This window comes from Novosphingobium pentaromativorans US6-1, assembly GCF_000767465.1.
Taxonomy (GTDB): Bacteria; Pseudomonadota; Alphaproteobacteria; order Sphingomonadales; family Sphingomonadaceae; genus Novosphingobium; species Novosphingobium pentaromativorans.
On the sequence record NZ_CP009291.1, the window covers coordinates 1,773,621 to 1,888,963 of the forward strand.

The 115,343-nt window shown below is 62.6% G+C and carries 110 protein-coding genes and 1 tRNA gene (2 of these 111 cut by a window edge); 55 read left to right on the plus strand and 56 right to left on the minus strand.

From position 1 onward, the window contains the following. Nucleotides 1-495, plus strand: the 3' portion of a protein-coding gene (locus JI59_RS08150; protein ID WP_007013245.1) for an SDR family NAD(P)-dependent oxidoreductase. 435 nt of this gene lie to the left of the window's left edge; 495 of the gene's 930 nt are visible here — the last part of the coding sequence; its start codon lies beyond the left edge, outside the window; its stop codon occupies nt 493-495. 20 nt (nt 496-515) lie between these two features. Here the strand turns inward: JI59_RS08150 and JI59_RS08155 are convergent, their stop codons facing one another. Then, nucleotides 516-1,436, minus strand: a complete 921-nt coding sequence (locus JI59_RS08155; RefSeq protein WP_081473972.1) for a tyrosine-protein phosphatase — start codon at nt 1,434-1,436, stop codon at nt 516-518. Between JI59_RS08155 and JI59_RS08160 the strand changes: the two genes are divergently transcribed. Next, nucleotides 1,338-1,700 (plus strand): limonene-1,2-epoxide hydrolase family protein, encoded by a 363-nt coding sequence (locus JI59_RS08160; RefSeq protein WP_007013243.1) that lies wholly within the window; start codon nt 1,338-1,340, stop codon nt 1,698-1,700. The two genes, JI59_RS08155 and JI59_RS08160, sit on opposite strands and share 99 nt — an antisense overlap. A gap of 464 nt (nt 1,701-2,164) precedes the next feature. Further along, complete coding sequence (locus tag JI59_RS08170) at nt 2,165-3,574, plus strand: aromatic ring-hydroxylating oxygenase subunit alpha (RefSeq protein ID WP_007013242.1); 1,410 nt, start codon at nt 2,165-2,167, stop codon at nt 3,572-3,574. A 286-nt stretch (nt 3,575-3,860) separates the two neighbouring features. Here the strand turns inward: JI59_RS08170 and JI59_RS08175 are convergent, their stop codons facing one another. From JI59_RS08175 to JI59_RS08190, 4 genes are all read right to left on the minus strand, one after another. Further along, complete coding sequence (locus JI59_RS08175; RefSeq protein WP_007013241.1) at nt 3,861-4,247, minus strand: VOC family protein; 387 nt, start codon at nt 4,245-4,247, stop codon at nt 3,861-3,863. A gap of 83 nt (nt 4,248-4,330) precedes the next feature. Then, the gene (locus JI59_RS08180) at nt 4,331-5,929 is read right to left on the minus strand and encodes an MFS transporter (protein ID WP_038575811.1); all 1,599 of its coding nucleotides are present in this window, start codon (nt 5,927-5,929) and stop codon (nt 4,331-4,333) included. 176 nt (nt 5,930-6,105) lie between these two features. Beyond that, nucleotides 6,106-7,239, minus strand: coding sequence for a phosphotransferase family protein (locus tag JI59_RS08185; protein ID WP_007013239.1), 1,134 nt, complete (start codon nt 7,237-7,239; stop codon nt 6,106-6,108). A 323-nt stretch (nt 7,240-7,562) separates the two neighbouring features. After that, nucleotides 7,563-8,456 (minus strand): crotonase/enoyl-CoA hydratase family protein, encoded by an 894-nt coding sequence (locus tag JI59_RS08190; protein ID WP_007013238.1) that lies wholly within the window; start codon nt 8,454-8,456, stop codon nt 7,563-7,565. 268 nt (nt 8,457-8,724) lie between these two features. Here JI59_RS08190 and JI59_RS08195 point away from each other — a divergent pair, with 268 nt between their 5' ends. After that, nucleotides 8,725-9,495, plus strand: a complete 771-nt coding sequence (locus JI59_RS08195; protein ID WP_007013237.1) for a thioesterase family protein — start codon at nt 8,725-8,727, stop codon at nt 9,493-9,495. A 61-nt stretch (nt 9,496-9,556) separates the two neighbouring features. On the opposite strand, the gene JI59_RS08200 is transcribed toward JI59_RS08195, so the two are convergent. The 8 genes from JI59_RS08200 to JI59_RS08240 all read right to left on the minus strand — a co-directional run bounded on the left by JI59_RS08200 (nt 9,557) and on the right by JI59_RS08240 (nt 19,278). After that, the gene (locus JI59_RS08200; protein ID WP_038577326.1) at nt 9,557-10,474 is read right to left on the minus strand and encodes an NADP-dependent oxidoreductase; all 918 of its coding nucleotides are present in this window, start codon (nt 10,472-10,474) and stop codon (nt 9,557-9,559) included. A 252-nt stretch (nt 10,475-10,726) separates the two neighbouring features. After that, nucleotides 10,727-11,626, minus strand: coding sequence for a phytanoyl-CoA dioxygenase family protein (locus tag JI59_RS25610; protein WP_007013235.1), 900 nt, complete (start codon nt 11,624-11,626; stop codon nt 10,727-10,729). A gap of 130 nt (nt 11,627-11,756) precedes the next feature. After that, nucleotides 11,757-12,968, minus strand: a complete 1,212-nt coding sequence (locus tag JI59_RS08210) for a CaiB/BaiF CoA transferase family protein (protein WP_038575814.1) — start codon at nt 12,966-12,968, stop codon at nt 11,757-11,759. Nucleotides 12,969-13,182: 214 nt separating this feature from the next. Then, a complete protein-coding gene (locus tag JI59_RS08220) occupies nt 13,183-14,076 on the minus strand; it encodes a thioesterase family protein (RefSeq protein ID WP_203226092.1) in 894 nt (297 codons plus the stop codon). Then, complete coding sequence (locus JI59_RS08225) at nt 14,076-15,743, minus strand: FAD-binding protein (RefSeq protein WP_007013232.1); 1,668 nt, start codon at nt 15,741-15,743, stop codon at nt 14,076-14,078. Before JI59_RS08225 ends, JI59_RS08220 begins: the two co-directional genes overlap by 1 nt. A 121-nt stretch (nt 15,744-15,864) precedes the next feature. Next, nucleotides 15,865-16,917, minus strand: coding sequence for a phosphotransferase (locus JI59_RS08230; protein ID WP_007013231.1), 1,053 nt, complete (start codon nt 16,915-16,917; stop codon nt 15,865-15,867). Between the two features lie 65 nt (nt 16,918-16,982). Next, a complete protein-coding gene (locus JI59_RS08235) occupies nt 16,983-18,236 on the minus strand; it encodes an MFS transporter (RefSeq protein ID WP_007013230.1) in 1,254 nt (417 codons plus the stop codon). A 286-nt stretch (nt 18,237-18,522) separates the two neighbouring features. Then, nucleotides 18,523-19,278 (minus strand): HpcH/HpaI aldolase family protein, encoded by a 756-nt coding sequence (locus tag JI59_RS08240; RefSeq protein WP_007013228.1) that lies wholly within the window; start codon nt 19,276-19,278, stop codon nt 18,523-18,525. Nucleotides 19,279-19,532: 254 nt separating this feature from the next. Here JI59_RS08240 and JI59_RS25615 point away from each other — a divergent pair, with 254 nt between their 5' ends. The 3 genes from JI59_RS25615 to JI59_RS08255 all read left to right on the plus strand — a co-directional run bounded on the left by JI59_RS25615 (nt 19,533) and on the right by JI59_RS08255 (nt 21,479). Then, the gene (locus JI59_RS25615) at nt 19,533-20,168 is read left to right on the plus strand and encodes a TetR/AcrR family transcriptional regulator (RefSeq protein ID WP_052117862.1); all 636 of its coding nucleotides are present in this window, start codon (nt 19,533-19,535) and stop codon (nt 20,166-20,168) included. A 1-nt stretch (nt 20,169) separates the two neighbouring features. Further along, nucleotides 20,170-21,075 (plus strand): oxygenase MpaB family protein, encoded by a 906-nt coding sequence (locus JI59_RS08250; RefSeq protein ID WP_038575823.1) that lies wholly within the window; start codon nt 20,170-20,172, stop codon nt 21,073-21,075. 68 nt (nt 21,076-21,143) lie between these two features. After that, nucleotides 21,144-21,479, plus strand: a complete 336-nt coding sequence (locus JI59_RS08255) for a DUF4286 family protein (RefSeq protein WP_007013225.1) — start codon at nt 21,144-21,146, stop codon at nt 21,477-21,479. Between the two features lie 16 nt (nt 21,480-21,495). Here the strand turns inward: JI59_RS08255 and JI59_RS08260 are convergent, their stop codons facing one another. After that, entirely contained in the window at nt 21,496-21,693 is a 198-nt protein-coding gene (locus JI59_RS08260; RefSeq protein ID WP_007013224.1) for a hypothetical protein, read from the minus strand. A gap of 220 nt (nt 21,694-21,913) precedes the next feature. On the opposite strand from JI59_RS08260, the gene JI59_RS08265 reads away from it, so the two are divergent. Both JI59_RS08265 and JI59_RS08270 read left to right on the plus strand, forming a co-directional pair. Then, a complete protein-coding gene (locus tag JI59_RS08265) occupies nt 21,914-23,080 on the plus strand; it encodes an amidohydrolase family protein (protein ID WP_007013222.1) in 1,167 nt (388 codons plus the stop codon). A gap of 210 nt (nt 23,081-23,290) precedes the next feature. Next, entirely contained in the window at nt 23,291-24,451 is a 1,161-nt protein-coding gene (locus tag JI59_RS08270) for an amidohydrolase family protein (RefSeq protein WP_052117863.1), read from the plus strand. Nucleotides 24,452-24,542: 91 nt separating this feature from the next. Here JI59_RS08270 and JI59_RS08275 read toward each other — a convergent pair whose 3' ends face one another. Further along, entirely contained in the window at nt 24,543-25,646 is a 1,104-nt protein-coding gene (locus JI59_RS08275) for an SDR family oxidoreductase (protein WP_007013220.1), read from the minus strand. A gap of 312 nt (nt 25,647-25,958) precedes the next feature. After that, nucleotides 25,959-27,623, minus strand: a complete 1,665-nt coding sequence (locus JI59_RS08280) for an FAD-dependent oxidoreductase (protein WP_038577348.1) — start codon at nt 27,621-27,623, stop codon at nt 25,959-25,961. Nucleotides 27,624-27,889: 266 nt separating this feature from the next. Here JI59_RS08280 and JI59_RS08290 point away from each other — a divergent pair, with 266 nt between their 5' ends. Then, nucleotides 27,890-28,771, plus strand: a complete 882-nt coding sequence (locus JI59_RS08290; protein ID WP_007013218.1) for an SMP-30/gluconolactonase/LRE family protein — start codon at nt 27,890-27,892, stop codon at nt 28,769-28,771. 208 nt (nt 28,772-28,979) lie between these two features. Then, a complete protein-coding gene (locus tag JI59_RS08295) occupies nt 28,980-29,375 on the plus strand; it encodes an MAPEG family protein (RefSeq protein WP_007013216.1) in 396 nt (131 codons plus the stop codon). Nucleotides 29,376-29,397: 22 nt separating this feature from the next. On the opposite strand, the gene JI59_RS08300 is transcribed toward JI59_RS08295, so the two are convergent. The 11 genes from JI59_RS08300 to JI59_RS08350 are packed head-to-tail and all read right to left on the minus strand — an operon-like array spanning nt 29,398 to nt 40,166. After that, nucleotides 29,398-30,198, minus strand: coding sequence for a DUF2889 domain-containing protein (locus JI59_RS08300; RefSeq protein ID WP_081473970.1), 801 nt, complete (start codon nt 30,196-30,198; stop codon nt 29,398-29,400). Nucleotides 30,199-30,216: 18 nt separating this feature from the next. Then, nucleotides 30,217-31,278: a phosphotransferase gene (locus tag JI59_RS08305; RefSeq protein WP_007013213.1), complete on the minus strand. Its 1,062-nt coding sequence runs from the start codon at nt 31,276-31,278 to the stop codon at nt 30,217-30,219. Continuing rightward, the gene (locus JI59_RS08310) at nt 31,275-32,450 is read right to left on the minus strand and encodes an acyl-CoA dehydrogenase family protein (protein ID WP_038575828.1); all 1,176 of its coding nucleotides are present in this window, start codon (nt 32,448-32,450) and stop codon (nt 31,275-31,277) included. Before JI59_RS08310 ends, JI59_RS08305 begins: the two co-directional genes overlap by 4 nt. Then, on the minus strand, nt 32,447-33,085 hold the full coding sequence (locus tag JI59_RS08315) for a 3-oxoacid CoA-transferase subunit B (protein ID WP_038575830.1): 639 nt from the start codon (nt 33,083-33,085) through the stop codon (nt 32,447-32,449). The genes JI59_RS08310 and JI59_RS08315 overlap by 4 nt, the downstream gene beginning before the upstream one ends. Beyond that, nucleotides 33,082-33,783: a CoA transferase subunit A gene (locus JI59_RS08320; RefSeq protein ID WP_007013210.1), complete on the minus strand. Its 702-nt coding sequence runs from the start codon at nt 33,781-33,783 to the stop codon at nt 33,082-33,084. The genes JI59_RS08315 and JI59_RS08320 overlap by 4 nt, the downstream gene beginning before the upstream one ends. 9 nt (nt 33,784-33,792) lie before the next feature. Beyond that, a complete protein-coding gene (locus tag JI59_RS08325) occupies nt 33,793-34,533 on the minus strand; it encodes an SDR family NAD(P)-dependent oxidoreductase (protein ID WP_007013209.1) in 741 nt (246 codons plus the stop codon). Nucleotides 34,534-34,575: 42 nt separating this feature from the next. Next, nucleotides 34,576-35,733: an acyl-CoA dehydrogenase family protein gene (locus JI59_RS08330; protein WP_007013208.1), complete on the minus strand. Its 1,158-nt coding sequence runs from the start codon at nt 35,731-35,733 to the stop codon at nt 34,576-34,578. A gap of 3 nt (nt 35,734-35,736) precedes the next feature. Further along, entirely contained in the window at nt 35,737-36,942 is a 1,206-nt protein-coding gene (locus tag JI59_RS08335) for an acetyl-CoA acetyltransferase (protein WP_007013207.1), read from the minus strand. After that, nucleotides 36,935-38,392 (minus strand): hydroxymethylglutaryl-CoA synthase family protein, encoded by a 1,458-nt coding sequence (locus JI59_RS08340; RefSeq protein WP_007013206.1) that lies wholly within the window; start codon nt 38,390-38,392, stop codon nt 36,935-36,937. Before JI59_RS08340 ends, JI59_RS08335 begins: the two co-directional genes overlap by 8 nt. Further along, a complete protein-coding gene (locus JI59_RS08345) occupies nt 38,392-39,252 on the minus strand; it encodes a MaoC family dehydratase (protein WP_007013205.1) in 861 nt (286 codons plus the stop codon). Before JI59_RS08345 ends, JI59_RS08340 begins: the two co-directional genes overlap by 1 nt. 2 nt (nt 39,253-39,254) lie before the next feature. Next, the gene (locus JI59_RS08350; protein WP_007013204.1) at nt 39,255-40,166 is read right to left on the minus strand and encodes an SDR family NAD(P)-dependent oxidoreductase; all 912 of its coding nucleotides are present in this window, start codon (nt 40,164-40,166) and stop codon (nt 39,255-39,257) included. A 98-nt stretch (nt 40,167-40,264) separates the two neighbouring features. On the opposite strand from JI59_RS08350, the gene JI59_RS08355 reads away from it, so the two are divergent. Beyond that, on the plus strand, nt 40,265-41,026 hold the full coding sequence (locus JI59_RS08355; protein ID WP_007013203.1) for an IclR family transcriptional regulator: 762 nt from the start codon (nt 40,265-40,267) through the stop codon (nt 41,024-41,026). Nucleotides 41,027-41,061: 35 nt separating this feature from the next. Here the strand turns inward: JI59_RS08355 and JI59_RS08360 are convergent, their stop codons facing one another. From JI59_RS08360 to JI59_RS08370, 3 genes are all read right to left on the minus strand, one after another. Beyond that, nucleotides 41,062-41,979 carry an SMP-30/gluconolactonase/LRE family protein gene (locus JI59_RS08360; protein ID WP_007013202.1) on the minus strand — a complete coding sequence of 306 codons (918 nt, stop codon included), beginning with the start codon at nt 41,977-41,979 and terminating at the stop codon, nt 41,062-41,064. Between the two features lie 62 nt (nt 41,980-42,041). Further along, the gene (locus JI59_RS08365; protein WP_038575833.1) at nt 42,042-43,127 is read right to left on the minus strand and encodes a Zn-dependent alcohol dehydrogenase; all 1,086 of its coding nucleotides are present in this window, start codon (nt 43,125-43,127) and stop codon (nt 42,042-42,044) included. A gap of 269 nt (nt 43,128-43,396) precedes the next feature. After that, nucleotides 43,397-44,281, minus strand: a complete 885-nt coding sequence (locus JI59_RS08370) for a LysR family transcriptional regulator (protein WP_038575835.1) — start codon at nt 44,279-44,281, stop codon at nt 43,397-43,399. Nucleotides 44,282-44,372: 91 nt separating this feature from the next. On the opposite strand from JI59_RS08370, the gene JI59_RS08375 reads away from it, so the two are divergent. The 12 genes from JI59_RS08375 to JI59_RS08435 all read left to right on the plus strand — a co-directional run bounded on the left by JI59_RS08375 (nt 44,373) and on the right by JI59_RS08435 (nt 55,693). Beyond that, nucleotides 44,373-45,872, plus strand: coding sequence for a CoA-acylating methylmalonate-semialdehyde dehydrogenase (locus tag JI59_RS08375; RefSeq protein WP_007013199.1), 1,500 nt, complete (start codon nt 44,373-44,375; stop codon nt 45,870-45,872). Nucleotides 45,873-45,891: 19 nt separating this feature from the next. Next, nucleotides 45,892-46,209, plus strand: coding sequence for a 2Fe-2S iron-sulfur cluster-binding protein (locus JI59_RS08380; RefSeq protein ID WP_007013198.1), 318 nt, complete (start codon nt 45,892-45,894; stop codon nt 46,207-46,209). Between the two features lie 269 nt (nt 46,210-46,478). Next, nucleotides 46,479-47,384, plus strand: coding sequence for a LysR substrate-binding domain-containing protein (locus tag JI59_RS08385; protein ID WP_053226591.1), 906 nt, complete (start codon nt 46,479-46,481; stop codon nt 47,382-47,384). Nucleotides 47,385-47,687: 303 nt separating this feature from the next. Beyond that, complete coding sequence (locus JI59_RS08395; protein WP_007013194.1) at nt 47,688-48,698, plus strand: thiamine pyrophosphate-dependent dehydrogenase E1 component subunit alpha; 1,011 nt, start codon at nt 47,688-47,690, stop codon at nt 48,696-48,698. Then, nucleotides 48,698-49,714, plus strand: coding sequence for an alpha-ketoacid dehydrogenase subunit beta (locus JI59_RS08400; RefSeq protein ID WP_038575840.1), 1,017 nt, complete (start codon nt 48,698-48,700; stop codon nt 49,712-49,714). Before JI59_RS08395 ends, JI59_RS08400 begins: the two co-directional genes overlap by 1 nt. A gap of 18 nt (nt 49,715-49,732) precedes the next feature. Further along, entirely contained in the window at nt 49,733-49,963 is a 231-nt protein-coding gene (locus JI59_RS08405) for a biotin/lipoyl-containing protein (protein ID WP_038575842.1), read from the plus strand. A gap of 177 nt (nt 49,964-50,140) precedes the next feature. Then, on the plus strand, nt 50,141-50,578 hold the full coding sequence (locus JI59_RS08410; protein WP_007013191.1) for a Zn-ribbon domain-containing OB-fold protein: 438 nt from the start codon (nt 50,141-50,143) through the stop codon (nt 50,576-50,578). After that, nucleotides 50,575-51,759, plus strand: coding sequence for a thiolase family protein (locus JI59_RS08415; protein ID WP_038575843.1), 1,185 nt, complete (start codon nt 50,575-50,577; stop codon nt 51,757-51,759). Before JI59_RS08410 ends, JI59_RS08415 begins: the two co-directional genes overlap by 4 nt. Before the next feature lie 13 nt (nt 51,760-51,772). Then, a complete protein-coding gene (locus JI59_RS08420; RefSeq protein WP_007013189.1) occupies nt 51,773-52,576 on the plus strand; it encodes an enoyl-CoA hydratase/isomerase family protein in 804 nt (267 codons plus the stop codon). After that, on the plus strand, nt 52,573-54,225 hold the full coding sequence (locus tag JI59_RS08425) for a class I adenylate-forming enzyme family protein (protein ID WP_007013188.1): 1,653 nt from the start codon (nt 52,573-52,575) through the stop codon (nt 54,223-54,225). Before JI59_RS08420 ends, JI59_RS08425 begins: the two co-directional genes overlap by 4 nt. 54 nt (nt 54,226-54,279) lie before the next feature. Continuing rightward, a complete protein-coding gene (locus JI59_RS08430; protein WP_007013187.1) occupies nt 54,280-55,125 on the plus strand; it encodes an isocitrate lyase/PEP mutase family protein in 846 nt (281 codons plus the stop codon). 142 nt (nt 55,126-55,267) lie between these two features. Beyond that, nucleotides 55,268-55,693 (plus strand): cupin domain-containing protein, encoded by a 426-nt coding sequence (locus JI59_RS08435; RefSeq protein ID WP_007013185.1) that lies wholly within the window; start codon nt 55,268-55,270, stop codon nt 55,691-55,693. Nucleotides 55,694-55,886: 193 nt separating this feature from the next. Here JI59_RS08435 and JI59_RS08440 read toward each other — a convergent pair whose 3' ends face one another. Continuing rightward, on the minus strand, nt 55,887-57,191 hold the full coding sequence (locus JI59_RS08440; protein ID WP_238532523.1) for a cytochrome P450: 1,305 nt from the start codon (nt 57,189-57,191) through the stop codon (nt 55,887-55,889). Between the two features lie 193 nt (nt 57,192-57,384). After that, nucleotides 57,385-58,020: a cupin domain-containing protein gene (locus tag JI59_RS25620; protein ID WP_174888130.1), complete on the minus strand. Its 636-nt coding sequence runs from the start codon at nt 58,018-58,020 to the stop codon at nt 57,385-57,387. A 338-nt stretch (nt 58,021-58,358) separates the two neighbouring features. On the opposite strand from JI59_RS25620, the gene JI59_RS08450 reads away from it, so the two are divergent. Then, nucleotides 58,359-58,739 carry a VOC family protein gene (locus JI59_RS08450; protein WP_238532522.1) on the plus strand — a complete coding sequence of 127 codons (381 nt, stop codon included), beginning with the start codon at nt 58,359-58,361 and terminating at the stop codon, nt 58,737-58,739. A 149-nt stretch (nt 58,740-58,888) separates the two neighbouring features. On the opposite strand, the gene JI59_RS08455 is transcribed toward JI59_RS08450, so the two are convergent. Beyond that, nucleotides 58,889-60,097: a CaiB/BaiF CoA transferase family protein gene (locus tag JI59_RS08455; protein WP_007013180.1), complete on the minus strand. Its 1,209-nt coding sequence runs from the start codon at nt 60,095-60,097 to the stop codon at nt 58,889-58,891. 342 nt (nt 60,098-60,439) lie between these two features. Here JI59_RS08455 and JI59_RS08460 point away from each other — a divergent pair, with 342 nt between their 5' ends. The 7 genes from JI59_RS08460 (at nt 60,440) to JI59_RS08490 (ending at nt 69,068) form a co-directional block, all read left to right on the plus strand. Further along, the gene (locus JI59_RS08460) at nt 60,440-61,849 is read left to right on the plus strand and encodes an aromatic ring-hydroxylating oxygenase subunit alpha (protein ID WP_238532521.1); all 1,410 of its coding nucleotides are present in this window, start codon (nt 60,440-60,442) and stop codon (nt 61,847-61,849) included. Nucleotides 61,850-61,916: 67 nt separating this feature from the next. Next, a complete protein-coding gene (locus JI59_RS08465) occupies nt 61,917-62,117 on the plus strand; it encodes a rubredoxin (protein ID WP_007013177.1) in 201 nt (66 codons plus the stop codon). 32 nt (nt 62,118-62,149) lie between these two features. Further along, entirely contained in the window at nt 62,150-63,448 is a 1,299-nt protein-coding gene (locus tag JI59_RS08470; RefSeq protein ID WP_007013176.1) for a cytochrome P450, read from the plus strand. A gap of 25 nt (nt 63,449-63,473) precedes the next feature. Beyond that, nucleotides 63,474-64,670 carry an amidohydrolase family protein gene (locus JI59_RS08475; RefSeq protein WP_038577362.1) on the plus strand — a complete coding sequence of 399 codons (1,197 nt, stop codon included), beginning with the start codon at nt 63,474-63,476 and terminating at the stop codon, nt 64,668-64,670. Between the two features lie 136 nt (nt 64,671-64,806). Next, nucleotides 64,807-66,117: a cytochrome P450 gene (locus JI59_RS08480; RefSeq protein WP_007013174.1), complete on the plus strand. Its 1,311-nt coding sequence runs from the start codon at nt 64,807-64,809 to the stop codon at nt 66,115-66,117. Nucleotides 66,118-66,330: 213 nt separating this feature from the next. Further along, entirely contained in the window at nt 66,331-67,575 is a 1,245-nt protein-coding gene (locus tag JI59_RS08485; protein WP_007013172.1) for a cytochrome P450, read from the plus strand. Continuing rightward, nucleotides 67,575-69,068: a flavin-containing monooxygenase gene (locus JI59_RS08490; RefSeq protein ID WP_174888129.1), complete on the plus strand. Its 1,494-nt coding sequence runs from the start codon at nt 67,575-67,577 to the stop codon at nt 69,066-69,068. Before JI59_RS08485 ends, JI59_RS08490 begins: the two co-directional genes overlap by 1 nt. Nucleotides 69,069-69,166: 98 nt before the next feature. Here the strand turns inward: JI59_RS08490 and JI59_RS08495 are convergent, their stop codons facing one another. Next, nucleotides 69,167-70,423 carry a spinster family MFS transporter gene (locus tag JI59_RS08495; protein ID WP_007013170.1) on the minus strand — a complete coding sequence of 419 codons (1,257 nt, stop codon included), beginning with the start codon at nt 70,421-70,423 and terminating at the stop codon, nt 69,167-69,169. 327 nt (nt 70,424-70,750) lie between these two features. On the opposite strand from JI59_RS08495, the gene JI59_RS08500 reads away from it, so the two are divergent. Next, nucleotides 70,751-72,499, plus strand: coding sequence for an N-acyl-D-amino-acid deacylase family protein (locus tag JI59_RS08500; protein WP_052117866.1), 1,749 nt, complete (start codon nt 70,751-70,753; stop codon nt 72,497-72,499). 217 nt (nt 72,500-72,716) lie between these two features. Here the strand turns inward: JI59_RS08500 and JI59_RS25625 are convergent, their stop codons facing one another. After that, the gene (locus JI59_RS25625) at nt 72,717-73,421 is read right to left on the minus strand and encodes a TetR/AcrR family transcriptional regulator (protein WP_160289727.1); all 705 of its coding nucleotides are present in this window, start codon (nt 73,419-73,421) and stop codon (nt 72,717-72,719) included. Between the two features lie 314 nt (nt 73,422-73,735). On the opposite strand from JI59_RS25625, the gene JI59_RS08510 reads away from it, so the two are divergent. Further along, the gene (locus JI59_RS08510; protein WP_007013168.1) at nt 73,736-76,078 is read left to right on the plus strand and encodes a TonB-dependent receptor; all 2,343 of its coding nucleotides are present in this window, start codon (nt 73,736-73,738) and stop codon (nt 76,076-76,078) included. Between the two features lie 68 nt (nt 76,079-76,146). Here the strand turns inward: JI59_RS08510 and JI59_RS08515 are convergent, their stop codons facing one another. The 7 genes from JI59_RS08515 to JI59_RS08545 all read right to left on the minus strand — a co-directional run bounded on the left by JI59_RS08515 (nt 76,147) and on the right by JI59_RS08545 (nt 84,194). Continuing rightward, on the minus strand, nt 76,147-76,719 hold the full coding sequence (locus tag JI59_RS08515) for a response regulator transcription factor (RefSeq protein ID WP_239000605.1): 573 nt from the start codon (nt 76,717-76,719) through the stop codon (nt 76,147-76,149). Nucleotides 76,720-77,028: 309 nt separating this feature from the next. After that, a complete protein-coding gene (locus tag JI59_RS08520; protein ID WP_007013166.1) occupies nt 77,029-77,628 on the minus strand; it encodes a Pycsar system effector family protein in 600 nt (199 codons plus the stop codon). 17 nt (nt 77,629-77,645) lie between these two features. Further along, nucleotides 77,646-79,001, minus strand: coding sequence for an NADP-specific glutamate dehydrogenase (gene gdhA / locus JI59_RS08525; RefSeq protein ID WP_007013165.1), 1,356 nt, complete (start codon nt 78,999-79,001; stop codon nt 77,646-77,648). Nucleotides 79,002-79,209: 208 nt separating this feature from the next. Then, nucleotides 79,210-79,434: a hypothetical protein gene (locus JI59_RS08530; protein WP_007013164.1), complete on the minus strand. Its 225-nt coding sequence runs from the start codon at nt 79,432-79,434 to the stop codon at nt 79,210-79,212. 144 nt (nt 79,435-79,578) lie between these two features. Then, nucleotides 79,579-80,850 (minus strand): spinster family MFS transporter, encoded by a 1,272-nt coding sequence (locus JI59_RS08535; protein WP_007013163.1) that lies wholly within the window; start codon nt 80,848-80,850, stop codon nt 79,579-79,581. A 1-nt stretch (nt 80,851) separates the two neighbouring features. Next, nucleotides 80,852-81,724: an alpha/beta fold hydrolase gene (locus tag JI59_RS08540; RefSeq protein WP_007013162.1), complete on the minus strand. Its 873-nt coding sequence runs from the start codon at nt 81,722-81,724 to the stop codon at nt 80,852-80,854. Between the two features lie 103 nt (nt 81,725-81,827). Beyond that, complete coding sequence (locus JI59_RS08545) at nt 81,828-84,194, minus strand: TonB-dependent receptor (RefSeq protein WP_038575849.1); 2,367 nt, start codon at nt 84,192-84,194, stop codon at nt 81,828-81,830. A gap of 111 nt (nt 84,195-84,305) precedes the next feature. On the opposite strand from JI59_RS08545, the gene JI59_RS08550 reads away from it, so the two are divergent. Then, nucleotides 84,306-84,944: a TetR/AcrR family transcriptional regulator gene (locus JI59_RS08550; protein ID WP_007013160.1), complete on the plus strand. Its 639-nt coding sequence runs from the start codon at nt 84,306-84,308 to the stop codon at nt 84,942-84,944. A 172-nt stretch (nt 84,945-85,116) separates the two neighbouring features. After that, entirely contained in the window at nt 85,117-85,809 is a 693-nt protein-coding gene (locus JI59_RS08555) for a L,D-transpeptidase family protein (RefSeq protein WP_007013159.1), read from the plus strand. A 3-nt stretch (nt 85,810-85,812) separates the two neighbouring features. On the opposite strand, the gene tilS is transcribed toward JI59_RS08555, so the two are convergent. The 5 genes from tilS to JI59_RS26175 all read right to left on the minus strand — a co-directional run bounded on the left by tilS (nt 85,813) and on the right by JI59_RS26175 (nt 91,853). Beyond that, nucleotides 85,813-86,826 carry a tRNA lysidine(34) synthetase TilS gene (tilS, locus tag JI59_RS08560; protein ID WP_007013158.1) on the minus strand — a complete coding sequence of 338 codons (1,014 nt, stop codon included), beginning with the start codon at nt 86,824-86,826 and terminating at the stop codon, nt 85,813-85,815. Beyond that, nucleotides 86,807-87,769 (minus strand): tetratricopeptide repeat protein, encoded by a 963-nt coding sequence (locus JI59_RS08565; protein ID WP_007013157.1) that lies wholly within the window; start codon nt 87,767-87,769, stop codon nt 86,807-86,809. Before JI59_RS08565 ends, tilS begins: the two co-directional genes overlap by 20 nt. 194 nt (nt 87,770-87,963) lie before the next feature. Further along, a complete protein-coding gene (locus JI59_RS08570; protein ID WP_007013156.1) occupies nt 87,964-89,160 on the minus strand; it encodes a helix-turn-helix domain-containing protein in 1,197 nt (398 codons plus the stop codon). A gap of 160 nt (nt 89,161-89,320) precedes the next feature. Then, entirely contained in the window at nt 89,321-91,597 is a 2,277-nt protein-coding gene (gene ptsP / locus JI59_RS08575) for a phosphoenolpyruvate--protein phosphotransferase (RefSeq protein ID WP_007013155.1), read from the minus strand. Nucleotides 91,598-91,697: 100 nt separating this feature from the next. Continuing rightward, entirely contained in the window at nt 91,698-91,853 is a 156-nt protein-coding gene (locus tag JI59_RS26175; RefSeq protein ID WP_007013154.1) for a YdcH family protein, read from the minus strand. Between the two features lie 223 nt (nt 91,854-92,076). Between JI59_RS26175 and JI59_RS08580 the strand changes: the two genes are divergently transcribed. The 4 genes from JI59_RS08580 (at nt 92,077) to nadA (ending at nt 94,983) form a co-directional block, all read left to right on the plus strand. Further along, a complete protein-coding gene (locus tag JI59_RS08580; RefSeq protein ID WP_173364724.1) occupies nt 92,077-92,274 on the plus strand; it encodes a YdcH family protein in 198 nt (65 codons plus the stop codon). A gap of 148 nt (nt 92,275-92,422) precedes the next feature. Then, on the plus strand, nt 92,423-92,887 hold the full coding sequence (locus JI59_RS08585; protein ID WP_007013152.1) for a DUF1465 family protein: 465 nt from the start codon (nt 92,423-92,425) through the stop codon (nt 92,885-92,887). 60 nt (nt 92,888-92,947) lie between these two features. Beyond that, nucleotides 92,948-93,826: an MBL fold metallo-hydrolase gene (locus JI59_RS08590; RefSeq protein WP_007013151.1), complete on the plus strand. Its 879-nt coding sequence runs from the start codon at nt 92,948-92,950 to the stop codon at nt 93,824-93,826. A gap of 170 nt (nt 93,827-93,996) precedes the next feature. Beyond that, nucleotides 93,997-94,983 carry a quinolinate synthase NadA gene (nadA, locus tag JI59_RS08595; protein WP_007013150.1) on the plus strand — a complete coding sequence of 329 codons (987 nt, stop codon included), beginning with the start codon at nt 93,997-93,999 and terminating at the stop codon, nt 94,981-94,983. 142 nt (nt 94,984-95,125) lie between these two features. Here the strand turns inward: nadA and metW are convergent, their stop codons facing one another. Beyond that, complete coding sequence (metW, locus tag JI59_RS08600; RefSeq protein WP_038575851.1) at nt 95,126-95,719, minus strand: methionine biosynthesis protein MetW; 594 nt, start codon at nt 95,717-95,719, stop codon at nt 95,126-95,128. Between the two features lie 8 nt (nt 95,720-95,727). Continuing rightward, the gene (metX, locus tag JI59_RS08605) at nt 95,728-96,831 is read right to left on the minus strand and encodes a homoserine O-acetyltransferase MetX (protein ID WP_239000606.1); all 1,104 of its coding nucleotides are present in this window, start codon (nt 96,829-96,831) and stop codon (nt 95,728-95,730) included. A gap of 104 nt (nt 96,832-96,935) precedes the next feature. Here metX and hisC point away from each other — a divergent pair, with 104 nt between their 5' ends. From hisC to JI59_RS08620, 3 genes are all read left to right on the plus strand, one after another. Continuing rightward, complete coding sequence (gene hisC, locus JI59_RS08610; RefSeq protein ID WP_038575854.1) at nt 96,936-98,048, plus strand: histidinol-phosphate transaminase; 1,113 nt, start codon at nt 96,936-96,938, stop codon at nt 98,046-98,048. Continuing rightward, on the plus strand, nt 98,045-98,971 hold the full coding sequence (locus tag JI59_RS08615; protein ID WP_007013146.1) for a prephenate/arogenate dehydrogenase family protein: 927 nt from the start codon (nt 98,045-98,047) through the stop codon (nt 98,969-98,971). Before hisC ends, JI59_RS08615 begins: the two co-directional genes overlap by 4 nt. Nucleotides 98,972-99,041: 70 nt before the next feature. Further along, entirely contained in the window at nt 99,042-99,821 is a 780-nt protein-coding gene (locus JI59_RS08620; RefSeq protein ID WP_007013145.1) for a transglutaminase-like domain-containing protein, read from the plus strand. A 91-nt stretch (nt 99,822-99,912) separates the two neighbouring features. On the opposite strand, the gene JI59_RS08625 is transcribed toward JI59_RS08620, so the two are convergent. Genes JI59_RS08625 through ftsE form a run of 4 tightly spaced genes read right to left on the minus strand, consistent with a single transcriptional unit; the run spans nt 99,913 to nt 102,785 of the window. Further along, entirely contained in the window at nt 99,913-100,608 is a 696-nt protein-coding gene (locus JI59_RS08625; RefSeq protein ID WP_007013144.1) for a lysophospholipid acyltransferase family protein, read from the minus strand. Further along, nucleotides 100,608-101,138, minus strand: coding sequence for a YdcF family protein (locus tag JI59_RS08630; protein ID WP_007013143.1), 531 nt, complete (start codon nt 101,136-101,138; stop codon nt 100,608-100,610). The genes JI59_RS08625 and JI59_RS08630 overlap by 1 nt, the downstream gene beginning before the upstream one ends. A gap of 10 nt (nt 101,139-101,148) precedes the next feature. Further along, a complete protein-coding gene (locus JI59_RS08635) occupies nt 101,149-102,036 on the minus strand; it encodes a cell division protein FtsX (RefSeq protein ID WP_052117960.1) in 888 nt (295 codons plus the stop codon). A gap of 35 nt (nt 102,037-102,071) precedes the next feature. After that, entirely contained in the window at nt 102,072-102,785 is a 714-nt protein-coding gene (ftsE, locus tag JI59_RS08640) for a cell division ATP-binding protein FtsE (protein ID WP_007013141.1), read from the minus strand. 149 nt (nt 102,786-102,934) lie between these two features. Between ftsE and JI59_RS08645 the strand changes: the two genes are divergently transcribed. From JI59_RS08645 to JI59_RS08655, 3 genes are all read left to right on the plus strand, one after another. After that, nucleotides 102,935-103,798: an MJ0042-type zinc finger domain-containing protein gene (locus JI59_RS08645; protein ID WP_007013140.1), complete on the plus strand. Its 864-nt coding sequence runs from the start codon at nt 102,935-102,937 to the stop codon at nt 103,796-103,798. Between the two features lie 141 nt (nt 103,799-103,939). After that, nucleotides 103,940-104,026 (plus strand) — tRNA-Leu (locus JI59_RS08650). Nucleotides 104,027-104,456: 430 nt separating this feature from the next. Next, complete coding sequence (locus JI59_RS08655; protein WP_007013139.1) at nt 104,457-105,032, plus strand: hypothetical protein; 576 nt, start codon at nt 104,457-104,459, stop codon at nt 105,030-105,032. A 269-nt stretch (nt 105,033-105,301) separates the two neighbouring features. On the opposite strand, the gene JI59_RS08660 is transcribed toward JI59_RS08655, so the two are convergent. Together JI59_RS08660 and JI59_RS08665 are read right to left on the minus strand one after the other, a co-directional pair. Next, nucleotides 105,302-106,147 carry an NTP transferase domain-containing protein gene (locus tag JI59_RS08660; protein WP_007013138.1) on the minus strand — a complete coding sequence of 282 codons (846 nt, stop codon included), beginning with the start codon at nt 106,145-106,147 and terminating at the stop codon, nt 105,302-105,304. Between the two features lie 70 nt (nt 106,148-106,217). Then, nucleotides 106,218-107,516: a DUF3422 domain-containing protein gene (locus JI59_RS08665; protein ID WP_007013137.1), complete on the minus strand. Its 1,299-nt coding sequence runs from the start codon at nt 107,514-107,516 to the stop codon at nt 106,218-106,220. A gap of 255 nt (nt 107,517-107,771) precedes the next feature. Here JI59_RS08665 and JI59_RS08670 point away from each other — a divergent pair, with 255 nt between their 5' ends. Further along, complete coding sequence (locus JI59_RS08670; RefSeq protein ID WP_007013136.1) at nt 107,772-107,960, plus strand: hypothetical protein; 189 nt, start codon at nt 107,772-107,774, stop codon at nt 107,958-107,960. A gap of 67 nt (nt 107,961-108,027) precedes the next feature. On the opposite strand, the gene JI59_RS08675 is transcribed toward JI59_RS08670, so the two are convergent. Beyond that, on the minus strand, nt 108,028-108,546 hold the full coding sequence (locus JI59_RS08675) for a cytochrome b (protein WP_007013135.1): 519 nt from the start codon (nt 108,544-108,546) through the stop codon (nt 108,028-108,030). A gap of 243 nt (nt 108,547-108,789) precedes the next feature. Here JI59_RS08675 and JI59_RS08680 point away from each other — a divergent pair, with 243 nt between their 5' ends. From JI59_RS08680 to JI59_RS08715, 8 genes are all read left to right on the plus strand, one after another. Then, on the plus strand, nt 108,790-110,259 hold the full coding sequence (locus tag JI59_RS08680; RefSeq protein ID WP_007013134.1) for a helicase HerA domain-containing protein: 1,470 nt from the start codon (nt 108,790-108,792) through the stop codon (nt 110,257-110,259). 12 nt (nt 110,260-110,271) lie between these two features. Beyond that, nucleotides 110,272-110,475 carry a DUF4169 family protein gene (locus JI59_RS08685; protein ID WP_007013132.1) on the plus strand — a complete coding sequence of 68 codons (204 nt, stop codon included), beginning with the start codon at nt 110,272-110,274 and terminating at the stop codon, nt 110,473-110,475. Beyond that, entirely contained in the window at nt 110,475-110,678 is a 204-nt protein-coding gene (locus tag JI59_RS08690) for a hypothetical protein (protein WP_007013133.1), read from the plus strand. Before JI59_RS08685 ends, JI59_RS08690 begins: the two co-directional genes overlap by 1 nt. 264 nt (nt 110,679-110,942) lie before the next feature. Next, entirely contained in the window at nt 110,943-112,106 is a 1,164-nt protein-coding gene (locus JI59_RS08695; protein WP_007013130.1) for an aminotransferase class I/II-fold pyridoxal phosphate-dependent enzyme, read from the plus strand. Further along, a complete protein-coding gene (locus JI59_RS08700; RefSeq protein WP_007013131.1) occupies nt 112,103-112,723 on the plus strand; it encodes an alpha/beta fold hydrolase in 621 nt (206 codons plus the stop codon). Before JI59_RS08695 ends, JI59_RS08700 begins: the two co-directional genes overlap by 4 nt. Further along, on the plus strand, nt 112,720-113,475 hold the full coding sequence (locus tag JI59_RS08705) for a methyltransferase domain-containing protein (protein WP_007013129.1): 756 nt from the start codon (nt 112,720-112,722) through the stop codon (nt 113,473-113,475). The genes JI59_RS08700 and JI59_RS08705 overlap by 4 nt, the downstream gene beginning before the upstream one ends. Nucleotides 113,476-113,482: 7 nt before the next feature. Then, entirely contained in the window at nt 113,483-114,118 is a 636-nt protein-coding gene (bioD, locus tag JI59_RS08710) for a dethiobiotin synthase (RefSeq protein ID WP_007013128.1), read from the plus strand. Further along, on the plus strand, nt 114,115-115,343 hold the 5' portion of the coding sequence (locus JI59_RS08715; protein WP_007013127.1) for an adenosylmethionine--8-amino-7-oxononanoate transaminase. The gene runs 25 nt beyond the window's last position; the window shows 1,229 of its 1,254 coding nt (coding positions 1-1,229); it begins with the start codon at nt 114,115-114,117; the stop codon falls past the right edge of the window. The genes bioD and JI59_RS08715 overlap by 4 nt, the downstream gene beginning before the upstream one ends.

Genomic DNA, 115,343 nt, shown 5'->3' on the forward strand with positions numbered 1-115,343 from the left:
ACGGGCGAGCCGGTCAAGGCTTCGGTGGTGAACACATCGTCAGCTTCGGGCCTCTATTCTGCCTTCGGTCAGAGCAATTATGCCGCTGCCAAGGCCGGTGTCGCCTCGCTGACGCTGGTGGCCGCGCGCGAACTGGCTCGCAGCGGCGTGCGCGTCAATGCGATTGCGCCGGTGGCGACCACGCGACTTACCGAATCGGTCATGCCCGAAGCATCGCGAGCGCGCTGGGATCCCTCCCTCGTTTCGCCCATGGTCGTCTATCTGCTCTCAGATGCGGCCGGCGACATTTCGGGCCGGGTGTTCGAGGTCGGCGGTGACGGCGTGGTAGCCGTCGACATGCATCGTCCGATTGCCGGGATGCGCGCCGCGGACGGCAAGTGGACGGCTAAGCGGCTGGAGCCGGTGGTGCCCGGCCTGGTCGACCAACTGGCGCCGCAGATGGATTCCGCCTCTGCCAGCCAGTTCCTGCGCGGGGCGCCCCTCGAAGGCGAGTGACACGCATGGCGATGAGGGCGTCAGAAGACCCGTCGGCGCGGCTCCAAAAGGTGCTCGCGAATGGCGGCTATCGCGCCCTCGTCAAGCCCCAGAGTATCTCGCAGATATCGCTCCGGGGTGCCCGATCGCTCTGCCAGCTCGGCGAACATGCTCTCGATATATTCCGGTCGGGCGGCGAGGAGCGGCGCCATGGCACGTCGGCGTTCTTCCGAAATGTCCGGCCAGCTCCCAAGATGCGGAGAGTTGGTGATGTCGAAGTGTGCAGTGGCCGCATAATCGGCAGCGATCCGATCGCGTTCGACCCCCAGAACGGCCAGGATCAGTGCGGCCGCTACACCGGTTCGATCCTTGCCCACGGCGCAGTGGAACAAGACCGGCATGTCCCCGCAAGCAAGAGCCTGAAACAATCGGGTATAGGCTTCCGCTTGCTCGTAAGGCAGCCGGCGGTAAAGGCTGTTCATCCCCGTGCGGCTCATTTCTTCCGTCAGCGCGGGATCGCTCACCCGATCGCCGACGGCAGACGTCGACTGATTGTGATCGCGAAACCAGTAACGGGTGCAGCCCATAGCTTCCCACGGGGTGGGATGCGCGGCCCGTTCCCTGTTGTGACGCAGATCGACGATCGTATGGATTCCCAGGGCCCGAACGGTCTCGAGCATTGCACCGGACAGCCCGGAAAGAGCCGCAGAACGGTAGATGCAGCCTTTGCGAACCTGCATGCCATCAAAGGCAGGGTGGCCACCCAGGTCCCGCAGATTGGCGACGCGGGCAAGTTGATCGAACATGGAGCAGCCCTGTGAAAGCGATGGAAATGTCGATGACGCACTTGATGGAGATTTAACTTGAATCCAATCGAAACTGTAGCCCGTCTGGTCGAGGGCTGGGAAAAGCTGGATCTGGAAATCATTGCCGAGTGTTTTTCGGACGATGCGGTATGGCATAACATGCCGTACCCGCCCTACAAGGGCCGAGAGGCAATCATGGGCATGATTGCGCGCTTCCTCGGCGATGTCGAGACACTGGAATTCATCGTGCATCACTCGGGGGAACTGGCTCCGGGGATCGTCGTCAACGAACGAACGGACAGCTTTACGATGAAGGACGGACGCAAGGTCGACTTGCCGGTCATGGGCATCTTCGAAGTGTCCGACGGAAAGATCCGGCACTGGCGCGACTATTTCGACGGTGTGACGATGACCGGCTGACCTTCGGGAAAGTCGCGCCCACGAGGCTCCGGCACGTCACGCACCCCCTTCGCCCAATGCACGAAAGACCGTCCAGCCAAAGCGCTCGTGACTTTATCGCAGCGCTTTCTAGCCTTCAGATCGGCAGCACCAGTGATATCGTTCAATACACCGGTAATATAAGTAGGCCGGCGACAGAGAAACAACGGGGCCAGCCACGAACGCGCCCATCCTGAAGCTGTCGATCCATACCGCAACCGAAGCGCACAAATGATCCGATGATCCCGGGAAAGTCCAGAAAAACAGCCGGTTTTTCCGCCTGGATCTTCTGCTCGGACAACCGGGGAACCTGATCCTGCGGCGCATTCCCGAACTTCCGAGCCATGCATGAAACATGGTATACTCAAGGCGCCCTCGCCTTGTGCGGGACCAGCCAATGCTATAGGAAATCGGAAAGCGTAAAACAGCCTCATTGGAGAGACGGCGTGCTAAAATCCAATAACGGCGGTCTGCGAGAAGTTCCCTTCAGGATCGACGATCCCGAAATGATCCCGACCGCCCGCTACCATGACGAGGAATTCTATCAGGCCGAGCTTGACCATCTCTGGCCGCGCGTCTGGCAGATGGCTTGCCGACTCGAGCAGATTCCCAATGTCGGCGACTGGGTGGAATACTCGAATGTCGGCAAGTCCGTGATCGTCGTTCGCACGAAGGATGGCATCAGGGCATTTCACAATCATTGCCGACACCGCGGCGTCCCGGTCGCCGGCGGCGATGGCAAGAGCCACGGGAACTGCGCGAAGACGGGCTTCATCTGCCCTTTCCACGGCTGGCGCTACAACATGGAAGGCAAGAACACCTTCGTTTACGCCTCGCACATGTTCAGCGACGAGGTCCTCAATCCCGATGCGCTGAACCTCATTCCCTGCAGGGCCGAGATTTGGGGCGGCGCCGTCTTCATCAACCATGATGAAGACGCACCGAGCTTCCGCGAAACCATGGGTCCTCTTGCCGACCGCATGGAAGAACAGGGACTGAGCGAGCTGCGTGCCGAATGGTGGTACGGAACCGTGCTGCCGGCCAACTGGAAGCTGGCGATGGAAGCCTTCCAGGAAAGCTATCACGTCCTTCGCACGCATCCCCAGTTGCACCACGCTGCACCGGACTACTGGAATTCGCGCTTCGGCAAGAACACGGGCGGCCTTGGCGCGACCGAGGGCCGCGGCACCACGGTACGCGACATGATCAAGTCGCTGGTGGACAACTACGAATCGCTCAGCACCGGCATGGCCGGGCTCGTGCACCAGAAGGAGGTCGATATCGGCCGTTCGCTTCAGGATATCGAGCTGCCGGAAGGACCGGAAGAGGCAATCGGCGCCTGGTTCCATCGCTTCCGGGCGGAGCTGACCGAGCAGTTGCGGGCCAGGGGAGAAGACATCCCCGACCTGAACGAGACAGCCGAAAGACACGCGCCCAATGCGCTGGACTTCATCTTCCCGCATTATTTCCTGCTTTTCCCGCTGACCACCGCGACGGCCTATCGCATCCGTCCGCTTGGGCCTGAGAGCTGCTACTACGAGATCTGGTCCCTGACCCATTATCCCAAGGGCGAGGAGCCTGAGCCGTTGATGGCACCGATCGACTTGCCGCACGACAGCAAGGATTTCCCGCTCATCCCGCAGCAGGACTACGCCAACATCCCGCTGCAGCAGGCTGGCACGCATTCGACCGGTTTCGAATATATGCGCCTCGCAAAGGACGTAGAAGGGCTGATCAGCAACTATCAGCGGGTGATCGACGGATATCTCGCCGGTGTCGCGGATGACAAGCTAGCCGCTGCGACCCGCAAGCTGTCCGGCAATTTCGACGGGCCGATTCTGGACCTCGAACTGTAATCCGATCGAGACGAACGACGGGCAGGCCGTGTCCGCCCGTCGAACCGTCCACCTCCTGCAGCAGAAGAGAAGCCGTCGACATGTCGGCGGCTCGCTCCAGAGAGCGTTGGAGGAAAATGGAAGGGGCAGCTTTGACAAGCGCTGCCTTCTTCTGCCCCGCATTCACGAAGAAACGGGGACGAGCAATGGCTCGCCCCCGTTTGGAATCGGACGCCCGACCAGGCGCTGGAATCTCCCGGCTCGGCCGGGCACTCCTTGTCCCGCCGGCAATCCGGTCAATCGTCGCCTATTCGCCCTTCGCCGGCATCCGATGCAGCGCGCACAGCTTGTTTCCGGCCGGATCGAGAAGATAGGCCAGATAGAGATTGCTGTCGGCGCGCAGCCCCGGAGGATCTTCGCAAGCCGTGCCGCCAGCGGCCAGCCCAGCCTTGTGCCATGCCTCGACCTGCTCGGGTGACGATGCGGCAAAGCCGATCGTTCCGCCGTTCGCCCCGCTCGCAGGCTCGCCATTGATCGGGCTGGTCAACGCCAGCACGCCGCTTTGGCCGGCGAAGAATATCCTGCCCTTGGGGTCCGTGAAGGGCTGCGGCCCACCCAGGACCTCGAAAAGCGCACTATAGAACTTCTTCGACGCGTCGAGATCGTTCGCGCCGATCATGATGTGACTGAACATGAGACAATTTCTCCTTCTGCACATGAACGATTTCTCCTGCCACATACGTCGAAGCGACAGGCGTCCTCATTCGGACTACTCACTTACGCAGTCGGTTCGCCATAAGCTCGCGCCCGGGCCAGCCGAATTGCATCGCTTTGCCCAGTCAACTGCCGCGCGGCCAGCACCAGGCACAGCAAACAGAATGGCGCGAGCGCATAGACACTCATGATCGCGCCGCCCAGCGAACCGGACAGTTCGCTGATCTTACCCAGCATGTATGGTCCAAAGGCAAGCGAGACGAGCAATATCGTCAGCGCGAAGGCGGCGGCGGCGGTCCCGCGCATGCGTACAAGCACGAGTTCCTGCACCAGCACGGCCGCACTTGCAGCAAACAGGGACCCGAACAGCGACTGGATCAGGAACACCCACAGGAACAGGGTCTGATCGGACGTTGTAAACATGAGATAGATGAACGGAGCCTTCCCCACCAGAACGACAATGCCGATCCAGAGCGGCGCGCGCTGATCGAACTTGCGCCACCAGTCGACGAGAAAGCCGCCGGTCATCGCTCCCACGCCTGCAGTGACTGCGACGCTGAGCCCCATGTACAGACCTGCATCCGCTGGCGGCATTTCCAGCACGCGAATGGCATAGGGAACCGCCCAGAAGCCAATGGACAGGCTGATGCAGGCCAGCATCGTGAAGCCAGCGAGCGCCAGCACGAAAACGGGATCGCCATAGGTCAGATAGAACAGCGGTCTGTCGCGGATCTTGAGCACCGTGATCCACGAGACCAGCGCGTAAAGCCCGATCCCGAAGCCGATCCATTGCGCGGAGTCTCCGGTCCAGATCGTCAATCCGGTGCAAAGGCCCGCAAGTAACGCCAGCCAGGCGAGGTTCTTCAAGAGTGCGACCGAACCGCCTTCGCGCGAGATCGCCCACAAGGTCAGCGGTGGGACTGAGGCCGAGAATTCGCGCAACAGGAGATCGCCGAGCCTGCCCTTTTCCAGATTGGGCCGCTGCGGTTCGCGCAAGCGGCTAACCAGGATGGCCAGAATGACACCAGGTGCGCCGACCAGAAGCATGGCCGCGCGCCAGCCGCTGATTTCGCAGGCCCCACCAATCGGGACGCTGCCGCACACATCGCTCCAGTTCTGGACCATCCAGCCGCCAATATAGAGCCCAAGACCGCCGCCAAGGCTCGTGCCGGTGAGATAGACAGCCAGCGCGCGGCCGCGGCTCTTTCGCGGGAAGTACTGCGAGATCAGGGAATGGCTGCTGGGGTTCGCCGTTGCCTCTCCCAGTCCAAGTCCGATGCGACTGAGCGCAAGCGTCCCGAAGCTCCACGCCACGCCCGCGAACATCGTCATGATGGACCAGAAGGACAGCCCGGCCGCCATCAGCCGGGTACGGGGAAGAAGATCTGACAGGCGACCGATCGGAAAGCCGAAAAGTGCGAAAAGGACCGAGAAGGACGTGCCGTAAAGGAAGCCCAACTCGCCATCGGTAAGACCCATCTCGCCTTTTATGTCTTCGGCGACCGCGGCGATGATCGTCCGGTCCACGTAGCAGAGCACCGAGACGAGAAACAGGAGGAACAGGGCATAGCGCGCCTGCGGCAACCGCTTCTCCGTGTCGCCCGGCAAGATAGACGGTTCAGCGACTATCGCAGGGGCCGGGACAGTCCGGGTCTGATCCATACATGTTTCACCTTTTTTCCGACCTGAAAGCTATCGATCGGCTTTCGGCAGGGCATCCGTCTCTCGCTTCGGCGGGCATGGAATTATCGTTTTCACCCGTTCACCCGACGCTTACCTTCCCTATGGGATCCGGGCCGCGCACCCGCCCCTTGCGAGCCGCGGCCAGACCAGGGCGATCAGCCGCCCGCCGCAGGCGCGGGCCAGCCCAGCATGTCGGCAACCAGCCGGTTCAGGAAAGTGTCGGTCAGTTCCGGCCCGTCCTCGCTGGTATCGCGGTCCAGCGACATCTTGGCGCCGAGACAGCTCATCTTGAATGCCGCGAACTGCAGATACCAGTCCAGGTCTGCGGCGCTCTTGCCGCTCACCTCTTCCCACAGCGCAATCGTCTCGTCGCGCGTCCCCATACCTTCGAGCGTCGGCACGCCGATCGCCGTCGTGCGCATGTCTTCGGAGACCAGCCACCACGCAAGATCGTGCAACGCTCCGCCCAGGGAGCACTGTTCCCAATCCATGACCGCGACAACGCGATAATCCGCACCCATCATCATGTTGCCAAGCCGCGCGTCGCCCCAGACGATGCCCTCGGGCCGGTTCTCGGGCAGATTCGCCTTGAGGTGCTCGAGCACCCGATGATGCCAGGGCAAGGGCTGGCGCGATTCCACCCAGGTCACATAGCGTTCCCAGCGGTCGATTTCCTGATCGAAGCCAGTCCCCGGCGCGCCGGTGGACAGGAATGGCGCGTCGGAAACTGCCACTTTCTGAATGCCTGCGAGTTGCCGCACCGTATCTTCCCATAGAACACGCCGTTCGGAAGGCTTCGCTTCGAACAGCCACCCGGCCTGCGCATAGCTGGGCGAGGAAATCGGTACGCGTCCTTCGCATTTTTCCATGATGAAGAAAGGCGCGCCCAGCAGTGCCGTATCCTTATGCAGCCAGAGGGGTTCCGCCACGCGCACGTGACCGCTTTCATTCATCAACCGCATGATCTCGAACTGCTCGATGAACATGTCATCCTGGTAGACATGCATCGAACTGGGCTTGACCCGGACCACCAGACCTCGGCTCCGTTCGGCGCCGGCTTCGTTCCAGACGGCATCGAACAGGATCGTCTCGTGCGACATGCCGGCACCCTTGGGATAGGCGAGGTTCTCGATCCTGAGCCCGTCCGCCTCGGGCATCTTCTCCGAGAGCCACTGACGCAGGTTGGCCGCCAATTCGCCGAGATCGCGAACATTGGGAGCCACGATGGAATCGTCGCCCGTCTTGAAGGTGGTTACGCCGCTCGCCGCGGCCGTTGCCTTGTCCTGCATGTCCTGTCCTTTTCGCCGGTCTATCCGCCGGCACGTTGATGCTGAAGCGTTCGCCGAATGTCCGCCTCGATTGAATTCCCCGGTCCTGCCGGATTTCGCGAGACCACCCGCGCAAGTCCGCTCATTCATGTCACCTTTGTATCCCCCCGCCTTCACGGTCAGGAAGCGGCGCCGTATTCAGGCCGGTGAACGGTTCTTGCTGGCCAGCGCGGCCACTTGATGCCTCGGTCAACCATGATCCACATCGTGTCAAATATTAAAGGGTTCACTGAAGATATCATGGCCATGCGATTACGGCAGACTCGCAAGCCACCGCGCCCTGTTCAGCCAAACTCCGGCGACGTCCACCAGGGAAAGTAGTCCGGCATGTCCTTCGACACCTTGTCGGGGAACGAAGCCGCGCGCTTTTCCAGGAAGGCATCGACGCCTTCCTTGACGTCGGCCGTCTGTCCGCGCGTATAGACGCCGCGGCTTTCAATCCTGTGCGCTTCCATCGGACTGCTGTAACCTAGGCCGCGCCACATCATCTGGCGGGTCAGGGCCATCGCCACCGGCGCACCCTCGGCCATTTCAGCGGCCAGCTTCCGGGCAGAGGGCAGAAGATCGTCAGGGGCATGGACCGAACGCACCAGCCCGCCTGCCAGCGCTTCCTGCGCATCAAACACCCGGCCCGTTGCACACCATTCCATGGCCTGGCTGATGCCTACAAGGCGCGGCAGGAAATAGGAGGAAGTACCCTCTGGCACGATCCCGCGGCGAACAAAGGGAAAACCGATCTTGGCATTCTCCGATACCAGCCGCACGTCCATCGCCAACGTCATGGTGATACCTGCCCCGACTGCTGCCCCGTTGATCGCCCCGATCACGGGCTTGAGCAGATCATGGATCCGCATCGAGACCCTTCCGGCATGATCGCGAACGGCCTCATGGCCATAATCCACGGTGCCGTCCGGCCTGATCGGCGAGCCCAACGCCGCCTTGTCGGGGCGGTTTTCGAAATCGAATGTCGCGCTGCCTCCGGACAGGTCCGCTCCGGCGCAGAATCCCCGCCCCGCGCCGGTGACGATGATCGCGCGGACGTCATCGTCGGAATCCGCCCGGTCGAAAGCGGCCAGCAATTCGGTGGCCATCTTAGCATTGAAAGCGTTGAGCTTGTCCGGACGATTCAGCGTGATCGTCAGGATGCTGTTCTCAATATCAGTTAATATCGTTTCCATTGCCCCTCCTTTGTATTCAGCGTTCGACCGGCAACGACCTATAGGGCTGCGGGGCCTGTCTCAAGCATCATTGTGTGCAATTCGCTCCCGTCACTAGAACAGGTACTGGTTACCCTTGCTGGCACGCGCGCCATGATGCATGTAGCGCGCCGGCGACGCGAGTTCCCTCAAGCCGCCATCCCGTTAACCGCCATCCCGTTTCCGCAGACTTCACGATTGCGTGGTGGAACGGCCTCTCTTTCAATCCATGTTATAGACGGAAGGTGGAATGACACAATCGACGGTGCAGCCGTTTTATCATCGTCAGGGCGACAGGTTCGTACCGACGGGCCGCGGGGTCAGTCCATGGGATCCCAATTCTCAAACCGGCATAGCTCTCGCCGGTCTCGCCGCCCATGTGCTGGAAGGAGTCCCGAGCCTTGGCCCGATGCATCCGGCACGCACGACCATCGACATCCTTGGTGCGGTTCCGATGGCGCCGATCGACGTCAGCAGCCGCGTCATTCGTGAAGGCAAGCGTCTGCAGTTGGCCGAGATCGAACTGGTCGTCGACGGCGTTCCCCGCGTTCGGGCAACTGCCATGCGGACGCGGATAGAGGAATCGCCTCGCCTGGAACATCCGCTTACCCGCCCCTTCCCCACGGACATAGAGAAGCACACCTCACCGCTGGGCCTGTGGGCCGAAGTGTGCTGGTGTGGCGACGCGCCGACAAAGCCTGGCCCCGGCGCGCGCTGGATCAGGCTCAACGCCCAGGTCGCGCCCGAAATCCCGCTTTCCCCTTATGCCATGGCCTGCATCATCGCGGACTATGGCACAGCGACGGGGCGGCTCCTCCCCCGGGAGGAATGGACCATGGCCAATACCGAGATCACCTTGCATCTCACGCGCTTCCCGCGCGGGGATTGGCTGCTCATCGACAGCGCCAGCGAGAGCAGCGGGAACGGCATCGGCATTGTCCAGAGCCGGCTCGGCGATCGCGATGGGATGTTCGGCATCGCCCAGCAGACGTTGTTTCTTCAACGGCGCAAGCAAGACTGAACGGTTTCATCGGTATGCCCTTCCCCGCCGGCTGCGCTGGGACAGGGCCCATCGCGCTCAGTCAGGGTTCGAGGACAACCTTGCCCGAGAGACCTCCCCGCTCGATCAAATGATGCGCGAATGGAGCGCTTTCCAGCGGCAACCGGCAGGCGATGGGCACCGACAAGTCTCCTTGCGCGACCAGCTGCACCAGATCCGCCAGTCGTGAAGGATCGGGGCGGACGACCATCATTTCGGGCGGGCCGGCAAGGCCTTGCATGGGGATCGGTGTGGTCGCCGCTGTCCCGATCCGGCCAGCCCCGGACAATCGCTCGCAGATGCGCGCGACCGCCGCCCCGCCAACCGTATCGCAGACATGGTCGAAGTGCGGGATCTCGGCGGACGGATCGATCGGTTCGAGCTCGAAGACTTTGACGGCGCCCAAAGCGCGTGCCTCATCCTCCCGTCCGGCTCGCACGGCAGCAACAACACGGGCCCCTAGCGCCAGCGCCGCATGCACCGCGAAGCGCCCGACCGCGCCCGTCGCCCCGGTGATGAGCACGGTTTCGCCAGGCGACGGCCGAAGATGATCCTCAATCAACTGATAGCCCGTCAACCCGGCCGTCGGCAGCGCGGCTGCCACCGCGAGATCCATCGTTTCGGGGATCGGCACGAAATCGGAGGCGGGCAATCGCGCAAACTCCGCATAGCCGCCCTTGCTGCCCATCGACAGCATGGCTACGCCCCGGCGCCCCGGCAGCAGTTCCACGCCTTCTCCTGTCGCCGCGATGGTCCCTGCGACGTCGTATCCGACCACATGGGGAAACGTGAGCGGCGCCACATCGCGAAACATGCCCTGCCGCCACTTGGTATCGGCCGGGTTCACAGCCGCTGCGCCTACCCGCAGAATTATCTCTCCCGGCCCCGCAACAGGACATTCCATCTCGGCCTGATGCAAGACCTCCGGCGGTCCGTATTCGGCGAATTGCACCACGCGCATCGCAGTCTCTCCCATTGGCGCGCTTGTTCGGGGCACTACGCTTTCGGCCCCGCGCTGCCATGCTTCATGCTGCCGTAACCACGCCAGCGCGTCGGACACGGATTCCTCCAGGGGTCGGGGATTCCGCTGCAACTCCCGGTGCGCCTTGCCGTTGCCCAATTCGCAAAACACGCCGGAAAGATGAACGGCGTCGGCGCTTGCCATGTCGTCCCGCCGCAGATGAAGCCCGGCCCCGCGCCAACGCGCCTGCAGTTACCAGTCGAGTGTCCTTGGCAAGGGTTCGTAACCGTTGACATGGCCGAAAAAGATACCGTCCACCCGATAGCCCAGCATTCGCAGCAGGGTTTCCGACGCACGCTGGATCACTAGCGGGTTAAGCGACAGGAACCAGTTTTCCTGCGTGCGGTAGATTGGTGAAACGTACCAGCCGAACACCCCCGCGCGGCGCTGGTCGGTGGTGCGATTGCAGCCGGTCTTGTGCCACACACGCCCTTCCATGACGCACATCGTTCCTGCCTTGGCGACCAACGGCACCAGCGAAGCGTCGTCCTTGCCCTCGACTGCAGGGCGATTGAGAAGGTGACTACCCGGCGCCACCATGGTGCCACCGTTCTCTTCGGTGAAATCGTCCAGACACCAGAATACATTGGCGCCCTGCGGGACCTCCGGCCAGGGCTGCGGCACGAACAGCTGATCGGAGTGCATTATCATGCCCCCATGCCCGGGTCCGGCGATGTTCGCTGACATGCTGGAAAGCAGGAAGTTCGGACCGAGCAGATGGGTCAGAATGTCGACCGAAGCGGGATGTTCGGCAAGGTCGGCGAACAGCGGGCTACGGTTGAGCAGTCCCCAGATGCGCTGGTTCGATTCATCGAAATCGGCGCCTCGGCGCCGCTCCGGGCTTCCATATGTCAGGTCCTCTTCGGCCGCCCGATAAAGAGCGCTGCGCGTGCGCTCCAACTGATCGGGCGAAAGGGCATCGGCGATGAGGCACAGGCCGGTGTCCTGCAGGTCGCGCTTTGCCTGCTCCAGATCCTGCGTCGGGGCTCGAGGCGCAAGGGGCCGAAACACGCCGTTTGGGTTCGTGTCGTCCAGCTTTGCGCCTGCGGCGCCGTCCTGCCGGGTCGCTGTCGCGACGGTCTCAAGTGACATGATCCTCTCTCCGTTCAACTACGCTGGCCAAGCAATTTCATCGCCACATAGATGCGGCACTCTCTATTTTCCGGGCGCCCGCGCGGACGGTACCCCTGGATCGAGTCCCGCCCCGCTGGCCAGCCAGGGCCTAGATGGCGCCGTTCCGGCGAAGCGCTTCGATATCCTCACTGGACTTGTCCAGCACGGCTTGCAGAACTTCGTCGGTATGCTGACCCACATCTGGCGAAATCCGAGGCGTGGGTATCGGCGTACCCGACATGCGCATCGGATTGGCAATGATGGGCACCGGACCCGCGCGCGGGTGCTCGATCTCGATGACCACGCCGCGATGCTTCACTTGCGGCTCTTCAAGGGCTTCGGCCATCGTGTTGATCGGCGCGCACATGATCCCGGCTGCCTGCAACTTTTCAAACCAGTAATGCCGCGGGTGGGCCGAAAGAGACTCGTTGATCCCGGCATTGATGATGTCGCGATTGCTGACGCGCAGGGGCCGCGTGGCGAATTCAGGCGCGTCGGCCCATTCGGGACGATCGATGACCTTGGCCAGCGCCTTGAACTGGTTGTCTGCACCCGCCGAAAGGATCAGGTCGCCATCGGAACAGGTGAACTGGCCGGCCGGGTCGTTACCCGGCGTCGACGAACCCGCACGCATGGGGACAATTCCGCTCACAAGGTAGCCCTGCATGATGCTGGTGAAGGCCGAAATCGTGCTGTCCAGCAGGGCAATGTCGATATGCTGCCCTTCTCCGCCGTTTATCTCCCGGTGGCGCAACGCAGCCAGGATCGCGACGGTCGCGTACATGCCCGCGATGAAGTCCGAAATCGGCACACCTACCTTCTGCGGCGCGCCATCGGCTTCTCCCGTCACGCTCATCAGTCCGCAGGTCGCCTGGAACAGGCTGTCCAGTCCAGGGCGGTGACAATCGGGTCCGCTTTGCCCGAAGCCGGTGACCGAGCAGTAGATGAGGTGCGGATTGACATCCTTGAGCGTGTTGTAATCGAGGCCGAAGCGCTTCAGGTCGCCGACCTTGTAGTTCTCGACCAGGATATCGCACTCACGCGCCAGGTCGCGAATCAATTGCGCGCCGTCAGGATTGGCGATGTTGACCGTGACCGATTTCTTGTTGCGATTGGAGGAGATGTAATAAGGGGAATCGTCGTCCTCGCCCTCGCGGTTCTTCAGAAAGGGGGGGCCGTAGGAGCGCATGTCGTCGCCCTTGCCCGGTCGCTCCACCTTGATGACCTCAGCCCCCAGATCGCCCAGCAATTGCGTGCACCAGGGCGCCGCAAGATAGCGGCCCAGATCGAGAACGCGCAGTCCTTCCAACGGTTGTTTCATTATAATTTGCCTTCTTGTTCAACTATCTTCCTGGCTTGCGTCGCCCGATAAGCGACGCAAGGCGTCAGTCTCTCCCGCCAGTCCCCCTGCAATGTCGCATTACGGATCATCGTCATGCCGGCATTTGGCGACTGCCTGCCTCGTGCGATTGCAATCCGAATATCCAGCGCTGCGCGCGTGGTCAACGCCGCGGTGACGGGCGAGCTTTCCAACATCATTGCACCCCTCTCAGGGTGTCTACGAAAATGGTCTGGTGCCCCCAACCAATCATGCCCTCCCTGTCGCCAAGGCGCAGATTGGCCAATCCCACGCCGTTGCCGGCACTTTCGCTGCTGGCATCGAGCAGAAGCCATTCGTCACGAGGCAGGCGGGTCAGGTGGAGCGAAATGTCTATATTGGCCAGCGACCACTCCTTGCGCGAAAGCAGCGAAGCGGTGCCGGTTCCGAAGTCCGCCGACATGGCGGCCCGCTCGAACATGGTCGCGCTGTGCCCCTCCACGACATCGACCAACATCCGCAGCCACCGCATGCCCGGACCAGGCCTGTGCAAATTCCCCTGCAACCGATATCCGTCCGAATGAGGAGATGGCTCCAGGGGACGCTCGGATTCCGGAAAATCGACCGTGCAAGGCACTGACACATCGGGCGTATGGGTCTTTCGAACCCGCAGCAGGGACGCCTTGGCCCTGGCACGCCCCTCCGCCTGCAATTCCAGTTCCAGCATCTGAATGCGCCGCCCCGGTCGCACGACCCGCACTTCAGGCCGAAGCGGCACCATCGGGACCTTGCCGAGAATATCGATCTGCAATCGTGCAGGATGCATGCCCTCCCCGCCAGGCATGGATTCCAGCACATGCGCCGCGAGTCCCGCCAAAGCGATACCGTTCTGCGCATCGCGGCTCCACGGACTGGTGCCGATGCCGCTGGGGACGTATTCGTCGTCGATCAGGGAATAGAAGTAGTTGATTCCTGCATCGCCGGAATCGCTCTCGATCGCCTGCTCCACGTCAGACCCGACACCGGTTTCTTGCCCGCCGCTGCCGCTCCATCCGATACCGCTCGTCCCCCCGGAACAGACAGCATCGTTCGCCTGCCAGCCGTCACGCATCATGCGTGTGCGTCGTTCGCACCCATCGCATGGCGCGCAGCGAGATAGCCAAATGTACATGTGCCGGCGATGCTCGCCCCGGCGCCCGGATAAGTGCGCCCGAAGATAGGCGCGGCGCAGTTTCCTGCGGCGTAGAGACCGGGAATTGGCGTTCCCTGCCCATCGACGACGCGTGCATGACGGTCCACCACCAATCCCCCGACCGTCCCGACGTCGCCGGGAAAGACTTCGATCGCGTAGAAGGGCGCCTTTTCTATCGTGCCCAGGCACGGATTCGGCTTGACCGAAGGATCGCCGAAAACCTTGTCGTAGCTGTTGGCGCCGCGTTGGAAATCCTCGTCGACCCCGGTTCTGGCAAAGCCGTTGAAACGATCCACGCCCTGTTTGAGGCCATTGGCATCGATGCCGCATTGCCGCGCAAGATCCTCAAGGGTCTCCGCCTTTTTCATGTATCCCGATGCGATCAACGCGTCCGGCGTCTTTCCGGGGAGCATGATCCCCCAGGGATATCGACTGCGATGCCTACTATCGAGAACAACCCACGCAGGAACCGCACCCGCAGCGTACATGTTGAGCCCGTTCTGCATGTAGGAGCCCGATTCATCACTGAATCGCCTGCCCTGCCTGTCGACCATGATGCAGTGCGGCTTGGCCAGGTCATTCAGGTGGAAGACCTTGGAGCCGTCAGGGTTTCGTGAAGAGACCAGCCAGATCGCATTGCCGTCGAAGTAGCTTTGGGCACCCTTTTCCATAGCCATCGCGATCGGCCCGCCGAGGTCACCCGCATTGGTGTGCGACCAGTCGTCGTGCGTCGGCTTGGGCATGTATTCGTCACGCATGTCCTGATTTCGCGCAAACCCGCCGCTGCAGATCAGGACGCCGCGGCTCGCTCGAATGCGAGTCTGCTTGCCGCCGATCTGGGCTATAACGCCCATGACCCGTTCGCCTTCCTTGACCAGATCGACGACCGGCGCTTCGGTGCGCAGATCGATGCCCCGGGTGGCGTAGATCAGCTTCAGCATCCGACCTTGCAGGGCCGCTCCCATGGATACGAGTCGGGCACCGCGAATTTTCATCCAGGCGACATAGGCCGATAGCTTGACCCCCGCCATGAACCCGCGAAACGTCCGGCGGATCAACGCAAGGTCGCGCGGTCCGGGCCAGGTAACCGGCAAGGGGAAATTGCCGACACGAAGCTTGTCCGCCTTGTCGCCCAGTTCGCGCAGATCGAAATTGTCGGCGATCACGGACCGCCCCCTCGCGCAACCGCCGGGCAATTCGTCGTGATAGTCCGACCATCCTTCGCAACGCTTGAGGGGAATGCCCTTGCGAAGCATGAAGTTCACAACCTGGGGTGCGGTGTCGAGAAACGCCTCGCGCCGTTCCGCGGCCAGTGGCGTGGGATCGTTCGGGGTCAACGCATCGAGATAGGCCGCGCCTGCATCACGCGAGTCTTCCACGCCATCGCCCGCCTGAAGCGGATTGTTGGGAACCCACAATATGCCGCCCGACATTCCGGTCGATCCACCGAATTTGTCCGTGCTCTCCAGGAGCAATACCTTTTCGCTGGATTCGGCCGCCGCCAGTGCCGCAACCATGCCGCCGCCGCCGCTGCCCACCACGATGAAGTCGAACTGCTCGTCCCAACCGCTCTCAGCCAATTTCATCCTCCGCCAGATTTGGTATTTCCGATTGTCTTGACGCTCGCATGGCCCAATTTGCGCTCATGCGTCCATAACGCGTTCTGAAGGCATTACCAGACTGAAACCGGGAGGAACAGCCGGAGCGTCAAACTCCGAGCATTCGAAAGCTGTCATGCCGCGCAACAGCATGGCTGAGGCGATGGCAGAATGCGTCAATGATCTTCCGATCGACCGTCCGCGTGATTGCCCACAGGAAATACCCATAGACCACGCTCATGCGATATTCCGCCCACGCTTCCTCATCGTCGGGTACTTCGCTTCCCAGTCTTCTGGCTGTCTCCAGATAATGGCGAAGCAGCGTCCGCTCTTCCTGTTCAGCCACTGCGACCGGCAGCGTCGCATTGATGTGATAGGCCACGTCCAGCGACCAACCGCCGCGCTGAACCAGCTCAAAGTCGATCAGGCCGGCCCCAGCGGCAATTTCGAACAGGTTGCCGGCATGGCAATCGCCGTGGATCAGGAAAGGTCGCCGCTTCTCGTCCACCGCATTCAGCGCCTTGAGAGCGGCCATCAATCGATGCGCGTCGCGCTGCGCTTCGGGAATGCCCACGCTGCGCTCATCCGCAAGCAGGCCTTGCAACAGTTCGACCGGCACGACATTCGCAATCCAGTCAATGTTGCGTCCCGTCCAGGCGAGATCTTCTACCGGCCCCAGAGTGAGATAGCTGGCATGCAGCGTCGCCAGTTGTTCCAGACTGCGAGCGGTGCGTGTTGCATCGAATGGTTCGAGAGCCGAGCAGAAATGCGCCCCCTGGGCTTTCAGATCGCGCATGTACCGAATGCCGAAGTCGGTCTGGTCATCGTAGGGCATCGCGACGGGCTCCGGGTGCCGGAATGCAACCCTTCCCGCCAGATCTCTGTAGAAACGCGTTTCGCGCATTCCGGCGACGCCGGGCTTCTCGTCCGGCCGGTCGAGATATCCTTTCAGGCAGAGCGCCTCGGACTGACCGTTTTCGAAACCGACGCGGAAACGAACGATGGTTGCCTTGATCGTCTGGTTGATCTGAACGGGATCGACCAACTCGACCTGGGCGACACGTGCGCCGCTCGCCACAGGGGCAAGAATTTCACTCAACCAGTCGGCATCGAGCGCTCCCTCAAGCGTACGCGGGATCGAAAGCGCGGTCTTCTCCAGCATTCAGTATGTCCTTTCCGTCATCCCGCAGCGGCGAGATCCTCTGCTTTGCAACAGGACCGCAGGAGTCAGTCCGCGCTTGCCAGTCTGGCTGCCAGCAGTTGGTCATCGGCAACCTCGGGCTGCGCTCGCCCGCCTGTAAAGTAGAAACACAGCGCCCCCCCGATCGTGGCCAACGCTGCAATGTAGAGGAATGTGTCGTAGCTTTCGGTACCAGCAAGGGTCATGCTCATGACCACTGAGCCGATGGCACTGGCAAGGCCGGATCCGACCATCAGCAGGCTGAAAATGAAGCTGTAGTGCGCAAGGGCAAAGCGACGCGAAGTCAGATAGGCCGCCACATCGGTCTCCGCGCCCTGCGCCAGGCCAATAACCGCGATCGATCCTGCGAGTACGGCGAAAGCGTCGGCGCCCGAAGCGATCGCCACATAAGCGAAAGCAGGCGGGCCAAGGGCAAAAACCGCAACGACATGGGGAGAAATCTTGTCCAGAGCAAAACCGCACAGGAAGCGACCGACAACGACACACAGCGCATAGACCGAAACGAGCGCTGCCGATTGACTGAGGGGAATTCCGTTCTCCGCCAGCATCAGGCTCATCTGTCCGTAAACCAGAGTCTGCGGGATATTGCAGAAGAACATGCCGCCCAGCAGTAGCAGGAAGACGCGGTTGCCGAACATGCCGCGCAGTTCCGCCCAATGCATCTTCGGGCCGGCGACGACCTTGGCGTGCCCGTGTCCACGGGACTTGCCCATCAGCAGGATCGCAGCCAATCCACCACACAAGGACACCAGCGCCATCAACTGGTAGGCCGTTCGCCAGCCCGCGGTTTCGATCACCGATCCGAAGATCGGCGCCGCGATCGCTCCAACCAGCGGCGTACAGCTCAAGAGACAGGACAGGGCCAGCCCGCGCGCGCTGTCGAAACGCTCCACTACCACGCGGGTGAAGACCATCGTCGTCGTCAATATGCCGACTGTGCCCTTCACCAGGGTCAGCGCGTAGAATTGCCAGATCTCGCCGTTCATCAGACTGAACGCGAAATAGCATGCCGGAACTACCGCGTAGCCGATCATGGCCGCCTTGCGCGGTCCGTAGCGATCGGCAATGCGCCCCGCGATCGGCATGGCCACGAGACCGACGATACCGAAGGAGCCGACCAGCGCGAATTGCGCCTTGCTCCACCCGAATTCGGCAATCATGGCGGGACCGAAGAGATTGAGGATGTACTGGTTGATCGCCATGCCGAAGGCGAGCCCCAGGGCCGAGCCAAGCAGGTTCGGCCAGTGCAGCCGAAACTCGCGGAAATATGCAGAACCCATTTCCGTCACCTCACTCGACGAAGCAAGGCGGTCACAGGCGCCGCAAGATCATCGAATATGGCGCCGCAGCGACGGCATGGCACATCCAGCTCGGTCAATAAAGGCATCACGTCTCCTCGGGATCTCCGCGCCCGGACTCATCGCCGGGCTTCGGATCTAGCGGTGGTCTAGACACCGATCGGCGTCCAGACAATGACCGTTGGCCGGACCCACCGCGTCACCGGCAATACGGAAGGGTGGGACATGGCCCCGACTATGACCCGTTCCGAAAACGGCGACCGGTCGTTCACGCCTCCGGCTTCTCCACCCACTGCCGGAAAGTCGCGACATCGGCTGCAGCGCCCCGCCGAAGATGGCCAACGTCGCTTCCGGCTGCAAGGAAGCGAACGCCCCGCCCCATCAGTTCCTTGGCATTGGGAAGCCCCAAGGTGCCGCAGCCGGGGATCTTGCCATGCCGCTCACACGCGGCGACGACCTCGTCAATGGCCTTGAATACGGGCTCCTCCATAGTGGTGGACAGACCCAGGCCCAACGCCAGAGCGAGGTCCATCGATCCGACGAAAAGTCCGTCGACGCCGGGAGTCGCGGCGATGGCATCCACATTCTGAAGGCCTTCGGCCGTTTCGATCATCACGAAGCAAAGCGGATCTTCGGCGTCCCTGCCACCTCCAGCGTAGTAATTGCGCACCGGCCCGTAAGAGCGATTGCCGGCAGGGGGATAACGAACGGCCTGTGCAGCGATCTTCGCCTGCTCGGCAGTGGACACCATGGGCACTATCACGCCGGCCGCTCCGAGATCGAGCGCCCGCATGATAAGCCGCGCATCGGTCCAGCCTACCCGCACGAATCCGCCCGTTTCACCAAGTTCCAACGCCTGCAGGGCGCCGGCGAGATTATCCCAGGTTATGCCTCCGTGCTGCGTATCCAGGATGACCCAATCGTAGCCGGCCTTGCCCACGACCTCGACCGAAATCGAGTTGCCGAGCGCCACCCAGGCCCCCAGCGTCGTTTGCGCTTCGCACTTGCTGCGGATACCCGCCATCTTGTTCTCCCATGAATTCTACAGCCAAGCCGGCGGCGCTGAATGGCCAGGAGCAGCTTCGAGAGCGGCCGATCCTCCACGCCTTCGCATTCGAGGCGCTATTCCATCCGCCGATTCCAATCAAGCGACCTCCGGTAATCGGTATTGGCGCACCCAATTGCAGGACGCGAACGACCTACGCCAGAAAGTCCCAATCGGCAACACTGCAAACACTTTATGGACATTGTGTCCATTTTTCGATAACCGTGTCGGAAATGACGAACCCATCCGCCACTGCAGAACCCGTATCGCTGCGCAAGGCCCAGCGCAGATTCACGCGCTCCCTGATCCTTGACGCGGCGCGCGAAGTCTTCAGCGCCCGCGGCTTCCGCGCCGCGACGCTTGAGGAAGTGGCAGCGGCAGCAGGCACTCGGCGTTCGACGATCTACACGCACTTCAGCGATAAGGACGACATACTGGCCGCGATCGCCGACGAGTGGAACGAGGCCGCGCGCGACGTCGTTGCGAAACTGCCTGGCCCCTGCCCCGACAGGGCCCAAATCGACGCATGGCTGCTGGACGTGGTCGAATTCATCGAACGCGAACGCACCCCCAGCATATTGCTCAGCCAGCTGGGTAACGCAGTCGGGGCGCCGAAAGCCCTAAGCGGCACCGGAGAGGTGCTGATCGAAGGACTGGCGGCCAGCGTTCCGGCTTTCGAAGATGCCGCGTTACCGGGCGAGGCCGGCGGCGTGGCACGCGCCCATGTGATGATACTGCTGCGAGAGATGGGGTTCGCGGCCATGCACTGCACCGATCCCGCCAATCGCGACTTCGGTCGCCATTTGCTCGTGGCCGTAGGGGATCTGTTCGAACGATTCTTGAAAGATCATGCCGCAAGGAATGGATGAAATGAGTAAGCAGAAGAGGCTCTGGATGGGCAAACCCGATCCTTACGCGCGCCTCCGCGAAATCGAAAGACTCGATCTGGACGAGGACTACGTGGAGATCGCCCACCTGTTCTTCGCGGATTTTTCATCCGCCATGTTCAGTACCGGGGCCGCCGAATTCATGTTCACGTTCGCGGCACCGAAAATCTCGCGCGTGCTTTACGCAAGCGGGGAAATCGAAAAGCGGCTCGATAAGCGGATCGTGGATACGGGCCTGTTCACGGCCATCAATTTCATGCACGGGTTCGAGGGCAAGGGGAAGGAAGCTGCCGACCGCGTGCGCGAGATGCACAGCCGCTATCGCATTGCTGGCGACGAATTCGTGGCGACAGCTTGCGACGAAATCGTGGTGGCGCTCAGATCGGCCGAACTTTTCGGCTGGAGACCGGTTACCGACAAGGAGCGCGAAGCGGTCAGGCTTTTCTTCAGTGCGAGAGCCCTGGCCTACGGGTCTCCAACCAAGCTGCCGGACTCACTGGCGGGAGTCTATGAGTTCATGGAAACCTACATCGCCAATGAGTGTCGCTATGAAAAGCGCAACCATATCCTGACTGCGAAACTGCTGGACTGGTATGGAACGAAGGTCGCTCGTCCGCTGCGCCCCATCTTGCGCGCCATGCTTCTGGCGCCTCAGGACCCCAGGATCCTGAGCGCATGCGGCGTAAAGCGCCCCTCTGCCCTCATGCGCAAGATCGGCATGGCGCTGCTCAAAAGAAGGGCTGGCAAGGGTCCCGTCCCAGACAGTGATTCCGATGCGCTGGCGGAATTCGCGCGCACCGTCTATCCTGACGGCTACACAATCGAAGACCTGGGAACGAAGCCGCCAAGCCGCACTGTCCCAACCCCTCGACAAAACGCGCTCGTATAAGAGACGCTTGACGCAGCCACGGAGCGCCGCTTCATTACAGCGTTTCCCCAGCTCAGGAGCATACTCTCGTGCAGCGTCATGCGTTCATTGTCTTTTCCGATCCGAAGCCGGGCTGCGAAGACGAATACAATCAGTGGTATAACGATGAGCATATCGGCGATGTGCTCAATGCGCCCGGCTTCGTCGCGGCACGGCGCTTCCGCATCGCTGCGGATCCGAACGCCGCCCTGCCGCATCGTTACGTCGCCATTTACGAAATGGAGACCGACGACCCCGACAAGGTGATGGCCGAACTGACGCGACGCTCCGATCAGGGGGTCTTCCAGATCAGCAGCGCTCTGGACCTGAACGGGGTCAGGACCTTCATTGCCGAGGAAATCCACGCCGACACCGCATCCGATTGACGAGACTGCCCAATAGTCAGTGGTCGTCATCGTCTTCGGGGGGGATGCACAGGTAGGTCCACGCATCGAAGAGGTGCCTTCTTGCATCGTTGACGGCGCTGGCGGCTTCCTTGTCGATGGCGGCGATGCGGCGGGCGATCTCGCCGATGCCGTCATTGAGAGCGTGGACTTCGCGCCGCAGAGCCATGCGTTCGTCGTTGTTGTCATGCGTCATCGACGTCGTGATCCTTTCCCGTCTTGTCCAGGTGGATGATTGCCGCTGCATTTTCGGGGCTTCCTGCAAGGCGGCTTCGGGCCGAAAGCCGCGCGCGAGCCACATGCCCGGCTATATTCGCCCGCAGGCGCATCATATCTGAAACCTATCAATACTGCCTATACCGATATTTGATTCGCGCATCGCCCCTGCTAAATTTCTCCATGAAGGAGACAGGATAATGCTGCAACAGCTCGAAAAGTCGAAACAGAGCCAGAAGGTCCGGATCATCGATGCCGATGCTCATGTAAATCCCTCCGCCGACATGTGGGCCGACTATCTGTCGCCCGAGTTTCGCGACCAGGCCCCCAAGATCGAGCATGGCGAGGACTGCGACTACGTCGTATTCGAAGGCCGCCGCCGCAAGCTCAACCTGATCAGCGCACAGGCCGGGCGCAAGGGCGAGGATTTCAAGATGCACGGCCGCGCATCCGATGCCCGCGCCGGCGGCTGGATGCCCAAGGCCCGCCTCGAGGACATGGATGCCGACGGCATCGACACCTCCGTCCTGTTCGGCGGAGGCCCGCTGGGCACCTCGAACCCCGATCTCTTCAAGGCCAGCTTCAAGGCCTATAACCGCTGGCTCGCAGACTTCTGCGCCTATTCGCCCGATCGCTTCGCAGGTGTCGGCTACATCCCGATGCAGGACGTCGATGAATCGATCGAGATGATGCGCGAATGCGCCAGGCTCGGCCTCAAGGCGGTCAACATCCCGGCCTTCCCGATGACCCCGATGAAGACGCTGCAGGCCAACCAGTCGCAAGCCATGGCGCTGACCGGCGATGCGTCAAGCGATCGCAGCTACGCCGACCCCGAGTTCGATCCGTTCTGGAAGGCGGCCTGCGACCTGGGCATGCCCCTGACCATCCACCTGGGCGGCCGCACCCCCCGCTTCACCGAGCCCAAGTGGTTCCTGTCCGACCTGCTGATGAGCAAGTTCTCGATGGGCGAACCGATCGGCATCATGATCTTCGGCGGCGTGTTCCAGCGCTTCCCCGACCTCAAGCTCGGCTCGATCGAAAGCGGCGTGGGCTGGTTCGCCTTCGCAGCCAACTACATGGACGAAACCTGGCACAAGCAGCGCTACTGGGTGAACAGCGTGCTCGAAAAGGAGCCCAGCTATTTCTGGGACAAGAACATCTACGGATCGTTCATCCACGACCGCGTCGGCATCCTCACCCGCAACATGCCCGGCGCCGGCAACATCATGTGGTCCTCCGACTATCCGCACTCGGAAACCACGTATCCGGACTCCATGGAATGGATCGACAAGCTCTTCGAAGGCGTTCCCGAAGATGACAAGAACATGATCATCAGCGGACGCGCCATGGAATTCTACCGCCTCTGAGCAATCACCCCCAACACCAGATCAACAGGGGCCGGATCGGGAAGTCCATTACCCGCCGGCCCCAATCGCCATGACTGCAGATCAATACGGAACCGACGCAAGCCCAGAATCCTTTTGATCCTATGCTGGATATGGTAGAAACCGATACAAGAATGTGTGATTCAAGCCGTGCGTCAGACACGGATACACCCAATGCCTGAGGATGCGTCCATGTTGAAAGAATTCGTTCTCGAAATTCCAGAGCAGATCGGCTTGCCCGTGGCTGCACGTCGCAAACCGCAGGCGCAGTCGGGCGAATGGCCCGAAGGGACGCGCATCGTTTCGGCAGACAGCCATATTCTGGAGAGCGATCTGTGGATCGACCGTTTTCCGGAACACCTCAAAGATCAGGCTCCACGTATGCTGTTCAAGGACGGTGGCTGGGATCTTTCGATCAATGGCAAATCCATGACGATGGAAAAGCAGGCAGCGGACTTGTGCAATACGCTGGAGTGCTATCCCGGCTTCACCGACGTCGATGCCAGGATCGCCGACCTCGACATAGAAGGCGTCGAGAAGGAGCTGATCTTCCCGCAGCGCCTGTTCGGTCTCATCATATTCGGTGAAATTGCCAATAAGGAGCACGTCTTCGGCGCTTATAACGAGCATATCGCGGAAGTTTGCGCCAAGGCCCCCGGGCGGCTCTACTCGGTCATGGTTCCGAGCTACTGGGCTCCTGAGAAGGCCGAAGAAAGCGTCGCCCGATGCGTCGAGCTTGGCGCGCGCTGCCTCATGGTACCGATCAAGCCCGGCAATTACGAAAGTGACGGAGCTACGATCCATTACAATGATCCGCGCATGGATCCCCTCTGGGCTGCGATCGAGGCCAGCGGCCTTCCGGTCGCCTTCCATATCGGCGAATCGCTTCCCAACGATGCTCCTGGCAAAGCGGGAATTTCGGGCCTCATGCAGTTTCAGGGCTTCCGGCTGAACTGGGGCCAACTGGTCTTCGGCGGCGTCTTCGATCGCTTTCCGGGCCTCAAGGCCATCTTCGTCGAAGCTGGTCTATCCTGGATCCCCGGCATGCTTCATGATGCGGATCTGGTCTACAATTCCTTCGCCGCGACAGTCACACCCAAGCTTGCCCATGCACCAAGCTGGTATTGGCGTAACCATTGCTATGCCACGTTCATGACCGACCCTGCAGGCCTTGAGATGCTCCATCGCATCGGACCGGAAACGGCACTGTGGTCTTCGGACTATCCGCACCAGGAAAGCACCTTCGGCTACACCCGCAGCGCCATCGATGCTGTGTTCAAGGCGACCACGGTCGAAAACGCCCAGATGATTCTCGGCAAGACCGCACTCAAGCTCTTCCAGATGGAAGACTGATCCGGACAATTCCCGGAAATCAGCAGCATCGCGTCGATCTGAAGGTCCGGTTCAGCCGGACTTGAAAACCGAAGCGGAACTGCTGGTCGTTTCAGGCAGGCAAAGGCGGCATCACCTTGCGTCTCGCAAGTTCGCGCGTCCAGTGCCGCAGAGTATCCCGGCTGTCGTAACAGGCACCAAAGCCTGCCTGGCGCAGCTTGATCGTGCTGACCAGTACAGGAAGCGTCACCGTTTCGTTTCCGGCTCGAAGCAGCCTGTCGACATAGTGATGGCTTTGTCCCAGCAACCGTTCCAGCGCAATGGGTCGCAAACCGTGACGGGCGACGATGCGATCCCAGACTTCACGATGGGCGGGCAGAAATTCGGCCAGACGGCATGCTTCGTCCGGACCTGTTTCCATTCCATAGACTTCTGCCAGGACCGGCCACATGGTTGCCCACGAAAACACATCGCCATTGGTGATGTTGAACGTCTCGAAGGCCGCTTCAGGCGCATCTGCAGCCCAGACGAAAGCTGCACCGAGCAGACGGGGATCGGCCATTTCGGACACCATGGGCACGCCGCCGGGGAAAGCAAAACCCTGCCCCAGTTCGCGCCGGATCGCCGCATAGGCCTGGATCGGGATCAGCGGGTTCATCGCGGCGCCCCAGACCGCCCCCATCACGATCTGCGGCCGGAATATGGTCCAGCTGAAGCCGTCATGCCCGGCCTTTTCCCTGATGTAATCCTCATGAAGCCAATAGAAGTTTTCATGTGGATCGCGCGGCATGTCTTCGCGCGCGGGCAAGAGCACGCGTGGCCCGGTGTGCGCGCCATAGGCCTTTGTCCCCTGCAGCAAGGTCATGTGAGCGATGGGATTGGCAGAGCTGAGCGGATCGAACAGATTGGCAAGCATCGCCAGGTTCGTGTCCATCTGATCCTGCTCGCGCCATCCGGCGATCAGACCGGGCTTTTCGTAAAGCGCTGCATAGACGACATGTGTCACCCCGTGCAGCTCGCCAAAAGCAACGCGGCACGCATCCCTGTCGGTCAGATCGACGCAAACGTGACGAACCCGGCCCTCCAGGTCCTCGTCCAGGGGCCGTCTGGAAACGGCGATCACGTCCCAGCCACTATCGACGAAGGCCCGGACCGCCGCATCTCCGACAAGTCCGGTCGCTCCGGCAATGAGGACCCGCTTGGTCCCAGCGCTCATCGGCGGCTCACTTCCATGCAGAACACACGCTCCATCAGATTGCCACCATGCCGGCTGGCCGCTCACGCACGATCGTCCCGCACTGGACCATGGGGTACCTGACCCCCAGAAATTCGGCGCCCCTGGTCTTCAACGTCATTGCGCACCCTCGTATCTTGAGAAATTCAATTCCTCGCGGCCGAAGTTGGGATCCACCCACTCTGCGCAGGTTCGAGAGGCTCGGCAAGACACGCCCGGCGTCCGGTCGTCCCATCTACACGCATCCGCTGGAGGCAAGAGAACGTGAGTTCTCTGGCGGTGGAGATGACAGGGTCATGCCGCGGCTTTCGCTTCCTTGGCACCGCGCAATGCATGCTGGACGCCGACATAGCCGAACGTGAAGGTCGCTGCGATCGTTGCACCGGCGCCCGGATAGGTCCGTCCGAAGATCGAAGCAGTCGAATTGCCGGCAGCATAGAGACCCTCGATCGGGTTCTCTTCACGATCGAGGACATTGCCATGTTCATTGATGACCACGCCGCCCGTCGTACCCACATCACCCGGAAAGACCTGAACGGCGTAGAACGGGGCTTCGCTGATTGCGCCAAGCACTGGGTTCGGCCTGACCGTCGGATCGCCCCAGGCGCGATCGTACGCTCTTGCCCCGCGACCGAAATCGTCGTCCACGCCGGTTTCGGCTGCGCGATTGAAGCGGCTGATCGTTTCGGCAAGAACGGCCTGGTCCATCCCGCAGAGCCGGGCAAGCTCCTCGATCGTTTCAGCCTTCTTCATGTAGCCGCTTTCGAACCATTCGGGCGGAGTCTTGCCGGGCATGGCCCCCGCCCAGATGTACCGGTCACGGTGCCTGCTGTCCAAGATCGCCCAACCCGGTGTCGCTCCGGCGGCGTACATGTTGCGGCCATTGTCGTAGTTGGAACCCGACTCATCCGTGAAGCGGCGCCCTTGCGGGGTCACCATGATCGCATGAGGCTTGGCTATATCGTCGATATGGAAGATCTTGTAGCCGCTGGGCAGCTTCGACGTCACAAGCCAGATGGCATTGTCCATCATGTCTGTCGCGGCACCATGCTTCATCATTACCGAAAGCATGGAGCCGGTGTCTCCGGGATTGGCATGCGTCCAGTCGGCATGGGCCGGCTTTGGGCCATGCTCGTCGCGCATCTGTTGATTGTGGGCAAATCCGCCTGCCGCCACGATGACACCTAATCGTGCTTCGATCCTGCGCGTCTTGCCGTCGATTTCCGCAATCACGCCGGTCACGCGGCCGCTATCGTTTCGTACAAGGTCGTTGACCGGGCTGTCCGTCCGGATCTCGCCGCCGGCGTCGAGGATCTCCTTGAGCATGCGACCCTGCAGCGCCGTTCCCATGCCAACAAGTTGCGCCCCGGTGATCTTCATCTTCGTCAACCGCAGGCCGAGCCGTGCCGCATAGAACTTTGCCCGCGCGGTGCGCTTGACCAGAGGCAGCATTGCGAATTCAGGCCATTTGAGAGGAAAAGGAGCCGCTCCCCTGCGCAGACGCGAGGCCCAGTCGCCAAGCTTGCGCAGATCGAAGAATTTCGCGCTCAGCGAACGCCCGCGAACGCTACCGCCCGGCAATTCGTCATGATAGTCCGACCATCCCTCGCAGCGTTCCAGCGGAACTCCGCGCCGCATGAGAAAGCTGACCATCTCGGAAGCCTCGTCGACGAACGCCGCATCACGTCGCTGGCGCAGCGCACTGTTGTCGTGCGTATTGAGAGCCTGAATGTAGGTGAGCGAGGCGTCGCGCGAATCCTTGACGCCTGCCTTGGCCTGTAACGGGTTGTTGGGGACCCACAGGGCGCCGCCGGACATTGCCGTAGAGCCGCCCACCATGTCCGTGCTTTCCAGCACGAGCACTGATCGGCCGGCATCGAGCGCCGTGAGCGCGGCACAAAAACCTCCACCGCCGCTTCCGACAACAACGATGTCAAAGCTCTCATCAAAACCCGCCACGCGCACTCTCCAAAAAAATTCAGTTCTGTTCCCAGCTGTCACATGCAAAGCGAAAAAGACTTGCAAACGCGCGGGAATTCTTTCCTGGCGGCCAACGGTTGGATTGGCAACAGCAAGACTGCAGGAATGACATTGCCGCTAGGCAATCGGATCAAGTGTCGCCTAAAGCGGTGGCGAGACGAATTCAAGTTAGAGTTGGGCAAGGGCATCTCGCGCGGCCGGCGAAAGACCGTGCCGATCGCCTCATTGAAAGCAAAGGGAGAACGATGAAGGTCGAAAACGTATTGAACGCCGACAATTATCTGGGCGAAACACCGGTCTGGTCCCCCTCCGAACAAACCCTGTTATGGGTGAATTGCGAACAACCGGCAGAACTGATCCGCTGGCATCCCGCCAGTGGCAAGGTTGACCGCTGGCCGATGCCCAAGCGCATTGGCGGCTTCGTGCTCGCAGGCAACGGCAAGGCGCTCGTCGTGTTGTCCGACGGGGTCTACGATTTCGATCTCACTTCCGCGGAGCTCACTTTGCGCGCCGCATCCCCGCTCGATCCCATCATACCCCTTCACGAATGCGTCACCGACCGCCAGGGGCGGCTCTGGGTCGGCGGGTTCGATCACAATTTCTTCACTGATCGCGGTTCGTCGCAAGCCATATACTTTCGCCTCGATGGCGATAAGCTGACGCCCGTGATCGAGGGTATCACTGTCGCCAACGGGCTCGCCTTCAGTCCGGACGGCCGGACAATCTACGCTGGCGATTCACCGCGCCGGCGCGTCGACCAGTGGGACCTCGATCCGGCCGACGGGAGCGTATCCAATCGTCGTCCATTCGTGACATTCGCCGACGACGATCCGGGCCATATCGACGGTGCAACCGTGGATGCAGAAGGCGGCTACTGGATTGCCGCGGTCGGAGCGGCTGAGGTGCGCCGTTACACGCCGGACGGCAAGCTCGACCGGACGATCGAGCTACCCTTCTCCAACCCCACCAAACCGGCCTTCGGCGGACCTGACATGAAAACTCTGTATATCACCTCGACCAGGATGGCGATCAACGTCGACCATCCGGGCTATGGCGCAAATGGCCCGCTCTATGCCTGCAGCCCGGGCGAAACGGGCGTCGCCGATACTTTGTACAGCGAGAGCTGAGATCCTTTGGGAAGCGGGCCGACCTGCATCGTGTCGACAAGGCCGGCCTCGCTTCTTCCAAAACCCCCTGGCCGCCGCCAGTTACCTTGCCGAAACGATGTAACCGGCAGGCATGGCGCGCAAATCAGGACAGAAACATTCCGTCAGCAGGCACGCGTCCGGCTCACAACCGGTAACTTCGGGGCTGCGGCGATCTGGAGGAGAGCACATGCAAATCGAATTCATCATGCTGGCGGCAGTCATCCTGCTTGCACTGGTCAACATCATGTGGGCCGGCAACGCACGGACGAAGCAATACGGCCTGGAATGGAACATGGGTCCGCGCGACGAATCGCTGCCCCCGCTCAATCCACTGCCTGCCAGGCTACTGCGCGCACAGGCGAATCTCTACGAAACGCTGCCCCTGTTCATCGGGGCCTTGCTGGGCGCTGCGGCATTGGGACATCTGGGATGGAAGACGGAAGTGGGATCCGTCCTCTTTTTTGGCGGCCGTCTGATCTACCTTCCGCTCTATGCGGCGGGCATCCCCAAGCTGCGCACCCTGATCTGGCTGGTTGCAATGATCGGCCTGCTCTTGACCTTATGGGCGCTTGCCTTCGGCTGAGGCGCCTGTCACGCGCACTCGGCTAGCTGGCCGAGTGCGCGGGGACTTCGTACAGCCAGCTCTCGTCGTCGCTGGTCAACTCCACGCTACGACCGCTGAAGTCGCACGTCGTACCGTGCTGACGCACGGCAGCCTCGTTTCGCTCGGGCTGCTGAACCCAGCATCCGCCGGCCGCACTTGCATGGATCTTCTGCTCGATCCACTCGGTCATGGCACGCCCCGCCGAGAGGAAAACCGCGCGCCGCAGAACCAGCGCAGCTTCGGCCGTCTGCGGGTCCTGCAACGAGGCCGCCCAAGCGGTGAAGCCCTTACCCAGATTGCAATCGGCAAGTTCCGGGGGCGACAGGATAGTCGATCCGGCGACAGTCCAGTCCAGAATGCATTCGCCATCGCGGTACAGGCGCGCGCGCTTTGCATCTTCGGGCTGATCCGCAATCTGGGCATGATAGGTCCGCGTCGCATCGCCGCGTGCCGCAGCCGTAACCAAGAAGCAGGCCAGGTCGAACTGATGCGTGCATTGCATGCGTGCATTGATTGCTTGCGGCAATTGCGTGACGTCCGAAGAGAGCGGCCGCCCCACCAGCGCCTTCATCTGGTTCCCAGCCGCCGGGCACAATGAGTAAGGTACGCGCAGTGCCTCGCTCTCCACTCCGGTAATGACCCCATTCTCGTGACGGATTGCGACCCGAAAGTGATGGTAGTCGTCCTCAAGAGCGCCGCGCACCTCACCGGGCCGCGCGACGATGCGGATCAAGCGGTTGAAACTGCCCCCGCTCTCCTGCCGACCGGCCTCTTCGCCGGGTTTCGCCCCTGATGAGGTCAACGCAACGTCCTCAAAACTTCAGGCCCCGGCCTTTCGGGCCTGTTCCCAGCCGAGTTCGGCAATTACCGGGAGATCGGCAACGAGCTTCTCAGCCTCCGCGCTGGCCGCATTTCCGCGCAACATCCGTGCCTTCACGCCATGACAGATCGCGGCGAAGCGGAACAGGTTGAACGCCAGATAGAAATCTAGCTTGGCTATACCGTCCCGCCCCGTGCGGCGACAATAGTCGGCCACATAACTTGCCTCATCCGGAATACCCAGCTCATCGAGCGGCGCATTGGCCAAGCCGGGAATGGTCAGGCGCGGCATCCGAAACATCATCAGGTGATAGGAGAAATCGGCGAGAGGATGGCCTAGAGTCGACAGTTCCCAGTCGATGACTGCAAGCACCTTCGGTTCGGTCGGATGAAAGATCAGATTGTCGAGCCGAAAGTCGCCGTGGACGATGGAGACATCCTCACCCGGAGGAATATTCCCAGGAAGCCATTCGATCAGGCGATCGATGTAGGGATCGCTTCCGGCAATAGTGTCTTCGCGATACTGCCGGCTCCAGCGACCGATCTGCCGTTCGAAATAACCGTTGGGCCGCCCGTAATCCTCAAGTCCGATGGCGGCAAAGTCGACGCTGTGCAGACGGGCTATCGTCGCGTTCATCGCATCGAAATAGGAGGCGCGCTGTTCCTTGGGAATCTCCGGCAGTTGCGGGTCCCAGAAAATCCGCCCCTCGACCAGGTCCATAACGTAGAACCAAGTGCCGATGACAGTTTCATCGGTGCACAGTGCATGGATGTGCGGAACGGGAAAACCGGTCGTTCCCAGCGCACGCATGACCCGTGCTTCGCGGTCCACCGCGTGGGCCCCCTTCAGGATGGGACCGGGCGGCTTGCGCCGCAGGACGTAATTGCGCGAGGGCGTTACGAGGCGGTAGGTAGGATTGGACTGGCCGCCCTTGAACTGCTCGACGGTAAGTGGCCCTTCGAAGCCCTCGACGTTCGCCGCCATCCAGGCCGCCAGCTTCTGGGCATCGAAGCGATGCGCTTCACGCACTTCGCCCGCCCCGGAAAACTTCGCATCGCTCATGCCCGCTGCGCCTTCCAGTCGCGCTTGATCTTCTTGGCCAGGGACCACTTGTGAACCTCGGTCGGCCCGTCATAGATACGAAATGCGCGGATTTCGCGGAAGATCTGCTCGACCACCGTGTCTCCGGTTACGCCTGTTCCGCCCATGACCTGAACGCAATTGTCCGCCACTCGCATCAGCGCTTCTGACACTGCAACCTTGGCCATCGAGCTTTCGGCGGTTCCAAGCGATCCTGTGTCGAGCACGCCAGCGCACCAGTCGATGATCAATTCGCATTGTTTGAGGTCGATCAGATTCTGCGCGAGCATGAAACCAACGCCTTCGTGATCTATCAGCGGCTTACCGAATGCATGGCGCCGGTTGGCATAGTCGGTCGCGATTTCCTGCGCGCGAATGCAGCATCCCAGCCAACGCATGCAGTGCGAGAGGCGCGCCGGGCTGAGGCGTACCTGCGCATATTTGAACCCTTCCTGCGGGGCGCCCAGAATATCTTCCGCCGGTACTCGCAAATCCTCGATGGCAATCACCGAATGACCGCCTGGCATCGAACTGTCGATGGTGTCGAGCACCCGTTCGATGCGTATCGCCGGATGAGGCAGATCGACCAGGAACATCGTGGCCGCCATCTTGCCTTCACCGCCGTCGCTACGGGCCATCACGATGCCGACCTTGGCCCCGTCTGCCCCGGTAATGAAAGCCTTGCGACCGTTTATGACCCAGTGATTGCCGTCAAGTCGCGCTGTCGTCTGCATCATCGAGGGATCCGACCCGGCTCCGCCCTCGGCAGCGGGTTCGGTCATGAAAAACGCCGAACGCGCCTCACCGGCCACGAGCGGGGCGAGGAAGCGGCGCTTCTGCTCGTCCGAACCGACCTTGCCAAGCAGATACATGTTGCCCTCGTCCGGCGCCATCGTGTTGCAGGCGAGTGGTCCCAGAGGCGACAGTCCGCTGCGGATCAACACATGCGCGGTTTCGACCTGGGTCAGATGTTCGCCATTGTCGAGGACATGCGGGGTCAGCACACCGGCGTCACGCGCCCTGGCGCGCAATTCCGAGACGAGCGCATCGCTCGGCCCGTGTGAATCCCTGCGCGGATCGGTCTCGTAAGGGATCACGACATCGCGGACGAATTTTTCGACCCTTGCCCCGATCTGCTGTGCACGCTCGGTCATGCCAGATACTCCGCTTCTGTACGCTCCGCCACGTCCTGCGCAGTGACGCCGGGCGCAAGCTCAATCAGACGAAACGGGGAACTGCGGTTCTCCCGTTCGAAAACCGCGAGATCGGTTACGATCATGTCCACGACATTGCGGCCCGTATAGGGCAGCGTATTCTCGCGGCGGAACTTGGGATTTCCAGCCTTGTCGACGTGATCCATCAGCACGATGATGCGCTTCACGCCCGCCACGAGGTCCATCGCCCCTCCCGGTCCCTTGACCATCTTTCCCGGAACCATCCAGTTCGACAGGTCGCCGCCCTGGCTTACCTCCATCGCCCCCAGGATCGATGCGTCGATATGACCGCCGCGGATCATCGCGAAACTGTCGGCCGACGATACATAGGCCGTGCGCCGCAGTTCGGTGATGGTCTGCTTGCCCGCATTGATGATATCCGCGTCGACCGCATCCTCGGTTGGGAAGGGACCAAGTCCCAGGATGCCGTTCTCGGACTGAAGCGTCACATCGATATCGTCATCGATGTAGTTGGCGACCAGTGTCGGAATCCCGATCCCGAGATTGACGAAAAATCCGTCGTCCAGTTCGCGCGCGGCGCGCGCGGCCATCTGTTCTCGCGTCCAGCCCGTCATGCCGGCACCGCGCTGGTCGTACGACGCTCGATCCGCTTTTCATTGCGGGTCGCGGCAATCAGGCGCTGGACGTAGATGGAGGGAGTATGGATATGATCAGGATCCAGTTCGTCCACGAATTCCTCCACTTCCGCAATCGTGACCTTGCCTGCAGTAGCCGCCATGGGGTTGAAGTTGCGCGCCGACTTGCGGAAGACAAGGTTGCCGTAGCGATCTGCCCTCCACGCCTTCACCAGCGCAAGGTCGGCGGTTAGCCCCGTCTCAAGCACATAGGTCATGCCGCCGAATTCCTTAAGCTCTTTTCCCTCTGCCACCAGTGTTCCGACGCCAGTCGCAGTATAGAATCCGGGGATGCCGGCGCCGCCGGCGCGAATACGCTCGGCCAACGTCCCTTGCGGGCAGAACTCAAGTTCGAGTTCACCGCTGAGATATTGCCTCTCGAACTCCTTGTTTTCGCCGACATAGGACGAGATCATTTTCTTGATCTGGCGCCTGCGCAGCAGCAGGCCCAGGCCAAAGTCATCGACCCCGGCATTGTTCGAAATCGCTGTGATCCCGGTCGTTCCAGCGGCCAGAATGCCATCAATCAGGGTTTCGGGAATGCCGCAGAGCCCGAACCCGCCAGCGACGATCGTCATGCCGTCGAAAAGCAGTCCGTCAAGCGCCGAGGCCGCGTCCGAATATATCTTCTGGACCACGTTCTCTCCTTACAATGTGCTGACGAGATGGCCGCCGTCGACTTCTATGACTGATCCGGTCATATAACGTGACGCGTCTGAAGCAAGTAGGAGCAGAGGACCATCGAGGTCCGGCAGTTCGCCGAGCCGCCTCTGCGGTATGCGCTTCATCATCGCCTGGCCGGCATCCGTCTCCCAGAAACCGGCATTGATTTCGGTGGCAAAATAGCCCGGCGCAAGCGCGTTGACCCTGATGCCGTAGCGCGCCCATTCCAGCGCCAGTGTTTTCGTGAGCTGGATGACGCCCGCCTTGCTGACATTATAGGGCAAGAGCGCGCCGGCCTGCCGCAATCCCAGGATCGACGCGATATTCACGATCGATCCACCGCCGGCATCCTTCATGACGCGGGCGCAGACCTGAGCGACGTGAAATACCGCCTTGAGATTGATGTCGAGCACGGAGTCCCAGTCAGCCTCGGTCAGATCAAGTGCCGGTGCGGGCTTCGTTATGCCTGCGTTGTTGACAAGGATATCGAGCCTGGGGAGCGATCCAAGCAGACTTTCGACAGCCGTCCGGTCGGTCACATCCAGAGCCAGGGGCCGTGCCCCCTTCCCGATCTCGGCAGCAAGTTTCTCAAGCGCATCGATCCTGCGCGCAGCAAGGATCACTTCGGCGCCGGCATCGGCAAGGACGCGCGCGAAGTGTGCGCCCAGTCCGCTAGACGCGCCGGTGACGAGGGCGACCTTGCCCTCGAGGGAAAGGCTCGACATGGGTATCACTCCTCTACGAGATGATCGATGACGTCGCCGCGGTCATGCGGTGGCGCGCTTCATCAGTTCCTTGCCGATGATCGTCTGCTGGATCTGGGTCGTACCTTCATAGATACGGAAGACGCGCGCATCGCGATAGATCCGCTCGACAGCGCTGTCACGCATATAACCCGCACCGCCATGGATCTGCACTGCCCGGTCAGCAACGCGACCGACCATCTCGGAACAGAACATCTTGGTGCAGGATGCTTCCAGAGACACGCGGTGCCCCTGGTCGAACCGCTGGGCTACGTCGCGCAACATGCATTCGGCAGCGTAGAGATCGGCCTGGCTGTCCGCCAGCATCGCCTGGATGAGCTGGAAATTGCCGATCGCCTGGCCGAACTGCGTGCGTTCGGAGGCATAGAGAACCGCTTCGTGCAATGCGCGCCGCGCCGTCCCCACACAGGCTGCCGAGACGCTTATCCGTCCGCGATCGAGCGAGCTCATCGCAGTGCGGAATCCCTTGCCTTCCTCGCCGCCGAGTATGGCCGACGCCGGCACGCGAACATTGTCCAGGTGGATGTCGCAGGACCACGCGCCTGACTGGCCCATCTTACGGTCCTTCTTGCCTCGTTCGATCCCAGGCGTATCGCCCGGCACGAGGAAAGCCGTGACATGGGCGTTCTTCGGCAAGCGCTCCGGCACGGTGCGCGCCATCACGATGAACAGTCCGGCGATGGGACCGTTGGTAATGTACCGCTTGCTGCCATTGAGCACGTATTCGTCACCGTCGCGCACCGCCGACGTGGTGAGCGCAGCGGCATCCGATCCGGAATGCGGCTCGGTCAGACAGAAACTGGTGATGATCTCGCCGCTGGCAACCCTGGGCAGCCATTCCTCACGCTGCGCATCGGTCCCGTCCTTCAGAATGCTCTGCGATCCGAGGCCAAGATTGATACCGACCAGCGATCGGAAAGCAGGTGCAGCCCAGGTCAACTCCGTCAGGATCTGCGCTTCCTGCCAGGCAGTCAGCCCCAGTCCGCCAAACTCTTCCGGCGTCGTCAGACCGAAGAGTCCCATGTCCCTGAAATCCTGAATGATCTCGTCGGGGACGCGGTCTTCCTCGACCACTTTTTCTTCAAGCGGAACCAGCTTCTCGCGTGTGTAGCGACGGACCGTCTCGACCAGTTGGGCGATTGTGTCTTCATCAATGCTCATGGATCAGGCGCCTTCCTGGCCCACGATGGTGATCGCAGCGACGTTCTGGTTGGGCATTCCGCCCAGATTGTGCGACAGACCGAAGACAGGATTATCCTCTCGCTGGCGATCGCCCGCCCGGCCCAGGATCTGCAGATAGTTTTCGTAGATCATGCGAATGCCCGAAGCGCCGATCGGATGACCGAAGCACTTCAGTCCGCCATCGATCTGGCATGGATTGCTGCCATCTGCATCGAAGCGACCGTCGAGCACGTCGCGCCAGCCTTCTCCCACGCGAGAGATATGGAGATCCTCCATCGTGACGAGTTCCGTGACCGAAAAGCAGTCGTGGACTTCGAGCAGGCTGACCTGCGAACCCGGATCGGTGATCCCGGCTTCCTGGTAGGCCTTCGTAGCGGCAACGCGGGTGGTATGGAAATAGCTGCCGTCCCAGCCACTGCCCTGAAGTTCCCAGCCATTGGAGACCGAAAGTTGCAAGGCCTTGACCGTCACGAGGTCGGTCTTGCCGAGCGAGCGCGCGATTTCGGGCGTTGTGACGATGGCCACGGCGGCGCCATCGGATACGCCGCAGCAGTCGAACAGGCCGAGCGGTTCCGCGATCATCGGCGCATTGAGCACAGTGTCCATGTCCACCGGCTTGCGCAGATGCGCCTTGGGGTTCTTGGCACCATTGGCATGACTTTTTACCGAGACGTGCGCCATTGCCCGCTTGAGATCCTCGGGAGCGACGCCGTGACGGGCACGATAGGCGGATGCCAGCTGGGCGAAATTGCCCGGCGCCGATCCGACTACGCCGATCATGTCGAACATCGTGCCGCGCGTACGCACTGGAAGCCCGCCGTAGCCGGTATCCTTGAGCTTTTCGACGCCCACCGCCAAAGCGATGTCCGCCGCGCCCGAAGCGACCGCATAGACGGCACCGCGAAACGCCTCGGTGCCGCTGGCGCAATAGTTCTCCACCTTGGTCACGGCGATATTGGGAAGGCGCAAGGCCATCGCTGCGGGAATACCCGAGGGGCCGATGTTCATTGCATCGAAGCCGACCGATAGCCACGCCGCGTCGATCTGCGACGTTTCGATCCCTGCATCGGCGAGCGCCTCGGTATAGGCCTCCACCATCAGGGTATCGGCATCGTCGTTCCAGCGTTCGCCGAACTTCGCGCACCCCATGCCGAGGATTGCGACCTTGTCCTTGATTCCGCTAGCCATTCTTATCGCTCCCGACGGTCGGAACCGCCTTCCAGAAATATTGAACAAAGCCGCTGCGATTGTCGCGCGACTTGACGCGGAACATCATGCGCATGGGCGCACCGACCGCAACCTGGCCGGGATCGACGTCCGTGAACTCGGTCAGCATACGCCCGCCACCTTCGAAGTCGATCATCCCGTAGTAGTTCGGCGGATCGAGCGTGAATGTCAGGCTGTCGGACGTATAGCTCATGACCCGCGCGGGCACTTCGGCAAGCGGGTAATCTTCCTGCGTACCGATGGCGGGATTGTTCTGGTTGACGCTGATGTCGGTCTTGGGAAACTGGATTGTGCCGGTTTCCGTGCAGCGTCCGCCGACCAGCCCCAATACCGTCTTTCGGTTGCGATAAAGTGCGGTAAGAACCGGACTCTGGTCGAATTCAGCCCGCTTGCCAAGTTCGAGCTGGATGTGCCCAGCAAAGGAAAGGTACTTCATGTAATTGGGTTCCTGGCGCCCGCGTTCCAGCCACCCGCTTGCACCCAGCAGCGGCCGAACCGACCCGATCGCATCGGTCGCCTCGAACAGCAACACGTCGGCCCCCTGCCCGAAGCCAAGCACCAGCAGCAGATCGCCCGGCTTGGCCGTTTCCAACGAGTGGGCAAGCATGACCAGCGGATGCGCGGTTCCGGCACTGCCCATCACCGCACCCAGATCGTCGGCTACGGCTTCGGCTGCGATGCCTGCGCGCTTGGCCAAGCCCGCGGCGATCCCCTTGCCAGGAATGCCGACGATCAGCTTGCTGATGGCCGAGGCGTCCACTCCGCTTTGCTTGAGCAAGCCGGAAATGGCGTTGCCGGCCAGCTTGGAATAGCCCTCATCACGAACCCAGCGGGCTTCCCAGCCGGTATCGAACTCCTCACCTTCGGGGCGGAAGTGGTCGACGAAGTCAGCAGACACACTGTAGCTGTCGACCAGCCTTGCGAGCCCGTCCCCCTCGCCGATCACGAAGGCTGCGGCCCCGTCACCATTGAGGAGCTCATCCTCCGAGGCTGGACGCGCGCGCCGCGATTCCGACGCCGTGACCAGCACCGTTCCGCTAGACGCCGAGCGGCAGGCCTGCAGCAGCGCGCCGGCACCTGCCTTCTGGCTCATGCCGATGTCGATCGTAGCGACGTGGTCTGAAAGGTTGAGCGCTTCCTTCAAGATCCCCGAATTCTGCCTGTCGGCAAACGGAGCGCTGCTGGAGGCGAGCATCACCGTGGCGATGTCCTCGCGACTGCGATCCGCAAGGCAGTCTCGCGCCGCCTCGACCGCCATCGTGACGACATCCTCGTCCCAGTTCACCATCGACCGTTCGCCCTTGGCGAGTCGCCCAAGGCCCGGTGCAAACCACTTGTTAGCCGCGTGCACGGCGGCCCGCTGCAAGCGCAGACGGGGCACATAGGCGCCGAAAGATTGGATACCAGCCATCAGCTTGCAAACTCCACAAATCCATTGTTGATCGCCGTCACGGAGCGAGCCGGGACTTCGACCTTGTAGGCCGCCCTGCCATCGCCTTCGCGCCAGATCGACACTACCAGTTCGTCGCCGGGAAAGACCGGCGCGGTGAAACGCGCATCGAGACGCTTGAGCCGACCGCCGTCATTGCCGAGAAGCTGTGCGACAATGACCCGCGTACCGATGCCGTAAGTGCACAATCCGTGCAGGATCGGCCGCGGCAACCCCGCGTCCCGCGCAACGGCAGGATCGGCATGGAGCGGGTTGTAGTCGCCAGAGAGCCGGTAGATCAGCGCCTGTTCCGGACGTGTCTGCACAGTGACGGATATGTCGGGCGCCCGCTCGGGGACCGCGTGCGGTCTGGGCGGCTCTCCCTCGGATCCACCATGTCCGCCGTTGCCGCGAAGGAAGGATGTCTGCGTGACACTCGCCAGCAGGTCTCCATTCGCGGCATCGAAGATCTTGCGAAGAGACGAAAGCAGAGCGCCTTTTTCCGCACCCTTGTCGAAGATGGACTCAATCGTCATCTCGCTGCGCACCTCGCCTTCCACCGGCAGGGGCCGGTAGAATCTGACGGATTGTTCGGCGTGCAGCACTCGCTTCCAGTCGATCCCGTATTCCGGCTCTTTCTGCCAGAAGCCCGGATAGCCCAGCACTACCGCCATGGATGGCAGCGCTTCCAGACCTTCTTCGTAGACGAAGCGCAGGTCTCCGGCTTCCGGATCCTGCCCAGCCCCAACGCCAAGCGCATAAAGCATGGTGCTGCGCTTGCTGTAGGCATGCTTGGTCACGCGCGGCGCAAGCGAGAGCAGTCGTGCGGGATCGAACTGCACGGTCAGATCGGATCCCAGCTGAACACGTCGCCCGAACGCTCCATTTTATGGAACGAGCTACGGAAAGCCGGCAGCAGATCGGACACGATCGAATCCGGCGTCCACCCTTCCGAGCGATGCATCGAGCGGATCGGACGCGGGACCGAGAAGAGGAATATCTCGTTCTTGCGGACAGCGAAGATCTGCCCGGTCACTTCCTTGGCTTCGTCGGAAAGCAGCCCAACGGCGAGCGGCGCGATCTTGTCCGGGGTCATTGACTTGATGCGCTCGACGCGCTTGCGCTCTTCTTCGTTCTGCGGCGGGATCGTCGCAGTCATGCGACTCCATGCGAAAGGAGCGATGCAGTTGGAATTGACATTCGAGCGCGCCATGTCGAGCGCGATCGAATTCGACAAACCGACCACGCCCATCTTCGCCGCCGAGTAGTTCGCCTGGCCGAAGTTGCCGATCAGGCCCGAGGTGGAGGTGAAGTGGACGAACGATCCCGATCCCTGCTCCTTGAAGGCAAGGGCCGCGGCCTTGGATACGTAGAAATACCCGTTCAGGTTGATGCGGATCAGCGTATCCCAATCGTCCTGGCTCATCTTGTGGAAGATGCGGTCGCGCAAGATGCCCGCATTGTTCACAACGCCGTCGATACGGCCAAAGCGGTCGATTGCGTCGCCGATGATGGACTGCGCGCCCTGAGGATTGGAGATGTCAGCGGTATTCGCGACAGCATCGCCGCCGAATCCCTTGATCTCGTTCACGACTTCCTGCGCCGGACCGACATCCGCGCCGTCGCCTTCCTGCGATCCACCGAGATCGTTGACCACCACCTTGGCGCCCTCGCGCGCGGCGAGCAGAGCAATTTCCCGCCCGATTCCGCGGCCGGCACCCGTTACAGCAACGACCTTGTCCTTCAGCTTAGCCATCAGTCTCCCTTTCAATTGCCGACTCAGCTAGCAGCTAATTGACAATCATTCAATATAGTGATTGACGCCATTCATAATGATGAATAAAAGTAGACTTTATGGTTCCCTCGATATCCAAAGCCATCGCCATCCTGCGACTCATCTCCACGAAGGGAGGCATGGGCGTGAACGCGGTCGCGCGCGCGCTCAATCTCAGCCCAAGCAGTTGCTTCAACATCCTGAAGACACTCGCCGCAGAGGATTTTCTGCGCTTCGATCCTGCAACAAAGGTCTATTCGATCGGGGACGGGCTGGCCGAACTGGTCCGGGTGCACGGGCATGACGGCGACTGGCGCAACCTGCTTCATGCAGACCTTCGTCAGCTTGCCGACAGTACGGGCCGCAGCTCGGGCTTCTGGCGATACAGCGGCAATCGCTCCACGCTTGTCGATGTCATCGAAAGCCCACTGGAGACCCGGGTCCATCTCACGACGGGCCAGCGCCTACCGGCCCATCTGGGCGCGATCGGGCGGTGCCTCCTCGCACTTGAGGCTCCCGATGCGCGGCGCGTCGAGGAGATTATCGCAGAGTTGCGCTGGCAGGCGCCGCCGGATCCTGAGACTTACTTCAAGGAACTGCTGGAAGTGCGCGAACGCGGCTGGGCGATGGACGACGGCCACTACCTGCGCGGCGTCGTGACCATCGCCGCCGCCATCGTCGGACCGAATGCGGTCCCCACATACTGCATCACGAGCACCGGTTTCTCCGGACAGCATTCGCCCGAAAAGCTGGAGGAAATCGGCACAAGGCTCGCCAGTATCGCCCGCAAGGCAGCCGCTCGCGCCTATGCCCTGCCTGCACAGAGCGCCCCGACCACATAACCGGACCGGCCCATGGTCAGGGGCGCCGCGAATGATCAGCCGTTGTAGTTCAGCTTGAGCCCCGGTCGTGGCCAGCGGCACTTGAACAGCTTGCCAGTGCCCGACGCGGTGATCCATGCGTCGCGCATGTCCTCGCCGCCGAAACAGATGTTGGTGACGATGGGATCGGGAAAGGCGATGTGCTCGGTCCCGCGCGTCTCGGGATCGAACACGGTGATACCCCCGTTGATAAGCGTTGCGACGCAGACCTTGCCGTCAGCCTCGATCGCAAGGCTATCGAGACTCTGATAACCAGGTAACGGACCCAGCACATTGCGGCGCATTCCCCAGCGGTCCACCAGCTGTTCGACTTGTCCAGGGCCGGTAATCTCGAACACGTAGACGCGGCTCGTATGGGATTCGGCCACGATCACCGACTTTTGATCAGGTGAAATTCCGACACCGTTGGGCGTGATCATGCCTTCACGCACACGCCTGATCGTCTTGCCGTCCGCCGTGGCATAATAAAGGTGGCCGACGTCGTGCTTTTCGCCATCGGTCTTGCCCAAGTCGGTGAAATAGAACCCGCCGTCGCGGTCGAACACGATGTCGTTGGGCCCGCGCAGCGGCCGCCCATCGCAGCTGTCGTAGAGCGTCGTGAACTCGCCGGTAGCGAGGTCGACCCGCTGGATCGAACCGCTGGTGTAATCGCCCGGCGTGCCATGCGGCGCGACGATGCCGTCCACCAACATCCAGTTGAAGCCACCATTGTTGCAGACGTAGACCGCGCCGTCGGGGCCGATCGCAGCGCCATTCGGACCGCCACCCAGATGCGCGATCACCTCTACTGTCCCGTCGGGCAGGACACGACTAAGGGTCTGGCGCTTGATCTCGACCAGGATGACCGACCCGTCGGCCATGGCGATGGGTCCCTCGGGAAACTCCAGGCCCTCTGTAACCGTTTCAAATTCCATGTTTTCCTCGCTCCAAAATGGATGCAAGCCACTGCCCGAAGGCAGTGACGAGATGCGGCGACTTAGTGGTCGAACTCGATCACCGCGCGGGCGACCTGGCCGTCGCGCATGGCATCGAAGCCCTTGTTGATTTCCTCCAGTGCCAGGCGCATCGTCACCATCTTGTCCAGCTCAAGCCGGCCCTGCATGTAGAGATCGATGATCTGGGGGATCTGGATCGGGAAACGGTTCGAACCGAGATAGGAGCCCTGTAGCCTGCGCTCGCGAAGCAGGGCAAAGGCCGGAAAATTGACCATGTCCGAAGGCGGCGCGGCCCCGACCACGGTAGCCGTACCGCCCGGCTCTACCATCATGATGGACTGGGACATCGTAGCCCCCCTGCCCACGCATTCCAGCGCATGACGCACGCCGCCACCGGTCAATTCCAGCACGGCCTCGACCGGATCCCCGTCTGCCGCGCAGATGAAGTCGGTTGCGCCGAAATCGCGAGCCAGCGCCTCTTTCCCGCGCGACATGTCGATCGCGATGATGCGGCCTGCACCGGCGATTTTCGCACCGTTGATGGCGGGCAGACCGACGCCGCCGCATCCGATCACCGCCACCGTATCGCCTGGCCGGATGCCTGCTGTATTCACCGCGGCGCCGAACCCGGTCATCACCGCACAGCCGATCACCGCGGCACGGTCCAACGGCATGTCCCGCCGGATCGCCACAACGGCATGCTCGTGAGTGAGGATCTGCTCGGCAAAGGAGGAAAGCTTGAGGAATTGCGGGAGGTCATTGCCGTTCTGGGAAATACGCGAAGGCTCGTTTGCGCTGCGCACCGTATCTTCGGAAACGCACAGCGACATACGTCCGCCCAAGCAGTAATTACAATGTCCGCAATATGCTGTAATACACGTGACGACATGATCGCCCGGCTTCACTGTCTGGACTTCAGAACCGACCGCTTCCACGATTCCGGCACTTTCGTGCCCGAGAACGATAGGCATTTGCGTCGGATACACGCCGTCCACAAAGCTCAGGTCGCTGTGACACAATCCGGCAGCTGCAGTGCGAATCAGAACTTCATGCGGCCCGGGCTTGTCCAACTGGACGTTTTCGATCGTCATCGGTTTGCCAGCTTCGCGCAGAACTGCAGCCTTCATCCATTCTCTCCATGCAATTGCCGGCATCGATGTGACATCGGAATATATCCGCCCAGGCCGGCTCGGGCACAATGCGCGCCACGTTGATCATCCTGTGCCGATACAGGTCAAGGTAAAAATCCGAAAATAAATCGAACGACAACACCGGAGAACCGGACGAGTACGAATATTCCGCAGCGAAATGGTCTTCAGGTGCGGATGCGGTTTTCGGAGATCTTCGCCTGACGTCCCCAAATGGCTATCATGCCGAAAGCGCGGAAAGGCCGCGCTCACAGGATGGGAGCATGATCCACAATCAGTTCTTCCAGAAAATCCATGACCGCCCTGACCCTTGGCAATCGCGACAAGTCGCTGTGAACAACCAGCCAGTAGCTGCGCACGACCTCCACCTCATCGACCAGAATACGAACCAGGCGATCGTCCTTCTCCGAAGCCAGCACGTGGAGAATGCCCAGGCCCAGGCCCGCAGTCACTGCGAGATGCTGCGCAATGCTGGAGCTGGAGCGGAACACGACCCGAGCATCGGGCACGACATAGTCCAGCGCCACCATCTCGGGGGATGCGACCAGTTCGTCGATATAGGAGACGAAACCGTGGCTCTCGACATCCTTCAGCGTTTCGATCGTCGGATGCTGTTCGAGGTAGCTGCGCGAGGCATAGAGACCAAGCCGGAAATCGGTGAGCTTCCGGGCGATCAGCCGACCCCGAGGCGGCCTGCGCAACGTGATCGCAATATCGGCTTCACGCTTGGACAGGCTGATGGATCGGCTTTCCGGCGAGAGTTCCAGCACCAGACGAGGGTGCCGCTCAGCAATCCCGGCAATGTTAGGGGCCACCAGGAAGGTACCGAAGATTTCCGGTGTCGCCAGGCGCACGGTACCGCTGATGTCGCCGTCACGTCCCACGACATCGTCGGTTGCAGCCATGATCGCAGCCTCGACCTTTTCTGCACCCGTCACGAGAGCAAGCGCGGCTGCGGTCGGCGCAAGACCACGCGGGGAACGATCGAAGAGCCGGGTGTCGAGCGCGGCCTCCAATTGGGTGAGACGGCGGATAACCGTACTGTGGTCCACGCCCATCGCGCGCGCAGCGGCGAGCGCGTTGCCGCGCCGGACAACTTGCAGGAATGTCAGAAGCAGATCAGAGTTGAGCATTGCAAAATCGCACAATGGATCGGAACTTTTTCCTGTATCCCTGCCGAATGCCAATGGCTAGAAGGAAAGCGAGAATTTCGGAGAGGCAGATATGCGCGACATCACCCATTTCATCGATGGCGCTGCGGCGACGATGGAATCGCGGCGCAGCGGCGATGTTTATGATCCATCCACTGGCCAGGTTCAGGCACGTGTAGCGCTTGCGACGGCCGCGGGCCTTGAGCAAGTGGTCGAAAGCGCCAGGGCGGCCCAGCCGCACTGGGCGGCTCTCAATCCACAACGCCGTGCCCGTGTGATGTTCCGTTTCAAGGAACTGATCGAACAGCATATGGATGAACTCGCCCACCTGCTTTCCAGCGAGCATGGCAAGGTGGTCGCCGATTCCCGCGGCGATCTGCAGCGCGGGCTGGAAGTCGTCGAATTCGCATGCGGCATCCCCCACCTGCTGAAAGGCGAATATACCGAAGGCGCCGGCCCGGGGATCGACGTCTATTCCATGCGGCAGCCGCTGGGCATCGTTGCCGGAATCACGCCTTTCAACTTTCCGGCGATGATCCCCTTGTGGATGGCCGCACCCGCGATCGCCTGCGGCAATGCCTTCATCCTGAAACCATCCGAGCGCGATCCCTCCGTCCCGGTCCGGCTGGCCGAACTCGCCATTGAAGCGGGACTGCCCAAAGGCATCCTCAATGTCCTGCACGGCGACAAGGAAATCGTCGACGCGATCCTCGACCACCCCGAGATAAAGGCCGTCAGCTTCGTCGGCTCGTCCGACATTGCGCAATATGTGTACGGTCGCGGCGCGACGAACGGCAAGCGCATGCAGTGCATGGGCGGCGCGAAGAACCACGGCATCATCCTGCCCGACGCGGACCTGGATCAGGCAGTAGCCGATATCGTCGGCGCCGCCTACGGATCGGCGGGCGAGCGCTGCATGGCGCTCCCGGTGGTCACTCCGGTCGGCGAGGCAACCGCCAATGCGCTGCGCGAGAAGCTCGTGGAAGCGATCAACGGCCTGCGGGTAGGCATCGCCACCGACCCGGACGCGCATTACGGCCCTGTCGTCAGCGCGCAGCACAAGGAGCGTATCGAGAACTATATCCAGATGGCCGCCGATGAAGGGGCGGAGATCGTCGTGGACGGACGCGACTTCTCGCTTCAGGGCTACGAAGATGGATATTTCCTCGCCCCGACCCTGATCGATCGAGTCACGGCGAACATGAAGAGCTATCAGGATGAGATCTTCGGTCCGGTCCTGCAGATGGTTCGCGCGGAGACCTTCGAGGAAGCCCTGAGCTATCCCTCGAAGCATCAGTATGGCAACGGGGTCGCGATCTTTACGCGAAATGGCAACTACGCTCGCGAATTCGCCGCCAAGGTCGAAGTCGGAATGGTGGGCATCAATGTGCCGATTCCGGTTCCGGTCGCCTACCACAGCTTCGGTGGCTGGAAGCGCTCGGGGTTTGGCGATCTCAATCAGTACGGGATGGACGGCGTGCGCTTCTATACGCGCACGAAGACCGTCACGCAGCGCTGGCCCAGCGGCGGCGGCGTGGTGGATCAGAGCTTCGTCATCCCGACGATGAATTGAATCTGGAGGAATTTCACCGATGCCCAAGTTGACCATCGTCACACGCGAAGGCGAAGAGCGCGAGATCGCCGCCGAGGAAGGCCGTTCCGTCATGGAAGTAATCCGCGATGCCGGGTTCGACGAACTCCTGGCCCTGTGCGGTGGATGCTGCTCCTGCGCTACATGCCATGTTATGGTCGCTCCTGAATTCGCAGACCGTCTGCCGCCGATCAGCGAAGACGAAAACGATCTGCTCGACAGTTCCGAACATCGCACAGAACTGTCGCGGCTTTCGTGCCAGTTGCCGGTCACCGAATCGATCGACGGCTTGCGGATCACCATCGCACCGGAAGATTGATCGCCTGAGGGGCTGCTGCGCGGGAACGGAAATCATGTCGCGGCAGGCGTTGCGTTCAATGACCGGCAGCATATGATCGAGGTAACCGACCAGATTGACGGAATCGTATCGGGAGAGCCATTTGCATCGCAACGCATTGAAAGAGGCGCTCAAAATGGCGCCTGCGTTGCATTACCTTTGCGGACGCGTCTTGCGACGTTCCGGATTTCTGCAAGACCGAAGCTGAATTAGGCGACGACTAGAAAGGCCTTCACGTGGATCTTCGTCACATGCAACATTTCGTCGCTGTCGCCGAGGAAAAGCACTTCGGCAACGCGGCTCGCCGCCTGAACATGTCTCAGCCACCACTCAGCCAATCAATTCAACGCCTTGAGGCTGAACTGGGCGTAACCCTGCTCGAGCGCTCGAGGCGCAAGGTGGAATTGACGCGGGCCGGGAAAATCTTCCTGGAAGAAGCCCGGCGCACCTTGCGACAGGCCGATCTGGCCCGCGCAATGACGCAGCGCGCCGGCCAGCCGATTCCCGACGTGCGCGTAAGCTTCATCGGGCCCGCATTATACCACGTCCTACCGTCCCTGATCGTCAAGTTTCGCTCCGCAGTTCCCGACGTACACGTCCGGCTTTTCGAGCATCCGTCATCACGGCAGGTCGAAGGTTTGCAACATGGCGAATTCGATGTCGGCTTCGTCACTGCCGCGACTGACCGAACGGACGAGTTCGATTCGTTCATCGTGGAGCGTTCAAGAATAGTCGCAGCCGTTCCCGCCAACGGACCTTTCGCAGAACACACGTCGGTCGCGCTCAACGAACTGGCCCAGCAACCCTTCATCACGCCGCCCCAGCGCTACAGCATATATTCCAAGGACATGCTTGAAATGTTCAAGGCTGTAGGGGTGATGCCGCAGGTAACCCAAGAGGCGACACAGACGAATACGGCGATCAGCCTGGTCGCTGCGGGCCTGGGCTGCAGCTTGGTTCCGGCGACCGCAGCGGTGGCGCACGTTCGCAACGTCAAGTATCTGCCGATCATCGATGACACGGTGCGGACCGTTGCCGAACTTGCGATGATCTGGCTGCCCAAGCATGTGAGCGAGCGCGGGAAGTCCTTCATCGAACTTGTCCGAGCACAAGTCGACGAGAGCCAGCCCCCACAGGACCTGGATACTCTGCTATGACTGACCGGCGGCGCAATTCACTGCAGTCACGCCCAGGCAACCCAAGGGATCTGTCGCAGCTCAACAAACGCTTTGACCTGCACTCCCCGGGCGCGATAGTGCGGTTCGAGAACGCGAGAGGGGGCCTCCGATACATGGCCGGCCGCGACGCCGACCATGGCGCCTCTTTTGAAGACGCTTCCAAAGTACACATCCGATGCGCCGAGCTCGTCGGCGGGAATATCCACGGAACCATGAACGGTTCCGCTGCAACGCGAGAGCAGCGGCCGAATGACTGATATTAGCGGAGAGGTAGACGCTAGAATGCAAAGCAGTTCTGAAGACGCGCGCGTCAATCGCGCAATTCCGGATGCAGAAACCCAGCTCGAAATCTATCGGCGTATGGCCCTTATCGCCAGGAACGACGAGGTTTCGCGCAAGGTCATCAAGACCGGACGCCTGATGATGCCGTATTATTCACCGCGCGGGCAGGAAGTCATTCCGTCCGCCCTGTCGGTCAATCTCAACCACGATGACCAGATCTGCACGATCTATCGGGGCACGCACGACATGCTCGCCAAGGGCGTGCCTTTGCGCGACCTGTGGGCGGAAGTCGCCGGGCGCGTTACGGGCACCTGCAAAGGCAAGGGCGGTCCGATGCACATCACCCACCCTGCTTCCGGCGCGATCCTGACGACCGGCATCGTCGGCTCGTCCATGCCGATCGCGAACGGTCTCGCCTGGGCCCACAAGCTCGACGGCAGCAAGCGCGTGGTGATTGCCTACTTCGGCGATGCGGCCTCCAATATCGGCGCGTTCCACGAGAGCCTCAACCTGGCCTCGCTCTGGAAACTGCCTGTCATTTTCGTGTGTCAGAACAATCTGTTCGGCGAACACACGCGGTACGAGAATGCCACCAGCGTGGACCAGGTGTCCAAACGCTCTGCAAGCTACTCGATGCCCGGCGTCACTGTTGACGGCAACGACCCCATCGAAATGTACGCAGCCGCGCATGAAGCGATCGCCCGTGCCCGTGAAGGTGGCGGCCCGACTCTGATCGAAGCCATGACCTTCCGCTTCCACGGTCACGTCTTCGGCGACGATGACAGCTACATGACCAAGGAAGAAAAGGCCGCGGCAATCGCCAAGGATCCGGTTCCCGCGTTCCGCGCCAAGCTGATCGCCGATGGCATTGCCACGGAAGAAGATCTTGCGGCGATGGAAAAGACCATTGCCGACGATATCGAAGACGCAGTGCAATATGCTCTCGGCAGCGACTTGCCGCACGCGAGCGAACTGACCACCGATGTCTATGCCGAAGCAGGGGTTGCGTGATGGCTGTCGAAACGAAGAAGCTCAATATCATCCAGGCCATCAACGAAGGCCTGTCCGAAGCCATGGCGGCCGATGACAAGGTGATCGTTTTCGGCGAGGACGTGGCCGACCGCGAGGGCGGCGGCGTTGTCGGCGTTACGCATGGCCTTTCGACCAGATTCGGGGACGAGCGTGTCCGTTCCACCCCGATTTCGGAGCAGGCGATCATCGGTGCCGCCATCGGTGCAGCGATCAACGGGTACAAGCCCGTCGCCGAGATCATGCTGATGAACTTCACCACGGTGGCGATGGACATGATCGTCAATCATGCGGCGAAGCTGCGCTACATGTCCGGTGGGCAGACCGGCGTGCCGATCACGATTCGAATGATGACAGGAGCAGGCATCTCGGTCGCGGGGCAGCACAGCGACTTTCTCGAGGCATGGTTTGCACATACACCCGGCCTCAAGGTCGTCGCCCCTTCGTCTGCAGCCGATGCCAAGGGCCTGATGCTTTCCTGCATCGACGATCCCGATCCGTGCATCTTCATCGAATGCTCCCGCGCCTATGCCATGGCGGACGACGTGCCGGTAGGGGCGCAGCGCATTCCCCTGGGCAAGGCGAAAGTGGTCCGTGAGGGCGCAGATGTGACAGTCGTCACTTATTCCGAGATCGTCCACCGCGCCCTGAAGGCAGCGAAGGCGCTTGAGGACGAAGGGCTTTCGGTGGAAGTCATCGATTTGCGCACCATCGCTCCCTGGGACCGTGACACGGTGATCGAATCCGCAAGGAAGACGGGCCGCGTCGTCGTCGCGCACGAAGCCGTTCGTCGCTTCGGCGTGGGCGCCGAGATCGCCGCAACCTTGCAGGAGGAACTGTTCGGCGAGCTCAAGGCCCCGGTGATGCGTGTCGGCGCACCGTTCGCGCCGGTGCCCTTCTCGAAGCCGCTCGAAGAAGCCTTCCTTATCTCGGCCGATCAGATCGCCGACGCCATCAGATCGACGACCGGGGCCAAAACTCCGGTGACTACATCCTAAACCAAAGCAGAGGACAGTATGGCAACAGATATCATTATGCCCAAGATCGGCTTTTCGATGACCGAAGGCGTGCTTTCGGAATGGCTCATACAGAACGGCGCATCCGTCAAGGAAGGCGATCCCCTGTTCTCGGTTGAGAGCGACAAGTCCACCAACGAGGTCGAATCGCCGGCATCGGGTACTTTGACGATTTCAGCCGAAGCAGGGGAAACCTACGAGGTCGGAGCGATACTCGGCTCGATCGGGTAATCGTTTCCGCACAGGCCCTTAGCGGCATTGCGGAAACGTCCTGCGCGACGTTATCGACATGGGCTGACGATCGGCACGGCTTCACCGTCCGGACGCCCCCTTGGCGACAGACAAAAACGGGATAATTCTTGGGATGTTGGGTGTATTCAAGGCCCTCGGACAGGCGGAGCAGCGGTAATGGCAGAAAAAGAAGCACCACCGGCTCGCGCCATACGGCAGTTGCCCGCACTGGATGAGGAAAACAAAGCCTTCTGGACCGGAGGCGAACGCGGCGAACTGATGATCGTGCGCTGCAGCGGCTGCGAGCACTATATCCACCCGCCGCGCCCTCGCTGCCACCTGTGCGGCAGCAGCGCGGTGGCGCCTGTGCCGGTTTCCGGCCGCGGCAAGGTCAAGTCCTTTACCATCAATGCACAGGCCTGGATGCCCGGCCTGAAAATTCCCTACGTCGTCGCCGCAGTGGAGCTGGACGAGCAGGAACGGCTCTACGTCTTTTCCAACATCGTCGGTTGCCCGGTCCAGGACGTGCGCAGCGGCATGCCGGTCGAGGTCGAATTCGAAAACATCGAGGATGTCTGGATCCCCCTGTTTCATCCTGTGGAGCGTGTCGCATGAGTATGCTGGCGGAAAAACAGGCCTGCATCAGTGGTGCAGGCCAGTCCCAGGTGGGACGTCCATCGGACAAGAGCGCTCTGGCCCTGACCCTTCAGGCGTGCGAACGCGCAGTCGAACAGGCCGGCCTCTCGATGAGCGACATCGACGGACTGACGACTTATCCCGGCCCGATGCTCGACGCCGGTGGCCATTCTCCGGTCGGCGCGACCGAAGTCATGCTCAGCCTGGGCCTCCAGCCGACCTGGGTCGGCGCCTCGACCGAGGGTCATGCCCACATGGGCGCGATTTTCGAGGCGATCATGGCCGTTGCGTCAGGCCTGTGCCGCCACGTTCTGGTTTTCCGCACGGTGGGGCAGGCCACGGCCCGGATGAAGGATCGCAGTTCGACAGTTATCGGCAAGTCCGTGCCGCGCATTCGCGGCGGCATGTCGTGGTTCCTGCCCTACCAGTGCTATTCCGCCGTGAATATCTACGGGCTCTACGCTCAGGCCTATTTCGAAAAGTACGGGGCGACCCAGGAGCAACTCGGAGCGATCGCGGTGAATTCGCGGAAAATGGCGGGAATGAATCCCAACGCCATCTATCGCACGCCTATCACGATCGAGGATTATCTGGCCTCGCGGATGATTTCGACTCCGCTGCGGCTCTTCGACTGCGATACCCATGTCGACGGCTCGACCGCGATCATCATCTCGCATCGCGATACCGCTCCCGATCTGCGTCAGGCGCCGATCCTGATCGAATCGATGGGTATGTCGATCGAGGGACTGGGCTTCGGCGACCATACCGCGACCGATTTCGCATCCCTGCCCGCGAAGAAGGCCGGTGACATGCTGTGGTCGCGCACCGATCTGAAGCCCGCCGATGTCGACACCGCCCAGATCTATGACGGCTTCTCCATCCTGACGCTCATGTGGCTGGAGGCAGCCGGCATGTGCGGCCCGGGCGAGGCGGCTTCGTTCGTCGAGGGCGGCACCCGCATCGGCCTGGACGGCGAACTGCCGCTCAACACCAGCGGTGGCCAGCTTTCGGCAGGCAGGCTCCATGGCTTTGGCCATACTTACGAAGCATGCATGCAGCTCTGGGGCCTTTGCGGCGAACGCCAGGTCAAGGACGCCAAGACCTGCCTCGTGACCAATGGCGGGTTCGGCTACGGCGCCCTGCTCCTGCGAACCGACTGAGGAACGCAAATCCATGACTGATGATCTTGTATTGCGCAACGAAGCGGACGGCATCCTTGAACTGGTGCTCAACCGCCCGGATAAACTGAATGCGCTGACCCGTTCGATGTTCGATGCCATAGCGCAGGCGGTCGCCGATCTGCGCGAAAGACCGGACCTCAAGGTGATGCTGATACGGGGTAAGGGCCGCTATTTCTGCGCCGGTGTAGACCTTACCGATCCCCAGGGCGGACCCGGCTTCGGAGAAAGCCCGACCGGCGCCCGAACCTGGATGCGCCGCGATCTGATGGGCGGGATGCACTCCCTCTATGAAGAGATGGAGCGCATCGAGAAACCCATCGTCATTGCCCATCACGCAACTTGTGTCGGCGGTGGCCTGGAAATGTCGCTGTCTTGCGATTTCCGCCTCGCTTCGCAAAGTGCCGCTTACTGGTTCCCCGAAATGCAGCTGGGCATGTTGCCGCTGTCCAATGGCGTGGGGCGCCTGACGCGGATCATCGGCGCGCACTGGGCGCGCTGGATGGTCCTCGCCAACGAGAAGGTCTCGGCCGAACGTGCACTGACAATGGGCCTTGTCCATGACGTCTATCCGGACGACGTGTTCGAGGAACGGGTTCGCGCCTTCTGCATCAAGCTGGCCGGCTTCCCGACCGAAGTGATGGCTGCGGGCAAGTTAGCGCTGGAAATGGTGGAAGACCTTCCCGCCGATCAGGCACGCCAACTGGAACGGCTGACGTTCAGCTCGCTCGCCTTCACCCCCGACCAGAAGGCCATGTCCAAGAAGATGGTCGACAAGCTGAGCGGGCAGAAATCATGAGCGCCGGCAAGGACAATTCCGCGCAAGGTGCAGCTCAACCCCAGAGCCTGCCCGAACTGCTAGATTATTGCGCCCAGCGCTATGGCGACGATCCGGCCATCAGGGCCGAAGGGCTGACACTCTCGTTTCGCGAATTGCAGGCTGCGGCGGCCGACATGGCCCGCGGACTGCTTACTGCCGGGGTCGGCAAGGGCAGCCGGGTTGCGCTCCTCGCCGGCAATACGCCGTTCTGGATCGTGTCGTTCTTCGCTTCGGCACAAGTCGGCGCGCTCACGATTCCGATCAGCACGCTGGCCAGCCCTGGGGAACTGGCGCATATCCTGAGGCATAGCGACGCGCATTTGCTGCTTGCCGAGCGAACCTATGTCGGGCGCGATTACGGCCAGCTGATCGAACGCGCTCTTCCTTCCCTGTCGCAGGCCGTGGGCGGCGGACCGCTTCGCCTCCACGAAGTGCCCTATCTGCGATCGATCTGGCTTGACGATCCTGCCGGGCTGGAGTGGGCTGGCGACACCGGGGCGCTGATCGCGGCCGGCAAAAGCGACAAGGCGCTCGACGAAGCCTTCCTGGCCGGGATCAAGGAAGGCATTCACCCGAGCGACGATGGCGTCATCATCTACACCTCCGGGAGCACCGCATTGCCCAAGGCAGTGGTGCACGGGCACGGTTCGATGGCGCGGCATGCCCAGGTTCTGGCCGACAATCATTTTCCCACCCCGGGACACGACGTGCTGTGTGTCCTGCCGATGTTCTGGGTTGGTGGCCTCAGCATGCTGCTGGAAACCTTCATCAATGGCGGCTCCATCGTTCTGCCCGCAGGCGTCTCGCCCCAATCGGTTGCCACGGCGCTGCAGAAACTTGGCGCGGACATGCTGCATGGGTGGCATGCCCAGCTCAAGACCGTGCGGGACCTGATGCTGGAACAAGGCGCAGATATCGAAGGTATCCGCAACTTGCGCACCGAACGCCTGCCTGACGGCACACCGCGTCCGCCCGATCTTGTCCCCAATTCGCTGGGCATGACGGAGAGTTTCGGACCGCACTGCGCCTCGCCCGTCGGGACCTTGCTGCCCGAGGATCGACGCGGCGCATTCGGTCCTCCGATCGGCACGGGCGACCGCCGGGTGGTGAATCCCGATACGGGCGAGGTGCTCGAGCCCGGACAAGTCGGCGAACTGCAGCTTCGCGGCGGCGCCTTGATGAAGGGATATTACAAGCGCGAGCGCAGCGAGACATTCACGCCTGACGGCTACTTCGCGACCAACGACCTCGTTCGTATCGAGCCTGACGGACACATGTATTTCTCGGGCCGCCTTGGCGACATGCTGAAAACCAAGGGTGCCAACGTATCGCGCCTGGAAGTGGAGTCCGCGCTGCGCGGCCTGGACGGCGTTCGCGAAGTCGTCGTTTGCGGGCTTCCCGATCCGGAACTGGGTGACCGCGTGGTTGCTGCCGTCGCTCCGGCAGCCGACGCGACGCTGGACGAGGCCGCGATGAAGGCCGCCTTGTCGGAGCGCCTTCCCGCCTACAAGATTCCGACGGATATCGTGGTTATCGATCACGATGACTTCCTCTGGACGCCTTCGGGCAAGATCCGCATCGCCGACATGGCGCAGTTGATCGCTGGAAGGATCGGGCACTCAGCGTAACCCCTTGCACGAGTTGAAAGAATGACGGTTCCCTGCCGTCACAAGGAGAGGCACATGACCGGACAAGCACGCAAGCTGCGTGAACTTATCGCGAGCGGCGAACATTTCATCGCCGCCGACTGCTACAGCGCGCTCACTGCGCGGGTCGTCGAGAGGACCGGCTTCAAGGCGGCCTATCTGGGCGGCCACGCCGCAAGCGCTTTCCATTATGCCATTCCCGACAACGGCATCTACTCACAGGTTGAGCAGATCGAACTGGCCGCTCGCATCGCCGCGGTCATCGACATCCCGCTCGTCGTCGATGCCGATACACTGGGCGAAACGATCGCCGATGCCTTCCACTTCGTGCGCCGCTACGAACGCGCCGGAATTGCCGGCATTCACGTCGAGGACGAGGTGAACCCCAAGCACTCCTCGCTCGTGAATGGGCTGCTCCCGATCAAGGCCATGCAGGAGCGACTGGAGGCTTGCGCCAAGGCACGCACGGACCTGGTCATCATCGCACGCTGCGACGAGCTCTACCCGGTCGAATACGGCGGTGGCGGAAGCGGCTCGGTCGAAGCCGCCATCGAGCGAGGCCGGGCTTATATCGAGGCTGGCGCCGACGCCCTGATGTATCCGGTAGCCACGTCCGAAGCGACGGCAGCACTGGTGGAAGCGCTTCCGGGGCGCGTCATGACGATGGGCCCCACCGAGCCGGGCACGATCTGCAACCTGTCCACCGGCTGGGGATGGAGCGGCGCAGTCCAGACGCATATCGAGCGCTGCCGCACCTTGTTCGAAACGGGCCAGCTCGATGTCGAGATCGGTTTCGAAGACAAGGATGCGCTGATCCAGCAGGATCTCTACAACGAACTGATTGCAGACTGGGCACGCAAGTCCGGCCGGCAGACCCGCTAACCGGTCAGCGCGGTGCCGGCCAAGAGCTCCAGGGACTGCATCGGCTCAGATCCGGCCCGATGCGGTTGCCGCCAGCCGCGCGCCTTCGACGCAGATTGTCTCGTGATTGTGCAGAAAGAAGAAGACCAGAGGAGAAGACGCTATGCCGCATTGCCGACCGGAAGACATTCCCAGTGCCAAGGACCGTTGGGATTTCGTGGGCGACGATTATCGCACCGTTCACTGGGGCGATATGGAAGTCGGGCTGACGATCGTGCCCGAACCGCTCGACTGCACGCAGTTGTACAAGATGGGTCGACTTCCCGGCGGCGTGTGCCCCTGTCCCCATTACGGCTACATGTTCGAAGGCACGATGCGGGTGATCTATCCCGATTCCGACTTGCCCGATGAAGTCATCAAGGGCGGCGAAACCTTTTATGTCCCTGCCGGTCACGTCCTCAAGTACGAGGAGCCCAGCAAGGTTCTCGAACTCAATCCGGCCGCTGCCCTGAAGGAATGCATCGACGGAATGGGCCGTGCCTTTGCCGCGGGCGCACCGCTGCCTGGCGATGGCAGCGAAAAAGACTGATGATGAGGCGGTTGGGGGCTGGACCACAGGCCCCCAACCCCATTGGCCGCACTTGCGCTTTCGCAGCTATCGAAGGCAGAGAGTGATGGCTTGCCTTCAGGATGGCGGAAACGAGCCGATTCGCTGAAAGGAGCGACACCGGCGATCCGGCGACAGGGAAATCCCGCCGCCGGACATTACTCGGGCGATCAGCTCATTTCAAGACGACATGCAGCGCCGATATGCCGCGCTGCTCGATGCCGCCCGTGATGAAGGGGGCAGGCATATCCGGATCTATCCGCATATCGGGGAAGTGATCCATCAGCGCGTTGACCGCGACGACCATCTCGCTTTCCGCGACATTGCGACCAAGGCACATATGCGCGCCGAGCCCGAACCCGATATGGGGTTTGGCGGGACGATGAATGTCGAACTCACCCGGGTTGTCCCAGCGCAGCGGATCACGGTTCGCCGCCGCAAGACAGATATCGACGACGCTGCCTTCGGGAATCGCTACGCCGCCGATCTCGGTATCGGCAATGGCCAGACGGCTGAACACCGGATTGTTCGGGTTCCAGCGCATCGATTCCTGCACGGCGGGCTCAAGAAGCTTCCGATCGCTCCTGACCGCTTCCCAGCGCTCCCGGTCGTCAAGCAGTGCAAATAGCAGGATCCCCATTTGCCGCCAGCTCGTTCCGCCGCCAGCCAGCAAAAGCAGGCGGCAGAAGGTAACGATCTCCGCATCGGAAAGCTGGCGCTTGCCCTCGTCGGGAATATCCACCTCGGCGGCGATCAGCCAGGAAATGATGTCATCGCCCGGCGTCTTGCGGCGGATTTCGATCTGCTCCATCGACATGCGTGAGACAGTCGCCATGGCTTCCATCTGAGCCTGTGGCCCCTTGCGGGTTCCCATCGAGGCGATAAGGGCCTTGCGGAAGATCAGCGCATCATCGCCGCGCAGGCCGACTGCGGCCGAGATGGTGTGCACCGGTACACGTGCACACAACTCCATATTAAGCTCGGCACGGCTCTTCGTGCCCAGGTTTTCAGCGATGGCATTGACGATGTCATTGATCCACCGATCGCGCCACATGCCTACCGCGCGCGGCTTGATGAACAGCGATTGCGCCGCCTTGCGATGGGCGAAATGCTCGGGATTATCCATTTCCAGAATACCCAGCATCCGGTCATCCGTCGGATTCATATGGTAGATGCGGTTGGAAAGGCGTGCGTTATCGCGGAAAGCGGCTTCCGCTTCGGCAAAGGACAGAACCGTGAACCCTTTACGGCGGCCCTTCTCAGTTTCGATTACCGAGCGATGGCGATGCCAGAACGGCACGCCCAGCACTTCGCGCAGATATCCTTCCTGAACCGGGCCGCGCTCTCGCGCGGCTTCGATCAGACCGAACGGATCGACCTCGACAAGATTGCCAAGTTCGACGGCTTCGCTGCGAACATCATAGAGTTCGTCATACAGAGCATCGTCCGACTTCACAGCGTCCGCGATGGCATTAGACACAGCCTTTATCCTCCTTGAATTAATTCGGACCCGCGCGGAATCGTCGATATCCGCGTTTTCGCGAGCCCGAGTCCTGATTACCGGTTCCATTCACCGTCTATTCGAGATCCACAAGCAAAACCGTCATTTTCATCCCTGAAAATGCTCGAGAATCATTCTCGCATCCCGGTTCGCCCTCTTGTGGAAAGGGTATTCAACAGTTCAGCGGCGGTTTCTTCGCATCACGCCAGGAATCGCGATTGGCCAGCACGGTTTCGAGGGCCTTCTGCCAAAACGTCTCGGACTTGGAGAAATGCCGCAGATTCACTTCGGTCACGTGCCGAATCTCCAGCAGTTCCACGCCTTCCGCTCCGGGGCGGAACTGATAGGGCACGTCGCAAGGAACGAAAAAGCTGTCACGCGGACCTAGCGTTTGAGAGCCCAGGCGTATTGTACCTGCGACGATGTAATATAAACAATCGGCATTGTGGCTATGCAGCGGCAACGGATAGTCGTGCTTGAACCAAACGTGGGTCACGGAGAAGCCGGGCAGCTTTACCAGATACTTGATTTCAGCCGCGTCGTTGAGCCCGGATTCCTTGACCTGGTTCTGAAGCGGCAAGAGCCTTTCGGGCAAAGGTTCAATCAACAGCGAGCTGGGATTGTCGCGGGAATCGACCGCATCCTGGAAACGAAAGATCTCGAACTTCCCGGCCTGCGCCTCGCCGTTGCCCCCGTGCGCATCGCCGGCCCGGTCGACAGTATTGGTTGCCATAGTCTGCTTCCTCATTTTCATAAACTTTGTTCGCGCCCAACCTTTTGCAGGCCGGCGGCATCCCGCCAGTGACATCGATCCGCAGTATCCTTGTCACGCGATCAGCCCGTCGGACCCGGATCGCATGACGAATGAAACCCGTTGAGGTTCTTCATTCCGGGTCGCGTCCGAAAAAGCGTAGCAGCCTCGCGATACAAGGCAATCCTTCCTTTTTCCAGCACAAGCACGCAGGTTTTTACAGCCATGTGCAGACCCTGAAAATGTAGATGTTGTCGGGATTCGCCGCGTAGTGCATGAACCGTTTTAGAGCAGGTTATGTTAGAAAATCGGTTCCAACGCCCGATGACGAACCCTAGAAGGGGTTCGGCTGTTCGGAACGGCACCGCAATGACAAGGAGATGATAGCTATGATCATGAGCATAAGGGTTGGAACGAACGATATCGGCAAGGCCCGCGCGTTCTACAACGCGACTCTGCCCATTCTCGGCGGCAGCGAATCGCTCATGCCCGACACCGCGCCGATCGGCTTGTACAAGCTTTCGAATGGCCAGATGTTTCTGGTCGGGCCCGCAGCCGATGGGGAGCCTGCCACAGCGGCCAATGGCGGCACGATCCTGCTGATCGCCTCAGATGAGGCAGCGGTCGATGCCTGGTACGCGGCGGGCATGGAAAACGGCGGGATCGACGAAGGCAAGCCCGGCCCCCGCCCTCAGGTTCAGGGGCGTTATGGCGCTTACATGCGCGATCCTGATGGCAACAAGTTCGGCTGCTACGTGGGCAACCTGTTCGGCTGATTTCCCAGGCACGGCGTGTCGGCGCTTAACAAGTGTCCCGCCGTGCCGGTTGGCGAAAGCAAAAAAGTCGGGGGCGACATGCCATCGCATGCCGCCCCCGTTTTCGAAAATTAGGGACGAGACCTCTCTTTCGCCGAGGTCTTGCGCGTTTACTGAGCGATCTTGCGGGCGCGCAGATCAGCCAGTTGCTCGCTCGAATAACCAACCTCGCTCAGCAGTGCCTCGGTGTGCTCACCCATGTCCGGAGCCGGCTTGAAATTGACCGGGGCGGCGTGCCCGTCGAAGGTTGCCGGACCGGAGACAAGGCGCAGCGCGTTGCCTTGGACCTCGGTGTCGAAAATCATCTCATTTTCAATAACCTGTGGGTCGACAGCCATATCGAACACCGAACGGATGAGTTCCCAGGGGGCATCCCAAGCCTCGAAAAGGTCCTTCCAGTGCCCTTCCCAATTATGCTCGCCAATCTTGCCCGACAGGATCGCAATCAGCTCGTGAGCATTCGCCATCCTCACTGTATTGTCCGCAAACCGAGGGTCGTCGATCAGTTCGTCAAGCTTCAGCATCCGGCACAGGGTCGGCCAGTGCGGCCGCGGATCCAGCAGCATCAGCTGAATCCTGACGCCGTCCTTGGTCGTGTAAGCGCTCATCAGCGGGAAAGGAGCGCTGGCGCCGTGTACCTTGTAGCCTTCCACCTGCGAATAAGTGAGATCGGACGACAGCATCCACGCAGCCGTCTGCAAAAGCGACGTTTCCACGACCGACGGCTCGCCGGTCATCGCCCGCTTGAACAGCGCGCCAGCCATCGCAAAAGCCAGCGATATCGCACCGGAGTGATCGCCGAACGCCGGGCGCGGGCGGGTAATCGGGTTGCCGGGAACGGTGAAGGCATCGGCCATGCCGCCCCGTGCCCAGAAAGCCGAAGCATCGAAGCCCGGCTTGTTCGCTTCGGCGCCGCGAAAGCCTACGCCGTTGCCGCGGGCATAGATCAGCTTGGGATTGCGAGCGCGCAAGTCCTCGACGTCGAGACGCAGCCCCTTGATCGCCTTGGGGCGCAGGCTGGTAATGAAGATATCAGCTGTCTCAATTAGCTTGAGCAGGGCCTCACGCCCCTCCTCGGACTTGAGATCTAGCCCAAGGCTCTTCTTGCCGCGATTGTTCTGCTCCATCGCAAGGTTGGTCGTACCCACCTCGCGACCGTCACCGACTTTGAGGGTGCGATATGGGTCGCCAACTCCAGGCGTTTCGATCTTGATGACCTCGGCGCCCTGATCGGCCAGCAGAACGCTGGCCCCCGGCACAAACACATACTGTGCCAATTCGACAATACGAACGCCTGAAAAAATGCCCGTGGAAGGCATCCTTGTCTCCTCTCAAATGTTACTCGTGCAATCGCCTATCACAAGGCCTCGAATACTTACAACCGTAGATCTCTCCAGATTCAGAAATTAGCCGAACCGGGCCAGGCGCACGATCCGGTCTTCGAGCTCTGCAAGGCAGCGGCGAGGCACCAAACAAAGGCGCCCGATCCCGCGCTTGCCTGGCACCTTGATCCTGTGCCGGCGGCGCAAGGACTGCTCTGGCCGCAATCGTGGGCACAGGTTGATTTCGATCAAAGATAACGAGCATCCTCCAACGAATATGCGTGTTGCTGTCATGCCGAATGGTCCTCTCGCAGGACGCGGACAGCAACGGAGGATACCTTGCTAAGCATCACCGAAACCGATCCGCGGTACGTGCCGTTCGCGATCGAGGAACCCGAAAAGATTCCAGCAGCCCGCTACTTCGACGAGGAGTTTTACCAGGCGGAACTCGAACACCTGTGGCCTCGCGTCTGGCAAATGGCCTGCCGCCTGGAGCAAATCTCCGAAGTCGGTGATTGGGTCGAGTATTCGAATGTCGGAAAATCCGTAATCGTCGTCAGGACGAAAGACGGTATCAAGGCATTCCAGAACCACTGTCGCCATCGCGGCGTGCCGATTGCCGGGGGCAAGGGTAACGAGCACGGCAACTGCGCGAAGACGGGCTTTATCTGCCCGTTCCACGGTTGGCGCTGGAACATGGATGGTGAATGCACCTTCGTCTACGGCAGGCATCTGTTCAGCGACGATCTGCTGGACAAGGCCGACCTTGCCCTTCGCGAAGTGCGCGTCGAGCTGTGGGCCGGCTGCGTCTTCATCAATTACGACAAGGCCGCGAAAAGCCTGCGCGACTGCCTTGGTCCCATGGCTGACAATTTCGAAGGGCGCGGCATCGACGACATGCGGGTGGAGTGGTGGTACGCGACCGTCCTGCCGGCAAACTGGAAGATCGCAATGGAGGCTTTCATGGAAAGCTACCATGTGATGAAGACCCATCCGCAGTTGCAGCGCGCGTGGCCGGCGTTCTGGAATGCCATGTTCGGCAACGAAACAGGCGGGATCGGCTTGCCTACCAATCCTCATCTTGGCCCGCGCGAAAACATCGCGATGATGGTCAGTAACTTCGAGGCGTTGAGCGATGGCATGGGCGGCCTTCTTCACTCAAAGGAAATCGAGATCGCGCGCAGCCTGCTCGATATCCCCCTTCCCGAAAGTAACGACGAGGCCATTCCTTACTGGATGGAGCGTTTTCGCGCCGCAATTACGGAAACTTTGCGGGAATCCGGTGAGGCGAATATTCCTGACTACAACGAGATCGAGCTGACCCATCCCATAAACAAGCTCGAGTTCATTTTCCCGCACTACTTCCTGTTGAGCCCCTACTCCAGCTGCTCCTCCTATCGCATCCGCCCCCTTGGGCCGGAAAGCTGCATGTTCGAGATCTGGTCGCTTACGCATTACGCCGAGGGAGAGGAGCCTGCGCCCCCGATGGAACCGATCGTCCTGCCCTATGACAGCCAGGACTTCCCCATGATCCCGCGACAGGACTATGCGAACATTCCGATCCAGCAGAAGGGGCTGCATTCCGGATTGGAGTTCATGCGCCTGTCGAAGGATGTCGAGGGCCTCATCAGCAATTACCAGCGCGCGATAGACGGGTTCCTGGCGGGCCGCTCCCAGGAAGAGCTCGCGACCGCGATCACCCGCGTCACAGGCTCGTTCGACAAGGAAATCGCCGATCTGGGCTTCTGATACGGCAGGCCCATCGGGTCCAGCCCCTCTCGGCGCCCCGGGAACACACCATCGATTGGAATTGAGAATGTCAGGATCAACGCAAAGCATCGAGACGCACGACGAGAACCAGCAGTGGGTCTGCATGTACTGCGGGTACATCTACGACCCCGCCGAAGGCGATCCGGCCGGCGGGATACCTCCCGGCACTGCATTCGAAGACCTGCCGGACGACTGGTGTTGTCCCAACTGCAGCACCGAAAAGGATACCTTCGAGCCCGCCTCATAAGCGGAAGAACCATCAACGGAGAGGCCCTTCCAATGCAAGACACATCGACAATCGCCATCAACGACCAAAACCGTGGGGGCCTGTTCAGTCCTGACGATGAAGCAGAGGCCATGGGCTGGGATCGGTCGGAACCCTACCCTCGGTTTCTTGCCCTGCTCGAGGAAGGAAAGCCGGTTCGAGAAGGTGGCCTCGACCAGCTGATGGGGCTGCCGCCCCAGCTCCGGCAGGAAGAACTACGCGGCCGCAAGCACTATACCTTCCTGTCGTTCGATGCCGTCAACAAGGCTTTCATGGACAGCGAGCGGTTCACGAACCACGTCTATGACTACCTCTCGAAGCCGGCGCTTGGTGATACCCTGCTCAACATGGACGGCGCCCGGCACCGGCGTGTGCGCAATGTCGCAAAGCCCTTCTTCAAGCCATCCTTCGCCGAGACGTGGTGGAACGACAAGTGGATCGTCCAGGCAGTCGACGAACTGTTCGACCGGATCACGCTCAAGGATCACGCGGATCTCAACATGGAGCTTTGCGCTCCTCTGCCGATGAGTGTCATCTCGGCCGGTTTCGGCATTCCCCAGGAGGAATTCCTCAACTTTCGCATCGCGCTGACCGATATCATGACCAGCGGCCACAACGACCCCGCGAAAGCGGAAGCGGGCGGCCGGGTGGTCCAGGCGGTGCTGGGACGGGCCTTCGAAGAGCGGCGCGGCGACCCGCGCGACGATCTCATCACCAAGCTGGTTCACGCCGACTTCGAGGATGACGACGGCACCGTGCGCAAGCTCACCGACGATGAAGTGATGCGCTATTGCAACCTGATCGTCTTTGCCGGCGGCGGAACCACCTGGCGTCAGCTCGGGATCACGATCAAGGCGCTGATGGACAACCCGGACCAGATGGAAGCGTTGCGCGCGGATCGCTCGCTGCTGCGCCAGACAATCCAGGAATCCGCCCGCTGGTACCCCACCGATCCGCATTTCCTGCGCTGGATCGCACAAGACACTGAAATCGAGGGGGTGACGATCGAGGCTGGCTCGATCGCGTGGCTCTGCGTCTCCACGGCAAACCGAGACCGCACGCAATGGGACGACCCCGACCGCTTCGACATCCATCGTCCCGTCAAGCGCAACTTCGCGTTCGGAGCGGGAAATCACGCTTGCCTTGGCCAGCATCTGTCGCGCCAGGAAATGGAAGTCGCTCTCAACGCCGTACTCGATCGTCTTCCGGGCCTGCGCTGGGATCCCGAAAAGCCATCCTCGACCATTACGGGCGGCACCCTGATGCAACGCGGTCCCGACGCGCTGCATGTGCGCTTCACGCCCGGTCACTGAAAATCTCGACACAAAGGAGTTCATCATGTCGGTAACCGAACTGGAAAAGCACAGCCCGGCGGACAGTCTCGCCAACATCCGGCTGACTGACGCCGATGCCCACATCGACCCGCCGCATCATTTCTGGAAGGAATATCTCCCCGCGCACCTGCGCGACCTCGCCCCCGTGATCGAGGAAGGCGAGGAACATGACTGGGTAGTCTTCGAGGGCAAACGCCGGCCGCTGTTCATCCTCAACAACCAGGCAGGACGCTCCGACAGGAACTACAAGGCCAAGGGCAAGCTCGCCGAACTGCACCAGACATCGACCCCGGCACAGCGCCTGGCGGACATGGACCGCGACGGCGTGACCACCGCGATATTGTTCGGCGGCGGTCCGCTCGGCACGTCCAATTCGGAACTCTATATCGAGAGCTTCCGCGCCTATAACCGCTTCCTCGCGGACTTCTGCGCGGCCGATCCCAAGCGCCTGGTCGGCGTCGCCTATCTGCCCATGCGCGACGTGAACGAGACGGTCTCGCTGCTGCGCGAAGCGATCGCGCTGGGACATCGTTCGGTCAACATGCCTGCCTTCCCGCAGGCGGCCGACGGGATTTCGACTTCGGCCAAGGCCGGCAACATCCAGATGGCAGCAGGCGCCGCGCTGGCCGGCGACCCAAGCAGTACCGATTTCTACTGGCAGCCGGTGTTCGAACCGCTTTGGCGCGAGATCGTCGACAACGACATCGCCGTCACCTTCCACCTGGGCGGGCGGCTGCCGCGCTTCGGCGAGCCCCAGCACTTCCTTCCCGATCTGCTGATGAGCAAGCTGGCGATGGCGGAACCCGTTGCCATGGCGATCTTCGGCGGCCTGTTCGACCGCTTCCCGACCATGCGCTGGGGGATCATCGAAAGCGGCGTGGGCTGGATGTCATGGGCAACCGACTACATGGACAAGACCTGGGAAAAGCAGCGTTTCTGGTCGGGCTGCGACATCAAGAACCCGCCGAGCCACTACATGGACGCCAATATCTGGGGCTCGTTCATCCATGACCGCACCGGTGTGCTCAACCGCAATCTGCCCGGCGGACGCAACATCATGTGGTCTTCCGACTATCCGCATTCGGAAACCTGCTGGCCCAATTCGCGCGGCTCCATCGCCCACGACATGCAAGACATACCGTTGGATGACGTGCGCCAGATCGTCGATCTGCGCGCTCGTTCGTTCTTCCGGGTCGACTGACCTTCAGGCGGCCCCGGGTTCGTCGACCCGGGGCCATCGCCCCCTTTTGCCGGTTCCTCCTCGCAAGGCCGCCGCCACGGTCGGCCGACGACGACGACGCGCAGCGCGAACCGGACACTCAAGCGAGGAACATGAGGTGACAGTTCTTTCTGAAATCGGGCCGATGCTGGTCGACCCGAAGGCATATGCCGACGGCAGCATCTACGAAGCCTATCGGTGGCTGCGCCGCAACGATCCACTCGCCTCCATAGAGGTCGAGGGATACCAACCTTTCCGCGTCGTGACTCTTTATTCCGACGTCCAGTACGTAAGCCGCCACAATGCGCTGTTCCACAGTTCGCCCAATCCCACGCTAAGTCCAATCTCGCGCATGAAGCTGGTCCGGGAACTCACCGGCAGCACTTCCCCGATCAAATCGCTGGTCGACATGGATCCGCCGGAGCACGGCAAGTATCGCGCCTTGACCAGCCCATGGTTCCAGCCCGGCAATCTCAAATCCCTCGAGGGCCGCATAAGGGACATCGCGCGCGAGATGGTCGAGCGGATGGTCGACGCGCGGTGTCAGTGCGATTTCGCCCGGCTCGTGGCGCACGAGTTTCCCTTGCAGGTGATCCTCGAAATCCTTGGCCTGCCCCGGGAAGACCATCCGGTCATGCTCAGGCTGACCCAGGAAATGTTCGGCGCGACCGATCCCGACGTCCTGGGCAATCGCTCCGCGACAAACGACAGCGCATCCGCTTCCGATCTTGGCGCGGTTCGGGAGATGATGGCGTATTTCGACAAGCTGACCGAAGATCGCCGGGCCCACCCGACCTCCGACCTGGCCTCCGTCATCGCCAATGCCCGTATCGACGGCGAACCGATGGGCCATCTAGAGACCATGGGCTATTATGTGATCACGGCGACAGCCGGACACGATACGACATCCTCGTCAATCGGCGGCGCTATGTGGGCGCTGGCCGAGCATCCCGATCAGTTCGCTCGCCTCAAGGCGGACATGAGCCTGCTGCCGACGATGATCGACGAGGCGATCCGCTGGACAACGCCGGTGAAGCATTTCATGCGCACCGCAACCGCCGATACCGAAATCGGGGGCAGGCCCGTCAGGGAAGGCGAGCGGCTGATGCTGTGCTACGGCTCGGCCAATCGCGACGAAAGCGTGTTCGACGATCCGGACACGTTCCGCCTGGATCGAAAACCGAACCGCCACCTCGCCTTCGGATATGGCGGCCACTTGTGCCTTGGCCAGTACCTTGCCCGCATCGAAATGCGCATACTCTTCGAGGAGTTGCTGCCGCGGCTTTCCTCGCTTGCGCTCGACGGCGAGCCGGCGATGACCGAAGCGATATTCGTCAGCGGCCCGAAGCGACTTCCGATCCGCTACGAGATTGCCCCTCCGGTCGGCGCGCCAAGGGTGGCGGACGCGGAGCCGAATTGCCCCGCCTGATCCCGACCCGCGATACCATGCCCGGTTCGAGCGCCAGCAGCACCGGGTCTTGCAAAATATGGCGCGATTGCCGGGCGCGATTGCCGGACGCGATCCGGTCATGACCGGCAACGCCCGACCGGCAGCGCCGCCATCGCACCGAAAACATGCCGCAACCCGGCGTCGAGCGGCACCGCAATCTGCCGCGATGACAAAGATAGAAAGAGGTTTCAGATGATGGATGTCACGGCGATCAAAGCACAGGATTACGATCCCTTTTCGCCCGAAGTAATGCGAAACCCACTGCCCTATTATGCAGAACTTCGCAGATCCGATTCTATATTCTATAGTGCCAAGTACGACGCTTTCTTCCTTTCGCGCTTCAGCGATATTCTCGAACTACTCGGTTATACCGACAACACTTTCATCGCCAGCGAGGGCACCCTTCCCGTGCCTGCCGCGCTCGCGGTCCACAATGCCGGTGCGCCCGCCTTGCCACCCACAAACCCCTTCCCGCTCTCGCAGCGCCTGGGAATGCCGATCCACGGTGAAGTCCGGCGGGCTCACATGAAACCGCTGCTGCCACGGTCCGTCACGGAGCTGCGCGACTTCGTTTCGAAACGCGCCAACGAGCGCCTGGACGAACTCATTGCGCAACGCCACTTCGATCTCACGCGCGAATTTGGGGGTATCGTCTCCGGCAACGTGATCGCCCGCCTCCTGGGAATGCCTCTCGAGCTTGGAGAGACTGTACTCGACCTCGTCAATGCGGGCTCGCTTGCCGATCCAGTCACCGGCGGAGTCGATACTCGCGCGGCTGCGCAGAAGGTGATCGCCTTGATCTTGCCGTGGGTCGAACGGCGTTTCGAGGCTGGCGCCGATGGCAGCTATCCGCTGATCGACGGGATGATAGGCTATCGCTTCGAAAACGAGGCGCTCACGCCCGAACAGGTTGCCCAGCAGATCGCCTGCGCCGTCATCGGCGGGGTCGAAACGGTACCCAAGGTCGTTGCACACGGACTGATGGAACTCAATGCGCGGCCGGAACAGATGGCTGCCGTACGCGCCGATCTGAAGGCCGCCGTACCGAAGCTGGCGGAAGAGATGATCCGCTTTTGCGCGCCAGCACAGTGGTTCATGCGAACGGCCCACAAACCCGTTACGATTGCCGGGCAAAGGATCGAACCGGGACAGCGGGTTTTCTACATCGCCGCCTCAGCCGCGCGTGACGAGCGCGAGTTCGACGAACCTGACGAATTTCGCTGGGACCGACCCATTCGCCGCACCCTGGCGTTCGGCCACGGCATGCATTTCTGCATCGGCACGCATCTGGCGCGCATGGAGGTTCAGGTGCTGGTCGAGACATTCCTGAGCCGCGTGCACCGCTTCCACTTCGACCTCGAAGAATCGGTGCGCCTGCCATCCAGTTTTCAGTGGGGCTGGAACAGCCTTTCCGTTTCGATCGAGGAGGCCGAATGATGAACCATGCGATACCGTCCCACCGCCGACCGCTGCGCTACGCGATCATCGGCGGCGGCATGTCCGGCCTGCTTGCCGGCATCAAGCTGAAAGAGCGCGGGGAAGACGATTTTACGATCTTCGAGAAAGCCGAGGCCATCGGCGGGACCTGGCGCGACAATCGCTATCCTGGAGTGGCCTGCGACACTTCGGCCCATTCCTATACCTTCTCGTTCGCTCCCAATCCGGACTGGAGCAGCTACTTCGCGCCCGGCGGCGAAATCAGACAGTATTTCGAGCGCCTCGTCTCACGCTACGGCATCGCTCCCCACCTTCGTCTGAACACGCAGGTGACCGCATGCGATTGGCGCGAGGATCACTGGCGGGTCACGACCGCCGACGGATCGAGCCTCGATGTCGATGTCGTGATTGCAGCCAGCGGCGTGCTCCACCACCCCAACATTCCAGAGATTCCGGGCCTCGATACCTTTTCCGGTGCACGTTTTCATTCCGCTCAATGGGATGATGGCGAACCCATGGAGAAACGCCGTATCGGCGTGATCGGCAATGGATCGACCGGTGTCCAACTCGTCTCTGCGCTGGCCGGTACCGCTGCCCACCTCGTCCACTTCCAGCGCACGCCCCAGTGGATCATGCCATGCACGAACCGCAAGTTCACCGAAGCGGAGAAGCAGGAATTCCGGACCGATCCGGCGAAACTCGAGGCTGCGCGCAACGATCCGGCAGCAGTCGCACGGCGCGCGCGCTTCACGGCTGCAATTATCGATGCCCAGTCGCCCGAACTCCTCGAAATCCAGGAGGAAGCGGAGCGCAACCTCGATCAGAGCGTGCGCGATCCCGCACTGCGCGAGTTGCTGCGCCCGGACTATCGCGCAGCCTGCAAGCGACTGGTCTTTTCGGAAGACTACTATCAGGTCGTGCAACAGCCCAATGTCACGCTGGCCATGGGCGGAATCGAGCGGATCGAACCTTCAGGCGTAAGGATGGCCGACGGCACCTTCCACGAGTTGGACGTGATCGTCCTGGCAACCGGGTTCAAGACCAACCAGTTCATTCGCCCAACGCAAGTGAAAGGCGTCGACGGAAGACTTCTGGACGATGCCTGGGCCCCGAATCCCACCGCCTACTATGCCGTATGCGTTTCCGGGTTTCCCAATTTCTTCATGCTCAACGGCCCGACCGGACCCGTCGGCAATTTCTCGCTGACTGACATAGCCGAAAGGCAATGGGGCTATATCGATCAACTGATCGACGAGCTTCGCGCAGGACACTGCGTAGCGATAAGCCCTTCGCCCGAAGCCCATGCCGAGTACGACCGACAGAGAGAAGAGGCATCCCGCGAGACTGTCTTCGCTTCGGGTTGCAAGTCCTGGTACCTCGATGCAGCAGGAGTGCCGCAGATCTGGCCATGGAGCTATGCGCATTTCATCGAAGTGATGCGTGAACCGTGCCTCGACGACTTTGTCCTGAGAAGGTCACTCACGCCAGCCTGAACCACCGCAGCGGTTTTCGCGCCGGATGCTGCGACCGGACCTGGCTTTGAACAAGTCCGGTCGCAGCACCGCCAAAGCACGTCGTAGCCGGCTGTGGCTCAGGCAACGCTTCGCCCGACCCTGCGCGCGCACAGGAGATAATGGACGACGGACCACAGCAGAAGGCCGCAGGTTACGAGCAGAGCATAGCGCAGGCTGTCTTCGCCATATGCCGGAGCCAGCAGGTCGCTCAGCGCCCCCACGATATACGGTCCGAAGCCCGAGCCCAGAAGCGAAGAGGCGAAGAGCACCATCGATACGGCCGTGGCCCGCTGATGCGGCTGCGTGAACGACTGGATCGCGGCCAGCGCGACGCCGCCGCCGAAAGAGGAGAAATAGCCGGCGACAGTCTTGAGGATCAAGGCCACGAAAGCGCTCGAGGTGGTCAACATGATCGCGTAGAGCGGCACCGATGTGAAATACGTCAGGGCCGGCAGCCAGATCTCCCAACGCGCATCGCGCCGCAACAATGCTGCGGTGACCATCCCGCCAGTGAGTAGGCCCAGCACACCGCTCACCCCGCTTGCCGTGCCGATCCACACACCGACCTCGGCCAGGCTCATCCCGAAACTTCGCAGAAAGTAGGTTGGAAACCAGAGGCTGACACCGGTCATGCACCCGGCGCTGAGTGAATAGGCGAGCATGATGTGGACGAAGGCCGGACGGCGCAGCAAGGTCTCGAAACCGCGCCAGTAGGATTCGTGGCTCGTGGCCGTGCCGAACTCGCGCTGCGGTTCGCGCACGGTCAGCTTGATCAGCAGGGCCAGCGGCAGACCGGCGCAACCGATGACAAGGAGGCAGGTGCGCCAGCCGAGATATTCCGCCATCAGCCCTACTGCGGCCACGCCGACACTCAAACCCAGGACTGCGCCGCATTGAAAGACGCTGATCGCCAATGCCCGGCGCTCGCGGGAAAAATAATCACCGATGAGTGCGTGCGCCGGCGGCACACAACCGGCCTCCCCGACCCCGACGCCGGAACGGGCCAGAAACAGTGTTATGAAGTTCCTTGCGTGGCCGGACACGATCGTCATGACGCTCCAGAGCGCCAAGCATATCGAAAGTACCCGCACCCGCGAACCCCGGTCTGCGATGCGCGCCAGGGGCAAGCCCAGCGTTGCGTAGAAAAGAACGAAGGCGAAGCCAGTAAGCAGGCCGAGCTGCGTGTCGCTGAGATTGAGGTCCTGCTTGATCGGCTCAGCCAGGATCGCCAGCGCCATCCTGTCCATATAAGCGAAAAAGCTGAGCGCCGTCAGGCAGGTCAGCACGTAGGCCTTGCGTGCCGTCGAAATCACTTCGGCCGGCGATTCCCGCATTACATCCAATGCAAACTCCCCCAGAATGTCATAGATCCAGTGCTGTCCGCCTCTTGCGATTACGGACTGCCCGCTCCGGCGAAAAGGCCCGCCAGGTTTGTATTAGGGCGGCATTGCATGAAATCGCTCCGACGCAAAGCGGTGCTTCACCCGGCGCTGGCGCAACAAGCGCCGGAATGACGCATAACTGCAGTTTTTTATACGCCTGGGCAGAATGAAAACGGTTCGTCGTATTCGTGCACTTGTAATCGGGAGCACCGCAAACCTCTGCCTCGAGCATTTACTTCGAGAGATTCGAAAGATAGGCTTTTCGCAACGGGCGCCGGCATGACCGAGACGCAGGCCGAAGGAGAGAATGCCATCCCGGAATATGACCTCGTCATCCGCAGTGGAACCGTCGCGGACGGAACCGGCGCACCTTTGCGCGAAACCGACGTCGCCGTGTCCGATGGCAGGATCGTGGCAGTCGGCGAAGTGGCCGGGTCCGGCCGCGACGAAATGGATGCCAGGGGGCTGCTGATCACGCCCGGCTTCATCGACCTGCATACGCATTACGATGCCCAGCTGTGCTGGAGCGAAGTCATGGACCCGTCATCCGGTCACGGAGTGACGACCGTCGTCACGGGCAACTGCGGCGTCGGTTTCGCCCCCTGCAGCGCCGAAAATCGGGATTACCTGATCCGTCTCATGGAAGGCGTCGAGGATATTCCCGAAGCCGTCATGGCGGAAGGATTGCCGTGGAACTGGGAAAGTTTTGGCGACTACCTCGATTCGATAGAGCGCCGACCGCACGATATCGACTTTGCCGTGCTTTTGCCGCATGCGCCCTTGCGGGTTGCGGCCATGGGCCGGCGTGCGGTCGACCTGGAACCTGCTACCGCGCAGGATCGGGCGAAGATGCGCTCCCTCGCACGCGAGGCGATGCTTGCGGGCGGAGCAGGCTTCAGTTCTTCGCGCAGCATGTATCACCAATCCAGCAGGGGCGAGTCCATCGCATCGCTGAAGGCTGGGGACGACGAATTGCGTGAAATCGCGATGGGGCTCGCCGACGCGGGCCGCGGCGTGCTTCAGGCGATCACCATCGACGGTCGCTATCACGTGGAGGAGTACGAGGCCCTTCACCGCATATCGGACCAGACAAAGCGACCGGTATCGTACACGCTACTGGAATTGCCTTCGAACCAGGGGCTGTGGCGCGAAGTCCTCGCTGCAGTGGACCGTGACGTCGCCAAGGGCATCGACATAAGATTGCAGGTGTTCAACCGACCGGTCGGTGTCGTGCTGGGCCTCGAGGCCAGCTTCAACCCCTTCATCGCAAACCCCTTCTATGTCGCAGAACTGGCTCCGCTGCCCCTGTCGAAGCGGGTGAAGGCGATGCGTGAGCCGGAAGTGCGCGCGCGCCTGATCGCGGATGCCGGCAACCTGCAGCATCCCATGTCCAAGTCCGTGACAAACTATGAAAACATGTACGCCCTGGGCGAATATGCCGAATACGAGCCATCGCCTGAAACGAGCGTCGCGGCTCTCGCCCGCGCACGGGGCGTTCCACCGCTGGCGGTCGCACTCGACATTCTGCTCGAGAACGAAGGCCGCGGCAAACTGCTCGTCACGGCAAGCAATTTCGTCCACGGCAATCTGGATACGACGCTGGAGATGATGCAGCATGATCGTTCGGTCGTGGCACTCGGCGATGGCGGAGCCCACTATGGGCTGGTCTGCGATGCGAGCTATCCCACCTATATGCTAACCCATTGGGCCCGCGATCGCTGGCGGGGTGAGCGACTGGACCTTGCGACGGCCGTCCGCATGCTGACCAAGGATCCGGCGCAACTCCAGCGGCTTCACGATCGCGGCCGGCTGGCACCAGGCATGAAAGCGGACATCAACGTCATCGACTTCGACCGGCTGAAGCTGCGCTCGCCGGATATCGTCCACGATCTCCCGAACGGCGGCAAGCGGCTAGCGCAGCAGGCGGAAGGCTACGTCGCTACATTCGTGTCTGGACAAGCAATCCGCCGAAATGGCGAGAGCACGGCCGCGCGTCCGGGCCAACTTGTCAGAAATGCCGGAATCTAGAGCGGTTCCCGATCTGATTGCATCAGATCGGCCGCTCCAGGCTCTTGTTTTTCGCCGTTTTCTGAATCGTCAGGTGAGCCCACCTGACTGGAAACCGCTCTAGCACCACGCCAAGCGGCATTGACCAGGCTTCCCGGCTTTCCCGGATCATCGTACCTCGCGCAAGCCTCCACGAGCGATGTCGGCGCAACGTGGAGGCGTCACCCTGTTGGAAGACTCATTCAACGACCTCGGGCGACGGTTCGGCCGGCAGGAGATTGGACCAGTAACGGATGCGGTCTTCGATGAAAGGGCGCCATTTGGGAAAGGCTTCCCATTCCAGCAGCTTGAGAAACGGAACGTTCAATTCAGCGAGCATCTCGGTCGTATCGATAGACTCGTTGATCCAGCGCGACACCGATCCGGCAAACAGGTAAACGAGTGACTGGGTGACGCTTTCGGTTTTCATCGAAGCCTTGAAGATGCCTTCTTCGCGGCACCTGAGAAGCACTTCATTCCAGAAATCGAGCCTCGGCCTCTGAACCGTTTCCAGCAGGGCGAAGTCGCGCCCTCCATAAGCCTCGCGATAGAGCGCGCGATAGAACGAAGGGTCATCGGTCAGAGTAGACGACGTCCGATCGAGCGCGGCGAAGAGATACTCCAGACCGTTCCGATAGGTATGGAGTTCCAGCTTGTCCCGGGACTCCGCGATCAGACTCCGGGAAATCTCGGCCAGTAATTCCCGCTTCGATCCGAACACGTTATAAGGAGTGACATGCGCGACCTCCGCCCGCTCTGCCAGATCACGCATTTTGAGCGTTCCGGTTTCGCTCAAAAGCTCAAATGCGGCTTCAAGAACCCGCGTTCTCACATCTTGCCCCACAGCTTGCCCGACGTCGTTTCTGTTCATGTCACGTGATATACCACGCATGCTCAGGATCATCCAGAGCCTACATATCCACCCCTGCAACATATGTTGTCTTGACTTTATCATATCGCGTTATAGGTCTTGTCGATACACACAGGTGAGGAACAGGGAAGCATTCGGCCATAGAAGGTGCGATTGTTGCGTTGCATCCTGAAGCGGTCCGACATTCGAGAAAGCAGCGAGGACAAACGGCGCGCCGCGTGGCGGACGCCGGAACATCGCCTTGGCCGAATTGAACCAGCACACCCCGTCCAGACCCAGTGGCCAAGTCGCTCAACTCGCAAAGAGTGAGCATGAGGCTGAACAATAATTTTCAATGGGAGAGAGTAATGAGGAAATATCAATGTGGACGCGTCGCGGCCCTGACACTGGCATTGAGCATCGGCGTGAGCATTTCCACCATGGCGCATGCGAGCGAGGCGGCCGACAGGAGCGAAGCGAGCGATGCACAGCCAGAAGCGCCGCAGCGCCCTGAAACCACCGCCAACGACGATGGTGCGATCGTGGTCACCGCCAGGCGTCGCGAGGAGCGCCTGGTCGACACCCCGGTCTCGGTCAGCGTCACGAGCGGCGAAACGCTGCAGGCCCGCGGCCTGGACACGGTAGCCAGCCTCGGCAAGGCTGCGGCTGGCGTACACATCGTCAATTCACCGCGCGGCTCCAGTACGCCTTTCGTGGTCATCCGCGGACAGCGCATGATCGACACCACGATGGTCTACGACCCACCGGTGATCTTCTACGTAAACGAAGTGCCGTGGATGCGCGTCAACGGGCTGAACCAGGGTCTCTACGACATTTCCAACGTCCAGGTCCTTCGCGGGCCGCAGGGGACGCTCTTCGGCAAGAGCACGACCGGCGGCGCGGTTCTCGTCACGACCGCTCCGGCCGATACCTACGAAACCGGGGGCCATGTCCGGGCATCGCTTGGCAATTACGATCTTCGCCGTCTGGAAGCCGCGGCGAACTTCGTCTTGAACCAGAACCTAGCGGTCCGCTTCGCCGGGGTAGTAGCCAAGCGCGATGGCTATATTCACGCCCGCAACATCGACTACGACCTGAACAACGAGAACTACAACGGCCAGCGGATCAGCGTTCGCTACGAGAATGGCGGCCTCAAGAACGACCTCATCGCCAGCCGCTTCTGGTCGAAGACCCACGGAACGGGTGCACCGCTGGTTGCCTTCGACACCGGCGGCGCATACGTCAGCCCATCGTTCGTACCGATTGCCCAAGCGGAGGTCGCCGCAAACAAGGCCGACTTCTACGGGATCACGGTGGATCCGGATTTCCTCCCGTTCGAAAGCACCAAGTCGTTCGACGTCACCAACATCACGACATACGAGATCAGCGATTCCATCACTGTGAAGAACGTCTTCGCCTATCGTAAGATCAAGACCGATCCGGTCCGCTACGACCTGGAAGGCACTCTTTATCTCGCCCCGTACTCGGCCGCCTACAACGTGACGGCCTATACCGACGCACATCAGATCAGCGATGAATTTCAGGTACAGGGCACGAGCGACAACTTCGACTGGATGGCCGGTCTGTTCATCCTTTCGGAAAAGGGCAGCGACGGCGCCTTTCTCGTCAACGGCGCCTCGGCCAACATCTCGAGCCAGTCGGGCATCGAAACGCACAACCTGAGCTATTCGGCCTTGCTCAGCGGCACGTACCGCTTTGGAATTGAAGGCCTGTCCATCAGCGCCGGAGTCCGTTTGACCCGCGACCGGCGAACCGGCGACGCCGTTCAGATCAAGTACGACTCCGCGACCGACACGAGCACCTGCGGCATCAGTACGCCTTCCGGACCTGCCTGCACCTATCCGGAGAGGAGCGTCAACACCGAACCGAGCTGGTCGGTCAGCCTCAACTACAAGCCTGTTGAGGACATGCTGCTCTATGTGGCGCATCGCCACGGCTACCGCTCCGGCGGCATTCAGAACCGCATCACGAGCAGCGTGGCAGCCATTCCGTTCCAGCCGGAAACGCTGAACGATGTGGAGGTCGGCGCCAAGGTTTCAACATCGCTTGGCGAGACTGCGCTCGGCACGACCCGGCTGACCCTCAACATCGATGCCTATCGCGGCGTCTACAAGGATCTGCAGCGTTCGGTCTCATATATCGCAGGCACGCCGCCCATCATCCTTACCGGGATCGCCAATGCCGCAGGCGCAGTCATCCAGGGCATCGAAGCCGAAGGTTCGCTGCGTGTCGGGAACCTCACCATCGGCGGCAACTTCGCCTACACCGATGCGCACTACAAGACTTACGTCCAGAGCATCACGCCGACGCAAACTGCCGACCTTTCCGATCTTCCCTTCGGTTATGTGCCTGAGTGGACGGCGCAGGCGAGCCTGGATTACAGCCTGCCGCTGTCGCACCCCGGTGAGACCCTGGATGCCGGGATATCGTACCAGTACGTTTCCAAGACATTCACCAGCGAGGCCCGGGTCCGTTCTTCCGCGTTCCTGCCCGGCTACAACACCGTCGACGCGCGGCTGGCTTGGAACAAGGTTGCAGGAACGGGCATAGACCTGTCCTTCGTCGTGTCGAACCTGACGAAGGAGAAGTACTATCTCTACTCCAACAACAACTCCGGAACGCTAGGAATCGTAAACGATTTCCCCGCCGCTCCGCGACGGTTCCAGTTCACGTTGGGCTATAACTTCTGACTCGGTTCTCCGCGCCGTCGGTTACGACGGCGCGGGCCTGTCATGGCGCCGCCCCGACGGAGGCGCAATCAGATGATGCGCGCTTCGATCAGCAGGCGGATCGCCGCGTTGATGCCGACGTCACCGAGCTTCGTAAGAAGGTTCGCGCGGTGGATTTCGACCGTGCGGTGACTGATTTCGAGCTGTTCGGCAACGGCGCGGTTGGTCAACCCCTGGGCAAGACCTTCGAGGACCTCCATCTCGCGACGGGTCAGGCTTTCGATCGATTTCTTGGCCTTGATCGCACGCGAGCGGATGTGCCCGATCCGGTCTATGGCGACCCGCGCTTCCTCAACCGTCCTGCAGAATTCATCCACGTCGGTCGGGGTATCGCTATAGCCCACGGCGCCCTCGTTAACGGCCCGCACGATCTGCGACGTCGTCGGATTTTCGGCAAAGGCGACGAAGGGAAGCCACTTCTCCATCTGCAGCATCAGCTCGGTGAGCATGGCGATGTTGTTGTTGTCGTCCGCGATGAGAATCATGCCAGCATCGGGCCAGCGCGATGCCAGTTCCTCAACCGCTTCGAAAGGAACGATATAGATGCCACGCTTCGACATTTCGTAGCTCACCGTCGCGCGGCGCTTTTGATTCTGATCCACCAGAAAGAGGTGGAAATTCCCTTGGTACATTGGCTTGCGACCCCATTTTTTTGCCCAATCCGCTGGACGAACAGGGGCCTCGCCCGCACCCTTCGGTGCGATCCCCACGTTCATCCACCCCATTTTGGCTATATCTCGAGTTATCTCGATGAGGTGAGATTGGGCAACTACGTAATTGCACGTAGCCAAGGCTCGCAGCGAATTAAATTCCTGAAAGAATCACCCAAGCAATTGCAATGAAATGATTTTCGTCAAGGTAATTTTCTGTCGCAGGACGAAAATTTTTTCACTCCAGCACCTCGACGCGAATCAAAAGATAGGGACCGCGGCTTCCAGCACGAAGGCGGCGAACGCCAGAACCAGTCCGATCCGGAAGGTTCGGAAGGCATAGGAAAGATAGCGATACTTCTTGCGCTGGAGCACCACGCCGTTCTGGTAGATGTCCCGCAACATCGTGCTCAGCACCCGGCCGTCGGTTTCCGCACGCTGCATGGCGCGGTCGATGAATTCCTCCTGCGGCAGGCCGGTAAAGACCCCGAAGAAGAGAAGATTGTCCAGCTCGTCGTCCGACAGCTTGGGCGGAGTCACCTTTGGCGTCACCGCCGCCATCGCGAACAGCGCAGAGAGGAAAGCGGAGAGGACGAGGATGAGCAGCGAGGCGCGGTAGTTGCCGCCGCCGAACGCGCTCACCGACAAGGTGAACACGAGGAATGTCACGCCCATCAGGATATTCGCCTTGTGATCGGCCATCTGGCTGAGCACGGCGTGATTGGTCATGGCAGTGCGCACCATGTGGATGGCGTGCACCGAATAGGTCCTGTCGTCGTAGAGCCCGGCCTGCCTGCGGTCCGGCTCATGGCGGGCGGGCACGTCCGAAGCGGTTTCCTCTGGCTTCACCGTTTCGGACATGCGCCCCTCCAGCCCTTTTACACCACGCCGAACGCCAGCATGGCATCGGCGACCTTCTTGAACCCGGCGATATTGGCGCCGCGCACGTAATCGACATAGCCGCCACCGCGTTCGCCGTAAGTCAGGCAGCGGGCATGGATGCCGGACATGATGTCCTTGAGCATCTGCTGCAGTTCCGCCTCGGTCCAGGGACGCCGGCCGGAATTCTGGCTCATTTCCAGACCCGACACCGCCACGCCGCCGGCATTGGCAGCCTTGCCCGGGGCGAACATGATCTTGGCGTCCTTGAAGACGTGCACCGCTTCGAGGTCGGAAGGCATGTTCGCACCTTCCGAAACGGCGATGCAGCCATTGGCGACGAGCGCGCGGGCATCCGCGCCGTTCAGTTCGTTCTGCGTCGCGCAGGGCAGCGCAACGTCGCAGGCGACGTTCCACAGCGTCTTGCCCTCGTGATACGAGGCGCCCTTGAACTCTTCCACGTACTCGCTGATGCGGCCGCGGCGGTGGGTCTTGTGGTGCTTGACCCAGTTGATCTTATCGAGGGTCAGTCCATCGGGATCGTAGATGAACCCGCCGGAGTCCGAGAGCGTCACCGGCTTGCCGCCCATGTGGACGATCTTCTCCGCCGCATGGGTGGCCACGTTGCCCGAACCGGAGATGACGGCAGTCTTGCCGTCGAGGTCGAGCCCGCGCGCCGCCAGCATCTCGGCCAGGAAATAGACCGCGCCGTAGCCGGTCGCCTCGGGACGGATCAGCGATCCGCCGTATTCCAGACCCTTGCCGGTAAGCACTCCGGTGAAGTGGTTGGTGATGCGCTTGTACTGGCCGAACATGTAGCCGATCTCGCGCCCGCCCACGCCGATGTCACCGGCGGGAACGTCGACGTCGGCACCGATGTGGCGATAAAGTTCGGTCATGAAGGACTGGCAGAAGCGCATGATCTCGCGCACCGACTTACCCTTCGGATTGAAGTTCGAGCCCCCCTTGCCGCCGCCCATCGGCAGGCCGGTCAGCGCATTCTTGAAGGTCTGCTCGAAGGCCAGGAACTTCAGGACGCTTTCGTTGACGCTGGGATGGAAGCGCAGACCGCCCTTGTACGGGCCGATGGCATTGTTGTTCTGCACGCGCCAACCGCGCTGGACGCGGATGTTGCCGTTGTCGTCTTCCCAGCAGACACGGAAGGAGACGACCCGGTCCGGCTCGGCAATGCGCCGCAGGATCTGCTGCTCGTGATACTGTTCCTTGTCGGCGATAAATTCGAAGATGTCTTCCGCGACTTCCTGCACGGCCTGAACGAATTCGGGCTGATAGGGATTACGGCGCTTCACGCCTTCCATAAACGCGTTGAAATCAACGTGGTCGGTGATGGCCATAATTAATCTCCCTTTACTATGTTCAGTACTTCCCGCGTCGTTCGCACAGTTCTCCTGCGTCAGAATACGACTGCGGATCAAGGCCGTACAGAGCTAAAGTGGACAAGTCGTTGATTTGGGAAACACCGGCGCGGCGATTGCGAGAACGGGCCTGAACCACGGCTGCGGCGCCGGCCAGCAGAGTGCCCCTGCGCAGGAGCGCCCGCCATTACCTGGCGGGTTTGGCCGGCGGCTTGGCAGCGGCCGATTTGGGCTTGGCCGTCCGCTTGGCCTTGGGCTTTGCAGGCGCCTCGGGCTCGCTGTCCCGGGCAATCTTCTCAAGCTCCTTCTTCGGGGAGACGAACACGTCCTCCCCCTTGGCCTTGCGACCGATCGAGTACCTGTAGATCGCGTAAGCGCCGGCGCCGCCAACGGCCCACTTGAGTAGTTTCACGAAGCGTCCCCTCGTTACCTGAACCAGCATCACCGCCCTGCCCGGATGCTTCCGGACAGGGCCGCTACTGCCAATTGGTAGTCGATAAGCGCGCGATTGCAACGCAGGAGCGGGCGGTTTTGCGCCCGGTGCAGGCCGAGCGGATCAGCCTTCGGACACCCATTCACGCCGCAATGCCGGGCCCGCCAGCGCCATGAGCACGGCGGCGATCAGGTAGAGGACGAGACCGAAGAGCATCGAATAGCGCAGCGATTCCTCGTCATAGACCGGCGCCAGCGCCGTGGAGAGAGCGCCCAGCGCATAGATGCCGCCGCCCAGCCCGATCAGGTTGTTGATCAGCAGGAACAATGCCGATGCCGTGGCCCGGGCGGGCGGTTCGACGAGATGTTGGATCGCCGAGGTCACCGGTCCGAGCCAGATATAGGCCAGTGCCTGCGGGACGAGGAACATGAGGAAGGCGAGCGGCACGCTCGAAGTCCAGATGCCCCCGGCGAACAGGGGCACGGCAGCCACGAACGCCATCGCCGGCACCCAGGCGTAGAAGGCACGGTTGGCCCGGCCGAGACGGTCGGCGAGCAGCCCGCCCGACAGCACGCCCACGCTTCCGCCCAGGAGCAGAACCGCGCCGATGAACCAGGACGTCTCGACCAGCTCGAGGTGGAAGCTGCGCTGGAGCAGGCTGGGCAGCCAGAAAGCGAGGCCATAGCCCAGCATCGAGCTGGAGGCGGCGCCGAACGAAAGCAGCCAGAAGCCGCGCTTGCGGGCGAGCAAGGCCGCGATCGCGAGGAAGCGCACGCCCTCCCCGGCTGCCGGAGACGCCGGGGCGGCAGGCTTGGGGCGATCGCGCACGACGAACTTGAAAAGCGGCGCAATCAGCAGCCCGGCAATGCCAACGACGAGAAAGGCCGCGCGCCAGTCAACCCTTGCCGCAACATAGCCTCCGGCCAGCACGCCGGTTGCCGAACCCAGCGGAATGCCCAGCGAATAGACCGAGAGCGCGAAGGCCCTGCGTTCGCTGGGAAAATGATCGCCGATCACGGCATAGGATGGGGCAACCCCGCCCGCCTCCCCGACGCCGACGCCAAGCCGGGCGAGGAAGATGTGCCAGAAACCCTGCGCCGCGCCGCAGACCGCCGTGAACAGGCTCCAGATCACCAGCGATCCGGTTATCACCCAGGACCGGCTCGTGCGGTCAGCCAACCACGCCAGCGGCACGCCCAGCGTCGAATAGAGGATGGCGAAGGCAAGCCCGCCGAGCATCCCCATCTGTGCGTCGTCGAGACCGAGATCGGCCTGGATCGGTGCGGCCAGGATCGCGAGGATCTGGCGGTCGACGAAGTTGAACACATAGACCAGCAGCAGCATCGCCAGAACGAGATTGGGCGAAGCCGGTCGCCGGGGCGCGGTGCTGGTCATCTCAGTTCACGTACTCCTGACAGAAGGACCTGATGGCCGGCAGGGCCGCAGGCTCATCGAGGATCGGGGCATGGCCGACGCGCGGCACTTCCACGGCGGCATAAGGCCCCCTGTGCCGACTGGCCATCTCCTCGACCGTCGCTCTCGACAGGAGATCGGACAGCGTGCCGCGAATGACAAGCACCGGCGTCCGGTCGAGCAGGTCCCACAAGGGCCACAGGTCGGGCGGTACGACAGTCGCGTCCTCGTCCGAAAAGCCCTGCGAGATCGCCGGATCGTAAGCGAAGGAAACGGTGCCATCGGCATTCTCGGAGCAAGTGCGCCTGGCAAAGGCCATCCAGTCTGCGCTGCCGAAATCGGGGAAGGCGGGCGCGTTGATCGCCCGGCACCGGGCTGCCGCTTCGGTCCAGGAGGCCATCGCCCCGCGCGGGCCAACATAGCTCTTGATGCGATCCAGCCCTTCGTCCTCGAGAACCGGACCGATATCGTTGAAGACCACGGCCGATGCGAGTTCGGGCCGCAGCGCGTTGATGATCAGCGCCATCAGCCCACCCATCGAAGTCCCGATCACGCCGACGCGCTCGATACCCAGTCCATCGAGCAGGGCCAGCATGTCCTGTGCGTAGACGTCCGGCCGGTATTGCGCAGGATCGGGGTCCCGATCGGAGAGGCCCCGTCCGCGCTGGTCGGGCACGATCAGCCGGTAAGTGCCGGCCAGGTGCGCTGCGAGCGGCTCGAAATCCGCACTGTTGCGGGTCAAGCCATGCATCATCAGCAGAACCGGGGCCTCGTCGCCCGCGGCTGCGGGATAATCGCGCGCGGCCAGCTCAAGGCGCCCGCAGGCGCTGCGATAGCGGTGGTCGCGGTAGTCCATCGAACAATCCTTTCACCTGCAGCGGACCTGGCGGGATCTTGCGGGGGGTGCTCCGTAAGGGTGGAGACGAAGACCCCGCCAGGCTGCTGCGCAGTTGCCCCGATCAGAATTCCACTGTCGCGGTGAGGAAGACCTGGCGCGGATTGCCGTAGAAGGCAGTCAGCGTACCTTCGCTGCCGAGCGTCGGGATCGGGTAGCCATTGGCACCCAGATTGACCGCGCCCGTCTCTTCGTTCTGCGAGATGTAGCTGTAGCCCGAAGTGATGTATTCCTTGTCGAGCAGGTTCTTGCCGTGCAGGCCGATGCTCCAGCCGCTGCCCGGCGCGGAATAGACCAGGCTGGCATCCCACAGGGCATAACCCTTCTGGTCGAGATAGGGGCTGGGGAACTCGAACTGGTGGGTCTTCGAGCGGTAGGAAACCGTCGTCGACATGCTGAGATCGCCCTCGCCGACCGGGGTCGAGTAAGACAGCGTTCCGCTGGCGGTCCACTTGGGCGTATTCTGGATATTGCGATACTGCGCGACGTCGACAGTCTGCCCGCCGATCAGCGTCTCGTACTTCTTGAACTTGGCATCGATGTAACCGATCGCGGTCGCGAAATTCAGCCGGTCCCCTGAGGCGACGAGGTCGCGTGCCAGGCGGGCATTGGCCTCCAGTTCCGCGCCCTGCATCCTCGCCTTGCCGGCGTTGGAAACGACACCGCAGAAGGTCGGCACGCCATTCACCGTGCAGGCAACCGATCCGGGGATCTGGATGTCGGTGTAATCCATGCGGAAGATCGCACCGGCAACATAGAGCGCGCCGCCGAGCAGGTTGCCCTTGTACCCCAGCTCGTAGCTGTCGACCGTCTCCGGTTTGAAGCTGAGGTACTGGGCGATTTCGGCATCGCTCAGGCTGCCGTCGCCATCGAGGTCGTTGGCGTTCTTGCCGACGCCGCGCGGATCGAAGCCGCCGCCCTTGAAGCCCTTGGAATAGCTTGCGTAGATGTTGTGATCGGCGCTGGGCTTGAAGCTGAGCGACACGCGCGGCGTGAACTTCTTGAATTCGTTGCTGCCGCTGAAGTCGGTGTCGGTCGAGAACAGCACGCCCGGATTCTGGAAGCCCGCCGAGCCGCCGAGAATGTAGTTCTGCTTGAGGATGTTCGCCTTGCGCTTGTCCCAGGTGTAGCGCCCGCCAAGCGACAGGCTGAACTGATCGGTCAGGTCATAAGTGAAATCGCCGAAGATCGCGTAAGTCTTGGTACCGACGTCGGCCTCGGTATGACCGGTGAGCATCGGCAGGACATCGGCAAAGGTCGTGTAGAGCCGGCTGTCGAAGTAGGTGTCGGCCGTGGCGTCGAGATAATAGACGCCGACAAGACCCTGCAGCGGCCCGCCGTCATCCCACTGCAGTTGGAATTCCTGGCTGACCTGCTCGTTGTGATAGAACGCCGGCACATCGAGGTCGACGGTCGGCAGCGCATCGAAGTCGATCGGCGAGGCACTGTTGTCCTTGCGCCAAGAACTGATCGACTTGAACGTCAGCGCGTCGGTCAGCTCGGCCGTGGCGTTGATGGCAAAGCCATAGGCCTCGACGTCCTGCTTCGGATCGGTCAGGCCGCCGCGCGTATCGAACACATCGGAAAGGACCGGCGCGCCCGAAGCGAAGCCGGGGATCAGGCGATGGCCGCCGCGGGCATTCGACTTGTCGTGGGTGTAGTCGCCGGAAATGCGGATCAGCACCGGCGCGCCGTAACCGCCGATGTCGAGGCTGCCGCGCGCCGCCCAGACGTTCTTGTTGTAATTCTCCGCCCCGGTCGTGAGGTTCTTGCCGAAGCCGTCGCGGGTGAGCCGCGCTACCGAACCGCCCACGCGTACGAGGTCGCTGATCGGGGCGGAAACCGTCACGACGCCATCGACCTGGTCGTAAGTGCCGATGGTGCCCTTGACCTTGAGGTAGAAGTCCTGCGGCAATTGCTTGGTCACGTACTTGACCGCGCCGCCGATCGTGTTGCGACCGTAGAGCGTGCCCTGCGGTCCGCGCAGCACTTCGATGCGTTCGACATCGTAGATGTCGAGCACTGCGGCCTGCGGACGGTTGAGGTAGACGTCGTCGAGATAGATGCCCACGCCCTGTTCGAAACCGGAAACCGGATCCTGCTGGCCAACACCGCGGATGAAGGCGGAAAGCGTCGAGTTGGTTCCTCGCGAGGGCTCCAGCGTGACGTTGGGGGCCGACTGCGCGATGTCGGTGACATCGATCGCGCCGGACTTCTCGAGCTGGGCGCCGCTGAAGCTGGTAACCGCAATCGGCACGTCGACGAGGCGCTCCTCGCGGCGGCGGGCCGTCACGATGATTTCAGCGCCAGTCGTGTCCCGCGCATCTGCCGCGCTTTGCGCGTCCTGAGCGAGAACCGGAGCTGCCAACCCCATCGAGCCGGCAAGAGCCAAAGCACTGCAACCGAAAGCGAGAATACGTGCCCTTTGCATCAATTCATCTCCCAATGAACCTTATCGTTGGAAGACTTGATACCGAGAGTTGAATCAGGTTTCAACATTGAAGATTTGCCAATCGGCATTGAAGCAGATAGCTGTGTCTTTGTGACCACAGCAGATGCGCCAGAACCCAAGGTTTCCGTCCCTTCCGACAAGGCCCCCAGAACCGAGCGGGGACGAAAGACGCTGCGCAAGTTGCTTGACGCGGCCGCTCTCGAATTCGGGGAACACGGGTTTCACGAAGCCTCGATCACGGGAATCACCCGCAGGGCCGGAACCGCGCTGGGCAGTTTCTACACCTACTTCGATTCGAAGGATGAGATCTTCCGCGCGCTCGTCGACGACATGAGCGGCAAAGTCCGCGAGGCGGCGAAAAAGGCCCTGGAGCCGCCCCTTCCCGCGCTCGACCGCGAACGCGCTGCCCTCGGGGCGTTCCTGCACTTCGCGCGTGAGCACAAGGAGATCTACCGGATCATAGACGAGTGCGAATTCGTCGATCCCGCCGCCTTCCGCGCGCACTACGAAACAACCGCAGCGCGCATGACCGACAGGCTCAGGGCCGGCATCGCCAGCGGCGAATTGCGCGAGGACCTGGGCGAAGCCCACGCCTGGGCGATCATGGGCATGAACGTCTTCCTCGGCCTGCGCTACATGGTGTGGTCCGATGAAGCCGATCCGGACAAAATGGCGGAACTGGCCTGCTCGATCCTGCGCGAAGGCATCGCCCGCCCCAGGGGCGACTGAGAAGCCCCGCAGCGGCCCTCGATGGCTTGATCAGACACCGGAGTGTGGCCGTTAACTTTTGCGGCCCGGCAGTCCTCCAGCGGGACAGCGCCCCCGCGCCGCTGGTGCTTCACGCCGTTTTAAGCGATCATCGCCAGAACGGTACCGGCAGATTCGTCAAGGACAGGACCACGTGAACGGACGCATCCTCCTCGCTTCGGGCTTTGTCGCCCTGGCCGTCATTGCCGGCGTCCTGATGCTTGCCGCGTCTCCCGACAAGCCGCAGCCCGCATCGCTCTCCGAAGCCCGTGTGGCAGCGGCCAAGGCCGATCCGGCAGCGCCAGCCCCTGCTCCCGAAGCACCTGCCGCAAAGCCTGCAAAGCCTGCAAAGCCTGCAAAGCCTGTCGCCAAGGCCGACGAGCCTTTCGTGATCAAGCGGATCCTGCCGATCGACGGCCCGATCAAGTACGGTGAATGGCACTGGGACGACGCCGATGTCCCCGACGGCCCGATCGTCGTGACAGTGGACCTCGATGCCCGGGTCCTCTCCGTATTCCGCAACGGCTACGAGATCGGCGCAACCGCTGTCCTGCTCGGCACCGAGGACAAGCCCACCCCGCTCGGCGTCTTTCCGATCACGCAGAAGGACAAGGACCACGTCTCCAACATCTACACCGGCGCGCCAATGCCCTACATGCAGCGGCTGACCGACGACGGCATCACCCTTCACGGTTCCAAGGTCGAACTGGGTTATGCCAGCCACGGCTGCATCGGCATGCCCGAGCCTTTCGCCGCCAAGCTGTTCCGGACCACGAAGCTGGGCGACAAGGTCTACATCACCCGCGGCAAGCAGGTCGGCATGGGCGACAGCCTCGTCGGCGCGTGACCGTCAGGCCCTGGGGCGGCGAACCGCGCGCACCGGCGCCTTGCTGAAACTCCAGCGCCCGGCATTGGGACGCACGACAAGCGCGCCAATCGACGCCGGACTGCCCTGAACCAGAGTTTCGAACAGCCGCGCCACTGCACTGCCGCGCGGCTCCGCTCCGTCCAGTTCACCCACGATCCGGGCAATCACCCGCAGGACGACGGCACGCGGCGCCTGCGGCCGGTAGCCCAGGCCCATCGGCTCCTTCTTGACGCAGGAACGCCATTCGAGCGCCGCCATCCAGTCGAGCGCGGCATCGGCCTCGGCAATGTACTGCGCGCTCTGGGCGATCGCGGAAACATCGAGCCAATCGGCATCGGCAAGTGCCTTGCGCACCCGCACCCGATCATATTTGTCGTCCGCATTGCTGGGGTCCTGCGCCGCCAGGATACCGGCCTCGGCTACTACCTCGGCCAATTCCGAGCGGCGCCAGCCGAGCACCGGGCGCAGCAAGGGAATGTCGCAATCGGGCACCTGCCCGCGCCCGCGCGTACCGGCCAGTCCGGCGACTCCGCTCGCCCGGTTCAGGCGCATCAGCAGCGTCTCGGCCTGATCGTCGGCATGATGCGCGGTCGCCAGCGCCGCCAGCTGCCGCGCCTCGATCCATCGGGCAAGCGCCGCATACCGGGCGCTGCGCGCCTCGGCCTGGACATTCCCCGGCGCCACCTCGACCCGAAGCGTTTCGTGCGGCACGCCCAGGCGCGCGCAAAGCGCGGCGACGTCGGCCGCTTCCTGCGCGCTCTCGGGCCGCAGGCCGTGATCGACGGTTGCCGCCCCGACCCGGCCCGGCAGCGCCGCAGCGGCGAGGAGGAGCAGCGCCGTACTGTCAGGGCCGCCCGACACCGCAATCGCCAGTCGTGCCGGCTGCGCATCGATCGCCTCGGGCCAGAGCGCGGCCAGTCCCTCGCGGAACCGGGCGACGCGCTCGGCCTGAGGAATCAGCCTCGCGGCCGAGGGATCAGCTGCAGGAGAGTCCATTACGCGTGGTGTCGTACAGGCTCTTGAGACGACCTGCCGCTTCGGCCGCATAGGTCTGGCTGAATTCGGCCAGCGCGATACAGGCGCGCTTGGTGTCCTTGAGCTGCTTCATCGAAACCGCGAGGTAAAGCAGGCTGTCGGGCGCACGCTCGCCGTTCTTGTCGGCCTGGTAGTTCTGGACGAACCACTTGGCCGCCTCGAGCGCATTGCCATCGTCGAGATAGGCGCGGCCAAGCAGGTTGCGGCCCCAACTGGCGCGGCTGCTCTTCGGGTACTTTTCGAGGAACAGCTTCAGCTGCTGCTCGGCCTCGGGGTAGAACTTGGCATCCCAGAGACGGTAGCCGTAGCTGTACTCGTCATCGGCCGGATCGCCGGTCTGCGGCTTGACGATGGCCTGCACCGCCTGGAGGCGCGACGCGGAAGGAACCGCTGGGGCGGACGGCTTGGCCGTTACCGGGGTTCGGTCAAGAGAGGAAGGCTGGTTGGCGACGCCGCTCATCGTGGAGAGGTTGGCGGCAGGCGCGCTGGTTGCTGGCGCCGAGGTCGCCGCCAGCGAAGCCGCACCCGAACCGGCCGCGACCGGTGCGTCGGCGGCCAGCTTCGCTTCCAGCTGGTTCAGGCGGTTGGTATTCTGTTCCACTTGCGCTGTCAGGCGGCTCATCTGCGCCTCGACCGCGTCCATGCGTCCGAGCAGGTCGGTCACCGGCGTGCTGGTGGGCACTTGCGGCCCGTTAGACGCCGAAGGCGCAGGCGTGGAGATCTGCGGCTCAAAGAACTTGCCATCGCCGCCGGGGAAGACCTTGCGCTGCAAGGCGCGAACTTCAGCCTCGACCTTCTTGAGGCGGCCTTCCGTAGAATCCTGCGCCAGGGCCGGCACCGCCCCGCAAACCAGCAGGGCCGCAACGGCCGAGTTCGCCAGCAGGCGTCCGCTCGTGAACCGCATCCCTCGCCCAGCCCGAAGTGAACCAATCATCGCCAAATCTACTCCAAGTCGGGGCCCACCGCCCCATCACCATTGCCCCCGATGCCATTGTCCCCAATGGCATCGCAACCTGGCCTGCGCCGGAAGAACCGGCAATTAACCATGCGCGACGCACAAGATGTTTGCAGAAAGCGGCCGCGTGTGTCGAGGCGGCCTTACTCGGAAACCGTGGAAACCACCGGATCCGAAGGCCGCGGACTGGGTGTCGGCGAAGGCGTCGGAAGAGGCGCAGCTGTGTCCGTCGGCTTCGCTTGCGGTGCGGGCTTGGCCGATGCAGCCCCGCTCGGCGCGGCAGTGGCGGCGGCAACGCTGGGCTTCGCACGCACGGGAGCGGATGCCGTCGGCGCGGGACGCGGCGCGGCAGGCCGCGGCGATGCGAGCGGCGCTGGCGCCGATGCCCGCGATGCCGCGACCGGCGTCGGGCTCGGCGTCGGCAAGGGACCGGAGCGATCCGCCTGCGCAGAAGGCGCCGGATCGCGTGTGGGCACGGCGATCGTGCGGGGCGTCTGAGCCGGTGCAGGTGCAGGCACGGCTTGCGTTGCCGGGCTTGCCGCACGGCCGGTGCCGCGAGCGAGGACATCGGCTGCCGCCAAGGAAACGCCCGAAACCAGCGTGGGCTTGTCGGAGATCTCGGGCACCGCCTGTCCGCCAACCGTCAGTTGCAGCGCGTCAGGGCGGGCCGTGCGCAGTTCGGGACCCGCCGCGTCCTGCGGCACGGTCCAGCTTTCGCCGAGGGCCAGTTCCTTTTGCAGCAGTTGCTTGCCGTCGGCGTCAGTGACCTTGACCCAGACCCTGTCGGCCGTGGCGGTCATCACCACCGGACCGGTGTTCGCCGCCGCCTGGCTGGGCACGGCCGCGGGGCCCTGCGCCGGCGCCTTGCTGGCCGTGGCCGCCGGCTTGTCGGCGATCAGGTCGGGCAGTTTGCCCTCGGGCGAAAGGAAGCTGCCCCAGAAGGCCAGCAACAGGCCCACCACCACGACAACGCCGGCCGCTGCGATCCAGGCCATGCGCACCGGCGGAACGCGGGCCGGATCGCCGGGCTCGAAGCTCGGTTCGACGAGTTCGGAGCGCAAGTGATCTCCCGCGTGAAGCTGTTCGCGCACCTGATCGGCGATTTCCACTTCGTCGATGCCGAGGGCGCGCGCGTAGGCACGCGAAAACCCGACGGCGTATGTCCGCGCCGCGAGATCGTTGAAGCGATCTTCCTCGATAGCGATGAGATGGCGTTCGGCAATCTTCGTCTGCGTGGCGATATCGGCGCGGGTCAGCCCCGCAGCCTCACGCGCCTGACGCAGCCTGCTGCCCGCACTCGTCGGCGATACTGCCGCTCCGTTGCTTTCGACGTCTTCCATTCCGCTCCCGAAGGGACATGAGGTGATACGGCCCCGATCCGAACCAACCCAAGACGCACGAGTCCCCGAAGTCAATCAGAAGGCAGGTTTCTGATTCAAGGGCATGCGGTGGGTCGTGCCTGACCGGCGACGGATATCCTCTGCTTGCGCCAGAGTTATGTCAATCCACGAGAATTTCGCGATCCGCAGCCCAGCGCGCCAGCGTCGCGCGCATGTTCTCAGGCGGATTGGCCAGCCATCCGTCCATGGCCTCACGGATTTGCGAGATATCGACCTTGCCGATGATCTCCTTGATCGGACCTACCGACGCCGGAGTGATCGACAGCCGCCTGATCCCCAGGCCAAGCAAGGCGAGGGCTTCCAGCCGCCGCCCGCCCATCTCGCCGCACACGCCGACATCGACGTTGTGACCCTCGACGTTGCGCAGGACCCGCCGCAGGAAGCGCAGGATAGCAGGGCTCAGCCAGTCATAGCGCTCGGCCAGTTTGGGGTTCGAACGGTCCGCTGCAAACAGGAACTGGGTGAGGTCGTTGGTGCCGATCGACAGGAACGAGATCTTCGGCGCCAGCAGGTCGAGCTGCTCGGCAAGCGCGGGAACCTCGAGCATGACCCCGTAGCGGATCGCTTCGGGCAGGACCTTCTTCTGCGTCTTGAGATAGGCGAGCTGATTGTCGAACACCGCCTTGGCGGCGTCGAACTCCCAGGGTTCGGCCACCATCGGGAACATGACATTGAGCGTGCGCCCGGCCGCCGCCTCGAGCAAGGCACGGGCCTGCGCCTTCAGCAGGCCGTCGCGCTCAAGCGCCACGCGCAACGCGCGCCAGCCCATCGCCGGGTTTTCCTCCCCCTCGCCGTCGTCGTGCCGCAGGTAGGGCAAGGTCTTGTCGCCGCCGATATCGACTGTGCGGAACATCACCGGCTTGTCCCCTGCCGCATCGAGCACGTCACGATAGAGGCGGGTCTGGCGTTCACGTTGCGGCAGCGTGGCCGAGACGAGGAACTGGAATTCGGTGCGGAACAGCCCGATGCCGTCCGCGCCGGTGAGGCTGAGATTGGTGATGTCCTCGCGCAGGCCCGCGTTGATCATGACCGTGATCCGCTCGCCGTCGCGCGAAACCGGCTGGACGTCGCGCAGCGCGGCATAGGCAGCCTGGCGCTCACGGCTCTTGGCGAAACGGGCCTCGAAGGCCTCGATCATGCCCGCTGCGGGCCGCACCATCGCCGTGGCCTGGTCGGCGTCGAGGAGCAGCAGGTCGCCTTCCCGCACGATACCACGCATGCTGCGGACCCGTCCGAGCACCGGCACGCCCATGGCGCGCGCGACGATGACGACGTGGCTGGTAAGCGAGCCTTCCTCGAGGATGACGCCCTTCAGGCGCCTCCGGTCGTACTCAAGAAGCTCGGCCGGGCCGAGATTGCGCGCGATCAGAATCGCATCGCTGCGCAGTCCCATCGAGGCCGCCGTGCCCATCTGGCCTGAAACGATCCGCAGCAGGCGGTTCGCCAGGTCCTCGAGGTCGTGCATGCGGTCCGCCAGCAGCGGATCGTCGATCTGGCGCATGCGCATGCGGGTGCGCTGCTGCACGCGTTCGATCGCCGCCTCGGCGGTCAGGCCCGAATCGATCGCCTCGTTGATCCGGCGCGTCCAGCCTTCGTCGTAAGCGAACATGCGGTAGGTCTCGAGGACCTCCTCATGCTCTCCGCCCACGCCGAATTCCGCCTGGCTGGCCATGCGGTCGATCTGCTCGCGCATCTTCTCGAAGGCGAGGATGACGCGCTGGCGCTCGGCCTCGGTGTCTTCCGCGACGACATGCTCGATTGTCACCCGCGGCTGGTGATAGACCGCGGTACCCGATGCCAGTCCCTTGACCAGGGTCAGGCCATGAAGCTGCTCCGGACCGTTGCTGGCCGCATCGAAGGAATGGGTATCCACTTCGTCGATGAGGTCTGCATTGGTGATGAGCTCGGAGAGCACCATCGCCACCGTCTGCAGGGCCTCGATCTCGACTTCCTCGTAGCGGCGCGGATCGACATGCTGCACGCACAGCACGCCAACCGCACGTTCGCGCCGCACGATCGGTACACCCGCAAAGGAATGGAACTTCTCTTCCCCCGTTTCCGGACGATAGGAGAAGTCGGGGTGCGCCGTCGCTTCGGCGAGGTTGAGCGTCTCGATATTGTCGGCAATCGTGCCGACGAGACCTTCACCCACCGCCATTCGCGTGACGTGGACAGCCTCCTGGGCCAGGCCGCGCGTCGCGAAGAGTTCCAGCATCCCCTCGCGCAGGAGGTAGATCGAGCAGACCTCGCTATCGAGGCACTCGCCTATCACTTCCACCACGTTGTTCAGCTTGGCCTGCGCATTGCTGCGCGAAGCCATGACCTCGTGGAGGCGGGTGAGAATGTTTCTTGCTGCTTCGACGGCTCCGCTGGTCATACCCTGAGAACTACCCCAATCGGAGCGCTTTGGGAACGGAGCGGGACCGTGAAATCAGCTTAATTCGGAACTTATCTCCGCTACGCGGGGGATCGCGCGTCTAACAGCGGGCGATTTCTTCCTTGAGTCTGAGCTTTCGCTTCTTGAGGGACTGGATTACCGCATTGTCAGGCAACGGCCGAGCCATCTCGTCGTGAAGCCGGCGTTCGATCCCGGCATGCTTGAGTTGAAGGGCGCTGACGTGCGAACTATCCATGGACGGTTCTCCTCTTGAAGGGGCCGGATCCGCGCCGAGCTCCCGGATTGGCGACTCGACTCCTGTCGGATACGGCGCAAAGTCATCCAAACATATTCAGGCCACCTTGCGAAGAGGATGATTGATTCATATTCGGTGAATCGCATGGTCGCTGCGTTGAGCAGGCCAGCAGCCAAACCAGCGCCGCGGCCCCAAACCGCGCAAAGTTATGAGGAATTCCGGCGTGACCGAAGAGGAAATGCGCAAGCGCCTAGAACTCCTGAGGATCGAGCATCGCGATCTCGACGCTGCCATCGACGCTCTCAATGCCACGGGAGCGTCCGATCAGCTGCAGATTGCCAGGCTCAAGAAGCGCAAACTCATCCTGAAGGATCAGATCGCGCAGATCGAGGATTACCTAATCCCGGATATAATTGCCTGATTCGACGGATTTCTGCGGAGGAATGCTGCCTTTCAGTTAACATCGGCAAACCATGAAACGTGCCACGCAGGGACAGTCCCGAATCGGGCCGTGGATTCTTGCCAAGACGCTGTTGCCCGCGATTCGACCTTCATAAATATCGAATGCAATGTCGAAACCGCTGACCATAAATCCGCGCATCGTCGAAGCGCTCTATTGCGAAGCTCTCACGCTTTCGGACGAAGTGCGCCATGCCTTCACGCTGTCCGGCCAGCTGGAGCGGGCCGGACACGACGAGGACGACGCGCGCGTCGCCCTGTCGAGCGAGGGCCTGCGCACGACGACCCGGATGATGCACGCGATCGCCTGGCTGCTCAATCACCGGGCCTTCTTCATGGGCGAGATCACCGACTACCAGCTGCGCCGCCACGGCCGCCTGTCGGCCGAAATGCGCCGGTCCGATGCGCAGCAGCTGGCCCTGCTCGAGCCCGAAACGGTCGAACTGGTCCAGGCGACGCGGCGCTTTTACGAACGCCTGCTCTGGCTCGATCGCAACTGGCGCCTGAGCGAAAGCCATGAGCCCAGCGCGATAGAGCGGCTGCGCGAACGCATCGAACAACGGCTGGCCGGCTGATCGGGCCCGCGTTCGGGCCGGAAACTCGACAGCGCAGCGATCAGGGGCCATATCGCCTCCATGACCGAGCAAAGCGCCATCGCCGCCCCCTATTCCGAAGCCGAACAGGTCGGCCCGCTCGTGCGGCGCGTACTGGCACGCAATCCTTCGCCTTTCACTTACACCGGCACCCAGACCTACCTCGTCGGCTCAGGCTGCGATGTGGCGGTGATCGACCCCGGCCCGGACGAGGCCGAACACATCGATGCGATCCTGGCCGCCATCGGCGACGCGCGCGTCAGCGCGATCATGTGCACCCACACGCACCGGGACCACTCCCCCGCCGCTGCCCCGCTTGCCGTTCGCACCGGCGCGCCGATCGTCGGCTGCGCCCCGCTTACGCTGGAAGACGACGGACCGCGCGCGGACGCCGCTTTCGACGCGCACTATCGTCCCGACCGGATCCTGACCGACGGCGAGACGGTTTCGGGCGACGGCTGGACGCTTCTGGCCGTCGCGACGCCGGGCCACACCTCGAACCACTTGTGCTACGCCCTGCCCGAGACCGGCGCGCTGTTTACCGGCGACCACGTGATGGGCTGGTCGACCAGCGTCGTCGCCCCGCCGGACGGCGACATGTCGGACTACATGGAAAGCCTCGCCGCGCTCTACCGGCGCGAACAGGACACCGTCTACTACCCGGCGCACGGCCCCGCGGTCGAAAAGCCGCGCCAACTCGTGCGCGGCATGATCGGCCATCGCCGACAGCGCGAGAAGCAGATCCTTCGCCAGATCGAAGCAGGCCGCCACCGGATCGACGAGATGATTCCGCACATGTACAAGGGCGTGGACGAGCGCCTCTGGCCTGCGGCGGGACGGTCTGTCCACGCACACCTGATCGATCTGGAACGCCGCGAGATCGTCGTCCACACCGACGACGCGTGGTCGCTGCACATCTGACCGGGCCGCATCTACCGCAAGCGCCAGGCCGCTAGCTGCAGACTGCACGGCGGTGGCTGGCGGTGCAGCAGTGGCAAACGCATTTTCCCCTTGGGGCATGGGCGTTCCATCCCTAGATAGGCCCCGCAACCGGAACGAAACCGGCACAGGAACCAGAGGGAAAGCCTACCATGACCGTAATGCCCGCCGATCTGTCCGGCATCGACGTTCGCGCCGAGATCGAGCGGCTGCGCAAGGAGCGCAACGCCGTCATCCTCGCCCACTACTACCAGAAGCCGGAAATCCAGGACCTGGCGGACTACGTGGGCGACAGCCTTGAACTGAGCCGCAAGGCCGCCGCGACCGATGCCGACGTCATCGCCTTTTGCGGCGTGAAGTTCATGGCCGATACCGCCAAGATCCTGAGCCCGGAAAAGATCGTCGTGCTGCCCGACCTCGAAGCCGGCTGCAGCCTCGAGGATTCCTGCCCGCCCGAAAAGTTCAAGGCATTCCGCGAAGCTCACCCCGATCACATCGCGCTGACCTACATCAACTGCTCGACCGAGGTGAAGGCGCTGTCCGACATCATCGTCACCAGCTCCAGCGCCGAAACGATCCTGCAGCAGATCCCGAAGGACCAGAAGATCATCTTCGGCCCCGACCGGCATCTCGGCGGCTACCTCAGCCGCAAGTTCGATCGCGAAATGCTGCTCTGGCCGGGCGTATGCATCGTCCACGAAGCCTTCAGCGAGACGGAACTGCTCAAGCTCAAGGCGCAGCACCCGGGCGCGCCGATCGCCGCACATCCGGAATGCCCGCCGCACATCATCGATCACGCCGACTACGTCGGTTCGACCAGCGGCATCCTCAAGTTCGCCCAGGATTTCGAAGGCCAGACCCTGATCGTCGCCACCGAGCCGCACATCATCCACCAGATGGAAAAGGCGCTGCCGGGCAAGACCTTCATCGGCGCCCCCGGTGCCGACGGCAACTGCGCCTGCAACATCTGCCCCTACATGGCGCTCAACACCATGGAGAAGCTCTACCTCGCCCTGCGCGACCTGCAGCCGCGCGTGGAAATCGAGGAAGGCCTGCGCGTCGCCGCTAAGAAGAGCCTCGACCGGATGCTGGAAATGGCATCGGGCACCGTGGGCAAGGGAGACCTCGGGGCGCGCTAAGCGCTGCCCCGGGTGGGCGCACGGCCTTCGGCAAACTCAGCCTGAGCGGATGGAGCGAATAACCTTGGCCAATCCTCTCTTGATCCAAGACACGGTTCAGCCAGCCTGAACCTGTCGCAGGCCGGGCGCTGGCCCGACCCGATCAGTTGCGCGAGAGTTGGAACACCGCGTGTTCAGCGCGGAAGTTCGCGGCCGCCGAACTGCACTGGGTGTCGCCGGAGAGGAACCAGCTACCCTCTACGGTAATTCCGCGCTCCTTCACCAGCGCGCGGAAATCGTCGACGGTGAGGTGGTGGATATTCGGTGTCTCGTACCATGCGACCGGCAGCAGCCGGGTCACCGGCATGCGCCCGCCCCACAACAGCGAGAGGCGCACGCGCCAGTGGGCGAAATTGGGGAAACTGACGAAGGCCTTGCGGCCGATGCGCAGCAGTTCCTCCAGCACCATGTCGGGGCGCATCGTCGTCTGCAGCGTCTGCGAGAGGATCGCATAGTCGACCGACTTGTCGGGATAGAAGGCAAGATCCCTGTCGGCATCGCCCTGGATCACCGACAGCCCCTTGCCCACGCACTTGCCCACGTTCGCAGGGTTCAGCTCCATCCCGCGCGCGTCGCACTGCTTCTCGTCGCGCAGGGCCTGCATCAGGGTCCCGTCCCCGCAGCCAACGTCGAGCAGGCTCGATCCGGGCGCGACATTGGCGGCGATCACGGAAAGGTCGGGCCGCAGGTTGCTCATCACCGGGCTCACTGGTTCAGGAATCCTTCGACGACGCGATCGAGCGCGGGAACGTCCAGCAGGAACGAGTCGTGCCCGAACGGGGCGGAAAGCTCGACGAAGCTCACCGGCAGGCCCGCGGCATTGAGCGCGTGGACCACATTGCGCGATTCGGAGGTGGGGTAGAGCCAGTCGGTATCGAAGCTGACGAGGCAGAAGCGCGCCTTCGAGCGGGCGAAGGCGTTGGCCAGCATCCCGCCATGCTCCTCCGCGAGGTCGAAATAGTCCATCGCGCGGGTGATGTAGAGATAGGAATTGGCGTCGAACCGGTCGGTGAATGACAGGCCCTGGTAGCGCAGGTAGGATTCGACCTGGAAATCGGCATCGAAGCCGAAGGTCTTCTCGCTGCGGTCCTGCAGGCGGCGGCCGAACTTTTCGGTCAGACCGGCTTCGGACAGATACGTGATGTGCGCGGCCATGCGCGCGACCGAGAGACCCTTTTCGGGGCCCTTCCCGCCGTTCTCCTTGGCCTCGTAATAGGCGCCCTCGCGCCAGTCGGGATCGGCCATGATCGCCTGGCGCCCCACTTCGTGGAAGGCGATGTTCTGCGCCGAATGACGCGCGGTCGAAGCGATGACCAGCGCGGCGCGCACGCGTTCGGGGAAGTTCGCCGCCAGCGAAAGCGCCTGCATCCCGCCCATGGAGCCGCCGACGACGGCGTGGAGCTGGTCGATTCCCAAGGCGTCGAGCAGGGCGATGTGGCCGCGCACCATGTCGCGGATGGTGATGACCGGGAAGCGCATGCCGTAAGGCTTGCCGTCCGGGCCAGGGCTCGCCGGACCGGTCGAGCCCATGCACGAGCCGATGACATTGGCGCAGACGATAAAGAAGCGATCCGTGTCGATTGGCTTGCCCGGCCCGACCATGCGCACCCACCAGCCCGGCTTGCCGGTCTTGGGATGGTCGGACATGACGTGCTGATCGCCGGTCAGGGCGTGGCAGATGAGGATCGCGTTGTCGCGAGCCTCGTTGAGGGTTCCGTGCGTCTCGTAAGCGATGCGCACGCCTTCGAGGCTCTGCCCGCCGTCAAGCGGAAGAGGCTGCGCCAGTTCGAGGACTTTACTGGTTTCCATGTCGCGGGCCGTGGCCATAATGAACCGCCAAGTGGGGGACGTCCCGGCAACTGTCAATCACAGGCTGTCAATCGGTCCCACGCTGCGTTAAAGGCGCGCGCGTGATGACCGACACCGAAACCCGTTCGAAAGCCCCGCAGCCCAAGCCCTGGATCGAGGCGATTCACGCCTATGTGCCGGGCAAATCCTCCGGCAAGGACGGGCGACCGCTGATCAAGCTTTCGGCGAACGAGAACCCGCTGGGCACCAGCGAGGCCGCGCTGGCCGCAAAGGCGCAGGCCCCCGCGCTCTATCCCGACCCGGACAGCAAGGCGCTGCGCGCCAAGCTCGGCGAGTTGCACGGGATCGATCCGGCGCGGATCGTCATGGGTACCGGCTCGGACGAACTGCTCAACCTCGCCGCACAGGGCTATGCCGGCCCGGGCGACGAAGTGATCTACGTGCGCTACGGCTTTTCGGTCTACGACATTGCCGCGCGTCGCTGCGGCGCGACGCCGGTCGTAGCCCCCGATGCCGACTACGGGACCGATGTCGATGCCCTGATCGCCCTGGTGACGGACAGGACGCGCGTAGTCTTCATCGCCAACCCGAACAACCCGACCGGATCCTACCTGCCCAAGGGCGAGATCGCACGGCTCCACGCAGCGCTGCCCGCCGACGTGCTGCTGGTGCTCGACCAGGCTTACGGCGAATACGTCGCGCCCGAGGACGAGGACGGCGCGATGGCACTGGCCGCCGCGCACGATAACGTGCTGGTCACCCGCACATTCTCCAAGATCTTCGGACTTGCCGGCGAGCGTATCGGCTGGGGCACCGGCGCGCCGGGCATCATCCAGACGCTCAACCGCATCCGCGGTCCCTTCAACGTATCGAGCACCGGGCAGGCGATGGCGCTTGCCGCGCTGGAAGACACCGCTTTCGTCGAGCACAGCCGCGTACACAACCGCGACGAGCGGGCCCGCTTCGTCGAGAAGATCGAGGCTCTGGGCAACCATGGCCTGCGCGCGCTGCCGAGCCAGGCGAACTTCGTGCTGATCCTGTTCGAGGGCCCGCTCTCCGCCGAGACCGCCTTCGACGGCCTTGCCGAACGCGGCTATATCGTGCGCTGGCTGCCCGGGCAGGGCCTGCCGCAGGCTCTGCGCATCACCATCGGCAAACGCGCCGACCTCGACGTGATCGCCGATGTACTGCGCGACATGGCGCAGGCCGCCAAATGAGCTTCGAAAAAGTCGCCATCATCGGCCTGGGGCTGCAGGGCGGATCGATCGGCCTGGCCACGCAGGAATTTCTGCCCGAGGTCCAGACCTCCGGTTTCGACCTCGATCCCGCCACCCGCGCCCGTGCTGCCGACCGCGGCCTTGTCCACCAGGTCTGCGAAACCGCGGCCGAGGCAGTGCGGGATGCCGATCTCGTGATCTTCTGCGTGCCCCCCGGCGTCATGGGCGAAGCGGCCCTCGACGTGCGCGACGCCTTGCGCAAGGATGCACTGATCAGCGATGTCGGTTCGTGCAAGCAGTCTATCGCGGCAGCCCTGCGCGAAGCCCTGCCCGATCACTACGTGATCCCGGCACACCCGGTCGCGGGCACGGAAAACTCCGGTCCGGATGCGGGCTTTGCCCACCTGTTCCGCAACCGCTGGTGCATCGTCACCCCGCCCGAGCACACCGATCTCGTCAAGCTCTCGCAGCTCGTCGAATTCTGGGAAGCGCTCGGCGCCAACGTCGAGATCATGGACGCGCAGCACCATGACCTCGTCCTCGCCGTGACCAGCCACCTGCCTCACCTGATCGCCTATACCATCGTCGGTACCGCCTCCGATCTCGAGGACGTGACCCAGAGCGAGGTGATCAAGTACTCTGCCGGCGGTTTCCGCGACTTCACGCGCATCGCCGCCAGCGATCCAACGATGTGGCGCGACGTCTTCCTGACCAACAAGGAAGCGGTGCTCACCATGTTGCAGCGCTTCACCGAAGACCTCACCGCCTTGCAGCGCGCGATCCGCGTGGGTGACGGCGATGCGCTGTTCGAGCAGTTCGCGCGCACCCGCGCGATCCGCCGCTCGATCATCCAGGAAGGTCAGGACGATTCCCGCCCCGACTTCGGTCGCGGCGACCACGAGAACGGAACGAAGAAAATCTGAGGCCCGCAGGACCTTTTTCGGCTACCCGGCTTTGAGCGGAGGACAGCCCCCGCACCGGAGCCCTGCCCCCATGAAATTATCGATCCGTACCGAGCTCGACTATTCGCTCCCGGCTCCCGCCGACGTGCTGCTTCAGATCGAGGCGGCCATCCTGCCCGAACAGAAAGTGCTGCGCGCCCATATCGACCTGCCGCCTGTCGAGCACTTCGCGCGCATCCCCGGGCATGACAACATCGGCGACCGCATCTGGCTGGCAGCGGCGGAAACGCTGAAGGTCCACTACGAGGCTACAGTGGAACCGGTGCGCATGCTCGCCCGTGTCGACGACCTCGCGGCGGTTCCGGCCCACCTGCTGCCCGGGGAGACGGTCGATTACCTGATGCCTTCGCGGTACTGCCCATCGGACACCTTCCAGAACCTGGTCGAGGCCGAATTCGGCGGGCTGCAGGGCGGCGCGCGCGTCGGTGCGATCCGCGACTGGATCGGCCAGCACCTCACTTACGTGGTCGGATCGAGCGAGAGCAGCACCTGCGCCGAGCAGACTTTCGTCACCCGGCAGGGGGTCTGCCGCGATTTCGCGCACCTGATGATCACGCTCACCCGCGCCAGTGCGATCCCGGCGCGCTTTGCCAGCGTCTATGGCCTGGGCGTCGACCCGCAGGATTTCCACGCCGTAGCCGAAGTGTTCCTGGACGGTGCCTGGCACATGGTCGACGCCACCGGCATGTCGCGCCCCGAGTGCATCGCCAAGATCGGCGTGGGCCGCGACGCCGCCGACGTCTCGTTCCTCACCAGCTACGGTGCGGTCACGCTCAATTCGCAAAGTGTGGAAGTCACTGAAGTGGCATAGCCGCCGAGACCGCTATCACCTTCGTAATCCCTGCGCAGGCGGGGATGCTGCTTTCCTCACCGCCTGCGCCCCGGGCCGCAGGTCAGCCTGGTCAGCGATTGAGCGCGTTGATCGCCTCGGTCACGCGCGCTTCCACTTCCTTGCGCGGCAGACCGGCCTCGATCCGCTCGCCCACCCGCACGGTGATCACTCCGGGTTTTTTCCAGCGCCGGTGGTAGAGCCGCCCGCTGTCGACCGCGACCGGCACGACCGGCAGGCCGAGCAGCTTGTAGACCCCGGCGAAGCCAGACTGCAGTTCGCCGCGCGTTCCATGCGCAACGCGCGTACCTTCGGGGAAGATCGCCAGCGGCCTGCCCCTGGCTGCGAAGTGCCTGGCATTGGCCACCATTGCCCGCAGGGCCTTTGCCCCCTCCTCGCGTTGGACGACGACGATGCCGTAGCGCATCGCCGCAGCGCCCCAACCGGGAATGCGGGCAAGCTCCGCCTTGGGGAACGGCACCGGCCAGTCCATCAGCGAAGGCAGGTCGATGGCTTCGAAGAAGCTTTCATGCTTGATCGCCACCAGCACCCCGTCATTGGGCATCTCGCCCTCGACGACCACGCGCATGCCCAGCAGCCAGCGGGCACAGGCACGATGGTATCGCGACCAGCCGCGCACGACGCGGCGTGCCGGCATTTCGCCCAGCTTTGCGGCCAGAAAAAAGCCCAGCACATAGAAGATCGAGCCGGTATAGAAGGCAGCGTAGAACGCGAGACTGCGCAAGACGTCGGCCGGGGTGCTGCGCATCACTTGCCCCACAGGTTCAGCACGAAGCGCGCCAGCAGCTTGTGATATTCAAGGAACAGCGCACCGAGACTGGGGCGCGAGGATACCGCGTCCGGTTTCAGCTCGACACCGGCAGGCATTTCCCGCGAGATTTCCAGCATGGCGCGGCGCATGTGCCAGTCGGCAGTGACGAGCCGCACCGATTTCGACTTGTGCTCGCTGACCCATTGCGCCGCCTCGATCGCGTTCGAGCGCGTATCGTAGGCGTTGTAGCCAAGCGTGATGCAGCATTCGAGCAGCTTGTCCGAGACGCCGAACTGGGCGGCAAACTCGCGCGGCTTGACCTCGCGGTCGACGCCCGAGACGAGCAGGCGCGAGGCCTCACCCTCCTTCAGGACATCCAGCGCGTGCTCGATCCGTCCAGCGCTGCCGGTCAGCACGATGATCGCATCGGTCTTCGTCCCGTCGAGCGGCTGCGGCAGCGCGATGGCGAACCACAGGAACCCGAAAAGCCAGGCAAGGAACAGGAATGCGACCGTGCGACGAAACATCTTGTGTGTACTATAGCATCTTGCGCAGGGCGTGCATCACCGTGAGCCGCGCCGTGACCATTGCCAGCAATGTGGCCAGCAATGGGACAAGTGCAAGGAGCAGCCAGTCGCTCCAGATCAACGCGCCGTTATCGACCAGCCCTGCCCCCAGCCCGGCGAAGCGGCGGCCCAGTGCGAAGATAACCACCATCGCCAGGACCAGCCCGACCGCCCCGCCGCCCGCCGCGTCGTAGCCGATCGAACGCTGGAAGACGCGCGCGACCTGGGCATCGGTACCGCCGAGCAGGTGAACGATCTCGATTGTATCGCGATTCGCGCCGAGCGCCGAGCGGGCCGCCAGCAGCACCGCCGCGGCGAGCGCAAGCGCCAGCAGGCCGACAAGCACCATGGCAAGCAATTGCAGCGAAACCATCGCGTCGAACACCGGCTTGAGCCAGTTCGACTGCGCATCGATTTTCGCGGACGGCGCCACCGGCATGACTGCCTGCTCCATCGCGGCAAGCCGGGCTGGCGTGGCCTGACGGTCCAGCCGCACGTCGATCAGCGCGGGAATCGGGATCGCCGTGCCCGTCGCATCGTCGATGCCGGTGCCAAGCCAGGGCTCGATCAGGGCATCCAGCTCGGTCTGGGGGACCAGCCGCAGGCCGGCGATGCCCGGCAGGTCCTTGATCGCCGCAACCGCGCGCTTCGCCTGCTTTGCGCGCAAGTCGGCGCGCGGCTCGACGATCTGGATGGTGACGCCGCCCTCGATCTCGGCGCGCGCGGCGCTGACGGCATTGCCCAGCGCCAGGCCTGCCGCAAGCGCAATGGCCGTCATCGCCACCATGATCGCGATGACCCAGGGCATCGGCCCGGACATCCGCCCCTGCGGGATCAGCTCGGCCTCGCCCCGGCCCATCAGCCGGCGCCCGCCGCCCAGTAAGGTGCGCAGGCTCACTGCATCTTCCTCGGCGGGTAGCGCAGCGCTCCGGTCGGATCGGACAGGCGGCCGCGGTCGAGCCGCATGATCAGGCTCTCGGGCACCTTGCGCAGCAGGTCGAGATCGTGGGTCGCGACGACGACGGTGGTGCCCTGGCGGTTGAGCATCTCGAACAGGCGCATCAGCTTGAGCGCCATCTCCGGGTCGACGTTGCCGGTCGGCTCGTCGGCGACCAGCATCGCGGGGCGCGCGATCACGGCGCGGGCGATCGCCACGCGCTGCTGCTCACCGCCGGAAAGAGTGGGCGGGCGCGCATCGATGCGGTCGGCAAGGCCCACCCAGTCGAGAATGTCGCGGACCGGCCCGGCGAGGTCCTTTTCCTGGTGGCCGGCCACGCGCAGCGGCAGCGCGACGTTGTCGAAGGCGGACAAGTGCGGGATCAACCGGAAGTCCTGGAAGACCACGCCGATCCGCCGCCGCAGCCCCGGCAGGCGGCTGCGCGGCATGGTGATCGCATCGGTCCCGAACATGCGGATCATCCCGCGCGAAGGGCGCTGGGCAAGATAGAGCAGGCGCAGCAGCGAAGTCTTTCCCGCGCCGCTGGCGCCCGTCAGGAAGTAAAAGCGCCCCGGGAACAAGGTGAAGCTCAAGTCGCTGAGAACCTCGCGATCGGTTCCGTAGCGAAGCCCCACGTTGTCGAAGTGAATGATTTCCCCGTCCGCAGTCATACTCATCTGGTTCGTCAGTGTGTCCGGGTCCGAACGGGCGATTTGCGGCCTATAGCGAGCATTGAATGTGGAAAAAAGGCCATTGGGCCGCCTACCCACATGTCCGACGCTTGTCCCGCGCGAGCTAACCGTGCTTATAACATGACACCATGATCATCGCCTGTCCTGCCTGCTCTACGCGCTACGCCGTCCCGGACAGCGCCATCGGCGTGGATGGCCGCACCGTTCGTTGCGCCAAATGCCGCCACAGCTGGTTCCAGGAAGGTCCGGAACTCGCCCTTGCCGAAACCGAAGCGCAGGCCGCGGCCCAGCGCTCGGCGCAGGAAGCCCCGCCGCCCCGGCCGGCTCCCGCGACCGATGAGGGCGCTGCCGACACAGGCGCCGCAGAGCAGCAATCCGCGCGTGAGCCGGAACCGGTGGCACCCGGGCGCACCTCGAGCTTCACCCGGGACGATTCCCCGCTGCCGCCGGCACCGCCCAGGACACCACAGCGCACGGTGTCATCCTACTACGACGACACCGTCGGTGCGCGTTACGCAGACGAGTCCCATTCCAGCTTCGATTTCTCGCCACCGTTCCGCCCGCGCCGCAACTGGACCAAGATCGGCACCATCGCGGCCGGCGTCTTCGCCGTCGCCACCCTGAGCCTGACCGGGGCCGTGGCATGGTTCGGCCTGCCCGACTGGGTGCCGATCCCGCGCCAGAGCTTCACCAAGGCACAGCCCGACCTGCAGCTGGACTTCCCGCGCAAGCGGCAGGATCGCAAACCCCTGCCCGACGGCACCGAATTCTTCAGCGTGAGCGGCACGATCAGCAACATCGGCAGCGAATCGCGCTACGTGCCTTCGCTGCTCGTCGTCCTGCGCGACGATCGCGAGCGCATTGTCTATGAAAAGGAAATCGTTCCGCCCAAGCGCGAACTCGCGCCCGGCGAAATGGTGACCATCAACGAAGCGCTGACCGACATTCCCAAGGCGGCTGCCGCTGCCGAAATCGGCTGGAAGCCCGAATAAGGCGGGTTCGCGCGCGCCGACTCCGAATTAATTTCGCCTCCTTGAATTTTTATCGGAAACAGCGCTTGCAGCCCCCCAATCCCTTTGCTAATGGCGCGCTCCTGCCACGGGGCTGGTGCGAACCAAGCCCCGTTTGATTTAGCGGTCGTGGCGGAATTGGTAGACGCGCAACGTTGAGGTCGTTGTGGGCGAAAGCCCGTGGAAGTTCGAGTCTTCTCGACCGCACCATCACCAAATCTAAGTGCCTGTGGCACTTAGATTTTGGGGTGAACTCTCAAAACCCATTCCACCCTCTGTTCCACCCTATGCGGGTGAGCTATCCACTGTGCGTGTTCGACAAATGTTCAGGTGGTTGCTACCATTGTTTAATGGATAGATGATTGGTTCACTCCAGTACCTCATGTCGTTCACGCTTGTTTGTTTGCTTGCTCAGACGACCTCTGGATAGTGCACATCAGGGTGCTGGCGCGAGCCAATCATCAAAGCAGCACAGTTGGTGTGTTGGTGCGTGGGAATAAGAGTAAAATCTGCACCCAGTTATCCTCACTGGGTATATCTCTTTTTACGAGAGACTAATCCAAAAAGGCCAGAAGTGTAGCAATCTCCGCTCTGCCCCACGCACAAGCACATCAAAAATAGCTCAGGGGAAAGGCAAAAGATGGCTAGTGACAAATCACCAAGGGCTACCCCTGAGGATATTGCGCTGGTCAAGAAGGCCGAAGATGAAATCAAAGCTGAGGTTTCAGTTTTCTCGTTCGACATACCCGCACTGAAAAAGAGGGTGCCGGATGATGACCCAGCGCAAGCCTTCATCCAGGCTCATCTCTACCTCGACCATGTCATCACCCGATTGCTGAGCGAGAGCGTGCCATTCCCTAGGCACCTTCAGCTCGACCGCACCGGCTTCTCCCAGAAACTCCAACTCGTGGCAGCGATGGGGCTTTTGCATCCGAGCCACATTCCCCCGATCAAAGTGGTCAATGCCATTCGCAACAAAATTGCACATCAGCTCGACTATGTCGTGAAGTCAGAGGACGAGACGAAACTCCGCTCGTCTCTTCCAAAGGGCACTGACCGGGAGGATGATGGAAGTCAGACCTCTCTGGCGGGTTTGCTGCGCCTGCTTGCCGTCATGATAGACGTCGAACGACAGCAGCGGGCATTTGAGCGGACTATGAGAAACAGAGCCATGGCAAATGCGCGGGTTGTGTTGGATGGCATCAAAATTGACTGAATCAAGCCATTCTATTCCACCCTCCATTCCACCTTGTCCTCTGCGTTACCCTGAAACAGCATGACGTGGAATGAGGACAAAACTGAGTCCGCTCAAAAGCTTTTCGGTCACTATGCTGTTGTATGAGAAGGGTTTTTATGCCTCTCGACCGCACCATCCCCTGAATTGACGAAACAATTCAGGGGCCTGAGGCAAGGGCGCAGACCAGCCTCTCCCCTACCGGAAAGCCTCTCCCCTACCGAAAATGGCCAGCGGAATTTTCCGGACGGTCAGGCGACCGCAAGCCGGGGCGCGGCTTCGATCTGTTCCTCGCCCCGCGTTTCGAGCAGGTCACGCACCACCGCATAAGTGCGATCATCGTCGACATCGATCGCCTGGCTGCCATCTCCGAGAATGACCGCGCCGACCTTCAGCGCAAGGCGCCGGGAAGCCCGCGCAATCGCCCCACAGAGCGTCTCCATCCCGAGCATGACCCGCAGGAGGCCAAGCACTCCGGTTGCGCGCGCGATACGCTGGCCGCTGCGGTCGCCGCGAAACACCTCGATGGCTCGCAACGCGGCAGGTCCTGACATGCCGTAAAGATCGCAGGCGGCGAATTCACCGTCACGCAGCCGGAGATAATGGCCGTGGCCTGCGCGGTGGGCAGCCTCCACCCATTCGCGACGGGTAAGGGCAAAGGCGATGTCGGCCGTCTCCAGCGTATCGAGCAGGGCATCGATCGACGACTCGCTCAGCAGCGCGTGATCGGCAGTGGTCACGATCACCGGCCCTTCCCAGCCTTCGGCGGCAGCGCGCACGCTATCCGCCAGGCTGTCACGCGCGGGAACGAGCGCCACCGTACCGCGCCCGGGCAGGCGGGTGAGGACATCATATATAGGCTCGAAGCCCTCGCGCTCGATGCATACGGCGAGACTGGCAATTCGCGGATGGTTCGCCGCAGTCTGCAGGACATGCGCGACAAGCGGCTTTCCCGCGAGCGGGATCAGGCACTTGTGGCTCACGCCGAAACGCTCCGCGAGGGGATGGGCCCCCTTGCGCGGACGGCCGGCGAGAACGATCAGACGGATCGGCGGTCCGGCGCGGCCCTGATCGGGCGAGAGACTGCGAAGGTTCATGGACTGCGCCTATGCCGCGTACTTGTGACAGCCCCATGACCGGCGAGTCATTGTCATGGATTGTCGTAAACTACCTCGCCATGGGGTCAAGAATCCGTCTCTTCATATAGTGGATCCCAAGCCACACCGCGCCAAGCACGAACGGCACCATCAATGCGGTCAGGAAATGGGCGTGCAGGCCCGGCACGACGCTCTCGACTCCTTCCAGCAGCTTCCCCAGCAAGCCAAGCGCGTAATAGCTTACCGCCACCACCGAGAGCCCTTCGACCAGTTGCTGCAGGCGCAGCTGGCGCGTGGCATTGCGTTCCATCGAGGCGAGGAGGCGCCCGTTCTGGTTCTCGATGCGCGTCTCGATCCGGGTGCGGAACAGCGAGACGAACTGCGCGGTGCGCTGGGCGAGTTGTTCAGCGCGGCGACGATGGGCAGCGCAGGTCCGCACCGCCGGAAAGAAGCGGCGCTGGGTGAAATCGGTCAGCGACAGGTGCCCCGGGCATGGCCGGATGTTGAGGTCGGTCAGCCGCTCCTCGACGATGGTCGCATAAGCCTCGGTCGCGCTCATCCGGTAATCGCATTCGGCCGAGTGGGTGATGAGATCCATGTAGAGGCTGGTCACTTCGTCCAGCAGCGAATCGTCGGTCACTTCGGGCCGCGCGATGGCGCCGTTCATCTTGCCCAGCATCGCCTCGATGTGATCGAGCCGCTTCCAGCCTTCGCGCGCAACCGGAAGCCCGAGCAGCGCGAGATTGCGATAGTTGCCCAGTTCCTGCAACCGCTGGACGGTGCGCGTGAGATCGGCGGGCAGCATCCCGTTGGCCGCAACGATCAGGATACCGAAGCCCTGTTCACGCAGGCGAAAATCCGACCAGATCCGCGCCGAGGCGTCCAGCGCCTCTTCCGTGCCGATCCGGCAGCAGACGAGTTCGTCGTCGGCAATCCCGATCTGCGGCAGAAGGTCGCTTGCTTGTCCCTCGTCCTCTACCAGCAGCAGCCGGGTTGAGCGGATCACCTTGCCTGGCAGCGAATTGGCCCAGGCCACCGCCTTGTCCAGGTCGCTGCCAGCCTCGGGGGCGAAGAGCGCATCCAGCGTGCCATCCGGAATGAACAGGGTGGTCGTGCTGGCTTCGCTATGCCGCTCCAGCGTGAAGGCGACACCGGGGGCGAACAGGCCCTTCACGTGGCGCGGATTGTCGGCGCAGTCGATCCACGCCCCGTGCGGCAGATCGCTCAGCGCCAGCCGCTCCGCCTCACGGTCGTGTGCATCGAGAACCCGGACCAACTGGATGACGAGTGACGGCGCCTGCAGCAGGGGCCAGCGTCGCAAGTGCATCTCGCCGACGACGGTGCGGCGCAACTCGTGTTCATCGTGCATTGAACATCCCTGTTGCGATCCCGGCTGCTGCCTGGATTCGATGCCCGCATAATAACGTCAGCGGGCACGTGGCCTCAACCGGGCCGACGGCTCGGAATACCAATTCCTGCGTCCCGCGCGACCGAAGCCATCAGGCGGCAAGTCATCTTCAATTCTGGGGGTGTGAAACGGAAAGGACCGCGGCCTGCGCGAAATGCCGCTGGCAACTTCCCGGAATCCGGCTAGCTTCTATGCAAACAATTGGGAGAGCCGGTTATGTTCGTGAAGTTCACCGCCACCGACAGGGTCCCTGCGATCGTCAATGCCTCGCAGGTCACCTTCATCACTCCGGTGGAAGAAGGCACGCGCATCCGCTTCGGCGAGAATCGCACGATCACGGTGATCGAACCCATGGACGAAGTGTGGCGGCGGCTGGACCAGACCGGCCAGCTACCCAGTAGCTGAACCGGCCTGATTGCAGGTTCGAAACGATATTGTCAGGCTGCGGCCAGTGTCGCGGCCTGACTTGCCTTTACAGCATGCGACGCAGGATACCGTCCTTGAGCAGGAAGTGGTGGCGCAAGGCCGCCGCTATATGCAGGACCACCAGCGCGAGCATCAACCAACCCAGGATCTCGTGTCCCTCGTGTGCGGGACCGGCAAGCGGACCGTCCTTGCTGATGGGCAGCTTGGGCCAGAGGAACAGGCCGAAGAAACTGAGCGGATACTTGCCTGCCGATGAGAAAATCCAGCCGGTGAGCGGCATGATCAGCATCAGCGCGTAGAACGCCAGGTGCGTGGCCGATGCGGCCATGCGCTCCAAGGGCGATATGGAGCCGGGAAGCGGCGGTTTTGTCCAGCGCAGGCGCCAGACGATCCGCCCGATCGTGACCAGCAGAATGATCAGGCCGATCGACTTGTGCACGGTCATAAGCTGAATGACGTCTTCGAGCGGTTCGTGCAGAAGGCCCGAAGCCAGATTGAGAATGACCAGAATCGCAAGGGTCCAGTGGAACCACCGGGCTCCCAGGTTGTATTTCTCGACCGTCATTTATTGCCCTTATGATAGGGGGCCGAATTGCGACCCCCAGCGAAAACGGATCTACGGCGCGCCCGGCACGCCATGGTCCAACGAGCGTTCAGATTTGCGAGTTATTTCATTCCCGTCAAACAGGATTTCATTGCACCGGGCGGCCTCGTGGTTCCGCCTTGCGCCGCCAGGTTGCCCCCAAGCTATGGATAAAGGCCACTCGCACCTTTGATTCCCCTGGCCCGCTTGCTTAATGCAGGACCGGTGAGTGCAGAAATCGTCATCGGCCAGACCCCCAGCGGGGAGGCGATCAGGATAGACATCAAGGAGCTTCTCGCGACCCGCCTGCTGGTGCAGGGCAATTCCGGGTCCGGCAAGTCGCACCTGCTGCGCCGCCTGCTCGAAGAGAGTGCCGCCATCGTCCAGCAGGTGGTGATCGACCCCGAAGGCGATTTCGTCAGCCTCGCCGAGGAATTCGGCCATGTCGTGATCGACGGCGCGGCCTATGGCGAGGCCGAGATCGTCCGGCTCGGCGCGCGCATCCGCCAGCACCGCGCCTCGGTTGTCCTTGCGCTCGACGAGCTGGAAATCGACCAGCAGATGAAGTGCGCCGCGCAGTTCCTCAATGCCATGTTCGATGCCCCGCGCGAACAGTGGTACCCGGCGCTGGTTGTGGTCGACGAGGCGCAGATGTTCGCGCCTGCCGCCGCCGGCGAAGTTTCCGAGGAAGCCCGCCGCATATCGCTGGGCGCGATGACCAACCTGATGTGCCGCGGGCGCAAGCGCGGCCTCGCCGGGGTGATCGCCACCCAGCGCCTTGCCAAGCTGGCCAAGAACGTCGCGGCCGAAGCATCCAACTTCCTGATGGGCCGCACCTTCCTCGACATCGACATGGTGCGCGCAGCCGACCTGCTGGGCATGGAACGCCGCCAGGCCGAACAGATCCGCGATCTTGCGCGCGGCCAGTTCCTCGGTCTCGGCCCGGCCATCGCGCGCCGCCCGGTCGCGGTGAACATCGGTTCGGTCCGGACCGGCGCGAAGTCGGTGACACCCGGCCTCGCCCCGCTGCCGACCGCCAGCACCGAGGACATGCGCGAACTGCTCCACGCCGACCTGCACGTCGAGCCCGAGCGCCCCGAATTCCCGCGCCCGGCGCCGCGACCGCGCCTCGACGTCGAGGAGCTGTCGGCCAGCATCGCGACGTCCGACAGCGTGGCCGATCCCGCCCCGCGCCCCGAACGGCCCGAACCCGAGCCGGAAGAAAACCGCGCGGCGATGGTCGAGATCCTCAACGCCATGGCGCAGGAGGAGGACTGCACGTTCCAGTCCTCGACCACGCTGTTCCAGGATTTCACGATCCGCTGCCGGATGAAGGGCATTTCGATCCGCGGCCTCGACGCCACGATGTTCCGCCGCGGATTTGCCGCCGCCCTTGCGGGGATCGAGGATCCGGAGGACGAACGCTGGCTCGACTTGCTCAACCTTGCCAAGCACGTGCCCGACGATGCGCTGGCGACGTTCTACGTCATCGCCCGCGCCGCAATGGACGGAAAACCGTGCCCGGACGACATGGAACTGGCGCGCATCTACGGCACCAGCAGCCCGCGCCGGGTCCAGCGCCTGCTCGATTATCTGGAAAAGGACGGCCTGATCGTCGTGCGCACCGACTTTTCAGGCAAGCGATCGGTCGGCCTGCCCGATCTGGGCGTGACGACAGCCCCCGTCGAGGCGTAAGACTGGCCGGACATGGCCGAAATCATCAACCTTCGCCTGGCCCGCAAGGCCAAGGCCCGCGCCGGAGACAAGGCGCAGGCGGACAGCAATCGCGCCCGGCACGGACGCACCGCGGCAGAGCGCAAGGCAACCGAGGCCGAAGCGGAGCGGCTTGCCCGTACGGTCGACGGTGCACGGCGCGAAAAGGACTCCGACAGCAACGGGGGCCCGGACTGATGCGCACGACTTACGAGAGCGCGACAGTGCGCCTCTATCACCTCGATGCCGGTCCCGAAGGCGGCGCGGCACATACCTTGTTCTACGGCCCCCTGTCCGAAGCCATGCGAATCGCGGCGCAGCAACCCGAAGACGTCCAGGACGGGCTGTTCATCGCCACCGACAACGACGTGGTGGCCTACCTCGACCTGTTCGAAAGCTGATCCCTCGCATTGCACCTGTGCGGCCAGGGGAAAAATGCCCGGTGCAGGATCGCGGAGAGAGAATGGAAGAGAAGCGATCCGGCACCGGGCCAATCAACGCCCGCGTCCGACTTCGGGCGTCAGGGAAGCAACTATGCTATCGATTGCATAGTCCGTAAACTCTTAAAAAATCCAACACGGCCTATCGTTGAAAAACCGTGCCCCGGGCGCCGATTTCCCTAGCGCCATTGTACAAAGGCTCCGCTTGCCATACCGGCACCTGCGATGAGCAGGCTCGATTCCCTTCTCAAGTCCGCGCTCGCGCGGATCGAGAGCGCCGGACAGCGCCGCACCTTGCGCGCGGCTGCCCTTGCCGGCGGCGGCCGCGTGATCCGCGAGGGGCGCGAACTGGTCGACTTTTCCAGCAACGACTACCTCGGACTTGCCCGTCATCCGCTGCTGATCGAGCGTTCGCGCGAATGGACCGCAAGATTAGGCACCGGCTCCGGCGCATCGCGGCTGGTCACGGGCACGAGCGATGCGCACCTCGCGCTCGAAGCGCGCATCGCGCAGTTCAAGGGGGCCCAGGCCGCGCTGATCTTTGCCAGCGGCTGGCAGGCCAATGCCGCGGTCATCCCCGCCCTGCTCGCAGCCGTACCGGGCGCCGCCATTTTCACCGACCGGTTGATCCACGCCAGCATGCACGCAGGCATCGCCATGGCCGGCGTGCGCCAGCACCGCTTCAGGCACAACGACCTCGACCACCTCGAGACGTTGCTTGCCGACAAGGGACGCGATGCCCCGGCCCGGATGATCCTGACCGAAAGCGTGTTCAGCATGGACGGCGACCGCGCCGACATGGCACGCCTTGCCGCCATCGCCGAAGCGCACGATGCCGTGCTCTTCATCGACGAGGCCCATGCCACCGGCGTCCTCGGCCCCGGCGGCGCGGGCCTTTCGGCCGAAATACCGGGCCGGGTCGATCTGATCATGGGCACCTTCAGCAAGGCGCTCGGCGGATTCGGGGCCTATGTCGCGGGCTCGCAGGCGCTGATCGACTACCTCGTCAACACCGCCAGCGGCTTTATCTTCACGACCGCGCCGCCCCCTGCGGTGCTGGGCGCTATCGACGCCGCGCTCGACCTCGTGCCCGGCATGGACGCCGAGCGCGCCCACCTCGCGGCGCTGGGCGACCGACTGCGCGCGGGCCTGTCGCGGCTCGGCCTCGACCATGGCGCCTCGAGCACCCAGATCGTGCCTGCCGTGATTGGCGCAGAAGCCGATGCCATGGCACTTTCGGCCCGGCTGGAAACGGCAGGCTTGCTTGCCTCCGCGATCCGCCCGCCCACGGTTCCGCCCGGCACCAGCCGCCTGCGCATCGCCCTGCGCGCCAGCCAGAGCGAGGCCGACGTCGATGCCCTGCTGACAGCCATAGAGGCGCACCGGTGAAGCTGCTGTTCTGTCACGGCTGGGGATTCGACCGGCACTTCTGGGACGCGCTGGCCCCGCTCCTGCCCGAATGGGAGCAGCTGCGCGACGACCGCGGCTATTTCGGCGACGCGCTGGCCCCGGCAGTCGAAGGTCCCTGCCTGGCGGTAACCCATTCCTTCGGCACCATGCGGCTCCTCGCCGATCCACCGCCGGGACTGGCCGGTCTCGTCGCCATCAACGGGTTCGAGCGCTTCACCGCCACGCCCGACTGTCCGGGCGTGGCGACCCGCGTCGTCGAGCTGATGCTGCGCCAGTTCGGCCGCGATCCGCGAACGGTCGTTGAAGACTTCCGCCGGCGCGTCGGATGCGACGCGGCTTTCGCGCGGATCGATCCCGCTCCCCTGCGCGATGACCTGCTGAGCCTGCGCGATGCGCATCCCCGCCTGCCGGAAGTTCCCGTTCTGGTCGTGCAGGGCGCCAGGGATCCGCTGCTTCCGCAAGCCATGCGCCAGGGCTGCTTTGCCGGCATCGCGGCACGGCACCTGAGCCACGAAGGCGGCGGCCATCTGCTCCCCCTCGAAGACCCGGCGTTTTGCGCGCAGGCGGTCCGCGACATGGCTGGGTCCCTCGCATGAGCGGGCAACGCGAACGCATCATCCGGGCCTTCGCCAAGGCGCCGGACTACGAGGACCATGCCCGCGTCCAGCGCAGCGTCGCCGAAGCCCTTGCCGCGCGCATCGCCGCACTTGCGCTGCCGCAAAGCCCGCGCGTGCTGGAAATCGGCTGCGGCACCGGCTTCCTGACGCGTGCGCTGCTCGCGGCCGATGTCGGCGGAGACTGGACGATTACCGACATCGCACCCGAAATGGTCGAGCGTTGCCGCGCCAGCCTGGGCGATGCGCCCTCGCGCCAATTCGCTGCGATGGACGGGGAATTCGGCACCCCGGAAGGCGGCCCTTTCGATCTCATCTGCTCCAGCCTGGCCCTGCAGTGGTTCACCGACGCCCCGGCCGCGCTGGCCCGCATGGCCGACTGGCTCGCGCCGGGCGGTCACTGCCTCGTGACCACTCTCGGCCCCGGCAGTTTCGCCGAATGGCGCGAAGCCCACGCGGCCGAGGGACTGGTCGCCGGAACCCCGGAATTCCAGCCCGTCGAAGACTTCGCCCGGCTCGACCCGGCCGCGCTCGACGTCGAGGCACACGTGGAATGCCATGCCGATGCCCGCGCGTTCCTGCGCTCGCTCAAGGCCATCGGCGCCGGCACGTCTTCGCCCCGCCATCGCCCGCTGCCGCCCGCCGCCCTACGCAGGGTCATGGCGCGTTTCGAGGCTTCCGGAAGCGCTGTCACGTACGAGGTCGTGACCTGCCACCTTCATCGCGCTAGGTGAGCCCGCAATGCCAAACACCCCCATCATCGTCACCGGCACCGACACCGAAATCGGCAAGACCGTCTTTGCCGCCGCCCTGACCGGCGCGCTCGGCGCTTGCTACTGGAAGCCCGTGCAGGCCGGACTGGAGGCCGACGGCGGCGACCGCGACCGTGTGGCCCGTCTCGCCGGGATCGCGCCCGAGCGTGTGCTGCCCGACGCCTATCGGCTCTCGACACCCTGCTCACCCCACCTCGCTGCCGAGATCGACGGGGTCGTCATCGACCCGGATCGGCTCGCCCTTCCGCAAGTGGACGGCCCACTGGTGATCGAAGGAGCCGGCGGCGCTCTGGTGCCCCTGACCCGCCAGATGACTTACGCCGACCAGTTCGCGCAATGGCGATGTCCGGTCGTCCTCGTCGCGCGCACCGTGCTGGGCACGATCAACCATTCGCTGCTGTCGATCGAGGCGCTGCGCGCGCGCGGCATCGACATTCTCGGCGTCGCCTTCGTCGGCGATGCGGTGGAAGACAGCGAGGCGACGATCTGCGAGATGGGCAAGGTCCGCCGTCTGGGCCGCCTGCCGCGGCTCGATCCGCTGACGCCCGAAACCCTGCGCACGGCCTTTGCCGAACATTTTCGACTGGAGGATTTCACCCGGTGACGTCATCTGTCTGGCACCCCTTCACGCAGCACGGCCTGCGCGAACCGATCCCGCTGGTCGAACGCGCCGAGGGCGCCGTGCTCCACACCGCGGACGGCAAATCCTACATCGATGCGATCTCCTCGTGGTGGGTAACGACGCACGGGCACTGCAATCCGAAGATCATGGCCGCCATCGCCGAACAGGCTGGCAAGCTCGACCAGATGATCTTCGCGGGCTGGACCCACGAACCCGCAGAAGCCGTCGCCGCGGGCCTGCGCGAAATCATGCCGCAGAACCTGACTCGGGTGTTCTTCTCCGATTCGGGATCGACCGCCGTCGAAGTCGCGCTGAAGATGGCGCTGGGCTACTGGCATGCGCGCGGCGAGGCGCGGCACCGCATCGTCGTGATGGAGCACAGCTACCACGGCGATACCATCGGCGCGATGTCGGTCGGTGCGCGCGGCGTGTTCAACCAGGCCTATGAGCCGCTGCTGTTCGACGTCGCAACCATGCCCTTCCCCGCCGCGGGGGCGGAACAGGCCGCACTCGATGCGCTGGAGGCGATCTGCCGCAAGGGCGATGCGGCGGCATTCATCGTCGAGCCGCTGGTGCTCGGCGCAGGCGGGATGCTGTTCTACGCGCCGGAAACGCTGGCGCGGATGCAGGAGATCTGCACGCAGCACGACGTCCTGTTCATTGCCGACGAAGTGATGACCGGCTGGGGCCGCACCGGCACCCTGCTCGCGTGCGAACAGGCCGGCGTTTCGCCCGACATCCTGTGCCTCTCCAAGGGACTGACCGGCGGCGCGGTGCCGCTTGCGGTCACGATGGCGAACGAGGCGATCTTCGAGGCGCACTGGTCGACCGACCGCGCGAAGATGTTCTTCCACTCGTCCAGCTACACCGCCAACCCGCTCGCCTGCGCGGCAGCCCGCGCGAACCTCGAGATCTGGCGCGAGGAGCCGGTGCGCGAGCGGATCGCCGTTCTCGCCAAGCGACAGGCGCAGTGGCTCGATAAACTCGGCAGCTTCTGCCACTTCGACAATGCCCGCCAATGCGGAACGATTGCCGCGCTCGACCTCAAGACGTCGGGCGAAGGCGGCTATCTCGACACTTTGGCGCCCGACCTCATGGCCTTCTTCCGCGAGCGCGGCATCCTGCTGCGTCCCCTGGGCAACACGGTCTATGTCATGCCGCCCTACTGCATCGGCGAGGATCAGCTGGCCGATGTGTGGAATGCCAT

Coding starts and splice junctions, on each gene's coding strand:
- JI59_RS08485 (WP_007013172.1), top strand. CDS start 66,331: ATGATGGATGTCACGGCGATCAAAGCACAGGATTACGATCCCTTTTCG.
- JI59_RS08315 (WP_038575830.1), bottom strand. CDS start 33,085: ATGACGGGCTGGACGCGAGAACAGATGGCCGCGCGCGCCGCGCGCGAA.
- JI59_RS08220 (WP_203226092.1), bottom strand. CDS start 14,076: ATGCGTGACGGCTGGCAGGCGAACGATGCTGTCTGTTCCGGGGGGACG.
- JI59_RS08275 (WP_007013220.1), bottom strand. CDS start 25,646: ATGAGCGCTGGGACCAAGCGGGTCCTCATTGCCGGAGCGACCGGACTT.
- bioD (WP_007013128.1), top strand. CDS start 113,483: ATGCCAAACACCCCCATCATCGTCACCGGCACCGACACCGAAATCGGC.
- JI59_RS08660 (WP_007013138.1), bottom strand. CDS start 106,147: ATGAACCTTCGCAGTCTCTCGCCCGATCAGGGCCGCGCCGGACCGCCG.
- JI59_RS08290 (WP_007013218.1), top strand. CDS start 27,890: ATGAAGGTCGAAAACGTATTGAACGCCGACAATTATCTGGGCGAAACA.
- JI59_RS08200 (WP_038577326.1), bottom strand. CDS start 10,474: ATGCGCGTGGTGCAATTCGCCGAATACGGACCGCCGGAGGTCTTGCAT.
- JI59_RS08210 (WP_038575814.1), bottom strand. CDS start 12,968: ATGAAACAACCGTTGGAAGGACTGCGCGTTCTCGATCTGGGCCGCTAT.
- JI59_RS08520 (WP_007013166.1), bottom strand. CDS start 77,628: ATGTCCGAAACGGTGAAGCCAGAGGAAACCGCTTCGGACGTGCCCGCC.
- JI59_RS08455 (WP_007013180.1), bottom strand. CDS start 60,097: ATGCCTTCCACGGGCATTTTTTCAGGCGTTCGTATTGTCGAATTGGCA.
- JI59_RS08470 (WP_007013176.1), top strand. CDS start 62,150: ATGCAAGACACATCGACAATCGCCATCAACGACCAAAACCGTGGGGGC.
- JI59_RS08625 (WP_007013144.1), bottom strand. CDS start 100,608: ATGCGCAGCACCCCGGCCGACGTCTTGCGCAGTCTCGCGTTCTACGCT.
- JI59_RS08235 (WP_007013230.1), bottom strand. CDS start 18,236: ATGGGTTCTGCATATTTCCGCGAGTTTCGGCTGCACTGGCCGAACCTG.
- JI59_RS08350 (WP_007013204.1), bottom strand. CDS start 40,166: ATGGCTAAGCTGAAGGACAAGGTCGTTGCTGTAACGGGTGCCGGCCGC.
- JI59_RS08540 (WP_007013162.1), bottom strand. CDS start 81,724: ATGGACTACCGCGACCACCGCTATCGCAGCGCCTGCGGGCGCCTTGAG.
- JI59_RS25625 (WP_160289727.1), bottom strand. CDS start 73,421: ATGATCCTGAGCATGCGTGGTATATCACGTGACATGAACAGAAACGAC.
- JI59_RS08635 (WP_052117960.1), bottom strand. CDS start 102,036: ATGGGCCGGGGCGAGGCCGAGCTGATCCCGCAGGGGCGGATGTCCGGG.
- JI59_RS08400 (WP_038575840.1), top strand. CDS start 48,698: ATGGCTGTCGAAACGAAGAAGCTCAATATCATCCAGGCCATCAACGAA.
- JI59_RS08250 (WP_038575823.1), top strand. CDS start 20,170: ATGAGTAAGCAGAAGAGGCTCTGGATGGGCAAACCCGATCCTTACGCG.
- JI59_RS08490 (WP_174888129.1), top strand. CDS start 67,575: ATGAACCATGCGATACCGTCCCACCGCCGACCGCTGCGCTACGCGATC.
- JI59_RS08705 (WP_007013129.1), top strand. CDS start 112,720: ATGAGCGGGCAACGCGAACGCATCATCCGGGCCTTCGCCAAGGCGCCG.
- JI59_RS08565 (WP_007013157.1), bottom strand. CDS start 87,769: ATGCGGTTCACGAGCGGACGCCTGCTGGCGAACTCGGCCGTTGCGGCC.
- JI59_RS08155 (WP_081473972.1), bottom strand. CDS start 1,436: ATGCCATACCGCATCGTCCGAAAAACACTCGGCAATGATTTCCAGATC.
- JI59_RS08225 (WP_007013232.1), bottom strand. CDS start 15,743: ATGAAATTGGCTGAGAGCGGTTGGGACGAGCAGTTCGACTTCATCGTG.
- JI59_RS08190 (WP_007013238.1), bottom strand. CDS start 8,456: ATGGAAACGATATTAACTGATATTGAGAACAGCATCCTGACGATCACG.
- JI59_RS08665 (WP_007013137.1), bottom strand. CDS start 107,516: ATGCACGATGAACACGAGTTGCGCCGCACCGTCGTCGGCGAGATGCAC.
- JI59_RS08260 (WP_007013224.1), bottom strand. CDS start 21,693: ATGACGCATGACAACAACGACGAACGCATGGCTCTGCGGCGCGAAGTC.
- ptsP (WP_007013155.1), bottom strand. CDS start 91,597: ATGACCAGCGGAGCCGTCGAAGCAGCAAGAAACATTCTCACCCGCCTC.
- JI59_RS08185 (WP_007013239.1), bottom strand. CDS start 7,239: ATGCAGGACAAGGCAACGGCCGCGGCGAGCGGCGTAACCACCTTCAAG.
- JI59_RS08465 (WP_007013177.1), top strand. CDS start 61,917: ATGTCAGGATCAACGCAAAGCATCGAGACGCACGACGAGAACCAGCAG.
- metX (WP_239000606.1), bottom strand. CDS start 96,831: ATGGAAACCAGTAAAGTCCTCGAACTGGCGCAGCCTCTTCCGCTTGAC.
- JI59_RS08655 (WP_007013139.1), top strand. CDS start 104,457: ATGGCTAGTGACAAATCACCAAGGGCTACCCCTGAGGATATTGCGCTG.
- JI59_RS08690 (WP_007013133.1), top strand. CDS start 110,475: ATGCGCACGACTTACGAGAGCGCGACAGTGCGCCTCTATCACCTCGAT.
- JI59_RS08495 (WP_007013170.1), bottom strand. CDS start 70,423: ATGCGGGAATCGCCGGCCGAAGTGATTTCGACGGCACGCAAGGCCTAC.
- JI59_RS08380 (WP_007013198.1), top strand. CDS start 45,892: ATGCCCAAGTTGACCATCGTCACACGCGAAGGCGAAGAGCGCGAGATC.
- JI59_RS08645 (WP_007013140.1), top strand. CDS start 102,935: ATGATCATCGCCTGTCCTGCCTGCTCTACGCGCTACGCCGTCCCGGAC.
- JI59_RS25620 (WP_174888130.1), bottom strand. CDS start 58,020: ATGTCACTGGCGGGATGCCGCCGGCCTGCAAAAGGTTGGGCGCGAACA.
- JI59_RS08685 (WP_007013132.1), top strand. CDS start 110,272: ATGGCCGAAATCATCAACCTTCGCCTGGCCCGCAAGGCCAAGGCCCGC.
- ftsE (WP_007013141.1), bottom strand. CDS start 102,785: ATGACTGCGGACGGGGAAATCATTCACTTCGACAACGTGGGGCTTCGC.
- JI59_RS08590 (WP_007013151.1), top strand. CDS start 92,948: ATGACCGAGCAAAGCGCCATCGCCGCCCCCTATTCCGAAGCCGAACAG.
- JI59_RS08420 (WP_007013189.1), top strand. CDS start 51,773: ATGACTGATGATCTTGTATTGCGCAACGAAGCGGACGGCATCCTTGAA.
- JI59_RS25610 (WP_007013235.1), bottom strand. CDS start 11,626: ATGTCACTTGAGACCGTCGCGACAGCGACCCGGCAGGACGGCGCCGCA.
- nadA (WP_007013150.1), top strand. CDS start 93,997: ATGACCGTAATGCCCGCCGATCTGTCCGGCATCGACGTTCGCGCCGAG.
- JI59_RS08545 (WP_038575849.1), bottom strand. CDS start 84,194: ATGCAAAGGGCACGTATTCTCGCTTTCGGTTGCAGTGCTTTGGCTCTT.
- JI59_RS08295 (WP_007013216.1), top strand. CDS start 28,980: ATGCAAATCGAATTCATCATGCTGGCGGCAGTCATCCTGCTTGCACTG.
- JI59_RS08310 (WP_038575828.1), bottom strand. CDS start 32,450: ATGACCGAGCGTGCACAGCAGATCGGGGCAAGGGTCGAAAAATTCGTC.
- JI59_RS08475 (WP_038577362.1), top strand. CDS start 63,474: ATGTCGGTAACCGAACTGGAAAAGCACAGCCCGGCGGACAGTCTCGCC.
- JI59_RS08240 (WP_007013228.1), bottom strand. CDS start 19,278: ATGGCGGGTATCCGCAGCAAGTGCGAAGCGCAAACGACGCTGGGGGCC.
- JI59_RS08510 (WP_007013168.1), top strand. CDS start 73,736: ATGAGGAAATATCAATGTGGACGCGTCGCGGCCCTGACACTGGCATTG.
- JI59_RS08670 (WP_007013136.1), top strand. CDS start 107,772: ATGTTCGTGAAGTTCACCGCCACCGACAGGGTCCCTGCGATCGTCAAT.
- JI59_RS08425 (WP_007013188.1), top strand. CDS start 52,573: ATGAGCGCCGGCAAGGACAATTCCGCGCAAGGTGCAGCTCAACCCCAG.
- JI59_RS08620 (WP_007013145.1), top strand. CDS start 99,042: ATGAAATTATCGATCCGTACCGAGCTCGACTATTCGCTCCCGGCTCCC.
- JI59_RS08305 (WP_007013213.1), bottom strand. CDS start 31,278: ATGAGCGATGCGAAGTTTTCCGGGGCGGGCGAAGTGCGTGAAGCGCAT.
- JI59_RS08695 (WP_007013130.1), top strand. CDS start 110,943: ATGAGCAGGCTCGATTCCCTTCTCAAGTCCGCGCTCGCGCGGATCGAG.
- JI59_RS08355 (WP_007013203.1), top strand. CDS start 40,265: ATGGTTCCCTCGATATCCAAAGCCATCGCCATCCTGCGACTCATCTCC.
- JI59_RS08385 (WP_053226591.1), top strand. CDS start 46,479: ATGCAACATTTCGTCGCTGTCGCCGAGGAAAAGCACTTCGGCAACGCG.
- JI59_RS08450 (WP_238532522.1), top strand. CDS start 58,359: ATGAGCATAAGGGTTGGAACGAACGATATCGGCAAGGCCCGCGCGTTC.
- JI59_RS08430 (WP_007013187.1), top strand. CDS start 54,280: ATGACCGGACAAGCACGCAAGCTGCGTGAACTTATCGCGAGCGGCGAA.
- JI59_RS26175 (WP_007013154.1), bottom strand. CDS start 91,853: ATGGATAGTTCGCACGTCAGCGCCCTTCAACTCAAGCATGCCGGGATC.
- JI59_RS08500 (WP_052117866.1), top strand. CDS start 70,751: ATGACCGAGACGCAGGCCGAAGGAGAGAATGCCATCCCGGAATATGAC.
- JI59_RS08365 (WP_038575833.1), bottom strand. CDS start 43,127: ATGAAGGCTGCAGTTCTGCGCGAAGCTGGCAAACCGATGACGATCGAA.
- JI59_RS08585 (WP_007013152.1), top strand. CDS start 92,423: ATGTCGAAACCGCTGACCATAAATCCGCGCATCGTCGAAGCGCTCTAT.
- hisC (WP_038575854.1), top strand. CDS start 96,936: ATGACCGACACCGAAACCCGTTCGAAAGCCCCGCAGCCCAAGCCCTGG.
- JI59_RS08675 (WP_007013135.1), bottom strand. CDS start 108,546: ATGACGGTCGAGAAATACAACCTGGGAGCCCGGTGGTTCCACTGGACC.
- JI59_RS08360 (WP_007013202.1), bottom strand. CDS start 41,979: ATGGAATTTGAAACGGTTACAGAGGGCCTGGAGTTTCCCGAGGGACCC.
- JI59_RS08395 (WP_007013194.1), top strand. CDS start 47,688: ATGCAAAGCAGTTCTGAAGACGCGCGCGTCAATCGCGCAATTCCGGAT.
- gdhA (WP_007013165.1), bottom strand. CDS start 79,001: ATGGCCATCACCGACCACGTTGATTTCAACGCGTTTATGGAAGGCGTG.
- JI59_RS08410 (WP_007013191.1), top strand. CDS start 50,141: ATGGCAGAAAAAGAAGCACCACCGGCTCGCGCCATACGGCAGTTGCCC.
- JI59_RS08175 (WP_007013241.1), bottom strand. CDS start 4,247: ATGTTCAGTCACATCATGATCGGCGCGAACGATCTCGACGCGTCGAAG.
- JI59_RS08570 (WP_007013156.1), bottom strand. CDS start 89,160: ATGGAAGACGTCGAAAGCAACGGAGCGGCAGTATCGCCGACGAGTGCG.
- JI59_RS08405 (WP_038575842.1), top strand. CDS start 49,733: ATGGCAACAGATATCATTATGCCCAAGATCGGCTTTTCGATGACCGAA.
- JI59_RS08435 (WP_007013185.1), top strand. CDS start 55,268: ATGCCGCATTGCCGACCGGAAGACATTCCCAGTGCCAAGGACCGTTGG.
- JI59_RS08180 (WP_038575811.1), bottom strand. CDS start 5,929: ATGGATCAGACCCGGACTGTCCCGGCCCCTGCGATAGTCGCTGAACCG.
- JI59_RS08535 (WP_007013163.1), bottom strand. CDS start 80,850: ATGACCAGCACCGCGCCCCGGCGACCGGCTTCGCCCAATCTCGTTCTG.
- JI59_RS08630 (WP_007013143.1), bottom strand. CDS start 101,138: ATGTTTCGTCGCACGGTCGCATTCCTGTTCCTTGCCTGGCTTTTCGGG.
- JI59_RS08330 (WP_007013208.1), bottom strand. CDS start 35,733: ATGAGCATTGATGAAGACACAATCGCCCAACTGGTCGAGACGGTCCGT.
- tilS (WP_007013158.1), bottom strand. CDS start 86,826: ATGGACTCTCCTGCAGCTGATCCCTCGGCCGCGAGGCTGATTCCTCAG.
- JI59_RS08375 (WP_007013199.1), top strand. CDS start 44,373: ATGCGCGACATCACCCATTTCATCGATGGCGCTGCGGCGACGATGGAA.
- metW (WP_038575851.1), bottom strand. CDS start 95,719: ATGAGCAACCTGCGGCCCGACCTTTCCGTGATCGCCGCCAATGTCGCG.
- JI59_RS08230 (WP_007013231.1), bottom strand. CDS start 16,917: ATGCTGGAGAAGACCGCGCTTTCGATCCCGCGTACGCTTGAGGGAGCG.
- JI59_RS08195 (WP_007013237.1), top strand. CDS start 8,725: ATGACACAATCGACGGTGCAGCCGTTTTATCATCGTCAGGGCGACAGG.
- JI59_RS08265 (WP_007013222.1), top strand. CDS start 21,914: ATGCTGCAACAGCTCGAAAAGTCGAAACAGAGCCAGAAGGTCCGGATC.
- JI59_RS08615 (WP_007013146.1), top strand. CDS start 98,045: ATGAGCTTCGAAAAAGTCGCCATCATCGGCCTGGGGCTGCAGGGCGGA.
- JI59_RS08335 (WP_007013207.1), bottom strand. CDS start 36,942: ATGGCTAGCGGAATCAAGGACAAGGTCGCAATCCTCGGCATGGGGTGC.
- JI59_RS08370 (WP_038575835.1), bottom strand. CDS start 44,281: ATGCTCAACTCTGATCTGCTTCTGACATTCCTGCAAGTTGTCCGGCGC.
- JI59_RS08340 (WP_007013206.1), bottom strand. CDS start 38,392: ATGGCTGGTATCCAATCTTTCGGCGCCTATGTGCCCCGTCTGCGCTTG.
- JI59_RS08325 (WP_007013209.1), bottom strand. CDS start 34,533: ATGTCGAGCCTTTCCCTCGAGGGCAAGGTCGCCCTCGTCACCGGCGCG.
- JI59_RS08270 (WP_052117863.1), top strand. CDS start 23,291: ATGTTGAAAGAATTCGTTCTCGAAATTCCAGAGCAGATCGGCTTGCCC.
- JI59_RS25615 (WP_052117862.1), top strand. CDS start 19,533: ATGACGAACCCATCCGCCACTGCAGAACCCGTATCGCTGCGCAAGGCC.
- JI59_RS08415 (WP_038575843.1), top strand. CDS start 50,575: ATGAGTATGCTGGCGGAAAAACAGGCCTGCATCAGTGGTGCAGGCCAG.